We start from the raw sequence: 110,861 nt of genomic DNA on the forward strand, positions 1-110,861 counted from the left end.
ATAAGGTTTACTATCTATCATAGATCCTTTCTCACGAAACAGGAATAGACTCGGAGGATATTTATGTGGAATTTGTTGATTTGTTGCTATTCTTCGATTGTTTCAACTTTTATGATTGAGAATAATATAGGATATAAATTTTTTCAGAAAGTGCAATAAATCCATATCGAAATAATTTAAATGATAATAATTTCAGGTTAATTATTTTTAGTCGAAATATTCACGCTGGCATGAGGAAAAACATATAGTCGAACTGAATAGATAATATCTGAGAGAATGAAATAGATCTCCTTTTCTAATTCCATTAAAGAATCTATTTTAAGTGGTATATTCGTATCATAATATACAGATTTCTGAAAACTTCAGTGTTATAACTAATGAAAACATAAAATTAAAAATGCAAAAGCCCCCGGTTAAGGAGGCTTTTAGATGACCAACATGCTAGCAATGTGAAGAATTAGACGTTGAACAGGAAGTTCATCACGTCACCGTCTTTGACGATGTAGTCTTTACCTTCTGAGCGCATTTTACCGGCTTCTTTGGCGCCTTGTTCACCCTTGTAGGTGATGAAGTCGTCGAAGGCGATGGTTTGCGCGCGGATAAAGCCTTTCTCGAAGTCGGTGTGGATCTTGCCGGCCGCCTGCGGGGCGGTGGCGCCGACCGGGATGGTCCAGGCGCGTACTTCTTTCACGCCGGCGGTGAAGTAGGTCTGCAGGTTCAGCAGCTCATAACCGGCGCGGATCACGCGGTTCAGGCCCGGCTCTTCCAGGCCCAGCTCGGCCATGAACTCGTCGCGCTCTTCGTCTTCCAGCTCGGCGATATCGGATTCCACAGCGGCGCACACGGCAACTACCACGGAGCCTTCGGCATCGGCGATTTTACGCACGGTGTCCAGGTACGGGTTGTTCTCGAAGCCGTCTTCGTTAACGTTGGCGATGTACATGGTCGGCTTCAGGGTCAGGAAGCTCAGGTATTTGATCGCCGCTTTGTCTTCTGCAGTCAGATCCAGCGCGCGCAGCATGCCGGCGTTTTCCAGGTGCGGCAGGCATTTCTCCAGCGCCGCCAGCTCGGCCTTGGCGTCTTTGTCGCCGCCTTTGGCTTTCTTCTGCACGCGGTGGATGGCGCGCTCACAGGTGTCCAGGTCAGACAGCGCCAGCTCGGTGTTGATGACGTCGATGTCTTCGGCCGGATCGACCTTGTTGTTGACGTGAATGATGTTGTCGTTTTCGAAGCAGCGCACCACGTGGCCGATGGCTTCGGTTTCGCGGATGTTGGTCAGGAACTGGTTGCCCAGGCCTTCACCCTTGGACGCGCCTTTCACCAGGCCGGCGATGTCGACGAATTCCATGGTGGTTGGCAGAATGCGCTGCGGCTTGACGATCTCGGCCAGCTTATCCAGACGCGGATCGGGCATCGGCACCACACCGGTGTTCGGTTCAATGGTGCAGAACGGGAAGTTGGCTGCTTCAATGCCCGCTTTGGTCAACGCGTTGAACAGGGTGGATTTGCCTACGTTAGGCAGGCCGACGATACCGCATTTGAATCCCATGTTGTAATCACCTTAAATATCTTAACTATCAGTCTGTTAGATTTAACCAACTGCATAAAGGGCAAAATAATGCCGCTATTATACACGTAATGGGCGTTTATCTCGATCAGACTTGCTTGGCCGGGGCGAATGCAGCGCGGGCGACCGGTTTTTGATTGAGATTTGGATCACATTTAACCATACTGGCCGTTCCGATTAACCGACAGGAAACGCGCCGGATGTATTTCTTGCCTACGCCACCCTGAGCTGTGCCCGCCTGCAGTCTGCCGCGCCTTGCGGTACCCCATACCCGCTACGCGGGGAGATGATGTCATCTGTCATAAGTGAATAATGCATGTTTAACCTGAGTAACGTCAGGATCGCGGACGTTAAAAATGAAGTCCTGGCGGGCTTTGTGGTGGCGGTTTCGATGATCCCCGAGGCGGTCGGCTTTTCGCTGGTCGCCGGTCTTTCGCCGATCGTCGGTTTACATACCGCGTTTATTATCGGCCTGGTCACGGCGCTGTTCGGCGGCAAGCCGGGCATGGTTTCCGGCGCCGCAGGTTCCATTGTGGTGGTGCTGATGAGTCTGGCGGCGCAGTACGGCATGGGTTACGTGCTGTGGGCCACGCTGTTTGCCGGGGGGATTCAAATCCTGATCGGCGCCTTCCGGCTGGGCAAGTTCATTCGCCTGGTGCCGCTGCCGGCGATCCACGGCTTCGTCAATGGCCTGGCGATCGTCATCATGCTGGCGCAGCTGAAGATGATCGCCGGGCAGGGGCCGCTGATGTACGGCCTGGTGGCGCTGGCGATTGCGGTGGTGGTGCTGTTCCCGCGCCTGACCAAAGCCATTCCGTCTTCGCTGGCGGCGCTGCTGGTGGTTTCGGCGTTGGCGATCGGCCTCAATCTGCATACGTTGCGGGTGGGCGATCTGGCGGACATTTCCGGCGCGCTGCCGCACTTCAGTCTGCCGACGGCGCCGTTTACCCTGGAGATGGTGCGGGTGGTGCTGCCCTATGCGGTGGTGATCGCCCTGGTCGGTTTGATTGAATCGCTGCTGACCATGATGGTGCTGGATGAAATGGGCGGCAAGAAGGGCAACGGCAACCGCGAAAGCATCGCGCAGGGCGCCGGTAACGCGGTGTGCGGCCTGTTCGGCTGCTTCGCCGGCTGTGCGATGATCGGTCAGTCGATCATCAACTTCACCTCGGGGGGGCGCGGGCGCATTTCCGGCACGGTGGGCGCCATTCTGTTGATTCTGTTTGTGGTCAGCCTGTCGCGCTATATCGGCCTGTTGCCGGTGGCGGCGCTGGCGGGGGTGATGCTGGTGGTGTGTTACAACACCTTCGAGTGGAGCTCGCTGCGCCGTTTGCGCCGCATGCCGAAAGCCGATGCGCTGGTAATGATCATCGTCACGCTGATCACCATCTTTACCGATCTGGCGGTGGCGGTGATCAGCGGGGTGATTGTCTCGGCGCTTGTGTTCGCCTGGCAGCAGGCGCGCATCCGCGTGCGCCAGCGGCAGGTGGCGGGCGACGTGGCGGTGTATCAACTGGATGGCCCGCTGTTCTTCGGCTCCGCCGCCGCTTTCGCCGAGTTGTTCGATCCGCAGAGCGATCCGCAGAATGTGGTGCTGGATTTTGCCGGCACCCGGGTGATGGATTCCAGCGGCGTAGAGGCGATCGATAAGCTGACGGCGCGTTATCTGGCGGCGGGAAAAAGCATCCGCCTGCGCCACCTGAGCGGTGACTGCGTGCGCTTGCTCAAGCGCGCCGGGCCGTTCTGCAGCCATGAGCTGGACGATCCGCAGTATTACGTGGCGGAAGAGGGCTTCACTGCCGAAGATCGCCGGGTGGGAGAGGAAACCTTCAACCCGCGCGGCTAAAAGCAGGCAGCGGGCAGGGCGCCCGCTGCGGCAAGGTTCAGGCCTGCGCCTTGAAGCTGTGCAGGCGCTGAACGGTTTTTTCCAGCCCGTCCTTCATCAGCATCTCGGTGCAGCGCAGCGACTCGTCGATCGCTTCGTCAATCATCTTCTGCTCGCTGGCCGGCGGCTTGCCGAGCACGAAGCCCACCACCTTGTTCTTGTCACCCGGATGGCCGATGCCGATGCGTAGGCGATAGAAGTTCGGGTTGTTGCCGAACTTGTTCTGGATGTCCTTCAGGCCGTTGTGGCCGCCGTTGCCACCGCCGAGCTTGATTTTGGCCACGCCGGGCGGCAGATCCAGTTCGTCGTGCGCCACCAGGATCTCGTTCGGTTCGATGCGGTAGAAGTTGGCCATCGCCAGCACCGCTTTGCCGCTCAGGTTCATGAAGGTGGTCGGCACCAGCAGGCGCACGTCGTTGCCCGCCAGGTTCAAGCGGGCGGTGTAGCCGAAGAACTTGCTCTCTTCTTTCAACTGCTGATTGTGGCGCTGGGCCAGCAGATCGACGTACCAGGCGCCGGCGTTGTGGCGCGTCTGGGCGTATTCCGCGCCCGGGTTGGCCAGGCCGACTATCAATTTAATACTGCTCACTGGGAGATTCGCTATGATCAGGGTAATGGAAAGGGCCTTAGTCTACCTGTCGGGGCGGCGAATGACAAAATCCGATCTCCGCCATCGTCTTAGGTAAGAAAGACGAATGATTCATTAGCTGAATAATTCAATTTGTCCGCTAATTTTCAGCGCCGTGTTAAGAAGTGTCAATAATTCTTTACCATTTGTGATCGCCCCCGCAATCCCCTTGCCGCCACAAGGACTATACTTAACTTATCAAAGTGGGTTAACAAGTTGCAGCGTTATCCCGGTTGGCACATGGCAATCATGGAGGTGGCATATGAAACGTAGAAACGCGGACAGAATGGGCAACTTTTTTATGGGGCTGGGCCTGGTCGTGATGATCGGCGGCGTCGGATACTCCATTCTTGCTGAAGTATCGCAGTTCAATTTACCGCAATTTTTCGCCCACGGCGCCATCATGAGCATCTTCGTCGGCGCGCTGTTGTGGCTGGTGGGCGCGCGTATCGGCGGCCGCGAGCAGGTAGCGGATCGCTACTGGTGGGTAAAACACTTTGATAAACGGTGCCGCAACGATCAACATCGTTCGTCGCATTGATTAAAAAAGCAGAAGGGAAGCAAGAGCGGGGCAAGGGAACATCTGCCGTGCATTAAGGTTTGAGGTCATGTCGGACTACAAGTAGAAAACCCGTTGTTGCTCGCGCACCAACGGGTTTTTCTTTTTCTGCTGTCGGGCTCGCTATCTTTCCGGCACGGTGGGCGCCGCACCGGAAAGACGACGAATCAATGCTCGAACATCGCAGAGATCGACTCTTCGTTGCTGATGCGGCGGATGGCTTCAGCCAGCATGCCGGACAGGGTCAGAGTGCGAACGTTTTTCAGTGCCTTGATTTCCGGCGACAGCGGAATGGTGTCGCAGACGATCACTTCATCAATCACCGAGTTCTTGATGTTGTCCACGGCGTTGCCGGAGAAGATCGGGTGCGTCGCGTAGGCGAATACGCGCTTGGCACCGCGTTCTTTCAACGCTTCAGCCGCTTTACACAAGGTGCCGCCGGTGTCGATCATGTCGTCGACCAGCACGCAATCACGGCCTGCCACGTCACCGATGATGTGCATCACCTGAGAAACGTTCGCGCGCGGGCGACGTTTGTCGATGATGGCCATGTCGGTGTCGTTCAGCAGTTTGGCGATAGCGCGGGCACGCACCACGCCGCCGATATCCGGAGAAACCACGATCGGGTTTTCCAGATTTTGCTGCAGCATGTCTTCCAGCAGGATCGGGCTGCCGAACACGTTGTCTACCGGTACGTCGAAGAAGCCTTGAATCTGCTCAGCATGCAGATCCACCGTCAGAACGCGGTCAACCCCTACGCTGGAGAGGAAATCGGCGACAACCTTGGCGGTGATTGGCACACGCGCGGAACGCACGCGGCGATCCTGGCGGGCATAGCCGAAGTAAGGGATAACGGCGGTAATACGACCTGCGGAGGCGCGACGCAGGGCGTCGACCATCACAACCAGTTCCATCAGGTTGTCGTTGGTCGGGGCACAGGTGGACTGGATGATGAAAATATCACCGCCGCGTACATTTTCGTTGATTTGCACGCTCACTTCGCCGTCGCTAAAACGACCTACAGCGGCGTCACCAAGGCTGGTGTACAAACGGTTGGCAATACGTTGTGCTAGTTCCGGGGTGGCGTTACCAGCAAAAAGCTTCATATCAGGCACGAGAAGAACCTCAGGCTTGCGTCCAGAGAAGATATTGTCATGCGACATCGCCAAGGGGCAGTCGGCGACGCCGGCGCAATATACATACGGGTATGTAAAACTAAAATTGAGACCGCAGGCAGCGCAGGGATAACAGGGCCAGGTGTGCATGACCCTGCGCAGCGAAACGTTGAGCTACGACTCAAACCGCCCGGAACGGATGCGATGTAGTGGGGAGACGTTAACGCCGCGCGCTACAAAACCACACAACCACTCCGGGGCTTGATTTAACACCTGACGGGCGGCGATTTCTGTGTCGAATTCAGCAAACACACAAGCACCTGTGCCAGTCAGGCGTGACGGGGCGTATTCTAACAGCCATGAAAGAAGCTGTTCAACCTCGCGAAAACGTTTTCTTGCGATCGGTTCGCAATCATTTGCGTACGGCGCCTGCAACAGCTCACTTAAGGAGCGAACCGGGGTGTTTCTTTTCAATTCGGCGTCGCCGAAGATAACCGGCGTCGGGATGCCGACGCCGGGATGCGCCACCAGATACCATTTTTCCTGCGGCTCGGCCGGCTGCAGGCGCTCGCCGATGCCTTCGGCGAAGGCGGCGTGGCCGCGCACGAACACCGGCACGTCGGCGCCGAGGCTGAGCCCCAGCTCTGCCAGTTGGTCGTCGCCAAGACCGCAGCGCCACAATTCGTTCAGCGCCACCAGCACGGTGGCGGCGTTGGAGGAACCGCCGCCCAAACCGCCGCCCATCGGCAGGCGTTTGTCGATGCTGATGTCGGCGCCGCGCGGCGCGGTCTGCAGGCCGCGTTCATTGCAATAGCGTTGCAGCATGCGGGCGGCGCGCACGATCAGGTTCTGCTCGTCCGGCACGCCCTCGACCGGCGTCAGCAGGTGAATGCGTTCGTCCTGACGTGGGTCGATGGTCAGGGTGTCGCCGTAGTCCAAAAACTGGAACAGCGTTTGCAGTAGGTGATAGCCGTCTTCACGACGGCCGGTGATGTACAAAAACAGGTTGAGTTTCGCGGGGGAGGGCCACTGACGGATCATTTGAGCGTCCAGTTATCCATCTTCAGCTTGATGCGCTGGTCGCCCTGCTGTAGCTCCAGACGGTTCGGCAGCGTCGGCTGCACGTCGTTGCTGTAGCCCTGGTAATCCACCTTCCAGGTCTGGCCGCCTTGCTGATAGGTCAGCTTGTTCAGGCGATATTGATCGTCCAGCGCAAAATCGCTGGCTTCGCCCGGCAGGCCGAGCATCCACTGGCGCAGGTTGTTCAGCGGGATCGCCATGCCGGTCAGCTTGCGGATCATCTCTTCCGGGTTGTCGCTGACGTAGCGTTTGCCCTGGTTGTCGGTCAGCTGCACCGCGTTTTTCTGCACGTTGAGATCCATTTCCGTGCTGCCCAGTGGGTTGGTCAACAGCAGGCGGTAGCGTTCCGGCGAGAACTGCTGCCAGAAGAAACGGGCGTAGACTTTTTTCTGATCAGACAAGTAGGCGAAGGAGCCGCGGGTCTGATAGGTGCTGAGCTGCTGCACCGCCTGCTCATGGGCGCGCCACTGCGGTGAGGTCGGGCTGGTGGCCGGGCCGGTCGGCTTGGTGGTGGTACAGGCGGCCAGCACCAGGCTGGCCAGCGGGATCAGACGGAGCAAACTAACTTTGCGTATTGGCATAACTTTCTCTTGTCCTTTTGTCCTTGCGGGCATGCGCGACGAAACCCGGATTCAGCGCTCACGCTAACGGGGCGGCGGCGACGCGTCAATTTTTTGCTGCATCGCGTTGAATCTTGCCGCTTTTGCCGGCGCAATGCCAACCCGGCGCGCGTGTCGGGGTCGCCATTAAGATTAACACAATCGGCCGAAGGCGGGGGAGGCGCGCCCGATAAGCGGTGCCGGAGTTGCGCAAACGCCGCCGCTGCGTACGCCGAATAGCGTGCGCGTTATCGCAAACTGCGCTAAAATTTAAGCAATTAACCTGCCCTATGACTATTTATCCTGCTGTATTTATTGCTTATTCATTAATTGATGTCATCTATGACAGCGATTGAACGGAAGATGCGGTTGTTACTTTTATTGATCCCGCGCATCAAGTAGAATGCCGTTCAACGAGAACCCGTACCAAGATAAGTATTACTCGAAGCAATGACCCTGCTGGCGTTAGGTATAAATCACAAAACCGCTCCGGTTTCTCTGCGTGAAAGGGTGACCTTCTCGCCAGAGTCCATCGATGAGGCGCTAACCAGCTTGCTCCAACAACCGTTGGTGCAGGGCGGCGTCGTGTTGTCCACCTGCAACCGCACCGAACTGTATCTCAGCGTAGAGCAACAGGAACACATGCACGAGCAGCTGGTCGCCTGGCTGTGCGCGTATCACAACCTGCGCCCGGAAGAGGTGAAGAAAAGCCTGTACTGGCATCAGGGCAACGACGCGGTCAGCCATCTGATGCGGGTGGCCAGCGGGTTGGACTCACTGGTGCTGGGCGAACCGCAGATCCTCGGCCAGGTGAAAAAGGCCTTCGCCGAGTCGCAACGCGGTCAGTCGCTGTCCGGCGAGCTGGAGCGGCTGTTCCAGAAATCCTTCTCCGTCGCCAAGCGCGTGCGCACCGAAACCGAAATCGGCGCCAGCGCGGTCTCCGTGGCTTTCGCCGCCTGTACCCTGGCGCGGCAGATCTTCGAATCGCTGGCCGATCTCAACGTATTGCTGGTGGGCGCCGGTGAAACCATCGAGCTGGTGGCGCGCCACCTGCGCGAACACAAAGTGCGGCACATGATCATCGCCAACCGCACCCGCGAGCGCGCGCAGCTGCTGGCGGACGAGGTCGGCGCTGAGGTGATCACCCTGCCGGAGATCGACGAACGCCTGGCGGACGCCGACATCATCATCAGTTCCACCGCCAGCCCGCTGCCGATCATCGGCAAGGGGATGGTGGAGCGCGCGCTGAAGGCGCGCCGCAACCAGCCGATGCTGCTGGTGGATATCGCCGTACCGCGCGATATCGAGCCGGAGGTCGGCAAACTGGCCAACGCCTATCTGTACAGCGTGGACGATCTGCACGCCATCATTCAAAGCAACCTGGCGCAGCGCAAAGCGGCGGCGGTGCAGGCGGAGTCGATCGTGCAGCAGGAAAGCACCAACTTCATGGCCTGGCTGCGTTCGCAGGGCGCGGTGGAAACCATCCGCGACTACCGTTCGCAGGCCGACCAGATCCGCGCAGAAATGGAGGCCAAAGCGCTGGCCGCCATCGCGCAGGGCGCCAACGTGGAGCAGGTTATTCACGAGCTGGCCCATAAACTGACCAACCGTCTTATTCATGCCCCCACCAAATCCCTCCAGCAGGCCGCCGGCGACGGCGACGTGGAGCGGTTGCAGTTATTACGCGACAGCCTCGGGCTGGATCAGCATTAGTTTTCTCTATTAACAGGGTTTATTACCACGCATGAAGCCTTCTATTGTTGCCAAACTGGAAGCGTTACAAGAGCGCCATGAAGAAGTGCAGGCGCTGCTCGGCGATGCCGGCGTCATCGCCGACCAAGACCGGTTCCGCGCGCTGTCGCGAGAATACGCGCAGCTGACCGACGTCAGCCGCTGCTTCCTGGAATGGCGTCAGGTGCAGGAGGATCTGGAGACGGCGGAAACGATGCTGGACGATCCGGAGATGCGCGAGATGGCGCAGGAAGAGCTGAAACAGGCGCGGGCGAGCAGCGAAGAGCTGGAACAGCAGCTGCAGGTGTTGCTGCTGCCGAAAGATCCGGATGATGAGCGCAGCTGCTTCCTCGAAGTGCGCGCCGGCACCGGCGGCGATGAGGCGGCGATCTTCGCCGGCGATCTGTTCCGCATGTACAGCCGTTACGCCGAAGGCCGCCGCTGGCGCGTCGAGGTGATGAGCGCCAACGAAGGCGAGCACGGCGGCTTCAAAGAAGTGATCGCCAAAGTTTCCGGCGACGGCGTGTACGGCCAGCTGAAGTTTGAATCCGGCGGCCATCGCGTGCAGCGCGTGCCGGAAACCGAATCCCAGGGGCGCATCCACACCTCCGCCTGCACCGTGGCGGTGATGCCGGAAGTGCCGGAAGCCGAGCTGCCGGACATCAACCCGGGCGATCTGAAAATCGACACCTTCCGCTCTTCCGGCGCCGGCGGCCAGCACGTTAACACCACCGACTCGGCGATCCGCATTACCCACCTGCCGACCGGCATCGTGGTGGAGTGTCAGGACGAACGTTCACAGCACAAAAACAAAGCCAAGGCGATGTCGGTGCTGGGCGCGCGCATTCGCGCCGCCGAGATGGCCAAGCGCCAGCAGGCCGAGGCGTCCACTCGCCGCAACCTGCTGGGCAGCGGCGATCGTTCCGATCGCAACCGCACCTACAACTTCCCGCAGGGGCGGGTGACCGACCACCGCATCAACCTGACGCTTTACCGCCTGGACGAAGTGATGGAAGGCAAACTGGACATGCTGATCCAGCCGATTGTGCAGGAGTATCAGGCCGATCAGCTGGCTGCGCTGTCCGCCGAGCAAGAGTGATGGATTATCAACACTGGCTGAAAGCCGCCGCCGCGCGTTTGACCCACAGCGACAGCGCCCGGCGCGACGCGGAAATCCTGTTGGGTTTCGTGACCGGCAAGGCCAGAACCTTCCTGATGGCGTTCGGGGAAACCCTGCTGACGCCGCCACAGCAACAGCAGCTGGAGACGCTGCTGGCGCGCCGCGAACGCGGTGAGCCGGTGGCCTATCTGGTGGGCGAGCGCGAGTTTTGGTCGCTGCCGCTGTCGGTCTCGCCCGCGACGCTGATCCCGCGCCCGGATACCGAATGCCTGGTGGAACTGGCGCTGGCGCGCCTGCCGCCGCAACCCTGCCACTTCCTCGATCTCGGCACCGGCACCGGCGCCATCGCGCTGGCGCTGGCCAGCGAGCGCCCGGATTGTTCGGCAATCGGCGTCGATGTGCAGCCGGACGCGGTCGCGCTGGCGCAGCACAATGCGCACAAGCTGAAGATCGACAACGTCCGGTTTTTACAGGGCAGCTGGTTTGCGCCGGTGGCGGGGCAACGCTTTGCGCTGATCGCCAGCAATCCGCCCTATATCGACGCCGCCGATCCGCATTTGTCGCAGGGCGACGTGCGCTTCGAGCCCGGCAGCGCGCTGGTCGCCGCCGATCATGGGCTGGCGGATCTGGCCGACATCGTGCGCCAGGCGCCTCATTATTTGCAGCCGCAGGGCTGGCTGCTGTTGGAACATGGTTGGCAGCAGGGCGAGAGCGTGCGCGCGCTGCTGCAGGCCGCCGGATTTTCCGCTGTCGCCACCCACCGTGATTACGGCGACAACGACCGCGTGACGCTCGGCCAATGGCCGGGATAAGCGCCCCTCATAATAACGACGCCCGGGCCATCTAAGGGAGCATCATGACTGCATACACCGCGTTGAAACATTTCCATTTGCTGACGGTCGCCATCAGTATTACCTTGTTTGTGCTGCGTTTTTACTGGCAGTGGCGCCGCTCGCCGATCGTGGGCCGCCGCTGGGTCAAGATAGCGCCGCACCTGAACGATACGCTGCTGTTCGTCAGCGGCATCGCGCTGGTGGTGACGTTCGGGTTTTATCCGCTGCTGGGTATGGACTCATGGCTGACCGAGAAGCTGTTTGGCGTTATTATCTATATCCTGCTTGGCTACGTCGCATTGGGCAAGAAGACCAAAAGTCAGCGGCTGCGAACCGTGGCGTTCGTGCTGGCGTTGGGCTGTCTGTATCTGATAATTAAACTTGCCACGACGAAAATACCGTTTCTGATGGGATACCTATGAGTAGCATTGCTGATTTTGAATTTAACGCCTCGCCGCTGAGCGAAGGGGTGATCCTGGTGTCGCAGTCGGTGCGGCGCGATTTTCCCGCTGCCGACGTGGAGCGCAAGCTGCAACAGCTGGTGGATGAAGCGCGCGCGGCGGTGCCGGCCGACATCACACAGGAGCAGCAACTGGATGCGCTCATCGAACTGTTCTACAAAACCTGGGGATTCGGCGGCGCCAGCGGCGTCTATCGCCTGTCGGACGCCATCTGGCTGGATAAGGTGCTGGAGGGGCGGCAGGGCACGCCGGTTTCGCTCGGCACCATCTTCCTGCATATCGCCAACGCGCTGGATTTGCCGCTGCTGCCGGTGATTTTCCCCACTCAGCTGATCCTGCGCGCCGATTGGCTGGATGAAGAGCTGTGGCTGATCAACCCGCTGAACGGCGAAACCCTGAGCGAACACCAGCTGGAAGTGTGGATCAAGGGCAACCTGGGGCTGGGCGCCGAGCTGGAAGACGACGATCTCGACGAATCCGAGAACATCATGGTGGTGCGCAAGATGCTGGATACGCTGAAGGCCGCCCTGATGGAAGAAAAGCAGTTGGAAATGGCGCTGCGCACCAGCGAAACGGTGCTGTGCTTCGATCCGGAAGATCCGTACGAGATCCGCGATCGTGGGCTGATTTACGCCCAGCTGGAGTGCAACCATATCGCGATTTCCGATCTCAACTATTTTGTCGAGCAGTGTCCTGAAGACCCGGTCAGCGAAGTGATCAAAGTGCAGATCCATTCGATTGAGCCGAAACAGGTGACGCTGCATTAATTCAATGACTCCGTGCAGTTTGCAAGGCGACGGTTACAACCTTAACAAAGGCGAAAGCATGAAACAGAAAGTGGTTAGCATTGGCGACATCGACGTAGCAAACGACCTGCCGTTTGTGCTGTTTGGCGGTATGAACGTGCTGGAATCGCGCGATCTGGCGATGAGCATCTGCGAGCACTACGTCACCGTGACGCAAAAACTGGGCATTCCTTACGTTTTCAAAGCCTCTTTCGACAAAGCCAACCGTTCTTCCATCCACTCGTACCGCGGTCCGGGCCTGGAAGAAGGGATGAAGATCTTCGAAGAGCTGAAGAAAACCTTCGGCGTGAAAATCATCACCGACGTTCACGAAGCGGCGCAGGCGCAGCCGGTTTCCGAAGTGGTTGACGTGATCCAACTGCCGGCCTTCCTGGCGCGTCAGACCGATCTGGTGGAAGCGATGGCGAAAACCGGCGCGGTAATCAACGTCAAGAAGCCGCAGTTCGTCAGCCCGGGGCAGATGGGCAACATCGTCGACAAATTCAAAGAAGGCGGCAACGACCAGGTGATCCTGTGCGATCGCGGCAGCAACTTTGGTTATGATAACCTGGTGGTCGACATGCTGGGCATCAACGTGATGAAGAACGTGACCGGCGGCCATCCGGTAATCTTCGACGTGACCCACGCGCTGCAGACCCGCGATCCGTTCGGCGCCGCGTCCGGCGGCCGTCGCGCTCAGGTGGCCGAGCTGGCGCGCGCCGGCATGGCGGTTGGCCTGGCAGGGCTGTTCCTCGAAGCGCACCCGGATCCGAACAACGCCAAGTGCGACGGCCCGTCCGCGCTGCCGCTGGACAAGCTGGAGCCGTTCCTGGCGCAGATGAAAGCCATCGACGACCTGGTGAAGAGCTTCCCGGAGCTGGATACCAGCAACTAAGCGCTCATCGCCAAAAAAAAGCCCGACTCGTCGGGCTTTTTTACGTTTAGGCGCCGGTAGCCGCCAGCGCTTCCGGCAGCGTCGGGTAGAACTGCAAGCGGCCCTCGATCGGCTGCACCCGCGCACGCGCCAGGGTTTTCAGCGGCTGGAACGGCACGTCGGTGATCACCAGTTTCTTGTCCGCCGGCAACACGTCGATAAAGCGTCGCAGGGCGCTCAGACCGCCGGCGTCGAGCACCGGCACCGCATCCCATTGCAGCACGATCGTGCGATAACTTTCGCTGCGCGTCAGCAGTTCGGTAAAGATGCGCTCGGCGGCGGCGAAGAACAGCGGGCCATTCACTCGCAGCACCAGGCGGCCGTCATCGGCGCTCAGTTCGCTTAGCCGCGTCATGCGGGCGATGCGGCGCATAAACAGCAGCGACGCCAACACGATGCCCACGGTAATGGCGATCACCATGTCGAACAGCACCGTCAGCGACATGCACAGCAGCAGTACCAGAATGTCGTCCTTCGGCGCCCGGCGCAGCAGGTAAACCACCTTGTGGGCCTCGCTCATGTTCCAGGCGACCATCAACAGCAGCGCCGCCATCGCCGCCAGCGGCAGATAAGAGAGCCATGGCGCCAGAACCAGCAGCGCCAACAGCACCAGCAGCGCGTGGATGATGGCGGATACCGGTGAGGTGGCACCGGCGCGCACGTTGGCCGCTGAACGGGCAATTGCGGCGGTCGCGGTGATGCCGCCGAAGAACGGCGCGATGATGTTGCCCGCGCCCTGGCCGATCAATTCGCTGTTCGAGTTATGCTTCTTACCGGTCATGCCGTCGAGCACCACTGCGCACAGCAGCGACTCGATCGCGCCGAGCATTGCCATCGAAAATGCCGCCGGCAACAGGGCGGAAACGGTTTGCCAGCTCAGGGTGAACGGCTGCCCGCCGCCGCCCGGCAGATCCCAGGGCAGCAGCAGCTGCGGCAGGATCGGCGGGATGCCCTGGCCGCTGCTGCCATCGGCCAGCAGGTAGCTGAAGCGGGAACCGATGGTCGCCACCGGGTGGTCAAACAGCGTCAGCAGCCCCATCAGCGCGGTGCCCGCCAGCAGCGCCGGCAGGTGGCCGGGCACCCGCAGGCCGAGCTTGGGCCAGAAGATCAGGATCAAGAGCGTCACCGCGCCGATCAGGGTATCGCCGAGATCCAGCGTTGGCAGCGCCTGCAGCAGGGCGTACAGCTTGCCAACGTAATTTTCCGGCGTGTGCGCCAGCTGCAGGCCGAAAAAGTCCTTGATCTGCATGGTGGCGATGGTGATGGCAATGCCGGAGGTAAAGCCCAGCGTCACCGGCAGCGGAATGTACTCGATCAGCCGGCCAAAGCGCGCCAGCCCCATCAGCAGCAAAAATACCCCGGAGATCAGCGTGGCGACCAGCAAGCCGGCCAGGCCAAACTGCTGCGAGACCGGATAGAGGATCACCACGAAGGCGGCGGTGGGGCCGGAGACGCTGTAGCGCGAACCGCCGCTGACGGCGATGACGATGCCGGCGATGGCGGCGGTATACAGGCCGTACTGCGGCGGCACGCCGCTGGCGATCGCCAGCGCCATCGCCAGCGGAATGGCGATAATGCCGACCGTCACCCCGGCGATAGCGTCTTTCAGCAACCGCGCCAGACTATAAGGTTCCCGCCAGCAGGCGTCTATCAGCGCGCTGAAGGGGCGAATTTTGTTTATTTCATGCGTTTTCATCTACGGTGCGTACCAAATCTTCAAAAGTGAAAGGAATGGCGGGCCCGATGAGGTCCGTCTTGTCACGTGACAGATACCATACGCCTTTTGTTCAGCGGATTACCAGACCTGCGTCAATTTGGCACAGGAAATCAGAGTGTCGTCGTTTTATCCGGCGCTAAATGCCGTTAACAGGTAAGTCAGCCGCAGATTCTGCGGCTGAAAAAGAAAGGAATAATCAAGGTTTTGGCGGTTAGTGCAGAGCGGGTAGGGATAAGCCGAGAAAGTGGGCTAAAGTGCTTACCAACAGCTGGTGATCTTCCTTCTGCGGCGCGCCGGAAATGCTGATGCTGCCGACGCAGCCGAGGCAGGTCAGGGTGAGCGGGAAGGCGCCGCCGTGCACCGAATAGTCGCGTACGCTCAGCCCGTAACGTTCCTCCAGCGACGTTTGCCGCTGCTGCAGACGCAGGCCGATGGCGTAAGAACTTTTGTGAAAATGGTTTACCAGATTGCGCTTGCGCCGCACCCAGTCGGCGATGTCCGGCGTGGCGCCCGGCATGGCGTAATAAAACAGCGTCTGCCCGGCCAGTTGGATTTCGATGGCGATGCTCAGGCCGCGTCGCTCGGCGGCGGTTTTCAGCGCCGCGCCCAGCTCCCAGGCGGTGGTGGCGTCAAAATGGGTAAAGGCCAGCGTCGCTTCCTGTTCGCTGAGCGCCTGCAGTTCATCGTCGATATTCATGCGTTTCTCCCCCGATATACAAAGGACAGAGTAGCCTGAAGCGAGCATCGTGAGATAGACGGCTTGGCGATAAGATAGAACTGCTACTCTATTAATAGACTGTGTAAAATGGCCGCCGCCGAAGCGGAGACGACAGGGATGCGTTATTCAACGTCTTTACATTACCCCTGGCGATCCCGAGGAGCGCGCTGACTATTTATGACTTACATTGCGTCCATTTCCACCCTTTACAGCGACGCTTGCATCACCTATGCCACGCTGTCGGTAAGCTATTTCGTTCTCAGCAAGAATGCCCCGTTTTCCTACCGTTCCGCACTGTGGAAGCGCGTCGTGTTCGGCCTGCTGGCCGGGGTGGCGGTGCTGTATTTGAGTCAGGATCGGCTGGTGTTGACCGATAAGGTACATTACAGCTTTGCGATGATCCCGATGATACTGGTGACGTTCTTCGGCGGCGGCGTCAGTGGGCTGGTGAGCTTTCTGTTCGCTATGGCACTGACCGGCGGCTTCACCGTCGATAACCTGTTCATCGCCTCGATTGTCGCGCCGCTGCTGCTGTCGCGGGTGTGGCTGAAGAAATCCCATCGGGTGTTTTACCTGACGATCGGCGTCATCGCGCTGTATCGCATCGTTGTGGTGTGGCTGTTGGTGGACCTAAGGGGGCTGTGGCCGGATGTGTTGCTGTACCAGGCGGCTTCGGCGCTCTGTCTGGCGATTTGCTATCATGCGCTGAATTTCAAAGAGCGCCACATCTACGCCTATTTCGCGATGCGCGCGCGCGCCACGACCGACAGCGTGACCCACATCAACAACCGCGCCAGCGTCGATTATCACCTGATGCTGCAGCGCGCCGAACGTCGCCCGTGTGGGCTGATGATCCTCGATTTGGATAACTTCAAAAACATCAACGACACTTACGGTCACCCGGCCGGCGACGTGCTGCTGGCGAGCGTGGGGCGGCTGTTGCAAAACAGCGTGCGCAATGAGGACTTCGTCGGGCGCTACGGCGGCGAAGAGTTTATGGTGATCACCGCCAGCTACGATCCGCAGGTGATCGGCGGGGTGGCCGAGCGCATTCGCAGCGCGGTGGAAAGCTCGACGTTCTTGCTGAATGCGCACGACGAAGCGCACATCACAATGTCCATCGGCGTGTCGCTGTATCTGCCTGGCATGATGCTGGACAAGGCGATCGCCATGACCGACGAAGCGTTGTATGAGGCGAAGCGCAGCGGCAAAAACCGGGTGGTGACCAGCCGCGTGATGCAGCTGGCGCCGCTGGGCGCCGGATTCCCGCGCGAGTAAGCCGCCCCCGCCGCCACGGCGGGGGCGTTGGCTCAGGCCGCCAGCGTGTGTTCGCGGAAGGCGTTCAGCAGCTCTTCGGTGAACGTCAGGCGTTTCTGGCGATCGGCCAGATCGAGCGTGAACTTCAGCTTGCTCGGGCCATCCAGGCGGTAAACCTGCGGATTGCCCTGCAACAGGCCGATCAGATAACCCGGGTCGACGCGGTTATTGTCGCCGAACTCGATAAAGCCGCCGCGCTCGTTGCTCTCGATGCGTTTGATCCCCAGCTTCTGCGCATGTAGCCGCAGCGCTGCGCACTGCAACAGGTTACGCGCCGCGTCCGGCAGTTGACCGAAGCGGTCGATCAGTTCGACCTTCAGCTCATCCAATTCACCGTCGTTCTTCGCGCTGGCGATGCGCTTATACAGCGACAGGCGGGTATTGACGTCGGGAATGAAATCTTCCGGCAGCAGCGCCGGCATGCGCAGCTCCACCTCGGTCTGGCTGTTGGTGAGATCTTCCAGCGACGGTTCGCGGCCGTTTTTCAACGCGTCGACGGCGCTTTCCAGCAGCTCCATGTAGAGCGAGAAGCCGACGGTGGTCATCTGGCCGCTCTGGTCTTCGCCCAGCAGCTCACCGGCGCCGCGGATCTCCAGATCGTGGGTCGCCAGCGCAAAACCGGCGCCGAGGTCTTCCAGCGAGGCGATGGCCTCGAGCCGTTTATGGGCGTCGGTGCCCATGGCTTTCGGGTTTGGCGTCAGCAGATAGGCGTAAGCCTGGTGGTGCGAACGCCCGACGCGGCCGCGCAATTGATGCAGCTGCGCCAGGCCGAAGCGATCGGCCCGCTCGATGATGATGGTGTTGGCGCTGGGAATATCGATGCCGGTTTCGATGATGGTGGTGCACACCAGCACGTTGAAGCGCTGGTGGTGGAAATCGTTCATCACCCGTTCCAGATCGCGTTCGCGCATCTGGCCGTGGCCGATGGCGATGCGCGCTTCCGGCACCAGCTCAGCCAGACGCTGCGCCGCTTTCTCGATGTTTTCCACGTCGTTGTAAAGGTAGTAAACCTGGCCGCCACGCAGCACTTCGCGCAGGATCGCCTCGCGCACCACCAGGCTGTCGTATTCGCGCACGAAGGTCTTCACCGCCAGCCGGCGCGCCGGTGGGGTGGCGATGATCGACAGATCGCGCATGCCGCTCATCGCCATATTCAGCGTACGCGGGATTGGCGTGGCGGTCAGCGTCAGGATATCGACATCGGCGCGCATCGCTTTGATGCGCTCCTTGTGGCGCACGCCAAAGCGGTGTTCTTCATCGACGATCAGCAGCCCCAGGTCTTTCCAGCGCAGATCGCTCTGCAGCAGTTTGTGGGTGCCGATGATGATGTCCACTTTGCCTTCGGCCGCGTCGTCCAGCACCTGCTGCTGCTCTTTGGCGCTGCGGAAGCGCGACATCATCTCGATGCGGATCGGCCAGGTGGCGAAGCGATCGCGGAAGTTGTCGAAGTGCTGCTGCGCCAGCAGGGTGGTCGGCACCAGCACCGCCACCTGCTTGCCGTTTTCCACCGCCAGGAAGGCGGCGCGCATCGCCACTTCGGTTTTGCCGAAGCCGACGTCGCCGCATACCAGGCGATCCATCGCCAGCGGTTGGCACATGTCGCTCAGCACCGCATTGATCGCCTGCTCCTGGTCCGGCGTGGTTTCGAACGGGAAGCTCTGGCAGAACAGCTGGTACTGCTCGCGGTTGTGTTTGAAGGCGAAACCGGCCTTGGCGGCGCGCTGGGCGTAGATATCCAGCAGCTCGGCCGCCACGTCGCGCACCCGTTCGGCCGCTTTCTGCCGCGCGCGCGTCCAGGCGTCACCGCCCAGTTTGTGCAGCGGGGCGTTTTCGTCCGCGCCGCCGGCGTAGCGGCTGATCAGATGCAGCGAAGAAACCGGCACGTACAGCTTGTCCTCACCGGCGTAGGAGAGGATCAGGTATTCGGCCTTGATGCCGCCGGCTTCCAGCGTGGTCAGGCCGACATAGCGGCCAACGCCGTGCTCCAGGTGCACCACCGGCTGGCCGGGATGCAGTTCCGCCAGGTTGCGGATCAAGGTATCGGTGTTGATGGTGCGCCGGTTGTCCTGTCGGCGGCGGCTGACGCGCTCGCCGAGCAGATCGCTTTCGCAGATCAGCGCCCGCTGGCGCAGGCCGTCGAGGAAGCCGTGTTCGGCGGCGCCGACCATCATGTAACGGCCCGCGGTTTCTGCCTGATCGAGACGCTGAATCAGCGCCGGCGCCAGCTTGATGCGGCCGAGCAGATCCTGCAGCGTTTCACGCCGCCCCTCGCTCTCGACGGAGAAAATCACGCTGCCGTCGAAGCCTTCGATAAAGCGCCGCAGGTTATCCAGCGGGGATTTATGCTGCGCCTGCACCGCCAGATCGGGCAGGGCATGGTAGTCCAGATTGGTATTGCCGGCCTTGGCCGGCAGCTCATCGGTTTTCAGCGCGATGCGCGGCCAGGCCTTCAGCTCGCCGAACAGCGCGTCAACGCGCAGCCACAGCGTATCCGGCGCCAGCAGCGGGCGCATCGGATCGACGCGGCGGCTTTCGTAACGTTGGTTGACGTCCTGCCAGAAGCGCTCGGCGGCGCCCTCCAGATCGCCGGTGTTGACGATCAGCGTATTGGCCGGCAGGTAGCTGAACAGCGACGGCAGCGGTTGGCTGAAGAACAGCGGCTGCCAGTATTCGATACCGGCGGGCCAGGCGCTTTTGCTGACCTGCTGATAGATATGCTCGGCGTCGCGGCGCACCTCAAACTGCTCGCGCCACTGGCTGCGGAACAGCTCGATGGCGTTCTTGTCGGTGGGGAACTCGTGGGCCGGCAACAGATTGATGGCCTCGACTTCGCTCAGCGTGCGCTGGGTATCGACGTCGAAGATGCGCAGACTGTCGATTTCGTCATCGAAAAAGTCGATGCGGTAAGGCTCGTCGCTGCCCATCGGGTAAAGATCGAGCAGCGCGCCGCGGGTGGCGAATTCGCCGTGCTCCATCACCTGATCGACGCTGCGGTAGCCCGCCTGCTCCAACTGCGCGCGCAGCTTGTCGCGCGACAGACGCTGGCCTTTCTTCATCACCAGCGCGTGGCCGTGCAGGAACTCGTGCGGGCAGACGCGCTGCATCAGGGTGTTGACCGGCAGAATGATCACGCCGCGCGCCATGGTCGGCAGGTGATACAGGCTCGACAAACGATCCGAGATGATTTCCTGATGCGGCGAGAAGCTGTCGTACGGCAGGGTTTCCCAGTCGGACAGCGTGGTCACCATCTGGTCGGTGAACTGCTGGATCTCGTCGCGCAGCCGCAGGGCGTTTTGCATGTCCGGCGCGATCAGCATCACCGGGCCAGGATGGCGTTCGACGATCTCGGCGCACTCCACGGCACAGGCCGCGCCGGTCAGTTGCCCCAGTTGGCGCAGATCGCCCGCGCGATCGGGCAGAGAATAACGAGGGGATGAAGAACGGTTACGGCTATCGGAAGTGCTCATTCAGGTATCTTTAATCAATGTGTTGGATGGCGTCCCGGCACGGATAACCCAGCGCCTTTATGCTGTTTATAGTAGCCCAGCGGCCGGCAAACTGACACAGCAAAAAGCGCTGCCCATCAATTTTCTGCCGGTTATTTAACCGGTTAATGCCGTCTGTTTTTTGCGGCTGAGGATAAATAACGCGCGAAGCTGCCGCCGTCTCCCTCTTCGCCGCTACGCAATAAAAGGCCCTCGGGTGTTCCCTAAACGAGGGAGAGCCTTTATTATCCATGATCACTTTGCTTAAGCCACGGCTATCAAACGGATTTCATGTATCAACCTGTCGCGTTATTCATTGGCCTGCGCTATATGCGCGGGCGAGCCTCAGACCGCTTCGGGCGGTTTGTTTCCTGGCTTTCCACCATCGGCATTACGCTGGGGGTGATGGCGTTGGTCACCGTGCTGTCGGTGATGAACGGTTTCGAAAAGGATCTGGAGAACAACATTCTCGGCCTGATGCCGCAGGCGTTGGTCACCAGTCCGCAAGGATCGGTCAACCCGCAGCAGCTGCCGGCCTCCGAGGTGCAGAAGCTGCAGGGCGTCACGCGCGTTGCGCCGCTGACCACCGGTGACGTGGTGCTGCAAAGCGCTCGCAGCGTGGCGGTCGGGGTGATGCTCGGCGTGAATCCCGACGAGGCCGACCCGCTGACCCCGTATCTGGTCAACGTCAAGCAGCAACAGCTGCAGCCGGGTCAATACAACATCATCATCGGCGAACAGCTGGCGGGGCAACTTGGCGTCAAGCGCGGCGATTCACTGCGCGTGATGGTGCCGAGCGCCAGCCAGTTCACGCCGATGGGCCGCATTCCCAGCCAACGTTTGTTCACCCTCATCGGCACCTTCCACGCCAACAGCGAGGTGGACGGCTATCAGCTGCTGGTCAACCAACAGGATGCTTCGCGCCTGATGCGTTACCCGGCCGGCAACATCACCGGCTGGCGTCTGTTCCTGCAACAGCCGCTGACGGTCGATACCCTCAGCCAGCAGGCGCTGCCGGCGGGCACCGTCTGGAAAGACTGGCGCGATCGCAAGGGCGAGCTGTTCCAGGCGGTGCGCATGGAGAAGAACATGATGGGGCTGCTGCTCAGCCTGATCGTGGCGGTGGCGGCGTTTAACATCATTACCTCGCTCGGCCTGCTGGTGATGGAGAAGCAGGGCGAGGTCGCCATTCTGCAGACCCAGGGGCTGACCCGCCGCCAGATCATGTCGGTATTCATGGTGCAGGGCGCCAGCGCCGGCATCATCGGTTCGCTGCTCGGCACGCTGCTCGGCGTGCTGCTGGCCACCAATCTGAATAACCTGATGCCGATCCTCGGCGCATTGATCGACGGCGCTTCGCTGCCGGTGGCGGTCGATCCGCTGCAGGTGACGATCATCGCCGTGGTGGCGATGGCGGTTTCCCTGTTGTCCACGCTTTATCCTTCATGGCGCGCTGCCGCCGTACAACCCGCTGAGGCTTTACGTTATGAGTAACCATCTTTTGCTGCAGTGTGACAACCTGTGCAAGACCTATCAGGAAGGCAACCTGCACACCGACGTGCTGCGCAACGTCAGCTTTGCCATGCAGCAGGGCGAGATGATGGCGATCGTCGGCAGCTCGGGTTCCGGCAAGAGCACCCTGCTGCACCTGCTGGGCGGGCTGGACTCGCCGACCTCCGGCGAGGTGATTTTCAAGGGCGAATCGCTGAACGCCATGTCTTCGGCGGCCAAGGCTGAGCTGCGCAACCGCCAGCTGGGCTTCATCTATCAGTTCCACCACCTGTTGCCGGACTTCACCGCGCTGGAAAACGCCGCCATGCCGCTCTTGATCGGTGGCGCCAAACCGGCGCAGGCGCAGGAGAAAGCGCGGGAGATGCTGGCGGCGGTCGGGCTGGAAAAGCGCAGCAAACACCGTCCGTCCGAGCTTTCCGGCGGCGAGCGTCAGCGCGTGGCGATCGCGCGCGCGCTGGTCAATAACCCGGCGCTGGTGCTGGCGGACGAACCGACCGGCAACCTCGACAAGCGCACCGCGGACAGCATCTTCGATCTGCTCGGCGAGCTGAACGTGCGTCAGGGCACCGCTTTCCTGGTGGTAACGCACGATCTGCAGCTGGCCAAGCGCTTGAGCCGCCAGTTGGAAATGGCCGACGGTCACCTGCAGGCGCAGCTGACCCTGATGGGGGCCGAGTAATGGCGGGAGCCTCACTGTCCTTCCTGACGGCCCTGCGTTTCAGCCGCGGCCGTAAACGCGGCGGCATGGTGTCGCTGATCTCGGTCATCTCCACCATTGGCATCGCGCTGGGGGTGGCGGTGCTGATCGTCGGTCTGAGCGCGATGAACGGCTTTGAGCGCGAGCTGAAGAACCGCATTCTGGCGGTGGTGCCGCACGGCGAGCTCGAGCCGGTCAATCAGCCGTTCAGCGGCTGGCCGTCGATTCTGCAGCGGGTGGAAAAGGTGCCGGGCATTGTGGCCGCCGCGCCGTACATCAACTTTACCGGCCTGATGGAAAACGGCGCGCAGCTGCGCGCGGTGGAAGTCAAAGGCGTGGATCCGCAGCAGGAGAGCCGACTGAGCGCGCTGCCGCAGTATGTGCAGGGCGACGCCTGGGCCAACTTCAAGCCCGGCGAGCAGCAGGTGATCCTCGGCAAGGGCGTGGCCGACGCGCTGGGCGTCAAGCAGGGCGCCTATGTCACGGTGATGATCCCCAACAGCGACCCTGAGATGAAGCTGCTGCAGCCGAAGCGTATTCGCCTGCACGTGACCGGCATTTTGCAGCTCAGCGGCCAGCTCGATCACAGCCTGGCGCTGGTGCCGCTGGCCGATGCGCAGCAGTATCTCGACATGGGTGACAGCGTCACGGGTATCGCTCTCAAGATGAACGACGTGTTCGCCGCCAACAAGCTGGTGCGCGACGCCGGCGAAGTGACCAACGCTTACATCTATATCAAGAGCTGGATCGGCAAGTACGGCTACATGTACCGCGACATCCAGATGATCCGCGCCATCATGTACCTGGCGATGGTGCTGGTGATCGGCGTGGCCTGCTTCAACATCGTCTCCACGCTGGTGATGGCGGTGAAAGACAAAAGCGCCGACATCGCGGTGCTGCGCACCCTGGGCGCCAAAGACGGCTTTATCCGCGCCATTTTCATCTGGTATGGGCTGCTGGCCGGGCTGCTGGGCAGCCTGAGCGGCGTGGTGATCGGGGTGATCGCCTCGCTGCAGCTGACCAACATCATCCGGGGCATCGAGAAACTGGTCGGCCACTCCTTCCTGTCGGGCGATATCTACTTCATCGACTTCCTGCCTTCCGAGCTGCACTGGCTGGACGTGCTGATCGTGCTGGCGACCGCTATCGTGCTGAGTCTGTTGGCCAGTTGGTATCCGGCGAGGCGCGCCAGCCGCATCGATCCGGCGCGGGTGCTGAGCGGACAATAAAACCCACGGGGAGGCAGCGATGCCGCCCCGTTTTTTTAGCCTGGGGATGGGTTATGTACTACGGTTTCGATATGGGCGGCACCAAGATTGAGCTGGGGGTGTTCGACGACAGCCTGCAGCGCATTTGGCAAAAGCGGATGCCGACGCCGCGCGACGATTATCGGCAACTGCTGGCTACGCTGTGCGAGCTGACCCTTGAGGCGGATGCGTTTTGCGGCCGGCGCGGCAGCGTCGGCATCGGCATTCCGGGCCTGCCCAACGACGATGACGGCACGCTGTTTACCGCCAATGTGCCGGCGGCGATGGGGCGGCCGCTGCCGCGCGATCTGGCGGCGCTGATCGGGCGCGAGGTGCGGGTCGATAACGACGCCAACTGCTTTGCGCTGTCGGAGGCCTGGGACGACGAGTTCCGCCGCTACCCGACGGTGCTGGGCATCATCTTAGGCACCGGCGTAGGCGGCGGCCTGATCGTCGAGGGCAAGACGATGCCCGGGCGCAACTATATCGCCGGCGAGTTCGGCCATTTGCGCCTGCCGGTGGACGCGCTCGAGGTGCTGGGGCGTGATGTGCCTCGCGTCGCCTGCGGGTGCGGCCATCAGGGTTGCATTGAAAATTACATATCGGGCCGCGGTTTCGAATGGATGTACGCCCATTTTTATGGCCGGCGCTTGCCCGCCACCGAGATCATTGCGCATTATCAGGCGGGTGAGCCGCAGGCCGTGGCGCATGTCGATCGCTTTATGGACGTGCTGGCGATCTGCCTGGGTAACCTGCTGACGGTGCTGGATCCGCACCTGGTGGTGATCGGCGGCGGGCTGTCGAACTTCGACGCCATTTACCAGGCGTTGCCGCAGCGGCTACCGGCGCACCTGCTGCGGGTGGCTCGGCTGCCGCGCATCGAGAAGGCGCGCTATGGCGACGCCGGCGGCGTGCGCGGCGCAGCGTTTCTCAATTTGACTCGCCCAACGTAATGGGCGTTGCGGCCAGGCGTGAATGTATACAGCCAACAACGCCGCAACGTTCAGTAAGAAGGGTAAACAGGGAAAAGTAAGGAGAGAGTTAATGCACACTCGCCATCGGCTGTGTCAGTTTCGCAAGAGTAAGCATGTGCTGCATCAGCGCTTTCGTTCACGCATTTTTCACCGTGACACCATGGCGGCGGCCGAGCTGAAAAAGCCGTTTGTGGTGGTGTTGACCGGGGCCGGCATTTCGGCCGAGTCGGGCATTCGCACCTTCCGCGCCGCGGATGGGCTGTGGGAAGAGCACCGGGTGGAGGACGTCGCCACGCCGGAAGGTTTTCAGCGCGATCCGGCGCTGGTGCAGGCGTTTTACAATGAACGTCGCCGCCAGCTGCAGACCGAGGACATCGCCCCGAACGCCGCGCACCGCGCGCTGGCGGATCTGGAAGAGTGGCTGGGGGACAACTTCCTGCTGGTCACGCAAAACATCGATAACCTGCATGAGCGCGCCGGCAGCAAGCGGGTGCTGCACATGCACGGCGAATTGCTGAAGGTGCGCTGCACCCAGTCGGGCCAGGTGTTCGAGTGGCCCGGCGATCTCAGCGTCGATGAGCGTTGCCACTGCTGCCAGTTCCCGGCGCCGTTGCGGCCGCACGTGGTGTGGTTCGGCGAGATGCCGCTGGGCATGGACGACATCTACCAGGCGCTGAGCAAGGCCGATTTCTTCGTCGCCATCGGCACCTCCGGCCATGTCTATCCGGCGGCCGGGTTCGTGCATGAGGCGCGGCTGGGCGGCGCCTACGCGATGGAGCTGAACCTGGAGCCGAGTCAGGTGGAAAGCCAGTTCGACGAGAAACACTACGGCCTGGCCAGCGAAGTGGTGCCGCGTTTTGTGCACAAATTCCTGGTGGGCAAGGTGGCGCGGGCCGATAAGCCCTAAAGACATCAGGGCGCAATGCGCGCCCTGATGGGATGGCGGGCGTGTTAGCGCCCGGCTTTCAGCTTTTGGAAGTAGCTTTCGTACAGCGTGCTGGCGTCGCCGACGTCGTTTTGCCACTCGCCGTGCTCAATCACAGTTTTATCCGGGTAGAGAGACGGATCGTTGGCGATCTCCGGCGACAGCAGCTTCTTCGCCGCCAGGTTCGGCGTCGGGTAACCGATGGTTTCCGCCACCTGCACCGCGATTTCCGGCCGCAGCAGGAAGTCGATCAGCTTCAGCGCCCCCTCGACGTTGCGCGCGTTGGCCGGAATGGCCAGGCTGTCCATCCAGAAGATCCCGCCTTCCTTCGGCCAGACGATCTCCAGCGGCGTGCCGGCCTGGCGCGCCACGAAGGCCGAACCGTTCCACACCATGCCGACGTTGACTTCCCCTTCCATAAACGGGTTGCCCGGGTTGTCGGAGTTGAAGGCCAGCACGTTCGGCATCAATTTTTGCAGTTCGCGGTAGGCGGCTTCGATCTCTTTCGGATCGGTGGTGTTGCCCGAATAGCCCAGCTTGAGCAGCGCCATCTGGAACACTTCGCGCGCATCGTCGGTCAGCAGCAGACGGCCTTTGTACTGCGGCTGCCACAGATCGGCCCAGGAGGTGACGGTGGACGGATCCTGCGCGTCGCTGTTAACGCCGATGGCGGTGGCGCCCCAGATGTAAGGGATGGAGTAGTCGTTGTTGGGATCGAACGGCTTGTTCAGCAGGGTAGGATCGAGATCCTTGAAGTGGCTGAGCTTGCTCTTGTCGATTTTTTGCAGCATGCCTTCCTTGCTCATCTTGGCGATGAAGTAAGTGGAAGGCACCACCAGATCGTACGCGCCGTCCTTGTAGGTCTTCAGCTTGGCGTACATGCTTTCGTTGGATTCATAGGTGGAATAAATCACCTTGATGCCGGTTTCTTTGGTGAACTGCTCCAGCAGCCCCGGCGGGACGTATTCAGTCCAGTTATAGAAATACAGCGTTTTGCCGTCAGAGGCGTTTGCAGAGCAGAAACTCAGCGCCATCATCCCGGCTGCGAGCAGATGTGACCACTTTTTCATGCAGCGTATCCTTCAGCAGTAGTGAGCCGAACCCGTATGAGCCGCCGTTTTCGGCCGCGCCATACCCCAGAAAGGGGCCATTATAGGGGCGGGGGCGGGGTGGGTAAAGGCGGTTATCCCAGCGGCAAATCAGCGGGTTAACCGAGTCAGGGCCATCACCAAAGGCCGCTTTCATATCATTGTGGTCAATGAAAGAGACGGGCGCCGCAGCGCCCGGCGGGAAGGATTACTCGGCCTTGGGCGAGCGATCGCGCATCACCCACTGGCTGGCGATCACCAGCGTCAGCGACAGCAGCAGCAAAATGGTGGCCAGCGCGTTAACCTCCGGCGAGACGCCGACTTTCACCATCGAATAGATCTTCAGCGGCAAAATCTCGTAGCTCGGCCCGGTGACGAAGGAGGAGACGACCACGTCGTCCATCGACAGGGTGAAGCTCAGCAGCCAACCGGCCGCCACCGCCGGCATCGCCAGCGGCAGGATGATTTTGCGCAGGATGGTGAACTCGCTTGCGCCGAGATCGCGCGCGGCTTCCAGCATCTTCACGTCGAAGCCTTTCAGGCGCGCGTAGACGGTCACGACCACGAACGGCAGGCAGAAGGTGATGTGCGAGAACAGCAGCGACCAGAAGCCGAGCGAAATGCCCAGCAACATGAACAGCACCAGCAGCGAGATGGCCATCACGATGTCCGGCGACATCATCACCACAAACAGCATGCCGCCGACGAACGGTTTGCCGCGGAAGCGGTAGCGGTACAGCGCCACTGCGGTCAGCGAGCCGATCAGCGTGGCGAAGGTGGCGGAGAGCACCGCCATGGTCAGCGAGTGGCCCGCCGCCTGCAACAGGCTGTCGTTGTTGAGCAGCGTGCTGTACCACTTGGTGGTGAACCCTTGCCAGTTGATGCCGAAGCGCGAGGCGTTGAAGGAGTTGACGATCAGGATGACGATCGGGATATACAGATAGGCGTATACCAGCGTCATAAAGCCGCCGCGCAGCAGACGTCCGATCATGCCAGATCCTCCTTCTTGTTCAGCAGGCGGGCGGCCCGATAATAGACCAGCAGCAACAGCCCCATCACCAGCGTCAGGCAGATGCTGGTGGCCGCGCCGAACGGCCAGTCGCGGATATTGAGGAACTGGCTTTTAATCACGTTGCCGATCAGCAGGTTTTTGGCTCCGCCCATCAGATCGGCGACGAAGAACAGCCCCATCGCCGGCAGCACCACCAGCAGGCAGCCGGCGATAATGCCCGGCATGGTCAGCGGCACGATGATGCGGATAAAGGTTTGGAGCTTGCTGGCGCCGAGATCGCGCGCCGCCTCCAGGCAGGATTTATCGAGCTTTTCGATGCTGGAGTAGAGCGGCATCACCATAAACGGCAGCAGGATATATACCAGGCCGAGGATCACCGCTTCCGAGGTGTACATGATGCGCAGCGGCTTGTCGATAACGCCGATCCACAGCAGCGCGTCGTTGAGATAGCCGCGGGTGCTGAGAAACAGCTTCAGGCCGTAGATGCGGATCAGCGAGTTGGTCCAGAAGGGCACGATCAGCAGAAACAGCAGCAGCGGCCGCACCCTCTGCGGCAAGCGCGCCAGAATAAAGGCGAACGGATAGCCGATCACCAGGCAGCACAGGGTGGCGATCAGCGCCATGTTCAGCGAGTGCAGCAGCACCTGGGCATACAGCGGATCGAACAAGCGCCGGTAGTTATCCAGCGTGAACACCATCTGCACCAGGTTGGCGTCATCACGGGTCAGGAAGCTGGCGCCGATGATCATCAGGTTCGGCATGAACACGAACAGCAACAGCCAGGCGACGACGCCGACGATCACCACATTCTGGAAGACTTTACGCGATTTCTTCATCGGCCAGCACCACCTCCCAGCTTTCGACCCAGGTCACCGCCATCTTCTGATTGAGCGAGTGATCGACGTCCGGATCGTCTTCGTTGAAGAACTCGCTGACCATCACCGTTTTGCCGTTCTCCAGCTCGACCACCGATTCCAGCGTCATGCCTTTGTAGTTGCGCTCACGCACGTAACCGATCAGCCCGTCGTGCTGCGCGCTGTCGTTCACTTCTTCCACCCGCAGATCCTCCGGGCGCAGCAGCACCTTGAGCTTTTGGCCCGGTTCTACCGGCAGATCGGCATAGATGTCGCACTCGCGGCCTTCCACATTGGCGCGCACCCGCTGCGGATCGAGGCGTTGCAGGACCACCGCGTCGAAGATGTTGATCTCGCCGATGAAGCTGGCGACGAACAGGTTTTTCGGCTCTTCGTAGATCTCACGCGGCGTGCCGTCTTGCTCGATGCGGCCTTCGCGCATCACCACGATGCGATCCGACATGGTCAACGCTTCTTCCTGATCGTGGGTGACGAACACGAAGGTGATGCCCAGCTTGCGCTGCAGCGCTTTCAGTTCGTTCTGCATCTGCTTGCGCAGCTTGTAGTCCAGCGCCGACAGCGATTCGTCCAGCAGCAGCACTTTCGGCTTGTTGACCACCGCGCGGGCGATGGCCACACGCTGCTGTTGGCCACCGGAGAGCTGGCCCGGCCGCCGCTTGGCGAAGTCGTCCAACTGCACCATGCGCAGCGCCTCTTCGACGCGCGGCGTCAGTTCGGCCGCCGGCACCTTTTGCATGCGCAGGCCGAAAGCGACGTTGTCGAACACCGACATGTGCGGAAACAGGGCATAGCTCTGAAACACGGTGTTGACGTGGCGATGCTCGGCCGCAATGGCGGTGATGTCCTGGCCGTCGAGCGCGATGCGGCCCCGATCGGCGTCTTCCAGACCGGCAATCAGGCGCAGCACCGTGGTTTTGCCACAGCCGGAGGGGCCAAGAATGGTGAGGAATTCGCCGTGATTAATCGTCAGATCCAGATCGGCAATGATGGTTTTGCCATCGAACGCTTTGCTCAGGGCATGCAGTTCAACAAGGGGGGCTCGAGAGGATGTCTCAGTCATTTATCGTCTTACTCTATCCCGTGGGCTAATGCAGATAGAACCGCAACTGGAAAAGACTGCCGGAGCTTGCGGGCATGCCCGCGATTCAAAAGAAGCTCAAACCAGTTGCGCCAATGGAAATTTTTCGAGCGCGCATGATAGACGCTGAATGCCGGAATTGAAAGCCGATCCGGCCCAGATGCCGCGTTTTTCATCATGATAGCGACAAATGACCCTGTGATGACAGCGTTATTTCCCTCTGAAATCATCACAAAGATTAATGATATTGGCGAATTCTGGTTAAAAATGACCTGACGCAATATTTGATCCTGATCGGTTCAGCATAATGAAACGCGATATTCTGAGGGGCCGCCACCATGGATAAATTACTTGACCGCTTTTTCAACTACGTCTCTTTTGACACCCAGTCCAAAGCGAACGTAAAGCATGTGCCGAGCACCGACGGGCAGTTGAAGCTGGCGCGTGCGTTGCAGCAGGAAATGATCGCGCTCGGCTTCGAGCGGGTGTCGCTCAGTGAGCACGGCTGCGTGATGGGCACCTGGCCGGGTAACGTCGCCTGGCCGGTGCCGGCGGTCGGTTTTATCGCCCATCTGGATACTTCGCCGGATTTCAGCGGCAAACACGTCAATCCGCAGATCGTCGAGAACTATCGCGGCGGCGATATTGCGCTCGGCATTGGCGATGAAGTGCTGTCGCCGGTGATGTTCCCGATCCTGCACCAGATGTTGGGGCAGACCCTGATCACCACCGACGGCAAAACGCTGCTGGGCGCCGACGACAAGGCCGGCATCGCCGAGATCCTCACCGCCATGGCGCGCCTGCGCGCGTGCAAAATCCCGCACGGCGACATCCGCGTGGCCTTCACCCCGGATGAAGAGGTGGGCAAGGGGGCGCAGCTGTTCGACGTGGCGGCCTTCAATGCCGAATGGGCTTACACGGTGGACGGCGGCGGCGTCGGTGAGCTGGAGTGCGAAAACTTCAATGCCGCCTCGGTGACGATCAAAATCCTCGGCAACAGCGTGCACCCCGGCAGCGCCAAGGGCGTGATGGTCAACGCGCTGTCGCTGGCTACCCGCATTCATCAGGCGCTGCCGGCGGACGAAACGCCGGAGACCACCGAGGGTTACCAGGGCTTTTACCACCTCAGCAGCATCAAGGGCAGCGTGGAACGCGCCGAAATGCACTACATCCTGCGCGACTTCGAGCGCGAGGGATTCGAGGCGCGCAAACGCAAGATGGTGGAGATCGCCCGCGAGGTCGGCAAAGGCCTGCCGCGCGATTGTTATATTGAAGTCAGCATCGAAGACAGTTATTACAACATGCGCGAACAGGTGGCGGAGCATCCGCACGCGATCGCGCTGGCGCAGCAGGCAATGCGCGACTGCGACATTGAACCGGTGATGAAACCGATCCGCGGCGGCACCGACGGCGCGCAGCTGTCGTTCCGCGGCCTGCCGTGCCCGAACCTGTTCACCGGCGGCTACAACTACCACGGCAAGCACGAATTCGTGACGCTGGAAGGCATGGAGCAAGCGGTGGCGGTGATCATGCGCATCGCGGCGCTGACCGCCGAGCGGGCGCGGTAAAACAGGACGCTTGCGATTATCATAATCGCTTGCCGCAACAAGGCGTTGCTCATAGTGTGGAAGCCCATTCCCCACGCATAAGGACCGCATGATGAGCACCGAATTCCGCATCGCCGGCTCGCATTTGACGCAGTTCGTTCAGGCGATTTGGCGCCAGGCCGGCAGCACGGCGCGCGAAGCCGAGCTGGTGGCCGATCACCTGGTGCAGGCTAATCTGGCCGGGCACGATTCGCATGGCGTCGGCATGATCCCCAGTTACATGGCATCGTTGGCGCAAGGGCAATTGCAGCTTAATCAACATGCCGAGGTGGTGCGCGACGCCGGCGCGGTGCTGACGCTCGACGGCGCGCGCGGCTTCGGCCAGGTGGTGGCCAGCGAAGCGATGGCGCTAGGCATTGAGCGCGCCGGTAAACTGGGCCTGGCGGCGGTGGCGCTGCACAACGCGCACCATATCGGCCGCATCGGCCATTGGGCGGAACAGTGCGCCCGCGCCGGTTTTATCTCGATTCACTTCGTCAACGTGGTGGGCGATCCGATGGTGGCGCCGTTCGGCGGCAGCGATCGCCGCTTCGGCACCAACCCGTTCTGCGCCATTTTCCCGCGGCCGGGCCGCACGCCGCTGCTGTTGGATTTCGCCACCAGCGGCATCGCCTTCGGCAAGACTCGGGTGGCCTATAACAAAGGCTTGTCGGTGGCGCCGGGCTATCTGATCGACGAACACGGGCAACCCACCACCGAACCGAAGGTGATGCACGAAGCGCCGTTTGGGTCACTGTTGCCGTTCGGCTTGCACAAAGGCTATGCGCTGGCGGCGATGTGTGAGATCCTCGGCGGCGCGCTCTCCGGCGGCCGCACCACCCACGACGCCACGCTGAAAGCCGACAGCGACGCCATCTTCAACTGCATGACGACCCTGATCCTCGATCCTCAGGCCTTCGACGCCCCGCAAATGCAGGCCGAGGCCGAAGCGTTTATCGGCTGGGTGAAGGCATCGCCGCCGAGCGGCGAACAGCCGATCGCGGTGCCGGGAGAATGGGAAGAGGCCAACCGCGCGGCGCGGCTGGAGCAGGGCATACCGATAGACGCCAATACCTGGCGGCAGATTTGCACGGCGGCGGAGCAGGTGGGCATGGCGAATGAAGCGCTGGCCGGTTTTCGCGCGCAGGCGCGGCAGGCATAAAAAAAGCCACCCGATAGGGTGGCTTGTTCGCGTACTCGCAATCAGTCGTTAAAGTACCAATAGCCGCTGTTGACCAGCGCGGTCAGCAGCGCCAGGAATGACGGATCGTCTACCGCGTCGCCGAGCAGGGCGGCGTCGACGCTGAAGTGCTGGCACAGGGCGTCTGCGGCCTGCAGCTGGTCGGTGTCGATCAGTTCGCCGTTGACGAAGCAGCGATCGCCGACGCGCAGCACGCGCAACCCGCCCAGGCGCTGCAGCGCTTCACCCTGTTGCAGCAGTTCGTAGATTTCCCCGGCCTGATACGGCGGCTCCGGCGGCGCCAGATCCAGCTCGTGGCGCGATTGGGAGATAAACTCGCCGAACCAGTGCTGGAAGTGTTCCGGCTGTTGCACCAGATCCAGCATCATCTGCCGTAAGGCGTCCACTTCCTGCGGCAGGATCTCCGCCGGGTGTTCGCGCAGTTTAACGTCCGGATCGCCGTAGCGTTTGCTGCCCAGCTCGCGCGCCAGCACGTAATCGGCGAAGCCGCTCACCAGCTCGCGGCCGTTCGGCGCGCGGAAGCCCACCGAATAATTGAGCGCGTTTTCCAGCGCGTAGCCTTCATGCGGGAAGCCCGGCGGAATGTAGAGAATGTCGCCCGGCTCCATCTCTTCGTCGATGATGGCGTCGAACGGCTCTACCTGCAGCAGATCCGGATGCGGGCAGTGCTGTTTCAGCGGCGTTTTTTCCCCGACTCGCCAGCGGCGGCGGCCAGTGCCCTGAATGATGAACACGTCGTACTGATCGAGGTGCGGGCCGACGCCGCCGCCCGGCACCGAGAAGGAGATCATCAGGTCATCCATCCGCCAGTCCGGCAGTTGGCGGAACGGGCGCATCAGCGCTGCGGAAGGCTCATGCCAGTGGTCCACCGCCTGCACCAGCAGCGACCAGTTGTTTTCGCTCAGGTGATCGAAGCTCTCGAAGGGGCCGTGCGCGACCTGCCAACGGCCGTCCTGGTGGCTGACCAGGCGGCTGTCCACTTCGTTTTCCATCGCCAGCCCGGCCAGCTCATCCGGGGAGATCGGATCGATAAAGTTTTTGAAGCCGCGCTTCAGAATCACCGGACGTTTTTGCCAATAACGTTGCAAAAAATCGTTCCAGTCCAGGTCTAATTGATAATCCATGTTCTATTCCAGGATAGAGGAGTGAGCCTGAGTGCGATTATAACGGAAGTTTGGCCCCGTGGATCGGGGCCGCAGAGGCATAATTTACTCGTTGTGGTGGGTATCGTGCTGGCGGGCGAAGGTGACCTGCATGCGCGCGCCGCCGAGCGGGCTGTCGCTGATGACGATTTCGCCGTCGTATTGCTCGATGATCTCCGCCGCCACCGACAGGCCAAGGCCCTGACCGGGACGCAGGGTATCCACCCGCTGGCCGCGCTGGAAGATCAGCTGGCGCTTGCTTTCCGGGATGCCCGGGCCGTCGTCGTCGATGACGAGGATGAGGTTTTTCTCGGAGTGCAGCGAGGTGATTTCCACGAACTCGAGGCAGTATTTGCAGGCGTTTTCCAACACGTTGCCCATCACTTCCATAAAGTCGTTCTTCTCGCCCATAAAGGTCACTTCCGGCGAGATGTCCAGCGTGATCACCACCCCTTTGCGCTGATAAACCTTGTTCAGCGCCACCACCAGGCTGTCGAGCAGCGCCGGCACCGAGTGGATCTCGCGCGTCAGCACCGTCTGGCCGGAGTTGATGCTGGCCCGATGCAGGTAGTAACCGATCTGCTGAGAGATGCGCCCGATCTGATCCAGCATGATCGGCTCGGCTTCTTCGATGGTGGTCTGCTTGCCGCTGCGCAGCGAGCGCAGGGTGCTTTGCAGCACCGCCAGCGGCGTTTTCAGGCTGTGGGTCAGATCCGACAGGGTAGTGCGGTATTTGGTGTAGCGCTGGCGTTCGTTGCGCACCAGAATGTTCAAATTGCGCACCAGGCCGCGCAGTTCGCTGGGCGGGTTCTCATCCAACTGATCGCGTTCGCCGTTCTCCAGCTCGCCCACCTGATTGACCAGCGCCTTGATCGGCCGCAGGCTCCAGTAAGCCGCCAGCCACAGCAGCGGCACCACCAGCAGCAGGTTGGCCAGCAGCACGTAGCTGAACCACTCCCACACTACGTCGGAGCGCTGCAGCTCCTGCGGAATGCTGTCGACCACCACGATGGTCAACGCCGGCAGCCGCGCCGTGGCGGCATAGGTATTGACCGCCACCGAGTGCGTCAGCGCGTTCTGATCGGTATCGTCATAATTCTTCAGCTGATCCTGCGCTTTGGGGTTGTCCCCCAGCACTTCGCTACTGATGCGGGTATCGGTGTCAATTTCGTAGAAGCCGGACTCCTCCAGCCATTCCTTGTTGATCAGCTTCTCCAGCTCCGGCACCTTGCGCTGGCTCCACAGCAGGTTGCCTTTATCGTCGTAGATAAACACCAGCGTGGGAAAATTGAGATCGATATCGGGAGGAATGGCGATGGTGAGCTTGTTGTCTTTCCACTGCGCCAGGCTGAAGAACAGGTTGCTTTCGCCGCGCAGCAGGCGGAAGGCGGTCTTGTCGAAGCTGACGATGTAGCCGACGACCGCCACCAAACCGTAAGAGAGCGACAGCGCCAGGATCACCCCGGCGGTCGCCATCAGGAAGCGGGCGCGCAGCGAAAACGGTTTTTTATTCTTGTTGAACATCATGTTCACTTCGCGTCAAAACGATAGCCCTGGCCACGTACCGTGGTGATCACTTCATGCGGGTATTCCGCCTGCACCTTCTTGCGCAAGCGGCCCATCAGCACGTCGATGGTGTGGCTTTCGCGCAGTTCGGCGTCCGGGTAAAGCTGCAGCATCAACGAATCCTTGCTCACCACCTTGCCGGCGTTGCGGATCAGGGTCTCGATGATGGTGTATTCAAAGGCGGTCAACTTGATCTGTTGATCGTTGACGCTCAGTTCGCGGCGCGACAGATCGATCTGGAACGGCGGCAGCACGATCACCTGCGATGCCAGGCCGCTGTTGCGGCGCATCAGCGCCTGCATGCGGGCGATCACTTCTTCCAGGTGGAACGGCTTGGTGACATAGTCGTCGGCGCCGGCTTCCAGCACCGCCACTTTGTCCTGCCAGCTTTCGCGGGCGGTCAGCACCAGGATCGGCAGCTTGGTCTGGTGCGCGCGCCAACGGCGGATCAGGCTCAGGCCGTCTTCGCCCGGCAGGCCGAGATCGACGATGGCGATATCCGGCGCATGCTCCTGCAGGAAATAATCGGCTTCCTTGGCGTCTTCAGCCGCATCGACCTGATGGCCCATCTCGCGCATCTGAACGGAAAGGTGGTGGCGCAGCAAACCATTATCTTCAACAACCAGTACTCGCATAGCGAACTCCTGTGACTGTGCGGGTGAATGTCCTGTCACCCACGCGATAAAAGGGAACACGCTCTGCGGCGTGTCAGGGGATAACGCGGCCACCTGAACCATTTTGGCAAAAAATGCTGAGGTTATGGTAGGTATAACCCGCCCGGCCCGCAAGAGAGCCGAAGCAATGTATTAAAATAAGCGTTATCAATTTGTTCGCCGACATTATCGACAAGTTCTGATAAACGTCGGATAAACAGCGGCGGGGCAACGTTAAACGCAACTTAAACGCGTCGGGCATTGCCGCGAAAGGAAAGTGTGAACCGGAGCGCTTGATAAGCTTTAAAGGTACTAATAAGGTATTATTGAGGTATCGGCATATTTTCTCAGGAGCGATGGATGAAGCAATTAACCCAGGCAGAACGCATAGCGGGCGCATTTTACGGACAGATGCTGGGCGACGCGCTCGGCATGCCTTCCGAGCTGTGGCCGCGCGAGCGGGTTAAGCGCCACTTCGGCTGGATAGACGGCTTCCTCGATGGGCCGGCGGAGAACTCAGCCGCCTGTTACTTCAAGGCCGGGCAATATACCGACGATACCTCGATGGCGTTGGCGCTGGCCGATGCGCTGCTGGAAGCGGAAGGCGAGGTGGTGCCAGAACTGATCGCCCGCAACGTGATCCGCTGGGTGGACAGTTTTGACGCCTTCAACAAGAACATTCTCGGCCCCAGTTCCAAACTGGCGTTGAGCGAGCAGAAAGCGGGCACGCCGATCGCCGCGTTGGAAAACAACGGCATCACCAACGGCGCGGCGATGCGCATTTCGCCTTTGGGCTGCGTGCTGCCGTCTGCGCCGCTGGAGGGGTTCTGTCAGCAGGTGTGGCTGGCCTCCAGTCCGACGCACAAATCCGACATCGCCGTCGCCGGTGCCGTGGCGATCGCCTGGGCGGTTTCGCGTGCGGTGGAGGGGGCGGACTGGGCCTCGATTCGCCTGGCGTTGCCGGGCGTGGCGGAGTATGCCCAGCGCCGTCAGGTGACGACGTTCAGCCCTTCGCTGGCGGCGCGCATCGAGTTGGCGTTTCAGGTGGTGGATGAGGCGGCCGATCCCGAACAGGCATCCGAGCGGATATATCAACTGATTGGCGCCGGGGTGAGCACCATCGAGTCGGTGCCGGCGGCGTTGGCGATGGTGCAGCTGGCGCAAACCGATCCTACCCGTTGCGCCGTGCTGTGCGCCAACCTGGGGGGCGATACCGACACCATCGGCGCGATGGCCACCGCTGTCTGCGGCGCGCTGCACGGCGCCGAAGCGATGGATCCTGCGCTGCTGGCGCAGTTGCAGCGGGTGAATCCACTGGACGTCGAGGCGTATGCCCAGGCGTTCGTGCGTTTTCGCCGCCGTCGGCAGGGCGAGGCGTAACGGATCAGCTTTCGCTGGTAAATTCGTACATGTCGCTGCGGCAGAAGCTTTCGCTGTATTCGATAGGCTTCTTGCGGTGGTCGAACAGCGTCTGGCGCACGATCAGCAGCGGCATCGGTTCTGATAATTGCAGCGCCCGGCGGATGTCGTCATCGGCCATGGCCGCGCTGACCTGGCTGCGCAGCGATCCCATCTCCACGTTATTTCGGCGGAAGTAGTCATAGAGCGAGATGCCAATCTCGTCGACGTTGGCAATCGCCGCCACCACCACGTAGGACACCGCCACCGACATCGGCTGCCGATCGAGAAAGTGGATACGTTTGAGTTGATAGAGCGGCGTTCCGGTCGCCAGCTGGAGCTTTTCCGCCAGTTCGGCGCTGGCCGGCACCCGTTCGCGGCTGAGCCATTGCGTGTCCGGCCGGCGCCCTTGTTGCATCACCTCGCGCGAGAACCCTTTGACGTCCGCTAATGAATAGCGCAGCTTCGGCGCGGGCCGTTGCGCCTGGATGAAAGTGCCGTAACCGCGTGAACGGACGATGATGCCGTCTTGCTCGAGACAGGCCAGCGCTTTGCGCACCGTGATGCGCGAGATGCCGAGCCGTTCGGTAAACAGACGCTCGCTGGGCAGGAAATCCCCCGCGTTCAGCAATCCTTGCTCGATGGCCTGGCGCACCGAGGCGTTAAAGCGCAGATACAGCGGCATCGCGCCCGCGCTGGCCAGATCCTGCAGCAGTTTTTCCAGCAGACGCTGGTTGGTCTCCTTGCTCATAGCCGACGGAAATCCTGTAACCTCAATGCAATGGCTTATTTAAGGGGATTTCGCCGGGCAGCGCAACTGCCGCCGCCGAGGGGATGAAATAAGGTAGAGTAGTGTGCAATCGCCCCGAGTTTGGAGAAACAGACAGCCCATGAGTGACCACCCATCCTGCGCGGACGACGCGGCAATCCTGGCGGCCTTCACCCAGCAGCGTCAGCAGGGGTTGACCCGACGTTCGGCGCTGCATCAGGCCCTGTTGCGGCTCATCACCGCCGGGGAACTGCCGTGGCGGGCGAAGCTGCCGCCAAGCCGCGCATTGGCGCCCCGGCTGGGAGTGGCGCGCGATACGGTGGAGCAGACCTACGCGCGGCTGGAGGCGGAGGGATACATCAGCCGGGCGGTGGGGCGAGGCAGCTATGTTCGCTATCGCTGCGATACGTTGCTCGGCCGTGAACTGCTGGCGACGCAGGCGGGCCAGGAGGCGCGGCTGGCGGAACGCGAGCTAAGCGATCGCGGCCGGGCGTTGCTGGCGGTCAGCCATACGCCGCACACCAGCCGTCAGGCGTCGCTGACGCCCTCGCTGGCGGATCTGCGGGCGTTTCCCATCGATTCGTGGCTGCAGTGGGAAAAGCAGGCGCTGCGGCGGCACGGCGAGCGGCTGTTGGGGTATGCCGATCCGCAGGGCTTGCCGGAGCTGCGTGCGGAGATCGCGCACTATTTGCAGCGGGAGCGGGGCGTCAAGGCGACGGCGGAGCAGGTGATCGTGGTCACCAGCTCTCAGCAGGCGCTGGCGCTGTGCACGCAGGTGCTGTTCGATCCCGGCGATGCGGTATTCGTCGAAGAGCCGGGTTACCAGGGGGCGAAAAAACTGGTGCAGTCGGCGGGGCTGCAGGCGCGGCCGATCGGCATTGATGAGCAAGGGCTGGACGTCGGGCAACTGATGCAGGCTTCGGGGGGCGGGCGGGGCGTTTACATCACGCCGTCCCATCATTACCCGCTGGGATACTCGCTGAGCCTCGAGCGGCGCCTGGCGCTGTTGCAGTGGGCCCAGAGCCGGCGGGCCTGGATCATCGAAGACGATTACGACGCCGAGTTCAACTACGATCGACAAACCAAGGCGGCGCTGCAGGGGCTGGACAGCGGCGGGCGCACGCTGTACATCGGCACCTTCAGCAAGACGCTGTTTCCGGGGTTGCGCATCGGTTTTATGATCGCGCCGCCGCAGCTGGTGCGGCCATTGGTCGCCGCCAGGCAGTTTCAGGACGGCTACACGTCGGCACTGGCGCAGATGACGCTGTTCCACTGCCTGCACGAGGGCGGCTACGCCGAGCATCTGCGCAATATGCGTACGCTGTACAAGGCGAGGCTGGACGTCCTGTACGACGCGGTGCATCGCCATCTCGCGCCCTGGACGCGCCCGGCCTTGCCGCAGGGTGGCCTGCAGCTGGTTTGCCCGCTGGCGGATGCGGCGACGGAGCGGCGGCTGGTGACGGCGGCGGCCGAGCGGGGAATACGATTGTACGGCCTGGCGGATTTCTACACCGGCGCGCCGCAGCGCGGGGCGCTGGTGCTCGGTTTCTCGGCCTATGCGCCGGACGAGATCGTGCGCTTTATCGCCACGCTGGCGCAGGTGTTCAACGCGCTGCCGCGGGAAAACGGCGGTTAAAATTGGTCTGCTCGGCGTTTTGAATTGGTCCGTATTACACCGTCGCTGCGCGGTGTATCCTGCCGCTATTCGGTTATTTCCCTAATGGAAATAATATCTTAACCCCGTGAGGCGCTATGAACCCATCAAATCGTGAAGTGACTATCCGCAGAATCAATGGCGACGACAGAGCGCAATGGCTGGCGTTGTGGCAGGGCTATCTCGACTTCTACCGCGCCGACGTGGCGCCGCAGGTGACCGATCGCACCTTCGAACGGTTGGGGCAGGATGAACAGGTGTACGGGCTGGTGGCGGAGGATGCCGACGGCCGGCTGCTGGGGCTGATGAACCTGGTATTCCATCCGTCCACCTGGAGCGCGGTGGGCTATTGTTATATCGAAGATCTCTTTGTGTCGCCGCAGGCGCGCGGCCATAAAGTGTCGGAAAAACTGTTCGAACAGGCGTATCGGCTGGCGGAGGCGCGCGGCAGCGATCGGGTCTATTGGATGACTCAGGAGTACAACGCGCCGGCGCGTTCGCTGTACGACAAAATCGGCAGAAGAAGTTCGTTTATCGTTTATACCCGTTAACCGCAGGAGGCGCGTATGGCAATGAATCGTTATGGTCAGCCGATTGGCGAACCGATGCCGGATTGGCAGCCGGCTCGCCGCCCGGGCGGCGCAACGCTCGGCGGGCGTTTCTGTTCACTGGCGCCGCTCGAGCCGCAGCGGGATTACGCCGCGCTGTACGATGCTTTCCAGCTGGCGCCGGACGGCCGCGACTGGACCTATCTGTCTATCGAACGGCCCGATACGCCGGCGGCGATGCTGCAGCATCTGGAGACGCTGCAGGCCAACCCGACGCTGGTCAACCTGACGGTGTTCGACGCCGCCAGCGACGCGCCAGTGGGTACGGTGGCGCTGATGCGCATCGACGAGGCCAACGGCGTGCTGGAGATCGGCCACGTCAGCTGGTCGCCGTTGATGAAACAGCGCTCCAGCGCCACCGAGGCCATCGCGCTGCTGCTGCGCTATGCCTTCGACACGCTGGGTTACCGCCGCTGCGAGTGGAAGTGCGACAGCCATAACGCGCCATCGCGCCAGGCCGCGCTGCGCTTGGGCTTTCGCTACGAGGGCAACTTCCGCTTTGCGGTGATCGTCAAGGGGCGCAGCCGGGATACCGACTGGTTCGCCATCACCGCCGACCGGTGGCCGGCGGTGCGGCAGGCGCTGGCGCGCTGGCTGAGCGCGGACAACTTCGATGCGCAGGGGCGGCAGATAGCCCGGCTGCAGGTGTTGCGCGGCGAATAATAAGCAACAAGGCGGCCCGCGGGCCGCCTTTTTATGGTCAGGCTAAAGCGCTTACTTCAGCTCGTCGACCAGGGTGGTGGCGCGGCCGATATAGTTGGCCGGGGTCATCGCCTTCAGACGGGTTTTCTCTTCTTCCGGCAGCGCCAGGCCATCGATAAACGCCTGCATGCCGGCAGCATCCACGCGCTTGCCGCGGGTCAGCTCTTTCAGCTTCTCGTAAGGCTTCTCGATGCCGTAACGGCGCATCACGGTCTGGATCGGTTCGGCCAGCACTTCCCAGTTGTGATCCAGTTCGTCCAGCAGGTGCGCCTGGTTCACTTCCAGCTTGCTGATGCCCTTCAGGGTGGCCTGATAGGCGATCAGCGCATAGCCCAGGCCCACGCCCAGGTTACGCAGCACGGTGGAGTCGGTCAGGTCGCGCTGCCAGCGGGACACCGGCAGTTTGCCCGCCAGGTGGCCCAGCACGGCGTTGGCCAGGCCCAGGTTGCCTTCGGAGTTTTCGAAGTCGATCGGGTTGACCTTGTGCGGCATGGTGGAGGAGCCGATTTCCCCGGCGATGGTCTTCTGCTTGAAGTGGTTCAGGGCGATGTAGCCCCAGATGTCGCGGTCGAAGTCGATCAGAATGGTGTTGAAACGCGCTACGCAGTCGAACAGCTCGGCGATGTAGTCATGCGGTTCGATCTGGGTGGTGTACGGGTTCCAGGTGATGCCGAGCGAGGTCACGAACGCTTCGCTGAACTGATGCCAGTCCACTTCCGGGTAGGCGACGATGTGGGCGTTGTAGTTGCCGACCGCGCCGTTGATTTTACCCATGATCTCCACGCGCTCCAGCTGGCGGTACTGGCGCTCCATGCGGTAAGCCACGTTGGCGAACTCTTTGCCGACGGTCGACGGCGTAGCCGGCTGGCCGTGGGTGCGCGACAGCAGCGGGATATCGCGGTATTCCAGCGCCAGCCCTTTCAGCGCATCGATGATTTTACGCCAGTAAGGCAGCACCACGTCCTGACGAGCGCTTTGCAGCATCAGCGCGTGCGACAGGTTGTTGATGTCTTCGGAGGTGCAGGCGAAGTGAATGAACTCGGACACCGCGTGCAGCGCAGGCACCGCCGCCACTTTTTCCTTCAGGAAATACTCGACCGCTTTCACGTCGTGGTTGGTGGTGCGCTCGATGGTTTTGATGCGCTGAGCGTCTTCTTCGTTGAATTCAGCGACGATTTTGTCGAGGAAAGCGTTTGCGTCGGCGTCAAAAGCGGGAACTTCCTTGATTTCTGCGCAGGCGGCCAGTTTTTGCAGCCAACGTACTTCAACCTGTACGCGGAATTTCAGCAGACCGTATTCGCTGAAAATGGGGCGCAGTGCGCTGACTTTATCACCGTAGCGTCCATCAACGGGGGAAACGGCGGTCAGTGAGGATAATTCCATCGGTAGCAACTCCTGGGATCGATTAACAATGAGCAACGATATTTTGCGCCTGCTTGAACAGACGATTACGGGAAAACATTAACTGCAGGCGGCTGCCGCCGACCTGTTGCCACAGCACGGCGGCGCGAATGCCGGCCAGCAGCGTGGCGCGAACTTTGGCCTGCACCTGCGGGTTCTGCAAGATCGCCGGTGAGCCGGTCACCTGGATGCGCGGCCCGAGCGGGCTGACCACGTCGACATAAATGCCGGCCAGCGCGCTGATGATGGTGTCCGACTCAAGATCGAAGTGCGCCAGCTGGCGCTCGAGTTGGCCGAGGCGTTCGCCGAGCGTGTTCATCGCCTGTTTGTTGGCGTTGAGCTTGCGCTCCAGCACCATCAGGCTGATGGTGTAGCGGGTCAGTTCCGCGCCCGGCCCTTTGTTGTTGGCGTTAAGCACGCCCATCAGGGTTTCGAGGCCGACCATCAAATTGCGCTCCTCGCCGCCGAACACCGCCAGCGTAGAGGGTGGGTCCATCTGCAGCAGGCTTTTCAGCGAGGTGTGAAACGCTTCGCGGTCGCATTGCCCTTCATGGGCCAATTGCTGAACCAAACGCGCCGACTGGCTGATACCCGCCATGGCCAGCGTGATGTCATAATAATTCTTCGCCACGATGACTCCTGTAAACGCGGTGAACGGTACATGGCTTACTGTATAAGGTTGTGCGTATCGCCAGGGTAACGGCGGCGGCCGCGAACGGTAACGATCGGGCGTGGCTGTAACAACGATGACAACGAATGCCGCGGATCATGCCATAAAATTGAGGGTAAACCCAGCGTCTAATACGCCTGTGGCGAGGCGGATGCGCCGTGCGGCGCAGAACTGCGCAAATAGACGGCGAAAATCGCCGGTGGCGCGGCACGAACTTATTGTTGCGGCGGCAAATAAAGTGCGGCGGCTGCATCTATACTGCCAACGTGACCCCTCAAATAAAGACCTTTATATGCACGTAAAAAACAAGCAGCCGCTGCCGGCGGTGACGCTGGCGGCCATCGGCGTGGTGTACGGCGATATCGGCACCAGCCCGCTGTATACCCTGCGCGAATGCCTGACGGCGGAAGAAGGGATCACCCTGACGCCGACGTCGATCTACGGCTTTCTGTCATTGATTTTCTGGCTGTTGACGCTGGTGGTGTCGATCAAATACGTCTGCTTCGTGATGCGCGCCGACAACGACGGTGAAGGGGGAATTCTGACGCTGATGTCGCTGGCGATCCGCAAGCTGGATGCGCGCTGGGTGCCGGCGGCGGTGCTGGTCGGGCTGGTGGGCGGCAGCTTCTTTTATGGCGATGGGGTGATTACCCCGGCCATTTCGGTGCTCTCGGCTATCGAAGGCCTGCAGATTATTGCCCCCGAGCTGGACAGCTTTATCGTGCCGCTGTCGCTGCTGGTGTTGACCGCGCTGTTCGCGATCCAGAAACACGGCACCGGCAGCGTCGGCAAACTGTTCGCCCCGGCGATGGTCATCTGGTTCCTGACGCTGGCGCTGCTCGGCATCGGCGGCATTTTGCATCACCCCGGCGTGCTGCGGGCGCTGAACCCTTACTGGGCGGTGAATTTCTTCCTCGAGTACAAGGCAGTGTCGTTCTTCGCGCTGGGCATGGTGGTGCTGTCGGTCACCGGCGCCGAAGCGCTGTACGCCGACATGGGCCACTTCGGCAAAAAACCGATCCGCCTGGCGTGGTTTACGCTGGTGGCGCCGGCGCTGGTGCTGAACTACTTCGGCCAGGGGGCGCTGCTGTTGGCCAACCCGGCGGCAATCAATAACCCGTTCTTCCTGCTGGCGCCCACCTGGGCGCTGATCCCGCTGCTGGTGATCGCCACGTTGGCGACGGTGATCGCCTCGCAGGCGGTGATCTCCGGCGTCTTCTCCCTGACGCGCCAGGCGGTGCGGCTGGGCTACCTGCCGCCGATGCGCATCATCTATACCTCCGATCAGGAGTCCGGGCAGATCTACATTCCGGTGGTGAACTGGCTGTTGTTCGCGGCGGTGTTGATCGTGATTATCAGTTTTAAACACTCCAGCAACCTGGCCTCGGCTTACGGCATCGTGGTGACCGGCACCATGCTGCTGTCGTCGATTTTGCTGAGCATCGTGGCGGTGAAAAACTGGGGCTGGCCGCGCTATCTGGGTGGGCTGATGCTGCTTGCCATGCTGTGCATCGACGTGCCGCTGTTCGGCGCCAACCTGATCAAACTGGCGACCGGCGGCTGGCTGCCGGTGGCGCTGGGGTTGATCATTCTGCTGATCATGCTGACCTGGAAGACCGAGCGCTCGCGCCTGATCCGCCGGCTGCGCGACAACCAGGAAGGGCTGACCGCGCTGATCGAGTCGCTGGAGAAGGCGCCGCCGAAGCGGGTGCCGGGCACCGCGGTGTTTATGGAGCGCACGCCGCATGCGGTGCCGCTGGTGCTGCTGCATAACCTGAAGCACAACAAGGTGTTGCATGAGCGCGTGGTGCTGCTGACTATCGTGACTACCGACATGCCGTATGTGCACAACGTGCAGCGGGTGGCGATCGAACAGCTGTCGACGAGCTTTTGGCGGGTGGTGGCGAGCTACGGCTGGCGCGAAACGCCCAACGTGACGGATATCCTTTATCGCTGCGGCCTGGAGGGGATGAGTTTCACCATGAACGAGACCTCGTTCTTCATGTCGCGCGATACGCTGGTATTGGGCAAGCGCCCCTGGTATCTGCGCGTACGCGGCAAGGTGTTCCAGCTGTTGCAGCGCAACGCGCTGCGGGCGCCGGATCTGTTCGAAATCCCGCCAAACCGGGTGATCGAACTGGGGGCGCAGGTGGAATTCTGAATAAAAAAAACGCTGCGGTAAACGCAGCGTTTTTCTTGGGCGGCAGGCGAACTACGCCAGGCGCTGTTCGATGATGCCGCCGCCGAGGCAGATTTCGCCCTGGTAGAACACCGCCGACTGGCCGGGGGTGACGGCAGAGACCGGCTCGTCGAAACGCACTTCGATGCGTTCGTCGTCGAGCGGGGTCACGGTGCAAGGGATGTCCTGCTGGCGATAGCGGGTCTTCACCGTACAGCGGAACGGGCCGGTCAGCGGCAGGCGATCCACCCAGTGCAGCTGCTGCGCGATAAGGCCGACTGACATCAGGCGCGGGTGATCGTGCCCTTGCGCGACCACCAGCACGTTATTGGCCACGTCTTTATCCACCACGTACCACGGATCTTCGCTGCTGTCTTTCAGGCCGCCGATGCCTAACCCTTTGCGCTGGCCCAGGGTGTGATACATCAGGCCCTGGTGTTCACCGACGGTCTGGCCGTCGACGCTGACGATCGGGCCCGGCTGCGCCGGCAGGTAGCGGCCGAGGAAATCGCGGAATTTGCGCTCGCCGATAAAGCAGATGCCGGTGGAGTCTTTCTTCTTGGCGGTGACCAGCTCCAGTTGCTCGGCGATGCGGCGCACCTCCGGCTTCTCCAGTTCCCCAACCGGGAACAGGCTTTGCGCCACCTGCTCGTGGCTCAGGGTATAGAGGAAGTAGCTCTGATCTTTGTTGCCGTCGACGCCGCGCAGCAGGCGGCTTTTGCCGTCCACGTCCTGGCGGCGCACGTAATGGCCGGTGGCGATGAAATCGGCCCCCAGGTCTTCGGCGGCGAACTCCAGGAAGGCTTTGAATTTGATTTCTTTATTGCACAGGATGTCCGGGTTCGGCGTGCGGCCGGCCTTGTATTCTTCCAGGAACAGCTCAAACACGTTGTCCCAGTATTCCGCCGCAAAGTTCACCGTGTGCAGTTCGATGCCCAGCTTGTCGCAGACCGCTTGCGCGTCGGCCAGATCGGTCGCGGCGGAGCAGTACTCTTCGTCGTCGTCTTCTTCCCAGTTTTTCATGAACAGCCCAGCGACCTGATAGCCCTGTTGCTGTAACAGATAGGCGGTAACGGAAGAGTCGACGCCGCCGGACATACCGACGATTACTTTTTTCTGGCTGTTGTCTGACATGGGGATCTCACGAACTTGAACACGAACCGTGCTGATAAAAACAAGCGCAGGATTTTACCACGTTGCCCGCGCCGGCGCACTGTTCATCTTGTGCTGCCCGGCGCCCTCAATGCGGCCAGGCGAAGCTGCCGACCAGCGACAGCGGATAGCGCTCCGGCTGCTGGTAGCTGCGAATGCTCTCCGCCACCAGCGCGGAACGCAGGTTGGGCGCCTGCAAAATCTCGTCGGCGCTCAACCACAGGCAGCGATCGATGTCGTTGTCGTGCGGCTCGGTCGGCAGCGGCTGTTCCAGCTCGATGACGAAGCAAAAACGCAGGAACGGCGTGCGATCCGGCGCAATCCATTGGTGCAGACGTAAAAATGCCTGCGGGGTGGCGCGGATGCCGGTCTCTTCCCACAGCTCGCGCTCGGCGGCCTGCACCAGCGTCTCGTCGGCCTCCAGGTGGCCGGCCGGCTGGTTCCACAGCGCTTTGCCGTTGATGGTCTCTTCGACGACCAAAAATTTGCCGGCGGCGTGCACTACGCAGGCCACGGTGACGTGCGGTTTGAACATGCGGTCTCCTTACAGCGGTTTGTCGATGCGCCGATAGATATCGTCCAGCTCGGCGATGCGGGTGCGGTAGCTTTTGAGCAGACAGGCGGTGTCGCCACCGCACCGCTGGCGTTTTGCCAGCCAGGCCTGCTGGCTGTCCTGCATCGCGCCGCGCGCGCCCATGGCGAACAGGCCGCGCAGCAATTGGTATTGGGTGGCCATTTGCACATCCAAATCGTTCAGCGTGCGGTTGGCGCAGATGGCTTGCTCATCGCGGCTTGCCGCCTTGGCGCAGTCGAAGCTGGCGGCCTGGGCGGCGAACGGGGCCGCCAGAGCGGCGAGCAGCAGCGCGATCGGCGTGGATTTCATGGCGCCTCCATCAGTTATCGGTCTACAGAGAATCGATGCTTTTCCATTCACCAGGCTGCAGTGAGCCCAGCGAAAGATTACCCATACTGTAGCGAATCAGGCGCAGGGTAGGGAACCCGATATGCGCCGTCATGCGACGCACCTGGCGGTTTCGCCCTTCGAACAGGGTGATTTTCAGCCAACTGGTGGGGATGGATTTACGCTCGCGGATCGGCGGGTTGCGCGGCCACAGCCACTGCGGCTCGGCTACCAGCTCCACCCCGGCGGGCAGCGTGGGGCCGTCTTTCAGCGTAACGCCGCAGCGCAATGGCGCCAGATCGCTTTCCTGCGGCGCGCCCTCGACCTGCACATAATAGATTTTGCCGGTGCGCTTGCCCGGCTGGGTGAGCTGCGCCTGCAGCTGGCCGTCGTTGGTCAGCACCAGCAGCCCTTCGCTGTCGCGATCCAGGCGCCCGGCGGCGTAAACGTCGGGGAAGGGGATGTACTCTTTCAGCGTGGCGCGGCCGGCTTCGTCGGTGAACTGCGGCAACACGTCGAAGGGCTTGTTGAATAACACAATTCGACGTGGCCCCTTCGGCGCGGCGGGTTTGGCGGCATTCGGCTTGCTGAATCGTTTAACGTTGTGATTTCTAACAGAGAATTTTTTCATAACAGTTGAGATTACGGATGATAAGCGCATTATAACCGAATCCGTTTCGGATTGGCGCGGACCGAATATTCAAGTAGTATCTACACGCATCTTACAAAGCATTAACAAAATTGCGCTTGAAGGAGAGGTTGATGGAAAGCAAAGTAGTTGTTCCGGCAGAAGGTAAAAAAATCACGGTTGACGCCCAGGGTAAACTGGTTGTTCCTCATAACCCGATCATCCCGTTCATTGAAGGCGACGGCATCGGCGTTGACGTGACTCCTGCCATGATCCACGTGGTTGATGCGGCCGTTAAAAAGGCTTACCACGGCGAACGTAAAATCTCCTGGATGGAAATCTACACCGGCGAAAAATCTACCCACGTTTACGGTAAAGACGTGTGGCTGCCGGACGAAACTCTGGACCTGATCCGCGACTACCGCGTCGCCATCAAAGGCCCCCTGACCACCCCGGTCGGCGGCGGCATCCGTTCTCTGAACGTGGCCCTGCGCCAGCAGCTGGACCTGTACGTGTGCCTGCGCCCGGTGCGTTACTACCAGGGCACTCCAAGCCCGGTGAAACAGCCTGAGCTGACCGACATGGTGATCTTCCGCGAAAACGCCGAAGACATCTACGCCGGCATCGAGTGGAAAGCCGGCTCCGCCGAAGCGGACAAAGTGATCAAATTCCTGCGCGACGAAATGGGCGTGAAGAAAATCCGCTTCCCAGAGCAGTGCGGTATCGGCGTGAAGCCATGCTCCGAGGAAGGGACCAAGCGTCTGGTGCGTGCGGCGATCGAATACGCCATCACCAACGACCGTGACTCCGTGACCCTGGTTCACAAAGGCAACATCATGAAGTTCACCGAAGGTGCCTTCAAGGATTGGGGCTATGAGCTGGCGCGCGAAGAGTTCGGCGGCGAGCTGATCGACGGCGGCCCATGGCTGAAGATCAAGAACCCGAACACCGGCAAAGAGATCGTGGTTAAAGACGTGATCGCCGACGCCTTCCTGCAGCAAATCCTGCTGCGCCCGGCGGAATACGACGTGATCGCCTGTATGAACCTGAACGGCGACTACATCTCCGACGCCCTGGCGGCCCAGGTAGGCGGCATCGGCATCGCGCCGGGCGCCAACATCGGCTCTGACTGCGCGCTGTTCGAAGCGACTCACGGCACCGCGCCGAAGTACGCCGGCCAGGACAAAGTGAACCCAGGCTCCATCATCCTGTCCGCAGAGATGATGTTGCGCCACATGGGCTGGTTCGAAGCGGCTGACCTGATTGTTAAGGGCATGGAAGGCGCCATCGCCGCCAAGACCGTGACCTATGACTTCGAACGCCTGATGGAAGGCGCTAAACTGCTGAAATGTTCAGAGTTTGGCGACGCTATCGTTAAACACATGTAAGTGTGTTCAGCGCTTGAATGAGAGCGGGAGCCTAAGGGCTCCCGTTTTTTATTGTTCAAAGATGAGTGAGGTAGCGGACAGGCTCACTGAGCGGCGTTAGCCGATTCACGTACGACCAGCACCGGGCAATTGGCGTGGCGGACGACGGCGGTGGCATTGGAGCCGAGGAGGTAAGTGATCGCAGAAGGGCGGTTGGAACCCATCACGATAATCTCCGCGTTAAGCGCATCAGCAAGTTCCAGGATCTGATCTTTAGGATCGCCGACGGCAACGTGCGTGGTCACTCTATCTTCAGGCACGCTGAATTGTTTTGCCGCTTTTGCCAGCCCCTCGCTCGCTAGCGCAATGGTTTCATCTTTGGTTTCTATCGCCGCCGTGGCGGCAAAGCCGAAAGCGGCGTAGGTGGCGCGTGACGGGATCACCGCGAGGAAATGGACGTGGGAGTCTTCGAGCCTGGCGAGCGCGTTGACATGCGGGATGACCTGCTGTGTTAATTCCGGCTCGGTAATATCCACGGGAACCAAAATAGTTTTGTACATACTCCCTCCTTATCGTTTTAAAAAACTCCACTTATCGGATTATAGCCGTTCGACGCTGGGAAAGGGGAGATCCGTATGGCAAACCTGGCAACGTTGTCTGCTGAAATGTCAGGCGTTTATCGACGTTATCGTTAAACGCCAATGGGCGCGCTTACTGTTTGAATAGAAAGGGAGCCATCGGCTCCCTTTGTTTTAGCAGGCTCAGATTATCGGAACCTTAATGAGGGATTTCCGACACCTCTTTGACTTCCGTCTTGTTGATTTGCTGTTTGACGCCATTGGCGTCGGTATACCCGATCAACCCGGCAGAGGTTTCTTTCGGTTTGCCGTCACTGATGATCGTTCTGCCATCGTGGGTATGAATGGCGTAGCTGGTGCGTGTGCAGCCTGACAGTGCGGCGATAGCAATCAGGGCGATCGCGGGAAGAACAAGCGCTTTTTTCATTTGAAGCTCCTTTTAGTTATCCAACTCACTCATGTTTGCAATCTGGTCTCGATTGATCTGTTCCGTTTTGCCCGTTTCTGCATTTCGATAGGAGACTAACCCGGTATCTTTATCGACCTGAGGCTTGCCGTCGGTGACAATGGTCTTGCCATCCGTTGTTTTGATCGCCTGATTGGAAGCGCAGCCCGCCATGAACATCACCGTAGTCGCAGTAAGAAGCGCGGCAAAGAGTCGTTTGTTTTTCATACTTACCATCCTGGTTACTTAAATGAATTTAATAGCAGGAAAGTAAGTATAGGCAGAATCTCCAGATTGTTAGCGTTGAAACGCTTTTAATGCGATAAAAAATTAAGAATTTCTTAATTTATTGATGGGGTGATTGATCGTTCGGATAACAACGTTATCGATAGGTCAGGATACGCAGACGTACTGCCCGGTGAGGGCGCTATGGCTTCATGTCATCATCGGCTCACGATACTCCGCATGCCGATGCTTGATGCTAACAATGTCTCTGGTGGTTGGGCGTTAATTATGTATAAGTATGCGCCGGGGATCTTGTCGAATACCACGTTGATTTTGGCTGATAGTCATCCATAAGGACAGGGATATGAAAATCACGCATTCAGGCTTTAAAACCGGCGCCGCCACATTATTGGCGGCGATGCTCGCGCTGGCATTAACGGGGTGTGCCAAGAGCACCGCCCCCAGCCAAACCGATCCGGTGAATAAAGAGGTTGGCGATCTTTTCGCCAACCTTGGCAACCCAAAGGCGCCGGGAAAAGAGGAATTACATTACCTGTCTCAGGTGCAAGCGGAGATCCAACGCCATTTTAAAGACGCCGCCACTTACTCAGGCCAACGCTGTTCATTGCGTATCACGCTGGCGCCGGACGGCATGCCAGTCGGTGTTCGAACTGAAGGTGGCGATCCGGATCTTTGCCGTGCCGCCATGAAGGCGGTTGCCGATGCGCGTCTGCCTAAGCCGCCAACGCCAGAGATCCATAATGCGTTCCAAATAATCACATTGGAATTTCGCCCGCAGTGAAATAAAGGGCGGCAACTGCGATGCTAGATAATTAAATCAAAGTCACAGGCCGCACTTTCATGCAGCCTCTGGCTTTGCGGCTTTACCATGTTCCATATCGCGTTTTCCTGCGCTGAACCTGGATTTTTCGGCATTATTTCACGGCATGTGGCGCCACTCTCTACCGATACATCATCGCGCTCACGCGCTCGCTTCGGTCTTTAAAACCGTTGCTGCGCATCGTTACCACATAGTAGCGATAGTGGTGTTTCTGTGCGTATTCGCGCACCAGATCTTCGGCGAACAGGCCGCTGAAGGTGACGGTGGTGACGAACGTTAGCCCTTTCACTTCGTAGGTGCTGATCTCCTGCGGGGTGCCGATATACGGCGGCGGGAACACGGTTTTGTGGAACTGGCAGCCGGCCAGCAGCAGGGTAAACAGCAGAGCGGCGGAGATTTGCGGTATTCTCATCGGGAAATGCTTTCCTTCCTTGGCGTGTGTTTTGGTAACTCTATAATAGGATTACAAAATTCGACCGGAATGTAAAAACTATCCCGCCGCGGTTGCCGTTTCGTTGATGCGGTATCGCCGTTATCCATCAGCACGAGGATTAAAACATGTTTGTTCGCCAGGCCATCGACAGCGATGCCGCAGCCCTGATCGCCCTCGACAGCGTCGCCGAATACGAGCCGCAGCGCGCGGCGCAGATCCGCGCCTGGTGCGGGCAGGGCGTCTGTTATCTTGCCGAGGAGCAGGGCATGGCGATGGGATACGGTGTGCTGCACTATCACTTCTTCGGCTGCGGCTTTGTCGAGATGCTGATGGTCGGCGAGCGCTATCGCCGCCGGGGCGTCGGGCAGGCGCTGATTGCGGCGCTTAAGTTGCACTGCCGGCACCCGAAGCTGTTCACTTCCACCAATCGCTCCAACCTGCCGATGCAGCGGCTGCTGTTGAACGCCGGGTTTGTCGCCAGCGGCCAGATTGACAATCTCGATGACGGCGATCCGGAGCAGGTCTTTTTCATCCCGCTGCGCTAATACAGCCGGACATCCACCGCCTGCTGTTGCAGCCAGGTGCTGACGTAGCCATAAGCGGCATAGAAGGCCAGCAGCGCGAAGAGCAGCACGGAAAGCGAGGCCAAAAACTTGACGTCGCCGTGCTTCGACAGCTGATAAGCGCAATAGATAAAGGCTAACAGGCACAGCAGAGTGAAGGCGATAGCCAGCGTAGCGTAAAAAATAAGCATAACGAAACCCGTTCTTCCTTGTAAGCGCGGCAAGGATACCACAGACAAAAAAGGGGCCCAATTGGGCCCCTGTGTGATTCGCTGCGAGAGGGTTACTCCGCCGCGTCGGGATGATTTTTGCCTTCCTCGATGAATTCTTCGTCGATCTCTTCGATATTCTCCTCGCTGTCGCGGCCGGACAGGATGTTCCAGCAGGCGATGAACAGCGCGGCGATCAAGGGGCCGATGACGAAGCCGTTGATGCCGTAGATCTCCATGCCGCCCAGGGTGGAGATCAGGATCAGGTAGTCAGGCATTTTGGTGTCTTTGCCCACCAGCAGTGGGCGCAGGATGTTGTCCACCAGGCCGATCACCACCACGAAGAACACCACCAGGAAAATGGCTTTCCACAGCATGCCGGTGGCGAAGAAGTAGATCACCGCCGGTACCCAGATAATGGCAGAGCCCACGGCCGGGATGATCGACAGGAACGCCATCAGCGCGCCCCACAGCAAGCTGCCGTCGATGCCGGTAAAGTAAAACGCCAGCCCGCCGAGCGCGCCTTGCACCACGGCGACCACCACCGTGCCCTTGACGGTGGCGCGGGAGACGGCGGCGAACTTGACGAACAGGTGGTGCTTCACGTGCTGTGAGAGCGGCAGCGCTTCGAGCGCCAGGTTCACCAGGTACGGGCCGTCTTTCAGCAGGAAGAATAGCAGGTAGAGCATCACGCCGAAGCCGACGACGAAGTTGAAGGTGCCTTTGCCGATCAGGAACACGCTGCCCGCCAGGTATTGCCCGCCCTTGAGCGCCACCTCGGAAAGTTGTTTTTGGATCTCGGCGGCGCTGTTGAGGTTATGTTCCGCCAGGAAGCGCTGCGCCCAGCCGGGCAGATGACGCATGAAGTCCGCCAGCATGGTCGGCAATTGGCTGTTGTTGGTCTGCAGCTTGGTGTAAATCATGTTGAATTCCATCGCCAGCGATGAGGCGATGATCGCTAACGGCGTGAACACGATCAGGCAGATCAGCGCCACCGTCAGCAGCGACACCACGCCGTTGCGTTCGCCGACGTACTGTTTCAACTTCTTTTTCACCGGATGGAAAATCACCGCCAGAATAACCGCCCACAGCACCGAGGAGTAATAAGGCCCCAGCACGTCGAGAAAGGCGGCGGTAACGATGAACAGGATCAGAATAAAGAATCCCTTGGAAATGCCTTTAGACATCATAGTCGTCCCTCAAAAGATGAATTTTCAGCATAGATGAACTGAATGAAAACAACACTATCATTACCTTTGCTTATCCGGTAGGGGATTTTTAACGGCGTATTCCATAGGGTTACTAAGGGGAAAGGAGGGCGCCGCGCGAGGCTCAGGCAGCGACGCAAGGAAAGAAAGAACGCTAAATAGTTAACAAAATTTATTGATTGTGTTTCATTTTGTGTGTTGCGCTTGCCGCCTGCGCCAGGCTTTCCTAGTGTTGATGAGGGCGGCCGTTCGCCCGATACCACGCAGGAGTATGCAAATGACAGAACACAAACGACTTGCCGTTATCGAAAAGGCATTGCTGATCGCTTTCGCCGGTCTGCTGATTTATCTTGTTGCGACCGGCGCCTTGTCATTGTCGGGCCTGGATCATCACTGGCCTTATCCTTCACGATAAGCACGCGCCCGCACCAGGGAATATTCAGCACCGCTAATAATAAATAGAACCTCCTTTCTCATTATTGCGCCATTACGCCGCATTGCGCGGCTCGCGGCGAAAAATCAGCGCCAATCCCGCCCCTGACACCGCCGCCGCCAGCACCAGCCACGCCGGCGCCGCCCAACCGGCCGCGGCCACGATGGCGCTCAGCGCGACCGGGCCGATCACCTGGCCGAGGTAGTTCCCCTGCATCACCAACCCCAGACTCAGCGGCAGCAGCGTGGGCTCCGGCGTCGCTGCCGGCGTGGCGGCCAGAATGGTGGCGGGCAGTATGCCGGCGGTGGCGCAGAACAGGAAGCACAAGGGGATCAGCAGGCCGTTGGGCGTCACCGGCAGGAAAATGCCGATGCCGAAGATGCCGATGACCAGGCTGGTGGCCGCGAGCAGCGTTCTGGCGCGCAGGCCGCGCGACAGCAGTACGCCGGCGGCGAGATTGCCGATGATGTTCGCCGCCACCGCCGCCGCGCTGATGCCGCCGGCGGCCGCCAGCGTCAGACCGATGCGCTGCATCAGAAAGATCGGTAAAAAGGTCATCACCGAGAAAAACTGCAGGTTATAAGCGGTGAACATCAGCGCCAGCAACAGCGGCTGGCGCGCCCGCAGCATCGCGCCCAGCGCTTGCCGCAGCGGCAACGGCGGAGCGTGCGCGTCGGCGGCGCGGCGCGGCGTGGTCAGCGGCAGCAGCAGCGCGGCCAGCAGCGTCAGCGCCGCACCGGCCTGCCAGTTCTGTTGCCAGCCCGCCAGGTGAGGGCCGAAAAACAGCGAAATGGCGATGCCCGCCGGCATGAAGGTGCTCCAGATGCCGAACACCAGGCTGCGCTGCGCCGGGGCGACGATGCGGTTCAGCACCGCCGGCGAGGCGACCACCACGATCACGAAGCCGAGGCCTTCGACAAAGCGGCTGACGATCAATCCGCTGAAGTCGTGGAGCGTGGCGCCGGTAAAGCTGGCGGCGCTGATGATCAGCAATCCGAGCGCCAGCAGGCGCCGGTCGCCCCAGCGGCGCACCAGCAGCCCGGCGGCGATGCCGCCGAACACTCCGACGAAGGGAAAGGCCGAAATAACCCAGCTTAGCGCCTCGAGCGAACGGCCGAACTCGGTCTGTAGCGCCGGCAGCGCGATGGTGGCCTTGCCCACGTGCAGCGCCGCGGCGATGCCGGCGAACAGCACGTTGATGACGGCTAGCCAGGGCGTGGCGGCAGGGGAAACGCGGTCGATGGCGTCCGGTTTAATGGCGGTCATAACACTCTCCAGTGGCGGTAACGCCATCACTATGTGCTCTTGCAACGGCTGAGGTCGTTCAAATGCTGCGCTATCACGCGGGGAAATTATTCATTTCGAGCTTTATTGATTGCGCGCCTTCGTTGTTTGGTTTGCCAGCGTGCCGCCCGGCGTGGACGCTCGCCTCCCTTCAGCGGTTTACTGTTCCGACACGCAGCAGGCGTGTTGTATTCATTTTATAAGGAGCAGTGTATGTCAGAGATGATGAACGAGAGTGGGGCGCCGGCCATTGAATGGAGCTATGGCGGCCGGGGTGATGATATCAGCAGCAGTCTGAGCCTCGACACGGTCGAGGAGCAGCCGCAGGGTTTCTTGATGACGGTCGATCGGCCGGTGCAGATCTTTAAAGACGCGCTGTCGCCGATGATGGCCTTTGTCACGCTGCTGCGCCCGCTGTACGCCAAGACGGGCGAGGGCTTCCAGTACGTGCCGGTTTCCAATCCCTGGACCGACGTGCAGCGCCTGCCGGCCAGCGCAGGTTATCTGGGCGTGCAGGTCAACGCCGGGCTGTTCTTCCACGGCGCCAAGCCGACGCACTATAAAGATCGCGACGGCCAGATGAAGCCGATCGACGGCGGTACCCTTTTGCAGAACATCACCGTGCTGCATCAGGTGGCGCAGCCGCTCGGCCCGGGTGAAGGCGCCGTCTGAGTCGGCTGCGTTATCACGGGGGCCGGACGCGGCCCCTTATCGCGCCTTGAAACCGCGTGCAGGTTGGGTAAAACTGGCTGCCTATTCAAGGAGAAGAGCATGTACAGCGACAACGAGAAAAAGTTTTATATCATCCTCAACCGCAATCACGAACCGGCCACGCTGTTTAACGCCTCCTGCCATCTGACGGCAGGCATCACCGATCTTATCGAGCAGCGCGAGTTTCACCATTATCCGAGCAGCCTCGACGGCGTCAGCGCCAATATGAGCCACTATCCGATCGTGATCCTGCAGGCCAAGAACAGTAGCCAGCTCAGCAACCTGATTCTGAAGTGCAAGGAAGAGGGCGTGTTGGCCAACTTCTTCACCACCACTATGCTGTCGCACTCCGCCGAGCAGCAGATCGCCGACACCGCCAACACCCCTTACGAGCAGCTGGATTTCGTGGCGGTGGCGCTCTACGGCGACACCGAACAGCTTAAACCGCTCACCAAGAAGTTCTCCGTCTACCGCTGAAAACGCGGAATCTCAGACGCTGGCGCCGTCATAGGCGTGGATCTGTAACGCATCCAGCGCGACGTCAGGCACGCAGCGCAGGTTAACGGCGCACATCGCGGCGCCGTCCGGCGCGGTGCCGTAGGCAAAGGGCTGGGCTCCGCAGACTCGGCAGAACTGATGGCGGATCCGGTGCCGATTGAAGGTATAGGCGCTGAGTTGATCTTCACCGCTGCGCAGCGTGAAGGCCGCGAGGGGAAAGAACGACAGCAACAGCCCCTTGCGGCGGCAGATCGAGCAGTTGCAGCTGAGGGCTTCGGTCGGCAGTTCGGCGTCTACGGAGAAGGTGACGGCGCCGCAGTGGCAGCTTCCCTGGAATGACATGGCGGTGATCCTGTGGCAGGAGGGCGGGTTTGCCCAGTATAGTGCAATTTATCGCCATTCGGCCGCGCCGGGCGCGGTTTCCTTAATAAATGCGCGGTTTTCTGGTAGGTTAAGGTTTAACGTCATCAAAAGGAGATCGCGATGTTAGAGCATTACTATCCGGCAAACATGGGCGCCGAACCGGTCACGGACGAACAGCACAAGCGGCTGGTGGCGGTGCAGGCGGCGCTGGAGCTTATCAAGGCTACGCTGTCAGACACCAACGATGGCAACGGCGTGGATTTCCAGCTGAAGGCGGCGGAGAAGCACATCGGCCCGATGGCCGACGCTATTCAGGAAGCCCTGAAGTAACGGTTCGCCGTCACCTCAACCGCCCGTATCGGGCGGTTTTTTTTGCGCCGATTACTGCGATTTTTTTAGCGGCGTATTGCCTTTTTCCCGGCTGGTGCCGTGAGCGGCGCGATCCTACTCTAGCGATCCGAGTCCTCATCAGGTGCACGCCCATGTTTCCCTTCCGCGTATTCTCTTTGTTAGTGCCGCAACGTCGGTGCGCCGCCCGGCTGGCCGGCATCGCACTGTTCATCGGCGGCGTTGTGCAGGCGCACGCGACGCAACGCATCGACTTTTCGCCGGATCCCGCCGGCGCTTACCCAGAGGGCGTCGCCTGGAATGCGCGCGCCGGCGCGTTTTTGGTGTCTTCCCTGCGCGGCGGGCAACTTGGCCTGGTTTATCCCGATGGCCGCTATCGGCGTTTTTCCACCGGCAAGGGACTGATTACCACCTCCGGCATGCTGGTGGACACCGAGCGCAACCGGGTGCTGGTGTGCAATGAAGACGTAGGGGTGTCCCTCCACTCTTCGCCCGGCACGCGCAATCGCGTGGCGCAGGTGTTGGAATTTCGTCTCGATACCGGTGCGCTGCAGCAGGTGTACGATCTGTCTTCGTTAAGCCGTGGGCCGACGCTCGCCAACGATCTGGCGCTCGATGCGCAGGGCAATATCTACGTCACCGACAGCTTCCAGCCGCAGATTTACAAGATCGATCGGGCAACGGGCCAGGTGTCGATCCTGGTGCGCTCATCGCTTCTGCTGCCCGCCGAGACGCCTGCGGCTGCACAGGGCACGCAGCCTTATCTCAACGGTATCGTGTATCACCCGGATGGCTACCTGATCGCGGCGGACTACACCCGCGGGCTGCTGTGGAAGGTGACGTTGGAGAACGCGCCGGCGGTCAGTGAAATCAGGTTGCCGCGGCGATTGAAAGGGCCCGATGGGCTGCGGCTCAAAAACGCCAACGAATTGGTGATCGTACAGTCTTATCCGGGGAGAACAGGGGGCATGTCCGGTGACGTGTCGCTGCTCTCCTCGACGGACGGCTGGGCCAGCGCGCATATCGTCGCCGTTGCCGTGCCGCCGGGGCTGGATGGGCCGACCGGCGCCGCGCTGCGCGATGGCGAGGTGTGGGTGGTCAACTCGCGTTACCCCAAACTTTTTGCCGACGTCGCTCAGGCGGAAAGCGTCAAGCGCTTCAGCATCGTCAAGGTGGCGTTCGCACCGCCCGCAGCGGATGGCCGCTGAGCGACGGCGGTTGCCAACCGCGCCGGAATAGGATTAAATGCTGCACTGACTGTATAAATAAACAGGGGTGTTGCAATGAGCCTGGCGCTAAAGGGTGAGAAGATCGCGCGTAACCGCTTTACCGGCGAAAAAATTGAAAACGGCAGCTTTATGCTGTGTGATTTTTCGGGCGCCGATCTGACCGGCACCGAATTCATCGGCTGTCAATTTTACGATCGCGAGAGCCGACAGGGCGGTAACTTCAGCCGCGCAATCCTGAAAGACGCGAGTTTTAGAAGCTGCGATTTATCGATGGCCGATTTCCGCCACGTTGACGCATTGGGGTTGGAGATCCGCGAATGTCGCGCGCAGGGAGCAGATTTTCGCGGCGCCAGCTTTATGAATATGATCACCAGCCGCACCTGGTTTTGCAGCGCCTATATCACCAAGAGCAACCTGAGCTACGCCAATTTTGCCAAAGTGGTGTTGGAGAAATGCGAGCTGTGGGAAAACCGTTGGCACGGCGCGCAGGTGCTCGGCGCCAGCTTCAGCGGCTCCGATCTGTCCGGCGGCGAATTCTCCGGTTTTGACTGGCGCGCCGCCGATGTCACCCAGTGCGATCTGAGCAACGCGGAACTGGGCGAGTTGGATTTGCGCACCACCGATCTGCAGGGCGTTAAAATGGACAGTCACCAGGCCGCTCAACTGCTGGAGCGGCTGGGGATCGCAATCATCGGCTGAAGAGCTGCCTGATGCCCAGGCTGATGATCAGCACGCCGCAGGCGCGATCGATCCAGGCTTTACTGCGTCGGTAGGCGCTGGCGATCGGCGCGTGCGACAGCACCAGCGCCACCAGGCCATACCACAGGCTAGCGACTACCGCGACCTCCAGCAGCATGGCGGCGAAGGTGGGCATGGAGACATGGGCAGGCGCCGCCGACGAAAACACCGCGGCGTAAAAGGCGACGGATTTGGGGTTGGCGATGTTGGTGGCGACCCCTTGCAAGAATGCCGATCTGAAGCCGGAGTTCACCCCACCCGCCGCGCCGACAACCCCTGAGCCGGGAGCTGCATGGGCGATCAGCCGATAACCGAACCAAATCAAATAACCTGCGCCGGCCACTTTTACCGCCAGCGCCAGCCAAGGGAACAGGGTGAAAATCATGCCGACGCCGAGCAGGGCGCTGCTCGCCCAGAACAGGTTGACCAAGACAATACCTGCCACCAGAGCGAAAGCCTCGCTGCGGCGCGCGGAAACGGCTTTGTGTGCAACGGCGACAAAGTTGGGGCCGGGGATCACCACGCCGACAATATACACGGTGAAGACGGCGAGCACGGCTGGCATATCAATCATCGGTTAACGGCCTGTAAGAAGGGGGAACCTAGTTCTATAATGAATCGCCGGTATGATCCAGCAGTGCGAAAAAATTTTTTCATAGGCCGTTAGCGGCAGATGTAGGCGGTGCTTTGCGGTAATAAATTTATGAGGCAGATGAATATAATTTAAAATATATCTTGCTTAAATAATTTAGCTGTGTGTAAATAGCGTCATCGGTTTGTAGTACAGACCTTATGAAAGCAGTTTTAGTAAAGCAGTTCTCAGTATTAGCGATATCCCTCAGATACCTCTTCTTCCGCGAATTCTCTTCTCTAGTGCCCCATAAGTTTCCAATAAAAACAGACCTCTATCGCCCTATGGCGTCGCAAAAATATAAAGGAAATATCTCTATGTCCAATAAAATGACGGGTTTGGTAAAATGGTTTGATGCAGGTAAAGGCTTTGGCTTTATCACCCCGGCAGACGGCGGCAAAGACGTGTTCGTACACTTCTCCGCTATCCAGAGCAACGATTTCAAAACGCTGGACGAAGGCCAACAGGTTGAGTTCACTATCGAAAATGGCATGAAGGGGCCTTCTGCCGGCAACGTGGTCGCGTTATAATTTTCGGCCGAGGTGCAATTTCTTACGACAGCGATGATGGTTTAAGCCGGAGCAGTTAAGCAATGAAATCCTCAGCCTGAATAAACTCCGGGTTCGCCCGGAGTCTTTCTCGATACGTCATTAGCTCAGCAGGAAGAGCGGCAGCGAAATTATTCGTTGGCGGACTGGGGTTCGATTCCTCGATGACGTTCCAATAATTAATGATTATTGGCAACAGAAAAACAGATTGCCGCAGAATTAATAACGCCGCGTTTCCGTCTATTTTTCTGTTGTGAAAAAGTCGCGCTTAGGCTGCGTAATGTTGGAGTGTGGGATGGACGCTTACGCCATAACATGACAGCCGGGAAAGTCACCGGCACACGATTAATAGCCCCGGCCTTGGCCGGGGTTTTTTATGCCCGCGATCTTAACGCTGCGAGTCCAGCAGTTCGTTATTTTTCACCACGTCCTGCGCCTTGAGGTAGCTCTCGATCAGCAGCTGATAGGCCGGGAAGATTTTGGTGTAGACCTCGGCCCACTGCTGAGCGTCGGCGCGATTCCAGCTGCCCTGCAGCTCGGAGGCGACGCCGGCGGTGTCGATCGGCACCACGCCCGCCTGTACCACGCGCGCCAGGGTAATTTCCTGCGCCATTTTCGAGTAGGTGCCGGAGGCGTCGATTACCGCGAAGACCTTATAGCCTTCGGCCACCGCGCTGATGGACGGAAAGGCCATGCAGACGCTGGTGATGGTGCCGGCGATGATCAGGGTTTTGCGGCCGGTGGCTTTGACCGCCGCCACGAAGTCCGGGTTGTCCCAGGCGTTGATTTCCCCTTTACGGGCGACGTATTGCGCGTGCGGCGCATTCTGGTGAATTTCCGGGATCAGCGGGCCGTTGGGGCCCTGCGGCACCGAGGCGGTGGTGATCACCGGCAGTTTGCTGAGGGTGGCGATGCTGGCGAGGGCGGCGGCGCGAGCACGCAGTTCGGTCATCGGCATATCGGCGACGGTCTGAAACAGACCGCTCTGGTGGTCGATCAGGAGCATGACCGCGTCATTAGCATCAATAACAGGACGCTGGCCGTTGAAGTTGGCTGGAGTGCTCATGGTGTTTTCCTTTTCTCGTCGTGAGGTCAGTGGGTATCTTCTTTGATTGATAAGGCTGAAACTCAGCACTTGCCTACAGTGTAGGGAGAGGAGAGAAATCCGGTAGAGCCTAAAGCCGGGATGCATCGTTCCATAAATGGAACGACACTGCAGCAGGCGCGGGGGCCGGCGCTGGGCTAAACTTAAGGTGCATGAGAAACATGCGGCAAGGAACGCCATCCTGTTCATGGGTTTGACGCGGAGGGCCGCCGTCATGGCTTATCAGCATATCGTTGTCGCCACGGATCTCAGCGAAGACGCCGAGTTCCTGTTGGGCAAGGGCGCCAGGTTGGCCGCCGCGCTCCAGGCCAAACTTTCACTGATTTATATCGATATTCACCGCGCCGGTTATTATGTCGATCTGGGCGTGGGAGATTACAACTACACCGATCGCACGTTTTCGGAGCGGGTGAAGAATATGCTCAATGCGATCAAAGGGCAGTCTTCCTATCCGGTGGAAGAGGTGATCGTCAGCCGTGGCGCATTGACGGAAGAGCTGAATCGGGTGGCGAAGGAAAAAGGGTTCGATCTGGTGATCTTCGGCCATCACCACGATGTCTGGAGCCGGCTGGTTTCTTCGGCGCGTCAGGCGATCAATGAGTTGAACGTCGATCTGCTGGTGATCCCGATCGAGAAAAAATAGTCGCGGCCGCCGGCGAGCGGCTGCTTTTTTCATTCGCATCGCTTATCTCTGAGCGGCCATAACCGTCTATCCGCAATAATCCCGCTTGCTGACAATCCGCCAGGAAAATAGTGACTGTCCGCAATTTTATTATCTCCATCAATATGTTGGCCAAAATCCGATAAAGATTAACTCAGCGCATTGAAATGACTCACATACCTCCTTTTGGTTAATAAACCGCACGTTTTGACTGGCTCTCAGGGAGCCTGCGTCTTATCCTCGGGGCAATGAGATTTGTATGACTTATATAAATGCGTTTACATGGAGGAGGTCTCATGCGTTTTGACAATAAAGTCGTGGTTATCACCGGTGCGGGCAATGGCATGGGGGAAGCGGCGGCGCGGCGTTTCTCCGCCGAGGGCGCCATTGTGGTGCTGGCCGACTGGGCCAAGGAAGCGGTAGACAAGGTCGCCGCTTCGCTGCCGAAGGGCCGGGCGATGGCGGTACATATCGACGTGTCCGATCACGTCGCGGTTGAAAAAATGATGAACGAGGTGGCGGAAAAACTGGGCCGCATCGACGTCCTGCTGAACAACGCCGGCGTACACGTGGCGGGCAGCGTGCTGGAAACCAGCGTCGACGACTGGCGCCGCATCGCCGGGGTCGATATCGACGGCGTGGTGTTCTGCTCCAAATTCGCCTTGCCGCACCTGCTGAAGACCAAAGGTTGTATCGTCAATACCGCGTCGGTGTCCGGCCTGGGCGGCGACTGGGGCGCGGCCTATTACTGCGCGGCGAAAGGCGCGGTGGTTAACCTGACGCGCGCCATGGCGCTGGATCACGGCGGTGACGGCGTGCGCATCAACTCGGTCTGCCCGAGCCTGGTCAAAACCAACATGACCAACGGCTGGCCGCAGGAGATCCGCGACAAGTTCAATGAGCGCATCGCGCTGGGGCGTGCGGCGGAGCCGGAAGAAGTGGCGGCGGTGATGGCGTTTCTGGCCAGCGACGACGCCAGCTTTATCAATGGCGCCAACATTCCGGTCGATGGCGGGGCGACCGCCTCGGACGGCCAACCGAAGATCGTCTAAGCGTTAATGCGCAGGCCCGGCCATCATGACCGGGCCTGTTGTTTTAGACGCCGATGCGATCGCGCAGCGTGTAGTAGGCCGCGCCGATGGCGGTGAACGGGATCTGCAGATTGCGTCCGCCGAAGAACGGCAGGTGCGGCAGCTTGGCGAAGGCGTCGAAGCGTTCGGCGTCGCCGCGCATCAGCTCGGCGATCAGCTTGCCCGCCAGATGGGTACAGGTCACGCCGTGGCCGCTGTATCCCTGCATGTAGTACACGTTATTCTCCAGCCGGCCGAACTGCGGCATGCGCGACAGCGTCAGCAGGAAGTTGCCGGTCCAGCGATAGTCGATACGCACCCCTTTCAACTGCGGGAAGGTCTTCAGCAGCTTCGGCCGGATCAGGTTATCGATGTCGTCCGGATCGCGCGCGCCGTACACCACGCCGCCGCCGTACAGCAGACGATGATCGGCGGTGATGCGGTAGTAATCCAGCAGGTAGTTGCAGTCCTCCACGCAGTAATTCTGCGGGATCAGCGCCTGCGCTATCTCCGGCGCCAGCGGTTCGGTGGTCACCACCTGGGTACCGCACGGCATGCTGCGCTTGGCCAGCCGCGGCTCCAGCTTATCGCCCAGATAGGCGTTGCCGGCGACGATGACGAAGCGCGCCTTCACCTGGCCATTGGCGGTGCTGATGAGCGCCGGTTCGCCGTGGCGAATGTTCGTCACCGCCGATTGCTCGAAGATGCGCCCGCCCTGCAGGCGAATCGCCTCGGCCTCGCCCAGCGCCAGATTGAGCGGATGGATGTGGCCGCCGCTGTGATCGAGCAGCGCGCCGACGTAACGATCGCTGGCGATCTCCTGGCGCACCCGGTCCGCGTCGAGCAGCTCAAGCTGGGTATTGCCGTAGCGCTCCCAGTTGCGTTTTTGCTCGATCAGCGCATGGAACTGCTTGTTGTTCAGGGCGGCGAAGATGCCGCCGGGGCGGTAGTCGCAGTCGATGGCGTAGCGGCTGATGCGGCTGCGAATGATCTCCGCGCCTTCGAACATCATGCTGCCGAGCAGGCGGGCGCTTTCCGCGCCGTAACGCTCTTCAATCACATCGATGTCGCGGCTGTAAGAGTTGACCAACTGGCCGCCGTTGCGGCCGCTGGCGCCGAAACCGATGCGCGCCGCTTCCAACACCACCACGTCGTAACCGGCTTCCACCAGGAACAGCGCGGAGGAGAGGCCGGTATAGCCGCCGCCGATCACGCAGACGTCGCATTCGATCGATTCATTCAGTTGCGGATAGGGCTGATGTGCGTTGGCCGTGGCCGCATAATAGCTTTTTACGTGTTCAGTCATGATGTAAGCCCTTATTCCAGCGAGATCCAGGTGGTTTTCAATTCGGTGAATTTGTCCAGCGCATGCAGCGATTTGTCGCGGCCGTTGCCGCTTTGCTTGTAACCGCCGAACGGCACGGTCATATCGCCGTCGTTGTAGTTGTTGACGAACACCGTACCGGCCTTCAGTTGGCGCGCCATGCGGTGCGCGCGCGCCAGATCGCGGGTCCAGACCGCGGCACCGAGGCCGTAGTCGCTGTCGTTGGCCAGCTGCAGCGCCTGTTGCTCGTCGTCGAACGCCGTCACCGCCAGCACCGGGCCGAAGATTTCATCGCGCGCCACGCTCATGGCATTGTCCACCTGGGTGAGGATGGTCGGCCCCAGATAACCGGCGTGGTCGCCCTGCGGATGGTCGCGCCCGTCGAGGAACAGCGCGGCGCCCTGGCTCAGCCCCCGATCGATATAGCCGGCCACTTTCTCGCAGTGGCCGCTGTCGATCAGCGTGCCCATCACCGTGTCGGGATCGAGCGGATCGCCGGGCACGAAAGCCGCCGCGTGTTTGCGCAGCGCCTGCAGGAACGCTTGCTCTATGCTCGCTTCGACCAGCAGGCGAGTGCCGGCGATGCACACCTGCCCCTGATTGTAGAAGATGCCGGCGGCGGCGCTGCGGGCGGCCTGATCCAGATCCGGGCAGTCGGCGAAGACGATGTTGGCGCTTTTGCCGCCGGCCTCCAGCCAGACGCGCTTCATGTTCGATTCGCCGGCGTAAATCATCAGCTGTTTCGCCACCAGCGTAGAGCCGGTAAAGGTGAGGGCGTCGACGTCGCGGTGCAGCGCCAGCGCCTTGCCGGCGTCGTGGCCGTAGCCGGGCACCACGTTCAGCACGCCGTCCGGCAGCCCGGCCTGTTGCGCCAGTTTGCCGAGCAGGATGGCGCTCAGCGGCGACTTTTCGGAGGGTTTGAGCACCACGCTGTTGCCGGCGGCCAGCGCCGGGCCGAGCTTCCAGCAGGCCAGCAGCAACGGAAAGTTCCAGGGCACGATGGCGCCGACCACGCCGATCGGCTCGCGTTCGATCAGCGCCAGCGCCTCGCGACCGGTGGGGGCGATTTCGCCGTACACCTTATCGATCGCTTCGGCGTACCAGCGGATGCAGCGGATAGCGCCCGGCACGTCGTCGCGCAGGCTGTGACGAATCGGTTTGCCGGTGTCCAGCGTTTCCAGCAGCGCCAGCTCTTCGTGATGCTGTTCCATCAGCTCGGCGAAGCGCAGCAGCGTGGCTTTGCGCTGCGCCGGCGCGGCCTGGGCCCAGTCGCCGCGTTCAAAGGCGGCGCGCGCCGCGCTGACCGCCCGATCGATGTCGGCGGCTTCGCCGCGCGCGACCTGCGCCAGCTCACGGCGACCGGCGGGATCTTCGACGGCGAAACGTTTCCCCGCGGCGGCCGGCTGGTAGCGGCCGTCGATAAACAGCTGGTGCTCAATCTTCAGGGCCTGCGCCCGTTGTTGCCAATACTGCAAATGGTGAAAGTTCATGCCTGGCTCCGTTGATCAGAATGTCGTCGGCGTATGGGCGCTGATAATCCGGCAAATGCGCGCCGACGTGTTGCTGAAACTGTGGGGAATGCCGGTATTGATGGCGTAGCTCTGCCCGGCCTGCAGGTGATAGCTCTGGCCGTTGACCTGCAGCACCACTTCGCCTTCCAGCAGCGTGCCGATCTCTTCCCCTTGGTGTTTGATGCGCTCGCCGGTGGTGGTGCCCGGTTCGTAGGTCTCGATCATCATTGCCAGCGTGCGATTCGGATCGCCGTTATGGATCAGCTTCATCGATACGCCCTGGCTGCCGATCTCGATCAGGTCGTCGCTGTCTATCACGATCTGCGGCTCAGCCGGTTTTTCCGGTTCGGCGAAAAACGCCGACAGCGACAGACCGTATACCGTCAGCAGCTTTTGCAGCGTGCTGATGGCCGGGCTGACCTTGTCTTGCTCGATAGTACTGATGGCGCTGTGGGTTAACCCAGACAGTTCGGCGACCCGGCGCTGCGACAACCCTAATTGTTGACGGATCTGCGACAGACGTTTTCCCGGTGCCAAGCTGACGTCGCTCATGGGCGTTTTTCCTTTTGATAGTTCCGACAGGCGGTAATGAAACCATCAAACAACAGGCGCGATAGGGCATACTCGTCGCTGTTCCACTCCGGGTGCCACTGCACGCCGAGCGCGAAGGGCTGATCGCGCACGCTGATCGCCTCCACCAGCCCGTCGGCGGCGTGCGCCTCGATGCGAACGCTCGCGCCCAGGGTTTTGGCGCCCTGGCCGTGCAGCGAGTTCACCCAGAATCTGTTGCAATCCGGTATCAGTTGCGAAAGCAGCCCCCCTTCCTGAACGATGACTTCGTGGGCGGGGGCGTATTGCTGTTCCAGCGGCAGGTCGTGATCTTCACGATGCTCCAGCAGCTCGGGCAGTTCGTACAGGCGGCGATGCAGGGTGCCTTGGGTGGCGACCACCATCTCCTGCATGCCGCGGCAAATGGCGAAAAGGGGAATGCGCCTGTCGAATGCCTGGCGGATCAGCGCCAGGCTCAACGCGTCTCGGCCAGGATCGGCGTCAGGCTCATCGCCGTTTTCACCATAAAGGTGCGGCTGCACATTACTGGGGCTGCCCGGCAGCAAAATGCCGTCGAGGCGCGGCAGCAGTTCTGCCAGCATTTCCGGCTCCGCCAGCGCGTGCGGCAGGGCGATCGGCAAGCCGCCGGCGGTGATAACGGCATTCAGGTACTTTTCTTGCAAGGTCTGTGTGAGGTGCCCGTTTAACCTATACCTGCACATGACGACGCCAATGACTGGTCTGTTAAATATATTGTCCATGCTATCCCCTTGGTACGTTCGAAATTATGAACGATAAGCTTCTCCACCGCCGATTTCGTTCAATATTCTATAAATCTAGCAGTCGATTGGGCAATATTCAAACCAAAAGTAACACTTGCAAAACAAATTTGTTTCATCTACGTTTCATTTGTGGGCATTATATTGAACAAGACGGTCAATAAACATCGACGACAGCAAAACACAAACGGCGGGTGAACCATGCAGACCAACATCGTAGAAGTGGAAAACTTTGTTCAGCACAGTGAAGAGAGACGAAGTAGCGCGTTCCAGCGCGAAGTGAAGAAGTATCTGGAACGTTATCCGTTAACCCAACATGTCGACGTACTGTTGACCGATCTGAACGGCAGCTTCCGCGGCAAACGCATCCCGGTCGGCGGCCTGAACAAACTGGAGAAGGGCTGTTACTTCCCAGCGTCGGTATTTGCGATGGATATTCTCGGCAACGTGGTGGAAGAGGCCGGGCTGGGGCAGGAGTTGGGCGAGCCGGATCACGTGTGCGTGCCGGTGCCGGGCACGCTGACGCCGTCGGCGGCGGACCCGCAATATATCGCACAGGTGCTGCTCACCATGTTGGATGAAGATGGCACTCCCTTTGACGTTGAACCGCGCAATGTGCTGAACCGAGTGTGGCAGCGTTTGCGTCAGCGCGGGCTTTCCCCCGTGGTAGCGGTAGAGTTGGAGTTCTATCTCATCGATCGTCAACGCGATGCGGAGGGGTATCTGCAGCCGCCGTGCGCGCCGGGCACGCAAGAACGCAACACCCAAAGCCAGGTGTACTCCGTCGATAACCTGAACCATTTCGCCGACGTGCTGAGCGAGATCGACGAACTGGCGCGTTTGCAGGGCATTCCGGCGGACGGCGCGGTGGCGGAGGCGTCGCCGGGGCAGTTCGAGGTCAACCTGCACCATACCGACGACGTGCTGCAGGCCTGCGACCATGCGCTGGCGCTGAAGCGCTTGGTGCGCATGGTGGCCGAGAACCACAACATGCAGGCGACCTTTATGGCCAAGCCGTATGAAGAGCACGCCGGCAGCGGCATGCACGTGCACATCAGCATGCTGAATGCGCAAGGCGACAACGTGTTCGCCGATGACGACGGCGAAGATTCGGCGCTGCTGAAACAGGCGCTGGCGGGCATGATCGCCCTGATGCCGTCCTCGATGGCGCTGCTGGCGCCGAACGTCAACGCCTACCGCCGCTTCCAGCCCGGCATGTATGTGCCGACCCAGGCCTCCTGGGGGCATAACAACCGCACCGTGGCGCTGCGCATTCCCTGCGGCGATCGCGATAACCACCGGGTGGAGTATCGCGTGGCGGGCGCCGACGCCAACCCGTATCTGGTGATGGCGACCATTCTGGCCGGCATCGTCTACGGCCTGGAAACCGCATTGCCGCTGCCTGAGCCGGTGACCGGCAACGGGCTGGAGCAGGACGGGCTGCCGTTCCCGATCCGCCAGAGCGACGCCCTGTACGAGTTCGAACATCAGCCGGTGCTCAATGCATTGTTGGGCGAACGCTTCAGCCATGTCTACCTGGCCTGCAAAACCGATGAGCTGGTGCAGTTTGAGCGCCTGATCACCGAAACCGAGATCGAGTGGATGCTGAAAAACGCCTGATCCCGCTCACCCTGTGACTACCGCGCGCGTCCGGCGCATTTCATCGGCTCTCCTGTGGCCGGCGAGGCTGCGCGCTGCGGTACAGAATTTCTTCTATCACGGCGTACAGGACGCCGACGAGGAAATAACCATGACTCAGTCATCCCCCTGCGCAGACGTTTGCCTGTGCCGCAGTGCCGACGGGCCGGTCGCCGGCCGCCCGACAGCGATCCCAACCCGTTTTTACCGCCGCCTGAGCAGCAGTTTCCCTGCGGCCTCTCTGAATGACGTTGCACGGTTGACAGCAGAGGACCAAAAGGGGAAATGCCATGACGACTAAAGCCATCGACGGCGGCCAGGCGGGCAAACCGCAGCTGCGCAAATCCCTCAAGCTGTGGCAGGTGGTGATGATGGGCCTGGCCTATCTGACGCCGATGACGGTGTTTGACACCTTCGGCATCGTCTCCGGCCTCACCGACGGCCATGTGCCGACCTCCTACCTGCTGGCGCTGGCCGGCGTGCTGTTCACCGCCATCAGCTACGGCAAACTGGTGCGCCAGTTTCCCACCGCCGGATCCGCCTACACCTATGCGCAGAAGGCGATCAACCCGCACGTCGGTTTCCTGGTGGGATGGTCGTCGCTGCTGGACTATCTGTTCCTGCCGATGATCAACACGCTGCTGGCCAAGATCTACCTGACCGCGCTGTTCCCGGAGGTGCCGCCCTGGGTGTGGGTGGTGGGCTTCGTGATTCTGATCACCGCCATCAACCTGAAAAGCGTCAATCTGGTGGCCAACTTCAATACCCTGTTCGTACTGGCGCAGGTGGCGATCATTCTGGTATTTATCTACCTGGTGGTACGCGGCCTGCACAACGGCGAGGGGATGGGTACGGTGTGGAGCCTGCGGCCGTTCCTCAGCGAGAATGCGCACCTGCTGCCGATCATTACCGGCGCGACTATCCTGTGCTTCTCGTTCCTCGGCTTTGACGCAGTCACCACGCTGTGTGAAGAGACGCCCGACGCCGCCAAGGTGATCCCGCGCGCCATCTTCCTGACCGCGCTGTACGGCGGGGTGATCTTTATCAGCGTGTCGTTCTTCATTCAGCTGTTTTTCCCGTCCATTCAACGCTTTCACCAGCCCGATGCCGCGCTGCCGGAGATTGCGCTGTACGTCGGCGGCAAACTGTTCCAATCGATCTTCCTGTGCGTGACCTTTATCAACACGCTGGCCTCCGGCCTGGCGTCGCACGCCAGCGTGTCGCGCTTGCTGTACGTGATGGGGCGCGACAACGTGTTCCCGGAGAAATTCTTCGGCTATATCCATCCCAAATGGCGCACGCCGGCGCTGAACGTGCTGATGGTCGGGCTGGTGGCGTTGTCGGCGCTGTCGTTCGATCTGGTGACCGCCACGGCGCTGATCAACTTTGGCGCGCTGGTGGCCTTTACCTTCGTTAACCTGTCGGTGATCAGCCACTTCTTTATTCGCGAAGGGCGCAACAAAAGCTGGAAGGATCGTTTCAACTTCCTGTTCCTGCCGTTGGTGGGGGCGCTGACGGTGGGCGTGCTGTGGCTGAATCTGGAGAAGAGCTCGCTGACCATGGGATTGATCTGGGCGACGCTGGGCTTCGGCTACTTGGCCTGGCTGACCCGGCGTTTTCGCCAGCCGCCGCCGCAGCTGGAGCGGCAACCGCAGCAATAAATTCACAGGCGGGAGTTTCCCGCCTTTCTTTTTGGCGCGTGCGGCAGTAGAGTGAAAAACCTGATAAAAAATAACCTATTGGACCTGCCTTATGCCCGCTTTGCCCTCGCGTACCCGCGCCACGCTGTTCGGTTTGTTGGCCATCGTGCTGTGGAGCAGTGTCGTCGGCCTGATCAGAAGCGTCAGCGAAGGGCTGGGGCCTGTCGGCGGCGCGGCGATGATCTACAGCGTCAGCGCGGCGTTCTTGCTGGTGGCGCTCGGCGTGCCGAAATGGCGCAGCTTTCCGCGGCCTTACCTGATCGTCGGCAGCCTGCTGTTCGTCAGCTACGAGATCTGCCTGTCGCTGTCGCTCGGCTACGCCAATACCCGCCTGCAGGCGATAGAAGTGGGCATGATCAACTACCTGTGGCCCTGTTTCACCGTGCTGATGGCGCTGGCGCTCAACGGCCAAAAGGCGAAATGGTGGCTGCTGCCGGGGCTGTTGCTGTCGCTGTTCGGCATCGGCTGGATCATGAGCGGCGAGGGCGGCTGGTCACCGGCGCAGATGCTGGCCAACGTGCGCAGCAATCCGCTCAGCTATACGCTGGCGTTCAGCGGCGCGGTGATCTGGGCGCTGTATTGCAACCTGACCAAGAAGATCGCCCAGGGCAGCAACGGCGTGGTGCTGTTTATCGCGCTGACCGCGCTGGCGCTGTGGCTGAAGTACGCCTTCAGCGCGGAAAGCGGCATGCAGTTCAGCGTCGGCGTGACCGTGACGCTGCTGTGCGCCGGGGTGGCGATGGGGGCGGGATATGCCGCCTGGAACGTCGGCATTCTGCACGGCAACATGACGCTGCTGGCGACCGTCTCCTATTTTACCCCGGTGCTGTCGGCGGTGTTCGCCGCGCTGGTGCTGCACACCTCGCTGACCGTCAATTTCTGGCAGGGCGTGGCGATGGTTACCCTGGGTTCGCTGATCTGTTGGCGGGCAACTCGCGGAAATTAACGGAAATTATCCGCCATCGCCGCAATGTTGAACTAGAATTTAACTAGCCATGTTGCCTGAAGGAACGACGACAATGAGAAGTGACATTCAATTTATTCAGCAGCCTGAAATCGACGTGCATCATTATGAGCGCGGCGATACCGTGCGCCTGACCACGGCGAATTTGCGGCATGAATATCAGCTCGATGTTTATATTTTGCGCCGCGATGACAAGCTGATTTACGGTTCGGTCGTCGCGGCGGCGCCCAAAACCGATATTCCGGTCGCCAGCTGGGAGGTCAAAAACGGTGAAGAGGTGGCGTTCCGCCAGGAAAACATCGCCAAAGCGGTGCCGGCGGTAAGCTGATTTCACGTTCCGCACTTTCTCCTGATGCTGATGAAGGCCGACGCTTGCGCGTCGGCTTTTTCTTTTCCACCTCGTGATGACGCCCTGATGTCATTTGGCTTAAAAACTGCGCTAAAAAACGCGACACATGACAAAAATCACAGCGAATGTGAATTTGCATGAAACATAATTTGACAAATGTGAACGCAATCGATTACCTATTCGCGAAATGCGTAACTGGATCACAGATTCTTACAGTCAGTGGTTTCTATAATGCGCGCGTCATCCGAGTTTCTGTGTGAAGACAACGCCAGGTGTCGGCAGACTCATTGTCATCTTTTCTAAACGGGCAGGAAATGGCCCTTTAAGCATGTGGTAATAAAATGAAAAAAATAGCTCTCGCAGCAGGTGTACTGCTCGCAGCGTCTTACAGTGCATCATCAATGGCTGATAGCAAAGACAGTCAATATGTCTCCGACTGGTGGCACCAGAGCGTTAACGTGGTGGGCAGCTACCACACCCGTTTCGGGCCGCAACTGAATAACGACGTGTATCTCGAATACGAAGCCTTCGCCAAGAAAGACTGGTTCGATTTCTACGGCTACGTTGACGTGCCGAAGTTCTTCGGCGTGGGCAATACCCCGGACCGCGGCATCTGGGACAAAGGCTCCCCGCTGTTTATGGAGATTGAACCGCGCTTCTCCATCGACAAGCTGACCGGCACCGATCTGAGCTTCGGTCCGTTCAAAGAGTGGTACTTCGCCAACAACTACATCTATGACCTGGGCCATAACGCCGACGGCCGTCAGAACACCTGGTACATGGGCCTGGGTACCGATATCGACACCGGCCTGCCGATGAGCCTGTCGATGAACATCTATGCCAAATACCAGTGGGAAAACTACCAGGCCGCCAACGAGAACAGCTGGGACGGTTACCGCTTCAAGGTGAAATACTTTGTGCCGCTGACCCAGGTGTGGGGCGGCAATCTGAGCTACATCGGCTTCACCAACTTCGATTTCGGTTCCGATCTGGGCAAGGACAGCCATTGGGTTGACGGCACCGGCAAACAGGTGCGCACCAGCAACTCTATCGCCTCCAGCCATATTTTGGCGCTGAACTACGATCACTGGCACTATTCTTTCGTGGCGCGTTATTTCCATAACGGCGGTCAGTGGCAGGATGGCGCGGAGATCGGCACGCCGCAGGGCCCGATCAAGTCTACCGGTTGGGGTTACTACCTGGTGGTCGGCTATAACTTCTGATTTTCCGTGTTATCAGAAACAGAAAACCCCGCCAGGCGGGGTTTTTTTTCGTCATCACTGGGCTTGTTCTACCGGGAGATGCCTCACCGGCATAAACAGCCTGCCTTTGATCACGTGACATTCATTATTTATCCAACTAATGATTTGTTCACGGCTGACGCCTTCCGACTGCGCGTAACGATGAAGATCGCCGTTAAAGTGCCGAGTGATGTATTCCATGAGGGTCATTTGCACGTCTTTTGCTCCTGAACGCCCACCCGTTGCCAGCCTGGCCACCGCGGGAGGTTAAGGTTTCTCAGACAGCGAATGTAAATTATCGGCAACGAAATCTCAACATAAAGCACCAAATAGGGGCGACGCCGGTGGGAAAAAGAATCCCGCACGGAAAGGCGGGAAGTGTTCGATATTATCATTCTGGATGATAAGAATAAGATTTGAGGTGCGACGAAAAAGAGCACGCTAACTCTTTTTTGTTACCGTCCCACGCTAGCGGAAGGCTTATTTTTCTTCAAGAAAAATCGGGGGTAGATTTCGGAATTCTCGAGGCGTTTTGCGTTAAAACAAGAGAGTGGCGCGAATGCCGTAAAACCGCACTGTCATCTCGGAGTTTTCCTTATACTTTGCCCGGAAAAGGCCAACTATAGTAAACAGAGTCCCCCACGCAGGAATACACAACATGAACAAACGTCGTACGACTCTCACGGTGTTGGCACTGATTGCATCGCTGGGGTTGTCATCCGCCCCGGCCATGGCCGACAAAGGCGGCAATGGTAACGGCAACGGCAACGGGCATGGCAACAGCGGCAATCACGGCAATAACGGTAACCACGGCAATCACGGCAACAAAGATAAAGGCGACTATAGAGACTATAGAAACGACGACAATCTGGTTTCCGTCAGCCTCTCGCGCGACCGCGCCCGTTCGCTGGCGCACACCTACGGGCTGACCGGCTACCGCTCGTTGCCGCCGGGCATCGCCAAGAATCTGGCGCGCGGCAAACCGCTGCCGCCGGGCATCGCCAAAAAAATGGTGCCGTCTTCGATGCTGCGTGAACTGCCGCAGTATCCGGGTTATGAATGGCGCATTGCCGGCGACGATCTGGTGCTGGTCGCGCTCAGCACCGCGATTGTGGCTTCCGTCATCAACGGCGTGTTCGACTAACGCCGGTTGGGTCTCATCGGGCCTCGCTGCGGCGGGGCCTTTTTTATTTGCCGGCGCGGGGCTGACGTGGTGAACTTGGCGCCTGACTTTTTCACTGCATCATAAGGGAGGCGCCATGTTCAGGGCGTTATTGATAGCGTGTTGCCTGACCAGTTTTCCGGCGTTGGCGGACGGTGGCGCCGCTATCGGCGAGCTGGTGAACCAACGGCTGTCGTTGATGAAAGACGTGGCCGGTTACAAGGCGCAGCAGCATTTGCCGATCGAAGATCTGGCGCAGGAGGCGAAGGTGTTGGCCAACGCGCAGGCGGAAGCGGGGCGTTTGGGGCTGGAGCCGGCGTCGGTACGGCCTTTTATCACCGCGCAGATGGACGCCGCCAAGGCGATTCAGTACCGCTATCGCGCCGACTGGTTGGCGAGCCCGGAAAGCGATTGGCAGCCGCGCCCGCTGGCGCAGGTGCGGGTGCAGATCGGGCAATTGAGCAGCCGGATACTGCAGCGTTTGGCGGCGCGGCTGCGCGCCGGCCCGCTCGACGCGGCGGATCGGGCGGCGTTTATGGCGTCCGTGGAACAGGTGAATCTCAGCGCCGCCGACAAGCGGCGGCTGGCGGATGCGCTGCTGGCGGTCAAAACCGACAGCGCGCGCTGATCGTCAGTCGCGGCCGACGGTGCTGCGGCGGAAGGTCAGCATCCGGCTGCGGTTGGCGATGAGATCCACGTTGTAACCGCGGAAATAGAGGCAAAAGCGTTTCAACCACGGGCCGTCCTGGCACTCCACCAGCATGCGGCCCTGGCCCAGCGGGCTGAGCGTGCCGGTCTGCGCCGCCGGGCCGACGCCGATATGCACCCGATTGCCGCTAATTTCAAAGGCGGTGCGATAGTGCGGGTGGCACCACAGCCCCTGCACATGCTTCAGGCAGTCGCCGTTGGCCGTGACCGGCAGGAAACGGCGCGCCACGTGTCCAACCTCGCCCTCTACCGCTTCGCCGGTCCACTTCAGCCTGATGGGCATATGAGCGGATAGCGACACCGCGTACCCGTCCTCCCCTTGATACAGCGGTTCATCGCTGCCCAGATAGGCTAGATTGCCGTCTTTGACTTCCAGCCAGTGCGGCTCCGCCAGCGTGGCGTAGAGGCCGTCGGGGATCGCCGTGCTGCGCTGCGGCAGCGGTTCGCCCAGCAGCGCCGCCATCACCTGCAAAGCCATGCCGAAACTGTCGCAGTCTTCACGGTTGGCCACCAGCGCGACGCCGGCCTGACGGTCGGGCGCCAGCAGGAAATAGGTTTTGTAACCGGCATGGGAGCCGCCGTGGCCCAGCAGGCTGCGGCGGCCCAGCGGCGTGCGCGCCAGCCCCAGGCCATAGGCGCTGAGTTGGCCCTGATTGAGGCGGCGCGGCGCGCTGAGCTGCGCCAGCACGCCCTGGCCGGGGCCTTGGTCCGCCAACAGCGTTTGCAGCCAGCGGGTGAGGGCGTTGACGCTGCCGGTCAGGCTGCCGGATGCGGAAAGGTGCAGACCGGCGCTGGCGTGTTGCCAGCCCTGCGGCGCCCGCCAGTAACCCGGCACCAACCCCGGCACTACGTCGAACCAGCTTTCCGGCGCTCGCATCTGCACCTGCAGCGGCTGGGCGATATGCCGTTGCACCAACTGGTCGAAATCATACCCTTTGCTGCGCAGCGCGGCCTCCAGCAGCCGATAGCCGGTATTGCTGTAGGCGATCTCGCTGCCGGCCTCATAGTTCAACCTTTCCAGCCCCTCGACAAACTGCATCACCGGCTGCGCCTCGCTGACGGCATGCAGCGAGATGCCGAGCAGGCCGAGCGTCTCGCGCACGTCAGGCAGGCCGCCGGTCATGTCCAGCGCCTGGCCGACGGTGACGTCCGCCAACGCGGGCTGCAGGGTGGGCAGCAGTTCACCCAGGCGTTGCTCCAGCCGAACGGCGCGATCGGTGGCGTTCAGCGCCAGCGCGGCGAAGATATGCTTGGTCACTGAGGCGTAGCGCACCACGCTGTCGGCGGTGAAGGGGGTGTTCTGCGCCAGATCGGCCAGGCCGGCGCAGGCGGTGGCGCGGAGTTGTTCGGCGTCAAACAGGGTGATGGCGCCGCCGGGTTCGCCACGCTGTTGCCAGCCGGCCAGCAGTTGTTCGGCGACGGCGCCGGCAGCGCGCCAGTTTAACGGTGTTACAGACATAGGGCCTCCAGAGAGATATTCGAAACGGGCCAGTTGGCCACAGGCCGCCCGGTGCTGACGATGAACACGGGCTTTTGGGCTGATTGTGGCGCAGTGCGTTTTTCGTCGGCCGCTGTTTTGTGCGCTGTTTGGACCAGTTAGCGGGGAATCACGCGAAACTTTGATATAGCGCGCAGATTGCCGCTGGCGTTGCGGTTAAAGGCAGGAGAAAAACAGGCGCCCGGCGGCGCCTGTAAAGGGGGATCAGTTCAGCCTGGCGGCACCGTCCAACAGGCTTTCAACCATCTGCTTGAGCAGGCGCTGCAGCGAGGCGGCGCGCTGCGGTTCGAACGCGAAAGGATACTGTTCGGACATGTAGTTGACCTGCGCCAGCTCGAGCTGGATCGCATGCTGTTGCTGCTGCGGTTGACCGTAGGCGCGGGTGATGTAACCGCCCTTGAAGCGGCCGTTCAGCACGTGGGTATACTGCTGTTGCTGCTCGCAGCAGGCGACCAGCCGATCGCTCAGCGCCTGGGCGCAGCTTTCGCCGCCGTTGGTGCCGAGGTTGAGATCCGGCAGCTGGCCGTCGAACAGCCGCGGGATCACCGAGGCGATGGAGTGTGCGTCGAACAGCAGCGCATAGCCGTGCCGCGCTTTGAGGCGCGCCAGCTCGTTCTGCAGCTGCTGATGATAAGGCTGCCAAATCTGCTGCAGATAACCGGCGCGTTCTGCGTCCGTCGGCGCTTTGCCCGGCAGGAAGCTTGGGCGGCCGTCGAACAGCACGTCGGGATACAGGCCTGTGGTGGCGGTGGTGTACAGCGGCTTGTCGTCCGCCGGGCGGTTCAGATCGATGACGAAGCGCGAATAGTTGCCGACCAGCACGCTGGCACCCATCGCCCGTGCGAAGTCGTACAGCTGCGGAATGTGCCAGTCGGTATCGGGCAGCGGGCGGGCGTCGTCGGTCAACCCGGCCTCGACCGCCGGCGTCAGTTGCGTGCCGGCATGTGGGATGCTGATCAGCAGCGGCAGGCTGCCGGTCTGGAAGCTAAAAGGATCGCGAATGGTCATTGACGTACTTCTCCTCGGAAAATCACCGTACAGGGCAGCTGGCCGCCCAACCAATAAGCCAGTTCCGCCGGCCGCGACAGCGGCCAGTGAACGAAGTCCGCCACCTTGCCGGTTTCCAGCGTGCCGTGGCTGTGTTGCAGCCCCAACGCTTTGGCGGCGTGGGTCGTAACGCCCGCCAGCGCTTCTTCCGGCGTCAGGCGGAACAGCGTGCAGGCCATGTTGATCATCAGGCGCAGCGACAGCGCCGGCGAGGTGCCGGGGTTGGCATCGCTGGCGATCGCCATCGCCACATGGTGCTTGCGGAACAGCTCCACCGGCGGGCACTGGGTTTCGCGCAGCAGGTAGTAGGCGCCGGGCAGCAGCACCGCCACGGTGCCGGCGTCTCCCATGGCGCGGGCATCTTGTTCGGTGGCGTATTCGAGATGGTCGGCGGAGAGCGCGTGATGGCGCGCCGCCAGCGTGCTGCCGCCGAGGGCGGAGAGCTGTTCGGCGTGCAGTTTGACCGGCAAACCGGCGGCTTCGGCGGCGGCGAAGACTCGCTCCACCTGCGCCGGTGAGAACGCCAGATGTTCGCAGAAGGCGTCAACCGCATCCGCCAGGCCGGCGGCGGCGGCCTGCGGGATGATGGTATCGCAGACCAGATTGATGTAGTCGTCGGCGCGGTTGGCGTATTCCGGCGGCAGCGCATGGGCCGCCAGACAGGTGGTTTTCACCTCGACCGGCAGCAGCTCGCCCAGTTTGCGCGCCACGCGCAGCATTTTCAGCTCGCTTTCCAGGCTGAGGCCGTAACCGGATTTGATCTCCACGCAGGTGACGCCTTCCGCCAGCAGCGGACGCAGGCGGAACAGCGCCTGTTCCAGCAGCAGCGCTTCGTCGGCTTCGCGGGTGGCTTTCACGGTGAAGATGATGCCGCCGCCCTGCGCGGCGATGTCGGCGTAGCTTACGCCGTTCAGCCGCTGTTCGAATTCGCCGCTGCGGTTGCCGCCGAACACCAGGTGCGTGTGGCAATCAACAAAGCCGGGGGTGACGATGCCGCCGTCGAATTTCACCGTTTCGTCCGCGATCAGGCCGGGCGGCAGCGCCGCATGTTCGCCAATCCAGACGATCTTGCCGTCGCGCACGGCGATCGCGCCGTCGGTCAGGGTGTGATATTTGCCGTCGCGCATGGTGACGATATCGGCGCCGTGCCACAGGCTGTCACAGTGAATCTCAGACGTCATTGCTTTCCTCCGCCGGAGCCGCAGCTCCCACATGGTTGTATATACAATTAAAAACAACCTAACGCATTCACCGGGATGTCACAAGAGGCGGGAGAGATTTTGTTATCAGGATGTGATCGACCGCGGAGATGCGGGCGCAGGGCGCGCCCGACGGGGATCAGACTTCGCTGGTGAAGCGGCCGAACAGTTGATAGCGGCTGCCGGGGTACAGCAGCCGGGCCGAGGTCACCACGGTTTTGCCGGACCAGGTGCGGCGGTGGATCAGCAGGCCGGGTTCGTGGTCTTCCAGCTGCAGCAGCTCGCGTTCACGTCGGGTCGGGATCACCGCTTCGACGATGTGTTCGCCGGCGGTCAGCGGCGCGGCCTGCGTCAGATAGGTGTAAGGCGTGACGCGGTCGAAATCCTGCTTCAGGTAATCCGGCGCCACCAGCGGGTTGACGCAGCGGTCTTCCACCTGCACCGGCACGTCGTTTTCGTAATGCACGATCTGCGAGTAGAACAGCCGTTGGCCGGGGTGAATGCCGAGCGCCGTCGCCTCTTCCTCGCTGGCCGCTCGGGCCTTCAGCTCGAGGATCTTGCTGCTGTGGCGATGACCGCGCGCGGCGATCTCATCGGCGATGTTGTGCACTTCCAGCAGCGCGGTGTGCGCCTTGGCTTCGGCGACGAAGGTGCCGACGCCCTGCATGCGGATCAGAAAACCTTCGCTGGTCAGCTCGCGCAGCGCGCGGTTGATGGTCATGCGGCTGACGCCCAGTTCCGCCACCAGTTCACTTTCGGAGGGCACGCGCTGGTGCGGTTGCCAGTGCCCCGCACGGATTTGATTCACGATCGCCTGTTTGACCCGTTGGTAGATCGGGGCGGGGGCATCGCTCATTGCAGCCGCCAGTTGTAACACGGTCTGTTGTTCAGCCACGACGTTAACCTCGTCAAATAAAAAAATAATAACACCAGTTTACTGTTGATGTCGGCGTATGTATATGTATATACAACTAGTGGCCGTCGCGCCAGAAACTTGCCGGCGACCGCCAAAAATTCCTGAAGACGCGCCATCGCCGCGCCTTATTCGCCGTTACATTAACCGTGGAATACTGCCATGCCTGCTTATTTTGCCCCACGCGCTTTGCTCCCTGAGGGCTGGGCGCATAACGTCCGGCTGGACGTCGATGCGCAAGGTTATCTGACTCAAGTTACCGCCAACGCTGAACCGCAAGGCTGCACCCGGCTGCACGGCGATGCAGTGCCGGGCATGCCGAACCTGCACTCCCACGCCTTTCAGCGCGCGATGGCCGGGTTGGCGGAAGTGGCGGGCAACCCGCAGGACAGCTTCTGGACCTGGCGCGATCTGATGTATCGGCTGGTGCAGCGCCTGACGCCGGAGCAGGTGGAGGTGGTCGCCCGTCAACTGTATATCGAAATGCTCAAGGGCGGATATACCCAGGTGGCCGAATTCCACTACCTGCATCACGACGCCGACGGCAAGCCTTACGCCGATCGCGGTGAAATGACCGGCCGCCTCAGCGAGGCTGCGCATCAGGCCGGCATCGGCATGACGATGCTGCCGGTGCTGTACAGCTACGCCGGTTTCGGCGCGCAGCCGGCCCAGCCGGGGCAGAAACGGTTTATCCAGGACACCGAAAGCTATCTGCATCAGCAGCAGGTGATTGCTCGCCAACTGGCGGATCGTCCGTTGCAGAATCAGGGGCTGTGCTTCCACTCGCTGCGTGCGGTGGAGCTGGGGCAGATGCAGCAGATTTTGGCCGCGTCGGATCGCACTTTGCCAGTGCATATTCATATTGCCGAGCAGCAAAAAGAGGTGAACGACTGTCTGGCGTGGAGCGGGCAGCGCCCGGTGGCCTGGCTGTATGACCATCTGCCGGTGGATCAGCGCTGGTGCCTGGTGCACGCCACCCATCTGGATCGCGATGAGCTGGAAGCGCTGGCGCGCAGTCGCGCGGTGGCCGGCCTGTGCCCGACCACCGAAGCCAACCTCGGCGACGGCATTTTCCCCGGCGACGCCTATCTGCAGCAGCAGGGGCGTTGGGGCATCGGCTCCGACAGCCACGTTTCGCTCAACGTGGTGGAAGAGCTGCGCTGGTTTGAATATGGGCAGCGGCTGCGCGATCAGCGCCGCAATCGCCTGACGACACCGCAGCAATCGGCGGTGGGCGATGTGCTGTATCACCAGGCGCTGCAAGGCGGCGCGCAGGCGTGTGGCGCGCCGATCGGCCGCTTGCAGAGCGGCTATCGCGCCGACTGGCTGGTGCTGGACGGCGACGATCCGTATTTGGCGGCGGCGCCGGATGCCTCGATCCTCAACCGCTGGCTGTTCGCCGGCGGCAAAGAGCAAATTCGCGACGTGTTCGTCGGCGGCCGACAGGTGATCGAGCAGGGGCGGCACGCGCTGCAGCAGCAGAGCAGCGCCGAGTTCCTGCAGGTGCTGAAAACCTTTCAGCAGGAGGCGTGATGAGCCTGACCCGTTTTAATTTCGCTGGGTTGCCGGTCAGCCCGTGGCGCAACGGCGGCGGGGAAACCCGTGAAATCGTCAGTTGGCCGCCGGGCGAGCCGGATTTCGACTGGCGCGCCAGCATCGCCACCATCGCGCAGGACGGGCCGTTTTCCGCCTTTGCGGGCATTGACCGTTCGATCACGCTGCTGGAAGGCGACGGCGTGCGGCTGTTCAGCGCCGGGCATATCGACCATCAGTTGGCGCGTATCGGGGAGCCGTTCGCCTTTTCCGGCGACGTGGCGCTGGAAGCGACGCTGCTGGGCGGCGCCAGTCAGGATTTCAACATCATGACGCGCCGCGGCCGGCTAGCGGCGCAGGTGCAACGCAGCGCCGAGCCGCTAACCTTGCCGCCGGGGCGGGCGGGGGTGCTGTATGTGCTGAGCGGGCTCTGGTCGCTGCCGGGGGGCGGCGAACTGAGCGCGCGCGAGGGCGTCTGGTGGACGGCATCGGCGGCGGGGGGCGACGTGGCGCCGTTAAGGGCCGGCAGCGCTATCCTGTGGGCGGACATCACACCCCGTTAACGCAGAGTAGAGTCCTGCGCCCGGTTATGGGATTATTCACTTTTTCCCATTAATCATAAAGAAGGGCGCATGGCTTCGCTGAAAGACGTCGCAAAACTTGCCGGAGTCTCGTTGATGACGGTGTCCCGCGCCATCAATGATCCCGGCAAGCTGCGGCCGGAAACCTACCGCCGCGTCAAACAAGCTATCGATCGGTTGGACTATGTGCCGGATCTGTCGGCGCGGCGTATTCGCGGTGACGGAAATCGCGTGCAGACGCTCGGCGTGCTGGCGCTGGACACCGCCACGACGCCGTTCTCGGTGGAAATGATCCTGTCGATTGAGAAAACCGCGCGCGAGCGCGGCTGGAACAGCTTCGTCGTCAACCTGTTCGCCGACGACAACGCCGAACAGACCGTCGATCTGCTGCTGGCACATCGGCCGGATGGGGTGATCTTCACCACGATGGGACTGCGTGAGGTGACGCTGCCGGCCAAACTGCTGGACAAAAAGCTGGTGTTGGCCAACTGCGTCAGCCCGGCGCATTCGATCGCCAGCTACATTCCTGATGATGAGCAAGGGCAGTATGACGCGACGCGCACGCTGATCGCCAAAGGCTATCGCGCGCCTTTGTGCATTCATTTACCGGCGGATACGCTGGCGGCGGGGCTGCGCCGCCGCGGTCTGGAACGCGCCTGGCGCGAAGCGGGGCGCGATGTTGAACAGCTGCGGCAGTATCATCTCGATCTGAGCGCCGGCGATCAAAGCTATCGCGACTGCGTAGCGTTGCTGGAGCGGCATTTTTCCGCCGGCCGGCGCGATTGCGATGTCGTGGTGTGTGGGAACGATCGGATAGCGTTTCTGGCGTATCAGGTATTGCTGGCGCAAGGATGGCGGATACCGCAGCAGGTGGCGGTGCTGGGCTACGACAATATGGTCGGCACCGGCGAGCTGTTCCTGCCGGCATTGACGACGGTGCAGCTGCCGCATTATGAACTGGGTCGTCTTGCGGCGCTGCATGTGATTGAGCGGCGGGAACAGCGTGATACGGTGAAAGTGCCTTGCCCGCTGCTGGAACGTGGTTCGCTGTAAACGCACCGGGGGCGTCGCTACGCGCCCGGTGCTCATTCCCATTACCCCCAGATGCTTGCCAACTGCCATCCCGTGATGGGCTCGAACAGCGCCTGGCCGCCTTCGGCGAACAGGCTGAGGCGGCGATCGCCCGCCGTCGGATAGATGCGGCTGGTCAGGCAGGCCTGCCCCTGATTAACGAAGATCTCCAGTGAGGAGCGATCGATAAAGATCCGCAGCGACAGAATGTCACCCTCCGGCAGCGGCACACTGCGGCAGGTGCACAGCGCCGGGTGTTCATTAAAACGCTCCAGCACCAATCGGTGTGACTGATTGTCGACGAACAGCCGCGCCGCACTCCCAATGGCCAGACCGTACCGCTCGGCGTCGCTGTCGGCCGGTCTCAACGTCAGGATGAGCTCCTGCATATCGTTCGTCAGCGGCAGATGCTGATTGGTCAGCGTCTGCGCCGACAACGTCTGCGATCCTCGGCGCAACGCCGCCAGTTCACGAGCCGGATTCATGCGGACGCTGCCGTCGGCGGCCAGCGTCAGCTCGCGTGGCAGGGTGAGGGCGCCGGCCCAGCGGTGCGCTTTGCTGGGCATCGGTGATTCCCACATATCCATCCAGGCAAACAGCAGCCGACGGCCGTCGGCGGCGGTGAAGGTCTGCGGCGCATAGAAATCGTGGCCGGCATCCAGCTCGCAGAAGGGCTGCGTTACCGTAAAGTCGCCGTCCGGCCGCCAATGGCCGAGCAGATAGCCGCTCTGGAAGCGATTGCGGTAGCGGTAGCCCTGCGCCGCCAGCCCCTGCGGCGAAAACAGCAGCAGGTGTTGCTCCCCCAGCGGGAAGAAATCCGGGCATTCCCACATATAGCCCTGATGCGCCGTTTGCGCGCCGGCCAGCACCCGATCGAAGCGCCAGGCGCGCAGGTCGGCAGAGCGGTACAGGCGCACCTGGCCCAGGCCGTTTTCTTTGGCACCGACCACCAGCCACCATTCGCCGTTCTCGCGCCAGACTTTCGGATCGCGGAAATGCTGAATGCCGTCCGGCGCGGCCAGCACCGGCCCGTGCTTGACGAAGCGTATGCCGTCTTCGCTGGTGGCCAGACATTGCACTTCCCGCACCTGGCTGTCGTCACCGGGTTCGCCCAACCACACGTGGCCGGTGTAAAGCAGCGTCAGCACGCCGTTGTCATCCACGGCGCAGCCGGAAAAACAACCGTCTTGGTCATAGGGCGCATCGGGCGCCAGGGCGATGGGCTGGTGCTGCCAGCGTATCAGATCGCGGCTGGTCGCATGCCCCCAGTGCATGGGCCCCCAGTGCTCGCTATGGGGATGATGTTGGAAGAACGCATGATAGACGCCGTCAATACAGATCAGGCCGTTGGGATCGTTGATCCAGCCGGCGGCCGGTGCGAGATGGAACTGCGGATAATAATCGTCTCGGCGCTCTGCGCACAGGGCTTCGACCGCATGGTCGGCTTGAGCTAAAGCAGTGTTCATTGGACAGACTCACTTGATTTAATGGCGGATGGAAAGGGCGTTGCCGTGGCGGAGCGTTCGCCGCGCAGCAGGAAGCAGGAGACAAGCGTGGTGGCGGCGACCGCGCAGCCCATCAGCAGATAGGTATCGGCAAAGCCGATGCGGTCATAACCGTAGCCCGCCAGCGGCGACAGGAAGCTGGCCATCACCTGGGTGATGAACTGAAAGCCCACCAGGTACAGCGTGGAGGAGAGTCGGCTGTCGAAGCGGCTGGCGATGTATTTGAAGATAGCGATCAGCAGGATTGGCAACTCTACGGCGTGCAGCAGTTTCATGGCGGAGATCATCAGGGCGCCGCTGACCAACCCGGAACCGAACATGCGCAGCGCCATCACGCTGCCCGCCAGCAACAGCCCTTGCTTGGCGCCGATGCGGTTCACCAGCAGCGGCGCCAGGAACATGCCGCCGGCTTCGAGGAAGACCTGCAGCGAGTTGAGAAAACCGTACATCTCGTTGCCCTGTGCGCGAGAAGCGAACTGTGAAGCGAAGTAGACAGAAAATTGCTGATCGAAAACGTTGTATACGCTGATCCCCAGCACAAACACCACCAGCGCCCAGAAGCCCGGCATACGCAGCAGCGCCAGCGCATCCTGCAGCCGCAGGTTCTCCGGTTTGCCGAACGCCAGGCCGGCCATGGCGTTCGGCTTCAGCTCGCGCACCTGGCTGAGCAGCAACAGGAATACCACGGCGGCGGCGGAGGCCAGCCAGAAATTGATGTTCGGATTGATATTGAAGATAAAACCGGCCACAAAGGTGGCGCTGGCCCAGCCGAGCGAGCCCCACATGCGTGCGCGGCCGAACTCAAAACCGCTGATGCGGCTGACGCGCTCGGTATAAGACTCCAGTGCGCCTATGCCGGCGAAGAAGGTCGCGCCGATGAACACCCCGCCGACCAAAGCGCCGAGCGGCAGGCTGCTCGCCAGCAGCGGGGCATAAACGTAGATAAAGAACGGGCCGGTCAGCAGCAGCATTACGCCGAGAAACTGCAGCAGGTGTTTGCGCAGCCCAAGTTTGTCCTGAATAAAGCCGTACAACGGCTGTGCGCACAGCGCTACCAGCGAGATGGCGGAGAAGATCAGGCCGGTCTCGGCGCCTTTCAGCCCGATCTTTTGATTCAGCCATAGCGAGATCAGCGAAAAGCTGGAAGACCAGGTGAAGAAAAAGAAGAACAGCAGGCCGCTGAGCAGCACGTAATATTTTTTAGTTTCGCGGTTCATGGGTAGGGCCCCGGTGAGTGAAGTTAGCTCTATTGTTAACGTTAACTCGCGGATGGATGAAGCTGTCAGTTATCACTCATGCGATGTTAATCACAAAAGTTAACGTTAACATTTTTGCGTTGTGATCATTATCACGAGTTGGAATGGGGGCGATGCGCCCCCGGAGGATTAACGTTCGTTCAGCGAGCGCAGATGATCGTCGCGGCGCAGCGTCATCAGCGCAAACAGGCTGACCACCGACGTGGCGACCACATAGTAGGCGGGAATGTCGATATTGCCGGTCTGTTTGATGAGGCCGGTGATAATCAGCCCGGCCGAGCCGGAAAACACCGCATTGGACAGCGAGTAAGCCAGCCCCAGGCCGGTATAGCGCACCCGGGTCGGGAACATCTCCGCCAGCATCGCCGGGCCGGGACCGGCCAGCAGGCCGACCACGGCGCCGGCGATCATGACTGCCAGCCCTTTGATCCACAGTGAGCTCTGCGCATCCTGCAACAGGTGCAGCAGCGGGAAGGTGAACAGGATCACCGCCGCCACCGCCGTCAGCATCACCGTTTTTCGTCCCAGCCTGTCGCTGATGATGCCCGCCGGCAGGATGGTCAGGGCGAAACCGACGTTGGCCAGCACCGTCGCCACTAGCGCTTGCTGGAAGGTGGCGTGCAGCGAGGTTTGCAAATAGGAAGGCATCACCACCAGGAAGGTATAGCCGGCGGCCGACCAGCCCATCATGCGGCCGATGCCGACCAGAATGGTTTTCACCACGCCGCCCAGCTTCACTTCCGGTGGGGTGATAGCGTGTTCCGCATGTTGCTGCGCCTGAGTAAACGTCGGCGTTTCCTCAAGCTTGAGCCGCAGCCACAGCGCCACGGCGCCCATCGGCAGCGCCAGCAGGAAGGGAATGCGCCAGCCCCAGTCATGCAACTGCTGCACGCTCAGCAGCGCGGCCAGCAGCGCCACCAGCCCGGCGCCGGCCAACAGGCCGAGCGCGACGGTCAGCGATTGCCAGGCGCCGAACAGCCCGCGCTTGCCCTTTGGGGCGAACTCGGTCATCAGCGACACGGCGCCGCCGAATTCGCCGCCGGCGAACAGCCCCTGGAACATACGCAGCAGCGTCAGCAGCAGCGGGGCGGCGACGCCGATCGAGGCATAGGTCGGCATGACGCCGATCAACGCCGTCGCCAGCGTCATCAGCAGCAGGACCGCAATCAGCGTCGGACGACGGCCGATGCGATCGCCGATGCGGCCGAAGATCACCGCGCCGATCGGCCGGCAGAAAAACGCCAGCGCGAAGGCGGCGTAGGTGAGGATCAGGCTGGTGATTTCATTTTCACCCTGCAGCGTGAAAAAATTGGCGGCGATAACGGTGGCCAGGAACCCGTACACCCCGAACTCGTACCATTCGATAAAGTTGCCGACCGAGCCGGCCAGCAACGCCTGACGCGACCGGCGCGCGTCGAGAGTCTGTTGATTCATCCCCGTTCCCATACTTTTGATTTATTGTTCGTCAGTTCTAAATTTATACGACAAAACAATCAATTGATTTCAGCGGGAACTGTGAGGCGCTCAGCGCATGCCGTCGATACGCCACCATTCGGGGCAAACATCGGCGAACGCATGTGAGGTCGGGCGCAGCTCCGGCAGATTGGCCCGATCGAAGCTGCCGGTGGCCAGCGCCACCGTCGGCTCGTCGTCGATCGCCCCCAGCGTGCTGCCGCAGCGCGGGCAAAAGGCGCGGCTGGAATAGGGTGAAGAACGGTAGAGTGTGGGCATGCCGCCCGGGCCGTTCCACTCGATGGCCTGACGCGGAAATTCGACCCAGCAGAGCGTCGGCGCGCCGGAGTGACGGCGGCAAAAATCGCAGGAACAGCTGTGCGGATTGCCAGGCAGGCCGCGTGCCTGAAAGCGAATATATCCGCACAGGCAGCCGCCGCTATAGCAGGGATTTTCCATGATATCTCCGTCATGAGCGCAGGGGAAAACGATGAAAATCACTATAGCGATATCGCGAAAAATTAACAGGTCCCCGCTGATGCATTACCAGAGCAGCGGCGCCGGCTCGCGGCCGTTTTCGGCGTAGTACAGCGACGGCAGGAACTGCGCCAGATAGCTGAACTCGTTGTAGCAGTGGCGCATCAGGTTAAACCCGATGTCGTCCGACAGTTCGTCGTGGGCGTTGGCGCAGGCTTTACCCAGCAGGAAACGGCTGCGCAGCACGCACCCGTAGGGCGTATCGCGCGCCAGATGCAGCATCTCGCCGTCGCAGGGATCGCCGTTGTCATCCAACGCCACCTGGTCGCCGAAGCCGATGCGCGCGCACACGGCGGCGGAGAGCGCCTGCGCGTCACGCGCCTGGCGCAGCGGTTGCGGCGCGAAGAAGTCCTCGGCGGCGTGGAATTTGAGGCGCGCCGCGACCGGTGGCAGCTCCGCCAGCCATTCGACCGCTTCGATGCTGGCGCCGACGTAGCTTTCCCCTTTTTTCCAATGGCGGTCCCAGCCGCGATGTTCAACGTGATCGTGCGGGTGCCACCAGTTGATGTGCTGCGTGTTCTCAAAGAAGGTGAACCACCAGTCCAGCATGCGCCCCTTGCAGCCGTGCAGATCGGTACGGACCGCGACGGTCAGCAAACCGTCGGCGCTGCGACTCAGCCCCATCTCCAGCCGCAGCGGTTCAGGTTTGAGCAACTCGTTGATATCGTTAACGCCCCACGGCGCCAGCAGGGAAGGATGTGTCATAATGGGTTCCTGTTTTATTTTGGAAACGAATCGTGTTTCCAAAATAAAGTTATGCCGCTATGCTGAGTCTGTCAATGCTTGTGAGGAATAAATATGGCGAACCCGAATGAAGAACCGCTGCGTGCTCGCGGCCGGCCGGCCACGCCGGAAACGGCGCTGCGCGCCGCGCTGGCGCAGGCGACGCTGGCGCTGTTGCTCGACGGCGGCTATGCCGCAGCAACGGTGGATGCGGTGGCGAAACGCGCCGGGGTGGCTAAAAAAACCCTGTATCGCTTTGCGGCCAATCGCGACGAACTGGTGGCGCAGGCGGTGAGCGGCTGGACCGATGCGTTTCAGCCGGCCTTCGCCCAGGATGCCGGGCGGTGGGAGGCGGTGGCGCCGCTGTTGGAAAAAGGGCTGAAGGCGGTGGCGCAGCAGGTATTGAGCGCCGAAGCGGTGGGGATGTTTCGGCTGCTGCAAAGCGAGTTTCCGGGGCGCGAGGCGCTGCTGGACAGCTATCAGCGCAACGGCATTCTGCGCGGACGGGCGACGGTGGCGGACTGGCTGCGGCGCCAGCAGCAGTGCGGGTGGCTGCGTGAGCGCGACTGGGCGCAAACCAGCGATCTGCTGTTGGCGATGGCCATCGCCGAACCGCTGCGGCAGATGACGCTGGGGCTGTTGCCGCCCGGCAGCGCGATCGACGAGCGCATCGCGGCGGCGGTGGCGCTGGTGATGCCGGGTTTGCTGGCGGAAGGATGAAAACAAGAAAGGGCCGAAAGTTCGGCCCTTAAACAGCAGGATGCTAAACGTCTGCGTTACAGCTTCGGCCCGGCGTTCACCAGCTTTTCGCCCGCCTGGGTGACGGTATATTTGGCGAAGTTATCGATAAAGCGCTGCGCCAGATCCTGCGCTTTCTCCTGCCACAGCGATTCGTCGGCGTAGGTTTTGCGCGGATCGAGGATCGACGGATCGACACCCGGCAGCGCGGTCGGCACTGCCAGCCCGAAGATCGGCAGCGTGAAGGTGTCGGCCTGCTCAATGTCGCCATTCAAGATGGCGTCGATGATGCCGCGCGTATCTTTGATCGAGATACGCTTGCCGCTGCCGTTCCAGCCGGTGTTGACCAGGTAAGCCTGGGCGCCGGCGGCCTCCATGCGTTTCACCAGCACTTCAGCGTATTGCGTCGGGTGCAGCGTCAGGAACGCGGCACCGAAGCAGGCGGAGAAGGTCGGCGTCGGGGCGGTGATGCCGCGCTCGGTGCCGGCCAGCTTGGCGGTGAAGCCGGACAGGAAGTGGTATTGGGTCTGCTCCGGCGTCAGGCGCGACACCGGCGGCAGCACGCCGAAGGCGTCGGCGGTCAGGAAGATGATCTTGCGCGCGTGGCCGGCTTTGGACACCGGTTTGACGATGTTCTCGATGTGATAAATCGGGTAAGAGACGCGGGTGTTCTCGGTTTTGCTGGCGTCGTCGAAGTCGATGCTGCCGTCGGCCCGCACGGTGACGTTTTCGAGCAGCGCATCGCGGCGGATCGCCTGATAGATTTCCGGCTCCGCCTGCGGCGACAGCTTGATGGTTTTGGCGTAGCAGCCGCCTTCGAAGTTGAACACGCCGTCGTCGTCCCAGCCGTGCTCGTCATCGCCGATCAGCTGGCGTTTCGGATCGGTGGAGAGGGTGGTTTTGCCGGTGCCGGACAGGCCGAAGAACACCGCCACGTCGCCTTGCTTGCCGACGTTGGCCGAGCAGTGCATCGAGGCGATGCCCTTCAGCGGCAGCAGATAGTTCATGATCGAGAACAGGCCTTTCTTCATCTCGCCGCCGTACCAGGTGCCGCCGATCAGCTGCATGCGCTCGGTCAGGTTGAAAGCGACGAAGTTTTCCGAGTGCAGCCCTTGCTGTTGCCAGTCCGGGTTGGTGCATTTGGCGCCGTTCAACACCACGAAGTCCGGCTCAAAGTCCGCCAGCTCGGCGTCGCTTGGGCGGATAAACATGTTTTTCACGAAGTGCGCCTGCCAGGCCACCTCGGTGATGAAGCGCACCTTCAGGCGCGTATCGGCGTTGGCGCCGCAGAAGGCATCCACCACGAACAGACGCTTGCCGGAGAGCTGGTTGCCCACCAGCGTCTTCAGATGCTGCCAGACTTCCGGCGACAGCGGCTGGTTGTCGTTCTTGCCGGTACCGTTGTCGGACCACCAGACGGTGTCGCGCGTGGTGTCGTCGCGCACGATGTATTTGTCTTTCGGCGAACGGCCAGTAAATTCGCCGGTCGCGACGTTGACCGCCCCCAGTTGGGTGAGGGTGCCGCGTTCCAGCGGCGGCAGGTCGGCGCGGGTCTCTTCGGCGAACAGCAATTCATAGCTGGGGTTATAGACGATGTCGGCGGCCTGATGGATGCCGTAGCGAGCGAGGGTTTGTGGGGTAACAGCGCGTGAAGACATATTCTACTTCCTTATGAGTCATATTATGCCTTTTTCCCGTGCGGTGCCGCGCGCAGGATTAAGGTTCGGATCAAGCTGACCGGATTCAGCTAATGGCGTTTCCGGTTCTTTATTAATAAAGCAGGGGGCTTTTTCGCCCTCCTATAGCATAGCAGCGAATTTAAGCCTGATTACTTTAATTACAAAATGCTGACGATAATTAATTAAAACCAACCTTGGCGGAGGGTCACAATATTGAATTCCCTCAGCGTAATTTAGTTTTGCATTTTTATTTTTTATCATATTGTCAGTGCTGTCTACTGTTTTATTTCTTATTAGAAAAAGCGAAATCCGCAATAGGGTTTTTGTAATTAGTTGTTTTCACTTGGCTATGGCGGGATTATTGCGCCAGGTGAATCTAACCGTACTGTACGCTTGTCAGCAGGGTGAATAATGAAACAGATAAATGCAGAAATAGCCTGTGATAAAAATACGGCATCGTCCGAATCATCAGGATTAATTAATCAACTTCGTCAAATAGATATCGGTGCGGTGCCGATCGCGTTGTTTATCACGATTTGCGCCATCGTGGCGATTTCCGCCTACGCCAACTTCCTGCCGAAGAATATGATCGGCGGCCTGGCGGTGATAATGACGCTGGGCTTTGCGTTGGCGCAGTTGGGTAAAAGCATTCCCGTGCTGCGCGATATCGGCGGGCCGGCCATTCTGTGTTTGATGGTGCCGTCGGTGCTGGTCTACTTCAACGTGTTCCAGCCCAACGTCATGGGCACCGTCCATCTGCTGATGAAAGACGCCAACCTGCTTTATTTCGTCATCGCCAGTCTGGTGGTCGGCAGCATTCTCGGCATGAACCGGGTGATCCTGATCCAGGGGATGATTCGCATGTTCGTGCCGCTGGTGGTGGGCACGGTCACGGCGGTGATCACCGGGCTGCTGGTGGGGAAACTGTTCGGCTTCACCTTCTATCACACCTTCTTCTTTATCATCGTGCCGATCATCGGCGGCGGCATCGGCGAGGGCATTTTACCGCTGTCGCTGGCCTATTCGGCGATCCTGGGATCGACACCGGACGTCTACGTCGCGCAGCTGGCGCCGGCGGCGGTGCTGGGTAATATCTTCGCCATCGTGACCGCCGGGGTGCTGGCGCGCATCGGCATGCAGCGCAAGGCGCTGAGCGGCGACGGCATGCTGATCCGTTCGGCGCAGGAGAACGCGATGTTCGCCATCAAGGAACAAAGCGGCAACGTCGATTTCCAACTGATGGGCGGCGGGCTGCTGGTGATCTGCGCCTTCTTTATCGTCGGCGGCCTGTTCGAGCATATCGTGCATATCCCTGGCCCGGTGCTGATGATCCTGTTCGCGGTGCTGTGCAAATACTGCCGGGTGATCCCGGCCTCGATGGAGACCGGCGCGCACAGTTTCTATAAGTTCGTCTCCACCGCGTTGGTGTGGCCGCTGATGATCGGTCTGGGCATGCTGTACGTGCCGCTGGAAAGCGTGGTTGCGGTGTTCTCGGTCGGCTATGTGGTGGTCTGCGGCTCGGTGGTGCTGTCGATGGGGTTGGTCAGTTTCCTGATTGCGCCTTACCTGAAGATGTTCCCGGTGGAAGCGGCGATCGTCACCTGCTGTCACAGCGGCCTGGGCGGCACCGGCGACGTGGCGATCCTGTCGGCGTCCAACCGCATGGGGCTGATGCCGTTCGCCCAAATCGCTACGCGCATCGGCGGCGCTTCCACGGTCATTGGCGCGACGCTGTTGCTCGGTTGGTTAGTCTGAGTCCAGAGTGTGTTATGGATAGCCGGGGTTGGATTGCCCCGGTTTTTTTATACTTTTTTCGACATCGTGATAATGCTGATTATTACCTTGAAAATCATTCGCATGGCGGAAAATCCCTGTCACACTTTTGATAAGAAAAATCTGTTCTCGGTAAAATGTGTCTATTCTCTTCTCTTAAGGGATTATCGTTCTCATTCAGAGTGCCGATGGAAGGCGCCAGCGCATTACCGATATCCCCGTATTGATTCAACACCGGGCCGCTGCCGTTCAGGCAATCCGCCAGTTGGGGCATCACCCCGATTGAATTGACGAATATGGAGATAAGGTTATGTCATCAAGCAATGCTTCCGTTAAGGCCGAAGGCGTATTAGCCCTGCTGGGCGCTTATAAACCCGATGAAGACGACACCATTACCGTGCTTCATCCGTCGAAAACGTTCGAGAATGCCGGCCTGGAACTGGTGCGCGGCGATCGCAGTTGGCACGACAAGGGCGTGACCGAAAAGCCGGTCTCCCTGACCTACAGCTTCTGGGAAAAGGCGCCGGGCAATATGTCGAGCATGAGCATCAGCGGCTTCAGCAGCTTTAACGCGGAACAGCGCGAGCAGGCCAAACTGTCGCTGCAGTCATGGTCCGACGTGGCCAACATTACCTTCACCGAGACCAGCAACACCGCCGCCGCCAACATCAAATTCGGTCTGTTCGATTACAGCTCGCGCGGCTCCTATGCCTTTGCGTATAACCCGGATTCATCGCCTTCGGTCGCCGGTCAAACCTGGTATAACGCCAAGAACCACACCTTCGTCAACAACCAGATCCATGAAAACGAGTACGGCCGCCAGACCTTCACCCATGAGATCGGTCATGCGCTGGGGTTGCAGCACCCGGGCGACTATAACGCCGCGCCGGGCGTCAGCATCACCTACGCTAAAGACGCGACCTACTTCGAAGACAGCCGCGCCCACAGCCTGATGAGCTATTTCAGCGAAAGCAACACCGGGCAGGACTTTAAAGGCGCGTACTCTTCCGGGCCGTTGCTCAATGACATCACGGCGATCCAGCATTTCTACGGCGCCAACATGAACACCCGCACCGGCGACACGGTTTACGGTTTCAATTCCAACACCGATCGCGACTTCCTCACCGCCACCGGCGCGCAGGACAAGATAATCTTCACCGCCTGGGATGCCGGCGGCAACGACACCTTCGACTTCTCCGGCTTTGGCCAAAATCAGCGCATCAACCTGAATGAAAAGGCGTTCTCGGACGTCGGCGGCCTGAAAGGCAACGTGTCGATCGCGGCGGGCGTAACGATTGAAAACGCCATCGGCGGGTCGGGTAACGATGTGCTGGTCGGGAACGCCGCCGATAACGTGCTCAAGGGCGGCGCGGGCGATGATGTGTTGTACGGCGGCAAAGGGGCGGATCAGCTGTGGGGCGGCGCCGGCAAGGACACCTTCGTCTACTTCGCGGCGGATGAGTCGACGGCGGCGGCGCCGGATTGGATCCGCGACTTCGTGCGCGGCGAGGACAAGATCGATCTGACGCTGTTCAACACCGGCAGCGCCGACGGCATCCGCTTCGTCGATCAGTTCAGCGGCAAGGCGGGCGAGGCGAAGCTGAGCTACGATGCGCAAAATCACGTCAGCGATGTGGCGATCAACCTGGGCGGCGCCTTTGACGGCAACGATTTCCTGGTGAAAGTGGTGGGGCAGCCGCTGGATGCCGGCGATTTCGTGTTGGCGTAATTCAGGCAACAAAAATAGGGCGTTTTGGGCAAAAACCCGACAATTCCTATTAATTACGTCATATTAGCGTGACATAGTAGCGCGCAGAAGGCCGGGCTTGCATACCTCGGGCTTCTGTCGGATCGCCAACCTTTTCGGTTGGCGATTCATTTTCCGCCTTTCAGCATGTTGATGGCGGCGCCGAGCAGGATACGCCGTTCGATGTCGTTGCTCTCGGCCAGCTGCCGCGCCAGATGTTTCTCCAGCGTTTCCACCGACAGCGCCTCGCCGCGATGGCGCAGCTGCATCACGCTGTCGCCGATCAGGCGCGCGACTTCATCCCATACGGGTTTAATCTCCTGTTCCGAGAACGTCATGGCCTACACCTCGGTGGGTTGATTTTCGCCCAATGTAGCAGTTGAACTGCGGCTTCGCTACCGACGGCCAAAAACAGGAAGCATAAAAAACAAGCCATCAGTATTTCTTCTGGTTTTTGCGCTCAATACTGGCAATGTCGAAAAGCAGGAGAACACATCATGAACTGGGTCGAAACCTTCGCGGAGTACTACCGCCTCAGCCGCACGGGTGAAACGCAACATTGGCTGTGCCGTCGCTGGTTGCCACAGGGGGAAGCGCGTCTGGCCTATTTGCGCGAGTTACTGGAGCCGACCGCGGCGCCGCGGCGGTGAGCAGGGCGCCGGCGGTTGGCCGACGTCGTTTTATGGGATTAACCGAACGCTATCGCCGCCCAACGCAACAGCAGCAACGCCAGGCAGATCAGCAGCAGCACCACCACCATTTTACTGAGCTTGTTGCCCATGCGTTTTGTCGCCACGTCGCCCTCTCTTAACTGAAATACCATCCGCCGGCGATGGCGATGAGCAACAGCGTCGCCAACGCGACGCTGTTGAGTAAATCGCTGAAGGTATCGTCAGCATCGAAATCGTCTTGCAGCATGTTGCCGCCTGGCGTTGCCATTGAGTGAATAATGTTCACAGTATGCGCCCCGTAGCGCTGAAGGCACAGCGAAGAACGGTAAAAACTCGTAAAGACGGCGCTGGCATAACGCGCAGTCGCGCTTGTGACGGATGCAGACGGCCGCCAATACGTTGTACTATCCTGTCTGCATTGAGGCATTTTTCCAAAAGGTATAATCATGGCGACGGCAATTCCACAGAAATACGAGCACCTTGAGCGCTGGGCGTTCGGCGATACCGAACAGCAGGCCGATGAAGTGGTGCAATTGATTTTGAACGGCACCAAAACGGCGACCTGCTCCAACCTGGACGGCGAGGGCATCCCACAGGCCGGCGATCGGTTCCTGGTGGTGGACGGCAAGGGAGAGCCGGTCTGCGCGGTTGAGCTGACCGCGGTGGAAATGAAAACGTACGATCAGGTCGATGAAGTGCACGCCTTTGCCGAAGGCGAGGGCGATCGTTCGCTGGCGCATTGGCGCAAAGAGCTACAACGCTTCTTCGAAGAGTACGATCTGTTCTCGCCGGACATGACGCTGGTGCTGATGAATTTCAAAGTCGTCGACAAGTTCTAAACTGATGCGCGCCGTTCCCTACGAGTGCCAGTGGGCGAGCCCGGAGATGGCCGCCGATCTGATCGCCGGCCGCGCGACGCTGGCGCAAGACGAGAATTGGGCGCGCAGCGGCGCCCGCGATCGGGCGGAGTACGTCGAGTGGGCCAACCACGTGTGCGGCATGGCCTGCCTGAAAATGGTGCTGAGCCACCGCGACGGCGCAGCGCCGCCGCTGCTGGAACTGGCGCGCCGCAGCCTGCCTTATGGCGCCTATGTGCGTGAGAACGAGCGGATAAAAGGACTGATTTACGCGCCGTTCGTCGAGTATGTGCGCGAGCAGTTCGCGCTGCAGGCGGAGGTGAAGGTGGGGCTGGCGGCCGCCGATGTGCCGGCGCTGCTTCATGAATGCCGCTACTTTATCGCCTCGGTGCATCCCGCCATTCGCCGGCCCGAGAGCATACCGCCGCAGCGGGGCGGGCATCTGGTGTTGATCACCGCCGCCGATGCGCAAAGCGTGACCTTCCATAATCCTTCGGGCGACAGCCCGGCGACGCGCGAGCGAGTACAGCTGTCACTCAACCGCTTCGCCCACTTCTTTGCCGGCCGCGGCATCGCCATCGCATAAAAAAACGCGCTGTTTCTGATGAAAGCAGCGCGTCGTCAACCTACTGGATATATTTTCATGCCACCCGCATCACCCAGGCGTCCGTCTGTCGATCGTAGTGTTGCTTGTACAGCAGCGACTGCTTGCCGTTGAGGATGGCCGGAATGCTGGTGTGTTCATCCCAGCCGTCGAGCTGCATGCACAGATCCGGATCGGACTTGCAGGGGATGCTCAGGGTGCCTGCACGGTCGGCGGTGGCGTGAAGATGCGCGTCATCGACCTCGAAGCTGCCAATTTTTACGACGGTTTTGCTCATGGGAACTCCTTGCTCAATGATGTGGTAGGAGGTTAGACCAGTAAGGTCATCGGTATGAGCATAGCCAAATGAGCAAAAAATGCCACATAAAAAATACACTCTGGCAACATTCGGCCGGGCGGCTAGCGGCTGCGCTAGTAAGTCACGACATAGCTGACGTTATCCTGATAGGTGCCGACCGGCACTTCGGTCTGCGCCGGATTGACGGCGGCGGTAAAGGGGATGCTTTGCGCCAGGCCAGTGCCGGTGCCGCTTTGCGCGTTGGTGCTGCTCCACACGGTGCTGGTATTGGGCAAATAGATCTGATACTGCAGGAAGTTGCTGGTGCCGCTGATCATTCGCCGCCAGCCGGTGATCGGATTGTTGCCGTTGGTGAAATAGGAGCTGTAAGACTGGGATTTGGTGCAGGTCAGCGTGATGCTTTGGTTGATCGGATTGAATTGCCCCACTAAGGCCATGCTGCCGAAGTTGACGTTGTTGGCGGTGTTGATCAGGCAACTCTTGGTGATGACCGCGGTGACGGTCACGGTGCTGGGTTGATTGGTGCCGTCCCACCAGATGCAAAGCCCTATCAGGCCCAGGCCGCAGATATGGTAGTTCCAAACCAGGTTGATGGTATCGGTATAGGTGCCGGCGCTGACGTTCGCGCCGACGACGGTTTTGATATACACCGGAAAGTTGACGTTGGAAGAGATCAGGATCAGCGACAGCAGATTCAGCGAGCTGTAATCGATGGTCTGGCCGACGCTATACGGATACTGGTAGTTCGAATCCGGGTAGATCAAATAAGAAATTTTATCGCCTGAGCCGTTGCCATTCAGCAGAGCCATGTTGTTGGTGGTGGAAGCGATCTTGACCGTGACGGTGTTTTGCGTCAGCAAATTGAGCCCGAGCCCGGTGCAGTTCAGCCCCGCAGTGCCTTGGGCGCTTATCTGGCCGTTGTAGACGGCGAAGGAGTTGCTGCTGGGCAGGGTAACCGTGCCGTTGGTGGTGGCGCAGTCCGCCAGCGCGCGTTGTCCACACATCAACAGCAGCGCCGCCAAAAAGATTTTCACTTGCCGAGACATCATTCTTCTTCTCCGTGTGTTACTGGCAGACGAGAGGGCCGACGCGTTGCAGCCCCTGCGGGTTGGCCAGGCTGAAACTGACCTGGCACGGCGGGCCGCCGTCGGCCGGGATTACGCTTAATCGGTTGTATTGCTGCACCGGATCGATATAGGTCATGCCATCCCACCCGACGTAGCTTTGTTGATTGCCGCCGAGCACCGCCACCTGGCTGCCGTTGGCCAGCGGTTTGCCTTGCGCATCGACCAGCTCCACGTCGGCGGCGGACAGGCGCTGGACGGGGAATTCGACCAGGTAGCCGCTGTGATCGCGGATGGCGACGGTTTTTTCGACCGCCGGCAGGTTAACGTCCGCCGGTAAATTGAGCGGGTCGATTTGGAACTTGGCGTGGTAATACGAGGTGACGGTGGGCACCAGCAGATAACCTTTGTCGTTGGTGACGCCGATGCGCTGGTTCTCGTAGCTGACCGGAATGCCGGCGTAGCCGTCGGTCGATACCAGCGCGAAGGCATCGTTGATGGTGTTGGTGGCATAAACGCCGCCGTTCATCGCCACCAGAGAACCGCTGACTTCGCCCCAGCGGGTGTAGTCGTTACGGTTGCCATACAGCCCGGCGCGGGTTTCCAACAGCGAGGTGCGCCAGGTCACATCCGCCTGACGATAATCGCTGTTGCTGCCCTGGCCGCCGGCATAGGCCAGATTCCAACCGAAACCGCCGTCGGTCGGCGCGGCGCGGCTGTAAGCCACGCGTTCGCTCCAGCGGTTGCCGGCGTCGCGGGCGGTGCTGACGTTGGCGGTGCCCCAGGTATCGAACGGAATGCTGATCTGCAGCTGAGAGCTGTAACCGTCACCGCCAATCTCGCGGTTTGCCGAGGCGTACAGGCTGATGTTGCGCCACAGCGTCAGGCTGTACGACAGGTTGACCAGGCGAGTGCGCTGGCCGATGGCGTCGCGCACGTCGAAATAACCGGCGCCCAGGCTGCCGAAGCGGCTCAGGCCGATGCTGCCGGTCAGCTGATCGGTGCGGCGGCTCAGCCGATAGCTGCTCTTATAGGTGGAAAGATCGCCAAAGTCCGCGCTGCGCAGCACCCGTTGAGCGTTGAGGCTGAAATACTGATTGCTGTAGGTGTAGCTCAGGCTGGTTTGATCGCCGTGGCGGCCGGCGTACTGATAGACCGGACCGGCATCCGGTTGCTGCACCGGTTGGCCGGTGACCGGATCGTAATACCGCGGCGTGACCGGAGGGGCGTTGAAAGCGTCGCGGCCCGCCTGGCTGTAGCTGTAGGAGGCGTTGAGCACCCCTAACTGCCCGATGCGCATGCCGGCGCCGGCGCCGGTGACCGCCAACTCCGCCGCACCTTCCGCCCGCCCTTCGATCGTGAGCCAGTCCGTGACGCCGTAACGCCCGCTGCCGCTGGCCACCCACTGGCCGTAGTCCGCGGATCGGTAACCGTAGTTTTGGCGCAGCGCGCCTGCCGACAGGCTGAAATCGCTCAACCCGGCCTGCAGCAGCGAACTGGCGACATAGAACGGCACCGTCGTGCTGATCTGGCGGCCGAGCGCATCGGTCGTCACCACCGTCGCCTGACCGGCGCCGTTGATGTAGGGCACGGTATTCAGGGTGAACGGGCCGGGATTCACGTTGGCGGAGGTGTTTTTATAGCTGTTGATGTACAGATCGACGCTGCTCGGCACGGCGGCCTGGCCGGAGAACTGCGGCAGCGGGTAGGTAATGAGATCCGGCCGCGTGGCGAAATTACGCGCTACCTGCAGACCGCCGACGCGCACCGAACTGGTCCAGGGCAGCGAGCCGGTCGTGAGATCGCCGGCGGTGTAGCTGAGCATGGTGTCGTCGTCGCTGTAGCGCCAACTGCTGTCGTAGCGGATATAGCGATTGTTCTGCTGCGCGGCGGTCTCGCCGTTGAAGCTGCTGCGGAAAATGCCGGTGTTGGCGATAACGCCGAAGCCGTCGAACAGGCGCTGTTCGCTCCAGGCGGAAAAATAGCCCGGATTGCCGCGCCCGCCGCTTTGGCTGACGTAGGCGTCGTAATTCAGCAAGAAGCCCAGGCTGCTTTGCGCCGGCAGCCGCTGCTCCGGGTTGGCGTCACCGAGGGTTTGCCTGGGGAGCCAATCGTTGGGCACCGAGATCAGCAACTGCTGCGTTTCGCCGCTGTAGGTGACGTCGACCTTATCCAGTTGATCGACGGCGATCTCTTTCACCTGTTTGTCCGTCACCGGCAGGCCGGCATCGATCAGCTGCTGAGGCGTTAAATAGTAATGGCCGCCGCGGTAGGCGACCGGCACGACTTTGCCGGTCGGGCGGCCGTTCACCACCGGCTCCAGATACAGCGTGGTATCCGGCATGCTGACGGCGCGGGGCGGCGGTGGCAAATCGTCGGCGGCGGCAGGCGGCGGGCACAGTTCTAGCGCCATACAGAGTACGGCCAGGGCCAGCGGCTTGAGCTGCATGCCGCGTGAGGGCGATGGCGACATCCGCATCACCTGCGCCTCGGGCTCAGTAAGACGGGAGGGTTACGGGCTGTTTATTGTCGTTGACCATCGCCTGCAGCTTGCCGGCGGCAAAACTGCCCGACGGCGGCAGGGCGAAACGCATTTGCGAACCCGGCAGCACATAGCCCAGCAGCCCGTTGTTGAGCGGCTTGCCCTGAATGCTGACCTGCGACAGGCGAGCATGCACGATGCCGTCATTGCGCACGTCGAGCCAGCGCTGGCTGTTTTGTTGCAGCAGCCGGTAGCTGAGCTTCGGCTGGTTGGCGGTGGCGTAGTCGCGCGGGTGTTCGAAGTCTTGCTTGGTCCAGACGCCTTTGCCGCTGACGAACAGCGGCACCGAATAACGCATCTGGAATTTCAGCCCCATCTGCGCGCCTTTGTCGGGCGCTGCGCCATCTTTATCTTTGATCGGCACTTCATCGACCAGGATGCGGTAAGCCCGCTCTTGTCCGGCGGCGGCCGGCGTCTGCTTGATCAGGCGAATCAGTTGGCGTTTGCCGGGGAGAATGGTGGCGACCGGCGGGCTGGCGAGCACCTCGCTCTGGTTGCGGTAATCGTCCTTACCGCCGGTTTGTTGCCAGCCCAGCACGCGAATTTGCATGTAAACCGGCTTGCTGTCGCGGTTTTCCAGCCACAGGGCCGTCGCCTGCTGGTTGTCTTCAATAACCGGATCGATGGGCCAAATCAGAATGGAGGCGGCGGCGAAGGCCTGCGGCTGGCCGGCTAACAACAATCCTGCCAGCAGAGGCAGGCGAAGCAGAGTAGTACGCATAATGTGATCCTTTTAAAAGCTCAATAACTCACCGTCACTAAGACCGTATCGTTGTAGGTGCCGCTGGTGGGCAAGGTGCTGCTCGCCATTAAACTGGCGTAGATTTTTATTTCCTGCGTACTGCCGGTGGAGGAGACGGTTTGGGCGGCGCCGCCGTTGCCGCCGTCTCCCCACAAAACGGCGTAGTTGGCATCCTGGTAGAGCTGGTAAATCAGCGTTTCCGAGGTGACCGAGTTCAACAGCTTGCGTCCGCCGGCGATGGAGCCGGTCACGTTATTGCCGACGTTCAATCCCAGGGTGACGCTGAGCCCGGGGTTGCAGCGGATAAGGATTGAGCCGGCGCCGGCGCTCGAGACAATTTTTATCGGGCTGCTTAAAGACGCCACCTGGCCGAAGCTCATGCTGCCGAACGAGGTAACGTTGGTGACGCCGCTGCCGAGCACGCAGCCTTTGATGATCGAAGCATTGACCGTGAAGCCCTGGCTGACGGTATCGGCATGTGCCGCCGGAGCGCCAAACAGCGCCGTCAGCAGCAGGGTGCGCAGCGTTCCGTTAATCACCAATTTATCGTCACCTGTACCGTGTCCGTATAAGTGCCCGTCGCCGGCGTCGCCTGCACCGGAATCATGCCGTACACCGGCAGCCAGACGCTTTGACCGGTGGCGGTCTGCGTCACGCCGGTGACGTTATCCCAGACGGTGGCGTAGCTGGCGCTGGTATACAGGTTGTAGTTCACGCGGGCGCCCGCCGCGCTTTGCAGATAGCGCGAAGCGGTATTGCCGCTCTGTCCGCCGCTGAGCAGCACCGTGTAACTGGTGCCGTTGTTGCAGTTGATCTGCAGTGCACCGGCGTTCGCCTGGCCGGTCACTTTTATTGCCGTATTGAGGAAGTAAACCGTGCCGAAGTTAAAGGTGCCGAACGTGGTGTTGCCGCCGCTGGTGGTGCCTGCGACACAGGATTTGACCAAGGTGGCGCTGACGCCGACCGTCGCAGTGCTGACGTCGGCGCGGCAAGCGCCTGCCAACGACAGCAGCATGCAGGTGACGGCCAGGCGCGTCATGCTTACCAGGTGACGGTCATGGTGACGGTATCGCTGTACGCGCCTGCCGCCGGGGTGGTGCCCGCGGCGGGCACCAGACCATAGACGATCAACGGGACCGCCGAGCCGGTGCCGGTGCCGGTCAGCACACCGGTGGTGCTGTTCCACGGCACGGCGTGGGCGCTGTCCTGGTAGAGGTTATAGCTGATGTAAGCGGGCACGCTGCTGGCCATGCGCCGCTGGCTGCCGGAGGCGTTGAGGCCGTTGTCCAGCGCCACGGTGTAGTTGGTGCCGGTGGTGCAGTTCAGCCCCAAGGTGCCGGTGCCGCCGCTGCCGGTGGCGCTGGCGGTGATGACGTTAGCCAGCGACGAGTAGGTGCCGAAGCTGATGGAGCCGAAGTTGTTGGTGGTGCCGGAGCTGTTGCCGCCGGTAACGACGCAGCCGGCGCCGATGGTTAAAGTGACGCCCAGCGTGCCCTGAATGGTGCCCGCCGCAAAGGCGGCGCCAGAGGTGCACAGCAGAACCGCTGCCGAGGTTAATGCCGCCAGAGTCTTTTTCATCATGGTTCCTTGCCGTAGTAGAGAAGCCTGCCAAAAAGCCCGAAAAATGAGTCAAATGCATTAATCTATTTACAGATTAATTAATAGAATAAGAACGGGGGAATGTCTTGCCGAAAGATTAAAAACTTTATTTATTTTTAAGCGAGATCGCAGGTTGAGTGCAGCGTAAACACATCAGGGGGAATCGTGTTTGAGATAATGAGATGGCGGATGGGAATATTATTATATTAATGAATGACGGAGCGCCGTGGTGGCGCCCCGTGTCGGCAGGCATCACCAGGTCACGGTCATGGTGACGGTATCGTTGTACACGCCGGCGGCCGGGGTGGTGCCCGCGGCGGGCACCAGACCGTAGACGATCAGCGGGACCGCCGAGCCGGTGCCGGTGCCGGTCAGCACGCCGGTGGTGCTGTTCCACGGCACGGCGTGGGCGCTGTCCTGGTAGAGGTTATAGCTGATGTAGGCGGGCACGCCGCTGGCCATGCGCCGCTGGCTGCCGGAGGCGTTGAGGCCGTTGTCCAGCGCCACGGTGTAGTTGGTGCCGGTGGTGCAGTTCAGCCCCAAGGTGCCGGTGCCGCCGCTGCCGGTGGCGCTGGCGGTGATGACGTTAGCCAGCGACGAGTAGGTGCCGAAACTGATGGAACCAAAGTCGTTGGTGGTGCCGGAACTGTTGCCGCCGGTGACCACGCACCCGGCGCCGATGGTCATTGTCACGCCCACCGTGCCCTGAATGGTGCCCGCTGCGTTGGCTGCGCCACTGATGCACAGCAGAGGTGTTAACGAGAGCAAAACCAGCAGAGTTTTTTTCATCATGATTCCTTGCCATGTCAGAGAAAGTCCGCAAAAACGCCACCCAGAGCTGAGTTGCACGCATTTATTTACTTACATTTAAATTAATAGGATAAGAACGTGAAATTGTCTTTATCAAAGGTCAAAACTTTTTAATTGGCACAGGGCAAGCGTGCGCGGGTGAAATAACGTGATGGTGAAATGATTAGAATAATAACGAATGGTGATGGGAATATTGTTATCTTTATTTATCGCCGGGGAAAGCGGCTCCCCGGCGCCAGGGCGATTACAGGTGAAAATCCAGCGCGCCGTCGCGCACCAGCTCGCGCGGCAGGTTGTTCTTGATGCGGCTGCCGATGCGTTTGGCGATGCCCAGCGGTTGCCCCTGATAGGTGACGATGCACTCGTCGCCCGCCGGCGGCTGCTCAGGGTAGAGATCGCGGCCGTGATACCACTCCTGGGCCAGCGCGGCGTCCAGCTCGAAATGCTGTTTGCCGTCGGCGCCCGCGAGAGCGATCGCCGCTTCGTGCTGCCAACGGAAACCTTTCGGGAAGCGCTCCGCCAGCTTGAGGCCGATACGCGAGAAGCGCACTTTGCCGAACAGCGGCTCCAGCTCGGCCGGGAAGAGCCAGATTTCCTTGTCGCGCTCCCACAGCCGGCTGTCATCGCCCCAGGTTAAGCCGGATGCCGCGGCGGCTTGGGCGACCAGCGCCGCCTCTTTGCCGGACAGCGGGCTGAACGGGAATTTACCGACTTTATAGGTCGGCTTCGCCAACGGCGCCACGGCGTGTTTTTTACGCAGGCGGGCGACGAAAAAACCTTCGCTGTCGTAAATCTGCGGGAAGACGTGCAGGAAGCCCTCGGCGGTCAACGCCTTGTCGGCGCCGGGGAACAGCTCACCCAGCGGCTCGACGCTGACCGCGTCGCCATAGGTGTCCAGCAGCCAGCGCACCACCTGCTGATTTTCCTGCGCATTGAGGGTGCAGGTGGAATAAACCATCACGCCGCCCGGCGCCAGCGCATGAAACGCGCTGTCGATCAGCTCGCGCTGGGTGGCGGCGATCTCGGCGACGCTTTCCGGCGACCAGTTGCTCATGGCGTCCGGATCTTTGCGCACCACGCCTTCGCCGGAGCAGGGGGCGTCGAGCAGAATGGCGTCAAAACTCTCCGGCAGCGCGGCGCCGAACACCCGGCCATCGAAGTGGGTCAGCGCCGTATTCTTCACGCCGCACCGGCTGATATTGGCGTGCAGCACTTTCACCCGGCTGGCGGAGTATTCGTTGGCGACGATGCCGCCCTGATTATCCATCAACGCGGCTATCTGGGTGGTTTTGGAGCCCGGCGCGGCCGCCACGTCCAACACCCGATGGGGCGCTGCGCCGCCGGCGAACAACGCGCTGACCGGCAGCATCGAGCTGGCCTCCTGAATGTAGAACAGGCCGCTCAAATGTTCGGCGGCGCTGCCCAATCGCAGCTCTTCATCGTCGCGCTCGATCCAGAAACCTTCCGCGCACCAGGGAATGGGTTCCAATCGCCAGTCGTAGTCCCGCACCAGCGCCAGGAAGTCGGTGACGCTGATTTTCAGCGTGTTGACGCGCAGGCTGCGGCGCAGCGGGCGCTGGCAAGCGGCGATAAAATCGTCCATCGCCAGCTCGGCGGGCATGATGGCGCGGGTGGCGTCGAGGAAAGCGGGGGGCAGAAAAACGGCGGTGGATTTGGCCACGGGGCGAACTCTCAGGGTGCAATAAAGACAAGGGCGAGAGTTTATCACAAAGCGGAAAAAAACAGGGCCCGGCATTGCCGGGCCCTGAGGGAAACGCGAAAGTTAATCGCGCGGAATGGCGGTGCCCCAGGTTTTCCAGTCCTTCGGCTCTTCCGGATTCAGCAGGAAGTGCTTGTTCGGTGTCGCTTTCGGCGCCAGCGGAATGGTTGGCGGCGTGGCGAAGGCGATGCCGCCGCGGATGAATTGCTGGAAGGTGCCACTCTTGATTACGCCGCCGGTCAGGCCGAACTGCAGGTTGTAACCCGACGCCAGCCAGAACACGCTGTTGTTGCGCACCAGATGCTGGTACTTCTTGCTGATGCGCAGCGCGACGTGCACCCGATCGGACATGGCGCCGAGGTAGAAGCCGGTGATGGTGCCGACCTCCACGCCGCGGAACAGCACCGGCGTGCCGATCTGCAGCGAGCCGGTTTCGGCCGCGTCGAGCACGACGCTCAGGCCGTCCAGATAGCGCGAGTCGGTGATGCTGGCCTGCTGCAGTTCGAAGGTGCGCAGCTCGCGCCCGCGGCCCGGCTCCACGTTGATATAAGGCTGGAGCAGGGTATCGAGGTTGCTGACGCCGGCGGCGGAGATCTCCGGCGACACGATCGAGAAGCGGCTGCCGAGGCGCGCGAAGGTCTGCACGTATTCCGGATACAGCACCGCTTTGGCCAACACTTCGTTGCGCTCCGGCGCCAGCTGCAGCGACTCCACCTGGCCGACGTCGATGCCGAGGTAACGCAGCGGCATGCCCGCCGACAGCTTGCTGGCGTCATAGGTTTTCAGCGTGATTTGGCTGCCCACCGCGCGGGCGGCGGTTTCGCTGGCGTACAGTACGCGGTTGGCGCCTTTGTTCAGCGTCACGCCCTGCAGGTTGTCGAAGCTGATGGCGCCTTTCAGCGCGCGGTTGAGCGGTGAAGCCTGCACCGTCAGGCCGCTGCCGTTGAGCTGCACCTTGGCGCCGCCTTCGGCCCAGAAGATGCTTTCACGGGTCAGCAACTTACGGTATTCCGGGCTGATGTAGACGTCCACCTCAAACTCGTTGGCCTTCGGCCGAACGTTAACGATCTCGCCCACCTGGAATTTACGATACAGCACCACTGAGCCGGCCTGCACGTCCGGCAGGCTGGTGGCGCTGAGGGTCAGGGTGGTGGAAGGGGCGTTGCCGACGATGCCTTCCTCGGCTTTTTCGCTGTTGGCGTACAGCGGGTACTGGCCGCCAGGCTCCCCTTTGCTGCCGGGGATAATGCGCACGCCGCCGTCTACCCACTCCTGCGCGCTGGCGCCGAGCACTTCCATGCCGTCTATCCCCAGCTTGACGTCGAGGCGGCTGTTGACCACGAATTTGCTGTCTTTGTGCAGCAGGCCGCGATATTGCGCATCAACGGCGGCGGTGAACACCACGCCGCCGGCGGTCAAGGTGCGGCTCAGGATTTGGCCGACTTTCACGCCGTGCACCACCAGCGGTTGCCCGACGTCGATGCCGTAGCTTTGCGGCGCCGTCAGCGTGACGGTCAACACGCCCGGCTGTTGCAACAGCGTTTCGCTGCTGTCCAGCACGTTGAAGCGCTGCTGCGGTTCGCCTTCACCCGGCACCAGTTCCAGCGTGGTGCCGGTCAGCAGTTGGCTGAGCTTGGCGTCGTTGAGGCTGATGCGCGGGCTGCGCATCACGATGCGGGTGCCGCTGCGCATCAGATCGACCACCGAAGGATCGATGGTCAGTTCACCGATGACTTTGCTGTCCTGTTGCAACGTCAGCTTGGTCAGGGTGCCGACCTGCAGCCCCTGGTACATCAGCGGCGTGCGGTTTGCACTCAAACTGTTGCCGCTCGGCAGATCCAGCAGAATATTGACGCCGCGCTGGCTGTGGGCCAGGTCCGGGTAAAGGGTATAGTTCTGATCGCCCTTGGCCTGCTGGCCATCGGCCGGCGAGTCGAAGGCGATGGCGCCGTTGACCAGCGCCGCCAGGCTCTCCATCTGCACCGTGGCGCCGGACAGGCTGAAATCGCCCTTGAAGCCGGAGACATTCCAGAAGCGGCTGTTGCTCTTCACCAGGTTGGCGAAGCGGCGGTCGATCAGCACGTCGATGGTTACGCCCTTGTTGCCTTCGCTGATGGTGTAGTCATACACCTTGCCGACCGGGATTTTACGGTAATAGACCAGCGAGCCGCTGTTGAGCGAACCCAGATCGTCGGCATGCAGGTGAATCATCAGCTCGCCGGTGTTCAGGCGGTACTTCGGCTGGGTATCGAGCGCGGTGAAGTGGGTTTGCTCCTTGCCGCTGCCGGGCATCATGCCGATATAGTTGCCGCCGACCAGCGCATCGAGCCCGGAAACCCCGGCCAGCGAGGCTTTGGGCGTCACCAGCCAGAACTGGGTGCCTTCGCGCAGCGAGTCTTCCAGATCGCTTTTGATGCTGGCTTCCACCACGATGCTGCGCAGATCTTTGCTCAGGCTGATTTTTTGCACCGTGCCGACCTCAACGCCCTGGTAGCGCACCGGCGTGCGGCCGGCGACGATGCCCGCCGCCGATTGGAAATCGATGGTGACGGTGGTGCCGCGCTCCTGGAAATTGTTATAGACCAGCCACCCGGCGATCAGCAGGGCGATGAACGGCAGTAACCAGAACGGTGAAATGCGGCGTTTGTTCTTGACCCGCGCTTCAGTCGGTGTAGTCGGCGTTTCCTGTTGCATGTGCATCCCAAATCAATCGGCTATCCAGCCACTCAACGGCAAGAATAGTCAAAATGACCGCCGAGCCAAAGTAAAACGCGGCCGGTCCCATAGTAAAAGATAACAGTTGATCGCGATTTACCAGCGACATCATCAAGGCGATAACGAACAGATCGAGCATCGACCAACGGCCGATCCAGGTGACCAGGCGCAGCAGACGAATGCGCGTCTTCAGGCTGTGCGAGGTTTTGAAGTGGATGCTCAGTAACAGCACGATCAGCACGATCACCTTGGTGAAGGGCACCAGCACGCTGGCGATGAACACGATGGCGGCGATCGGCACGTTGCCGGAGGTGGCCAATGAGACCACGCCGGAGAAAATGGTGTCTTCCAGCCGCGTGCCGTTGGCGTAAATGATGGAAATCGGCAGCAGGTTGGCCGGTATCAGCAGGATCATCGCCGCGATCAGCGCCGCCCAGGTTTTCTGCAGGCTGTAGGGCTGGCGATGGCACATCGGCACATGGCAACGCGGGCAGCGGCCGCGCGCGTCGGGATAGCCGGTATAGTGGCAGGACAGACAAATGTGCAGCGCCGTCGGCGGGCCTTCCGGCTGTTCCTGCGGATAGTAGCGCTCCCACAGCTGCTCCAGGTTGGCGTGGATCAGCGTCAGGATGCTCAGCACCGTGAGCGACAGGTAAGCGATCAGCGCGCTGCCGGGCTGGATGTCGGCGTAATCCTGCACTTTGATCGCCGCCACCGCCATGCCGATCAGATAAATGTCCAGCATCACCCACTCTTTGAGCCGCTCCAGCATCAGCAGCACCGGGCGCAGGTTCATGCCGAGCGCATGGCCGAAACGCAGGTACAGCAGCGACAGCACCAGCGTCAGCGGGGCGCCGATGGTGCAAAACGCCACCATGCTGGCGGTGAGCGGATCGCCCTGGCGGCTCATCTGCCAGATGCCCTCCAGCAAACTGGCGTCGATGCGCGTGCCGAGCAGACGAATGCTGATCAGCGGTTCGGTGAAGGCGAACGGCATCAGCAGCAGCATGGCGATCGCCATGGCGGTCAGGCGCGTCATCGACCAGTCGCGGCCGCTCACCACCTTGGCGTTACAGCGCGGACAATAAGCGGCCTGATTGCCGCTGAGCGGCGGCAGCACAAACAGCAGGTCGCACTCGCAGCAGCGTTGGTGGCGCGCTTTGGAAAGGGGGGCGGTGATCGCGTGTATTTTCATTTTTGACAAGTAGCTGCCCTTGAGCCCGCCGGAACTGTCAGCGTAGCTGAAAAATAAACCGGCCGCGTCACCGGCGATCGGGCGCCGGACGGTAAAACGAGGTAAACCGGGATTCTGAGCGGCAAACATACCCCGAGCGACGGGGTTTTGTGAAGCAACAGATGATTAACCTTGTGGCTATACGCATTTAATGCTTATTTTATAGGGCCTAAGCTTTGGGCTTCTGGCCATCTTCACTGTTTCAATGGTTAACACATGACAAAAGAACAATTCTACGCGGAATTAAAACGTGACCTGAGCGCGTTGCTCGGCGGGGAAACCAACTTTATCGCGGCGCTGTCCAACGCCAGCGCGTTGCTCAACGAGCGTCTGGATGACGTGAACTGGGTCGGTTTCTATCTGATGGATGGCGACCAACTGGTGCTGGGGCCGTTCCAGGGCAAGATCGCCTGCGTGCGCATTCCGGTGGGCAAGGGCGTGTGCGGCACGGCGGTGGCGGAAAATCGCGTGCAGCGCGTCGGCGACGTGCATGCGTTTCCGGGCCATATCGCCTGCGATGCGGCCAGCAACGCGGAAATCGTGCTGCCGCTGGCGGTTGGCGGCCGAGCGATCGGCGTTTTGGATATCGATAGCACGGTTTATCAACGCTTCGACGAACAGGACGAAGTGGGCCTGAAAGCAGTGGTGGCGGGGCTTTGTGAGCAACTGGAACAGTGTGACAGTGCGAAATATGTGACTGTGGCGGCAAGTTGATCGACGGTTAACGTGGCAATTACCGATGGCGTCATTATAATGACGCCTGTTCATGCCTGTGGCTTGTTGGCAATACCGTTGTAATCAGGAAATTTCATGGAAAATCAACCTAAGTTGAACTCTAGTAAAGAAGTCATTGCTTTTCTTGCCGAGCGTTTTCCGCTCTGCTTTAGCGCCGAAGGCGAAGCTCGTCCGCTGAAAATCGGTATTTTTCAGGATTTGGTAGAGCGCGTGCAGGGGGAAGAGAATCTCAGCAAAACGCAATTGCGTTCTGCCCTGCGCCTATACACCTCAAGCTGGCGTTACCTGTACGGCGTCAAGGTTGGCGCGCAGCGCGTCGATCTGGACGGCAATCCGTGCGGTGAACTGGAGCAGCAGCATGTCGATCATGCTCGCCAGCAGCTTGAAGAAGCCAAAGCGCGCGTTCAGGCACAGCGTGCCGAACAAAACGCCAAAAAACGTGAAGCCGCCGGC

The 110,861-nt window shown here is 60.7% G+C and carries 114 protein-coding genes and 1 pseudogene (2 of these 115 cut by a window edge); 52 read left to right on the forward strand and 63 right to left on the reverse strand.

Features of this window, described 5'->3' with window-relative positions; translation table 11 throughout:
* On the reverse strand, positions 1–21 hold the beginning of the coding sequence (locus HWW83_RS19685; RefSeq protein ID WP_176589497.1) for a DUF262 domain-containing protein. The gene continues 1,665 nt to the left of window position 1, outside the view; 21 of the gene's 1,686 nt are visible here — the first part of the coding sequence; its start codon is at positions 19–21; the stop codon falls past the left edge of the window.
* A 436-nt stretch (positions 22–457) separates the two neighbouring features.
* Positions 458–1,549: a redox-regulated ATPase YchF gene (gene ychF, locus HWW83_RS19690; RefSeq protein WP_004941048.1), complete on the reverse strand. Its 1,092-nt coding sequence runs from the start codon at positions 1,547–1,549 to the stop codon at positions 458–460.
* 334 nt (positions 1,550–1,883) lie between these two features.
* On the opposite strand from ychF, the gene HWW83_RS19695 reads away from it, so the two are divergent.
* Positions 1,884–3,413, forward strand: coding sequence for a SulP family inorganic anion transporter (locus tag HWW83_RS19695; protein ID WP_176589498.1), 1,530 nt, complete (start codon positions 1,884–1,886; stop codon positions 3,411–3,413).
* A gap of 37 nt (positions 3,414–3,450) precedes the next feature.
* On the opposite strand, the gene pth is transcribed toward HWW83_RS19695, so the two are convergent.
* Complete coding sequence (gene pth, locus HWW83_RS19700) at positions 3,451–4,041, reverse strand: aminoacyl-tRNA hydrolase (RefSeq protein WP_004941053.1); 591 nt, start codon at positions 4,039–4,041, stop codon at positions 3,451–3,453.
* Positions 4,042–4,342: 301 nt separating this feature from the next.
* On the opposite strand from pth, the gene ychH reads away from it, so the two are divergent.
* Positions 4,343–4,621: a stress-induced protein YchH gene (gene ychH, locus HWW83_RS19705; protein WP_033642754.1), complete on the forward strand. Its 279-nt coding sequence runs from the start codon at positions 4,343–4,345 to the stop codon at positions 4,619–4,621.
* Positions 4,622–4,806: 185 nt separating this feature from the next.
* Here the strand turns inward: ychH and prs are convergent, their stop codons facing one another.
* From prs to lolB, 3 genes are all read right to left on the reverse strand, one after another.
* A complete protein-coding gene (gene prs, locus HWW83_RS19710; protein WP_004941061.1) occupies positions 4,807–5,754 on the reverse strand; it encodes a ribose-phosphate diphosphokinase in 948 nt (315 codons plus the stop codon).
* Positions 5,755–5,928: 174 nt separating this feature from the next.
* Complete coding sequence (gene ispE, locus HWW83_RS19715) at positions 5,929–6,795, reverse strand: 4-(cytidine 5'-diphospho)-2-C-methyl-D-erythritol kinase (protein WP_176589499.1); 867 nt, start codon at positions 6,793–6,795, stop codon at positions 5,929–5,931.
* On the reverse strand, positions 6,792–7,415 hold the full coding sequence (gene lolB / locus HWW83_RS19720) for a lipoprotein insertase outer membrane protein LolB (protein WP_176589500.1): 624 nt from the start codon (positions 7,413–7,415) through the stop codon (positions 6,792–6,794). Before lolB ends, ispE begins: the two co-directional genes overlap by 4 nt.
* 468 nt (positions 7,416–7,883) lie before the next feature.
* On the opposite strand from lolB, the gene hemA reads away from it, so the two are divergent.
* The 6 genes from hemA to kdsA are packed head-to-tail and all read left to right on the forward strand — an operon-like array spanning position 7,884 to position 13,258.
* On the forward strand, positions 7,884–9,146 hold the full coding sequence (gene hemA, locus HWW83_RS19725) for a glutamyl-tRNA reductase (RefSeq protein WP_019454778.1): 1,263 nt from the start codon (positions 7,884–7,886) through the stop codon (positions 9,144–9,146).
* A 31-nt stretch (positions 9,147–9,177) separates the two neighbouring features.
* Complete coding sequence (gene prfA, locus HWW83_RS19730; protein ID WP_042784257.1) at positions 9,178–10,263, forward strand: peptide chain release factor 1; 1,086 nt, start codon at positions 9,178–9,180, stop codon at positions 10,261–10,263.
* Positions 10,263–11,096: a peptide chain release factor N(5)-glutamine methyltransferase gene (gene prmC / locus HWW83_RS19735; RefSeq protein WP_122004131.1), complete on the forward strand. Its 834-nt coding sequence runs from the start codon at positions 10,263–10,265 to the stop codon at positions 11,094–11,096. Before prfA ends, prmC begins: the two co-directional genes overlap by 1 nt.
* A gap of 44 nt (positions 11,097–11,140) precedes the next feature.
* The gene (locus tag HWW83_RS19740) at positions 11,141–11,539 is read left to right on the forward strand and encodes a SirB2 family protein (RefSeq protein WP_033642758.1); all 399 of its coding nucleotides are present in this window, start codon (positions 11,141–11,143) and stop codon (positions 11,537–11,539) included.
* Positions 11,536–12,345, forward strand: coding sequence for an invasion regulator SirB1 (gene sirB1, locus HWW83_RS19745; protein ID WP_033646388.1), 810 nt, complete (start codon positions 11,536–11,538; stop codon positions 12,343–12,345). The genes HWW83_RS19740 and sirB1 overlap by 4 nt, the downstream gene beginning before the upstream one ends.
* A 58-nt stretch (positions 12,346–12,403) precedes the next feature.
* Positions 12,404–13,258 (forward strand): 3-deoxy-8-phosphooctulonate synthase, encoded by an 855-nt coding sequence (gene kdsA, locus HWW83_RS19750; protein WP_004941087.1) that lies wholly within the window; start codon positions 12,404–12,406, stop codon positions 13,256–13,258.
* A gap of 46 nt (positions 13,259–13,304) precedes the next feature.
* Here the strand turns inward: kdsA and dauA are convergent, their stop codons facing one another.
* Together dauA and HWW83_RS19760 are read right to left on the reverse strand one after the other, a co-directional pair.
* The gene (gene dauA / locus HWW83_RS19755; protein WP_043141525.1) at positions 13,305–14,993 is read right to left on the reverse strand and encodes a C4-dicarboxylic acid transporter DauA; all 1,689 of its coding nucleotides are present in this window, start codon (positions 14,991–14,993) and stop codon (positions 13,305–13,307) included.
* Positions 14,994–15,225: 232 nt separating this feature from the next.
* Entirely contained in the window at positions 15,226–15,711 is a 486-nt protein-coding gene (locus tag HWW83_RS19760; RefSeq protein WP_069100068.1) for a heme-degrading domain-containing protein, read from the reverse strand.
* A gap of 198 nt (positions 15,712–15,909) precedes the next feature.
* On the opposite strand from HWW83_RS19760, the gene HWW83_RS19765 reads away from it, so the two are divergent.
* Positions 15,910–17,010, forward strand: a complete 1,101-nt coding sequence (locus HWW83_RS19765) for a GGDEF domain-containing protein (RefSeq protein WP_069100067.1) — start codon at positions 15,910–15,912, stop codon at positions 17,008–17,010.
* 32 nt (positions 17,011–17,042) lie between these two features.
* Here HWW83_RS19765 and mfd read toward each other — a convergent pair whose 3' ends face one another.
* Together mfd and HWW83_RS19775 are read right to left on the reverse strand one after the other, a co-directional pair.
* Positions 17,043–20,516, reverse strand: coding sequence for a transcription-repair coupling factor (gene mfd / locus HWW83_RS19770; protein WP_176589501.1), 3,474 nt, complete (start codon positions 20,514–20,516; stop codon positions 17,043–17,045).
* A 10-nt stretch (positions 20,517–20,526) separates the two neighbouring features.
* Positions 20,527–20,787 carry a hypothetical protein gene (locus HWW83_RS19775; protein WP_046686897.1) on the reverse strand — a complete coding sequence of 87 codons (261 nt, stop codon included), beginning with the start codon at positions 20,785–20,787 and terminating at the stop codon, positions 20,527–20,529.
* Between the two features lie 38 nt (positions 20,788–20,825).
* Here HWW83_RS19775 and lolC point away from each other — a divergent pair, with 38 nt between their 5' ends.
* From lolC to cobB, 5 genes are all read left to right on the forward strand, one after another.
* Complete coding sequence (gene lolC, locus HWW83_RS19780) at positions 20,826–22,028, forward strand: lipoprotein-releasing ABC transporter permease subunit LolC (protein ID WP_004941116.1); 1,203 nt, start codon at positions 20,826–20,828, stop codon at positions 22,026–22,028.
* A complete protein-coding gene (lolD, locus tag HWW83_RS19785; protein WP_004941120.1) occupies positions 22,021–22,725 on the forward strand; it encodes a lipoprotein-releasing ABC transporter ATP-binding protein LolD in 705 nt (234 codons plus the stop codon). Before lolC ends, lolD begins: the two co-directional genes overlap by 8 nt.
* Complete coding sequence (gene lolE, locus HWW83_RS19790; protein ID WP_033642765.1) at positions 22,725–23,972, forward strand: lipoprotein-releasing ABC transporter permease subunit LolE; 1,248 nt, start codon at positions 22,725–22,727, stop codon at positions 23,970–23,972. Before lolD ends, lolE begins: the two co-directional genes overlap by 1 nt.
* Before the next feature lie 53 nt (positions 23,973–24,025).
* Entirely contained in the window at positions 24,026–24,943 is a 918-nt protein-coding gene (gene nagK / locus HWW83_RS19795) for an N-acetylglucosamine kinase (protein ID WP_149542861.1), read from the forward strand.
* Positions 24,944–25,034: 91 nt separating this feature from the next.
* Positions 25,035–25,871, forward strand: a complete 837-nt coding sequence (gene cobB, locus HWW83_RS19800) for a Sir2 family NAD+-dependent deacetylase (protein ID WP_046899329.1) — start codon at positions 25,035–25,037, stop codon at positions 25,869–25,871.
* A gap of 44 nt (positions 25,872–25,915) precedes the next feature.
* Here cobB and potD read toward each other — a convergent pair whose 3' ends face one another.
* The 5 genes from potD to HWW83_RS19825 all read right to left on the reverse strand — a co-directional run bounded on the left by potD (position 25,916) and on the right by HWW83_RS19825 (position 30,223).
* Positions 25,916–26,959: a spermidine/putrescine ABC transporter substrate-binding protein PotD gene (potD, locus tag HWW83_RS19805; RefSeq protein WP_033642768.1), complete on the reverse strand. Its 1,044-nt coding sequence runs from the start codon at positions 26,957–26,959 to the stop codon at positions 25,916–25,918.
* Between the two features lie 226 nt (positions 26,960–27,185).
* Positions 27,186–27,968 (reverse strand): spermidine/putrescine ABC transporter permease PotC, encoded by a 783-nt coding sequence (gene potC, locus HWW83_RS19810; RefSeq protein WP_033642769.1) that lies wholly within the window; start codon positions 27,966–27,968, stop codon positions 27,186–27,188.
* Positions 27,965–28,825: a spermidine/putrescine ABC transporter permease PotB gene (gene potB / locus HWW83_RS19815; protein WP_046686900.1), complete on the reverse strand. Its 861-nt coding sequence runs from the start codon at positions 28,823–28,825 to the stop codon at positions 27,965–27,967. Before potB ends, potC begins: the two co-directional genes overlap by 4 nt.
* Entirely contained in the window at positions 28,809–29,924 is a 1,116-nt protein-coding gene (gene potA, locus HWW83_RS19820) for a spermidine/putrescine ABC transporter ATP-binding protein PotA (RefSeq protein WP_033652054.1), read from the reverse strand. The genes potB and potA overlap by 17 nt, the downstream gene beginning before the upstream one ends.
* Before the next feature lie 8 nt (positions 29,925–29,932).
* On the reverse strand, positions 29,933–30,223 hold the full coding sequence (locus tag HWW83_RS19825) for a hypothetical protein (protein WP_127897190.1): 291 nt from the start codon (positions 30,221–30,223) through the stop codon (positions 29,933–29,935).
* Positions 30,224–30,280: 57 nt separating this feature from the next.
* On the opposite strand from HWW83_RS19825, the gene pepT reads away from it, so the two are divergent.
* Positions 30,281–31,510 (forward strand): peptidase T, encoded by a 1,230-nt coding sequence (gene pepT / locus HWW83_RS19830; RefSeq protein ID WP_176589502.1) that lies wholly within the window; start codon positions 30,281–30,283, stop codon positions 31,508–31,510.
* A 91-nt stretch (positions 31,511–31,601) separates the two neighbouring features.
* Positions 31,602–32,690 (forward strand): malate/lactate/ureidoglycolate dehydrogenase, encoded by a 1,089-nt coding sequence (locus HWW83_RS19835; RefSeq protein WP_176589523.1) that lies wholly within the window; start codon positions 31,602–31,604, stop codon positions 32,688–32,690.
* A gap of 41 nt (positions 32,691–32,731) precedes the next feature.
* Here the strand turns inward: HWW83_RS19835 and HWW83_RS19840 are convergent, their stop codons facing one another.
* The 3 genes from HWW83_RS19840 to phoP all read right to left on the reverse strand — a co-directional run bounded on the left by HWW83_RS19840 (position 32,732) and on the right by phoP (position 36,072).
* Positions 32,732–33,853 (reverse strand): ribosomal protein uL16 3-hydroxylase, encoded by a 1,122-nt coding sequence (locus HWW83_RS19840; protein WP_004941161.1) that lies wholly within the window; start codon positions 33,851–33,853, stop codon positions 32,732–32,734.
* Between the two features lie 84 nt (positions 33,854–33,937).
* Positions 33,938–35,395, reverse strand: a complete 1,458-nt coding sequence (phoQ, locus tag HWW83_RS19845) for a two-component system sensor histidine kinase PhoQ (protein WP_033652118.1) — start codon at positions 35,393–35,395, stop codon at positions 33,938–33,940.
* A 5-nt stretch (positions 35,396–35,400) separates the two neighbouring features.
* Entirely contained in the window at positions 35,401–36,072 is a 672-nt protein-coding gene (gene phoP / locus HWW83_RS19850; protein WP_004941169.1) for a two-component system response regulator PhoP, read from the reverse strand.
* Between the two features lie 378 nt (positions 36,073–36,450).
* Here phoP and HWW83_RS19855 point away from each other — a divergent pair, with 378 nt between their 5' ends.
* Positions 36,451–37,470 carry an ADP-ribosylglycohydrolase family protein gene (locus HWW83_RS19855; RefSeq protein ID WP_046686902.1) on the forward strand — a complete coding sequence of 340 codons (1,020 nt, stop codon included), beginning with the start codon at positions 36,451–36,453 and terminating at the stop codon, positions 37,468–37,470.
* 4 nt (positions 37,471–37,474) lie between these two features.
* Here HWW83_RS19855 and HWW83_RS19860 read toward each other — a convergent pair whose 3' ends face one another.
* Entirely contained in the window at positions 37,475–38,239 is a 765-nt protein-coding gene (locus tag HWW83_RS19860; protein WP_176589503.1) for a GntR family transcriptional regulator, read from the reverse strand.
* A gap of 139 nt (positions 38,240–38,378) precedes the next feature.
* On the opposite strand from HWW83_RS19860, the gene pdxR reads away from it, so the two are divergent.
* The 3 genes from pdxR (at position 38,379) to HWW83_RS19875 (ending at position 41,182) form a co-directional block, all read left to right on the forward strand.
* Positions 38,379–39,893, forward strand: a complete 1,515-nt coding sequence (gene pdxR / locus HWW83_RS19865) for a MocR-like pyridoxine biosynthesis transcription factor PdxR (RefSeq protein WP_046686904.1) — start codon at positions 38,379–38,381, stop codon at positions 39,891–39,893.
* A 116-nt stretch (positions 39,894–40,009) separates the two neighbouring features.
* The gene (locus HWW83_RS19870) at positions 40,010–40,462 is read left to right on the forward strand and encodes a GNAT family N-acetyltransferase (protein WP_033642777.1); all 453 of its coding nucleotides are present in this window, start codon (positions 40,010–40,012) and stop codon (positions 40,460–40,462) included.
* A gap of 15 nt (positions 40,463–40,477) precedes the next feature.
* Positions 40,478–41,182, forward strand: coding sequence for a GNAT family N-acetyltransferase (locus HWW83_RS19875; protein WP_170852792.1), 705 nt, complete (start codon positions 40,478–40,480; stop codon positions 41,180–41,182).
* A gap of 51 nt (positions 41,183–41,233) precedes the next feature.
* Here the strand turns inward: HWW83_RS19875 and purB are convergent, their stop codons facing one another.
* Together purB and hflD are read right to left on the reverse strand one after the other, a co-directional pair.
* The gene (purB, locus tag HWW83_RS19880; RefSeq protein WP_033652066.1) at positions 41,234–42,604 is read right to left on the reverse strand and encodes an adenylosuccinate lyase; all 1,371 of its coding nucleotides are present in this window, start codon (positions 42,602–42,604) and stop codon (positions 41,234–41,236) included.
* Between the two features lie 22 nt (positions 42,605–42,626).
* Positions 42,627–43,253: a high frequency lysogenization protein HflD gene (gene hflD, locus HWW83_RS19885; protein WP_033642780.1), complete on the reverse strand. Its 627-nt coding sequence runs from the start codon at positions 43,251–43,253 to the stop codon at positions 42,627–42,629.
* 331 nt (positions 43,254–43,584) lie between these two features.
* Between hflD and kup the strand changes: the two genes are divergently transcribed.
* Entirely contained in the window at positions 43,585–45,453 is a 1,869-nt protein-coding gene (kup, locus tag HWW83_RS19890; protein ID WP_033642781.1) for a low affinity potassium transporter Kup, read from the forward strand.
* A gap of 51 nt (positions 45,454–45,504) precedes the next feature.
* Here kup and mnmA read toward each other — a convergent pair whose 3' ends face one another.
* The 4 genes from mnmA to rluE form a co-directional block, all read right to left on the reverse strand.
* On the reverse strand, positions 45,505–46,605 hold the full coding sequence (gene mnmA / locus HWW83_RS19895) for a tRNA 2-thiouridine(34) synthase MnmA (protein WP_016928066.1): 1,101 nt from the start codon (positions 46,603–46,605) through the stop codon (positions 45,505–45,507).
* A gap of 106 nt (positions 46,606–46,711) precedes the next feature.
* The gene (locus HWW83_RS19900) at positions 46,712–47,158 is read right to left on the reverse strand and encodes an NUDIX hydrolase (RefSeq protein ID WP_176589504.1); all 447 of its coding nucleotides are present in this window, start codon (positions 47,156–47,158) and stop codon (positions 46,712–46,714) included.
* Between the two features lie 9 nt (positions 47,159–47,167).
* The gene (locus HWW83_RS19905; RefSeq protein ID WP_033652068.1) at positions 47,168–47,506 is read right to left on the reverse strand and encodes a lysozyme inhibitor LprI family protein; all 339 of its coding nucleotides are present in this window, start codon (positions 47,504–47,506) and stop codon (positions 47,168–47,170) included.
* Positions 47,507–47,528: 22 nt separating this feature from the next.
* A complete protein-coding gene (gene rluE / locus HWW83_RS19910) occupies positions 47,529–48,155 on the reverse strand; it encodes a 23S rRNA pseudouridine(2457) synthase RluE (protein ID WP_046686908.1) in 627 nt (208 codons plus the stop codon).
* A gap of 131 nt (positions 48,156–48,286) precedes the next feature.
* Between rluE and icd the strand changes: the two genes are divergently transcribed.
* Positions 48,287–49,540 (forward strand): NADP-dependent isocitrate dehydrogenase, encoded by a 1,254-nt coding sequence (gene icd, locus HWW83_RS19915; protein ID WP_015377612.1) that lies wholly within the window; start codon positions 48,287–48,289, stop codon positions 49,538–49,540.
* 83 nt (positions 49,541–49,623) lie between these two features.
* On the opposite strand, the gene uspF is transcribed toward icd, so the two are convergent.
* The 3 genes from uspF to HWW83_RS19930 all read right to left on the reverse strand — a co-directional run bounded on the left by uspF (position 49,624) and on the right by HWW83_RS19930 (position 50,770).
* A complete protein-coding gene (uspF, locus tag HWW83_RS19920) occupies positions 49,624–50,079 on the reverse strand; it encodes a universal stress protein UspF (protein WP_123061628.1) in 456 nt (151 codons plus the stop codon).
* Between the two features lie 217 nt (positions 50,080–50,296).
* The gene (locus HWW83_RS19925; RefSeq protein ID WP_089194648.1) at positions 50,297–50,524 is read right to left on the reverse strand and encodes a YgdI/YgdR family lipoprotein; all 228 of its coding nucleotides are present in this window, start codon (positions 50,522–50,524) and stop codon (positions 50,297–50,299) included.
* A gap of 12 nt (positions 50,525–50,536) precedes the next feature.
* A complete protein-coding gene (locus HWW83_RS19930) occupies positions 50,537–50,770 on the reverse strand; it encodes a YgdI/YgdR family lipoprotein (protein ID WP_089196955.1) in 234 nt (77 codons plus the stop codon).
* Positions 50,771–51,131: 361 nt separating this feature from the next.
* On the opposite strand from HWW83_RS19930, the gene tolA reads away from it, so the two are divergent.
* Entirely contained in the window at positions 51,132–51,569 is a 438-nt protein-coding gene (gene tolA / locus HWW83_RS19935) for a cell envelope integrity protein TolA (protein ID WP_089196956.1), read from the forward strand.
* A 160-nt stretch (positions 51,570–51,729) separates the two neighbouring features.
* Here the strand turns inward: tolA and HWW83_RS19940 are convergent, their stop codons facing one another.
* Entirely contained in the window at positions 51,730–52,020 is a 291-nt protein-coding gene (locus HWW83_RS19940; protein ID WP_060451502.1) for a hypothetical protein, read from the reverse strand.
* A 146-nt stretch (positions 52,021–52,166) separates the two neighbouring features.
* Here HWW83_RS19940 and HWW83_RS19945 point away from each other — a divergent pair, with 146 nt between their 5' ends.
* Positions 52,167–52,586 (forward strand): GNAT family N-acetyltransferase, encoded by a 420-nt coding sequence (locus tag HWW83_RS19945; RefSeq protein WP_060660815.1) that lies wholly within the window; start codon positions 52,167–52,169, stop codon positions 52,584–52,586.
* Here the strand turns inward: HWW83_RS19945 and HWW83_RS19950 are convergent.
* Both HWW83_RS19950 and HWW83_RS19955 read right to left on the reverse strand, forming a co-directional pair.
* The gene (locus HWW83_RS19950) at positions 52,583–52,795 is read right to left on the reverse strand and encodes a hypothetical protein (RefSeq protein ID WP_025302536.1); all 213 of its coding nucleotides are present in this window, start codon (positions 52,793–52,795) and stop codon (positions 52,583–52,585) included. The two genes, HWW83_RS19945 and HWW83_RS19950, sit on opposite strands and share 4 nt — an antisense overlap.
* Before the next feature lie 92 nt (positions 52,796–52,887).
* Positions 52,888–54,003 carry an AI-2E family transporter gene (locus tag HWW83_RS19955; RefSeq protein ID WP_046686916.1) on the reverse strand — a complete coding sequence of 372 codons (1,116 nt, stop codon included), beginning with the start codon at positions 54,001–54,003 and terminating at the stop codon, positions 52,888–52,890.
* A 295-nt stretch (positions 54,004–54,298) separates the two neighbouring features.
* Between HWW83_RS19955 and HWW83_RS19960 the strand changes: the two genes are divergently transcribed.
* A complete protein-coding gene (locus HWW83_RS19960) occupies positions 54,299–54,436 on the forward strand; it encodes a hypothetical protein (protein WP_016928056.1) in 138 nt (45 codons plus the stop codon).
* Positions 54,437–54,508: 72 nt separating this feature from the next.
* Here HWW83_RS19960 and HWW83_RS19965 read toward each other — a convergent pair whose 3' ends face one another.
* Positions 54,509–55,720: an MFS transporter gene (locus tag HWW83_RS19965; RefSeq protein WP_060660814.1), complete on the reverse strand. Its 1,212-nt coding sequence runs from the start codon at positions 55,718–55,720 to the stop codon at positions 54,509–54,511.
* Between the two features lie 231 nt (positions 55,721–55,951).
* Here HWW83_RS19965 and HWW83_RS19970 point away from each other — a divergent pair, with 231 nt between their 5' ends.
* Both HWW83_RS19970 and HWW83_RS19975 read left to right on the forward strand, forming a co-directional pair.
* Positions 55,952–56,410, forward strand: a complete 459-nt coding sequence (locus HWW83_RS19970; RefSeq protein WP_060660813.1) for a hypothetical protein — start codon at positions 55,952–55,954, stop codon at positions 56,408–56,410.
* Positions 56,411–56,509: 99 nt separating this feature from the next.
* Positions 56,510–56,926: a DUF2000 domain-containing protein gene (locus tag HWW83_RS19975; protein ID WP_033642793.1), complete on the forward strand. Its 417-nt coding sequence runs from the start codon at positions 56,510–56,512 to the stop codon at positions 56,924–56,926.
* Positions 56,927–56,938: 12 nt separating this feature from the next.
* On the opposite strand, the gene HWW83_RS19980 is transcribed toward HWW83_RS19975, so the two are convergent.
* Complete coding sequence (locus tag HWW83_RS19980) at positions 56,939–57,289, reverse strand: GFA family protein (RefSeq protein WP_129993145.1); 351 nt, start codon at positions 57,287–57,289, stop codon at positions 56,939–56,941.
* Positions 57,290–57,430: 141 nt separating this feature from the next.
* Here HWW83_RS19980 and HWW83_RS19985 point away from each other — a divergent pair, with 141 nt between their 5' ends.
* The 3 genes from HWW83_RS19985 to HWW83_RS19995 all read left to right on the forward strand — a co-directional run bounded on the left by HWW83_RS19985 (position 57,431) and on the right by HWW83_RS19995 (position 59,586).
* On the forward strand, positions 57,431–57,640 hold the full coding sequence (locus HWW83_RS19985) for a hypothetical protein (protein ID WP_004941260.1): 210 nt from the start codon (positions 57,431–57,433) through the stop codon (positions 57,638–57,640).
* A 152-nt stretch (positions 57,641–57,792) separates the two neighbouring features.
* Positions 57,793–58,866: an SMP-30/gluconolactonase/LRE family protein gene (locus HWW83_RS19990; RefSeq protein ID WP_176589505.1), complete on the forward strand. Its 1,074-nt coding sequence runs from the start codon at positions 57,793–57,795 to the stop codon at positions 58,864–58,866.
* Between the two features lie 75 nt (positions 58,867–58,941).
* Positions 58,942–59,586 (forward strand): Qnr family pentapeptide repeat protein, encoded by a 645-nt coding sequence (locus tag HWW83_RS19995; RefSeq protein WP_033642796.1) that lies wholly within the window; start codon positions 58,942–58,944, stop codon positions 59,584–59,586.
* On the opposite strand, the gene HWW83_RS20000 is transcribed toward HWW83_RS19995, so the two are convergent.
* Positions 59,576–60,199: a LysE family translocator gene (locus HWW83_RS20000; RefSeq protein WP_033642797.1), complete on the reverse strand. Its 624-nt coding sequence runs from the start codon at positions 60,197–60,199 to the stop codon at positions 59,576–59,578. The genes HWW83_RS19995 and HWW83_RS20000 overlap by 11 nt on opposite strands.
* 374 nt (positions 60,200–60,573) lie before the next feature.
* On the opposite strand from HWW83_RS20000, the gene cspE reads away from it, so the two are divergent.
* Positions 60,574–60,786 (forward strand): transcription antiterminator/RNA stability regulator CspE, encoded by a 213-nt coding sequence (cspE, locus tag HWW83_RS20005; protein WP_004941268.1) that lies wholly within the window; start codon positions 60,574–60,576, stop codon positions 60,784–60,786.
* Between the two features lie 114 nt (positions 60,787–60,900).
* A pseudogene (locus tag HWW83_RS20010) lies at positions 60,901–60,979 on the forward strand.
* 213 nt (positions 60,980–61,192) lie between these two features.
* Here the strand turns inward: HWW83_RS20010 and HWW83_RS20015 are convergent.
* The gene (locus HWW83_RS20015) at positions 61,193–61,870 is read right to left on the reverse strand and encodes an isochorismatase family protein (RefSeq protein ID WP_016928046.1); all 678 of its coding nucleotides are present in this window, start codon (positions 61,868–61,870) and stop codon (positions 61,193–61,195) included.
* A gap of 253 nt (positions 61,871–62,123) precedes the next feature.
* On the opposite strand from HWW83_RS20015, the gene HWW83_RS20020 reads away from it, so the two are divergent.
* Entirely contained in the window at positions 62,124–62,552 is a 429-nt protein-coding gene (locus HWW83_RS20020) for a universal stress protein (protein ID WP_033642798.1), read from the forward strand.
* A gap of 314 nt (positions 62,553–62,866) precedes the next feature.
* A complete protein-coding gene (budC, locus tag HWW83_RS20025) occupies positions 62,867–63,622 on the forward strand; it encodes a meso-2,3-butanediol dehydrogenase (RefSeq protein ID WP_025302549.1) in 756 nt (251 codons plus the stop codon).
* A 43-nt stretch (positions 63,623–63,665) separates the two neighbouring features.
* On the opposite strand, the gene HWW83_RS20030 is transcribed toward budC, so the two are convergent.
* Genes HWW83_RS20030 through puuD form a run of 4 tightly spaced genes read right to left on the reverse strand, consistent with a single transcriptional unit; the run spans position 63,666 to position 67,785 of the window.
* On the reverse strand, positions 63,666–64,946 hold the full coding sequence (locus HWW83_RS20030) for an NAD(P)/FAD-dependent oxidoreductase (protein ID WP_016928043.1): 1,281 nt from the start codon (positions 64,944–64,946) through the stop codon (positions 63,666–63,668).
* Between the two features lie 11 nt (positions 64,947–64,957).
* On the reverse strand, positions 64,958–66,454 hold the full coding sequence (puuC, locus tag HWW83_RS20035; protein ID WP_033642800.1) for an aldehyde dehydrogenase PuuC: 1,497 nt from the start codon (positions 66,452–66,454) through the stop codon (positions 64,958–64,960).
* A 15-nt stretch (positions 66,455–66,469) separates the two neighbouring features.
* Positions 66,470–67,027 carry an HTH-type transcriptional regulator PuuR gene (puuR, locus tag HWW83_RS20040; RefSeq protein ID WP_033642801.1) on the reverse strand — a complete coding sequence of 186 codons (558 nt, stop codon included), beginning with the start codon at positions 67,025–67,027 and terminating at the stop codon, positions 66,470–66,472.
* On the reverse strand, positions 67,024–67,785 hold the full coding sequence (puuD, locus tag HWW83_RS20045) for a gamma-glutamyl-gamma-aminobutyrate hydrolase (protein WP_025302552.1): 762 nt from the start codon (positions 67,783–67,785) through the stop codon (positions 67,024–67,026). The genes puuR and puuD overlap by 4 nt, the downstream gene beginning before the upstream one ends.
* Positions 67,786–68,004: 219 nt before the next feature.
* On the opposite strand from puuD, the gene HWW83_RS20050 reads away from it, so the two are divergent.
* The 5 genes from HWW83_RS20050 (at position 68,005) to HWW83_RS20070 (ending at position 73,677) form a co-directional block, all read left to right on the forward strand.
* Entirely contained in the window at positions 68,005–69,423 is a 1,419-nt protein-coding gene (locus tag HWW83_RS20050) for a glutamine synthetase family protein (RefSeq protein ID WP_015377637.1), read from the forward strand.
* Positions 69,424–69,731: 308 nt separating this feature from the next.
* Entirely contained in the window at positions 69,732–71,102 is a 1,371-nt protein-coding gene (locus HWW83_RS20055) for an APC family permease (protein ID WP_033642803.1), read from the forward strand.
* A 91-nt stretch (positions 71,103–71,193) separates the two neighbouring features.
* Positions 71,194–72,087, forward strand: coding sequence for an aromatic amino acid DMT transporter YddG (gene yddG / locus HWW83_RS20060; protein WP_042784303.1), 894 nt, complete (start codon positions 71,194–71,196; stop codon positions 72,085–72,087).
* 73 nt (positions 72,088–72,160) lie between these two features.
* A complete protein-coding gene (locus HWW83_RS20065) occupies positions 72,161–72,433 on the forward strand; it encodes a hypothetical protein (protein WP_033642807.1) in 273 nt (90 codons plus the stop codon).
* Between the two features lie 362 nt (positions 72,434–72,795).
* On the forward strand, positions 72,796–73,677 hold the full coding sequence (locus tag HWW83_RS20070) for a nucleoside-specific channel-forming protein Tsx (RefSeq protein WP_046686925.1): 882 nt from the start codon (positions 72,796–72,798) through the stop codon (positions 73,675–73,677).
* A gap of 54 nt (positions 73,678–73,731) precedes the next feature.
* Here the strand turns inward: HWW83_RS20070 and HWW83_RS20075 are convergent, their stop codons facing one another.
* Positions 73,732–73,911, reverse strand: a complete 180-nt coding sequence (locus HWW83_RS20075) for a hypothetical protein (RefSeq protein ID WP_033642811.1) — start codon at positions 73,909–73,911, stop codon at positions 73,732–73,734.
* Positions 73,912–74,353: 442 nt separating this feature from the next.
* Between HWW83_RS20075 and HWW83_RS20080 the strand changes: the two genes are divergently transcribed.
* Together HWW83_RS20080 and HWW83_RS20085 are read left to right on the forward strand one after the other, a co-directional pair.
* On the forward strand, positions 74,354–74,839 hold the full coding sequence (locus HWW83_RS20080) for an anti-virulence regulator CigR family protein (protein ID WP_033652092.1): 486 nt from the start codon (positions 74,354–74,356) through the stop codon (positions 74,837–74,839).
* 115 nt (positions 74,840–74,954) lie between these two features.
* Positions 74,955–75,485: a chorismate mutase gene (locus HWW83_RS20085; RefSeq protein WP_047576102.1), complete on the forward strand. Its 531-nt coding sequence runs from the start codon at positions 74,955–74,957 to the stop codon at positions 75,483–75,485.
* Between the two features lie 3 nt (positions 75,486–75,488).
* Here HWW83_RS20085 and HWW83_RS20090 read toward each other — a convergent pair whose 3' ends face one another.
* The 4 genes from HWW83_RS20090 to hutC all read right to left on the reverse strand — a co-directional run bounded on the left by HWW83_RS20090 (position 75,489) and on the right by hutC (position 80,204).
* Positions 75,489–77,024: a serine hydrolase domain-containing protein gene (locus HWW83_RS20090; RefSeq protein ID WP_176589506.1), complete on the reverse strand. Its 1,536-nt coding sequence runs from the start codon at positions 77,022–77,024 to the stop codon at positions 75,489–75,491.
* A gap of 243 nt (positions 77,025–77,267) precedes the next feature.
* Positions 77,268–78,071 carry an N-formylglutamate deformylase gene (hutG, locus tag HWW83_RS20095; RefSeq protein WP_176589507.1) on the reverse strand — a complete coding sequence of 268 codons (804 nt, stop codon included), beginning with the start codon at positions 78,069–78,071 and terminating at the stop codon, positions 77,268–77,270.
* Positions 78,068–79,291 carry an imidazolonepropionase gene (gene hutI / locus HWW83_RS20100; RefSeq protein WP_176589508.1) on the reverse strand — a complete coding sequence of 408 codons (1,224 nt, stop codon included), beginning with the start codon at positions 79,289–79,291 and terminating at the stop codon, positions 78,068–78,070. Before hutI ends, hutG begins: the two co-directional genes overlap by 4 nt.
* Before the next feature lie 157 nt (positions 79,292–79,448).
* Positions 79,449–80,204 (reverse strand): histidine utilization transcriptional repressor HutC, encoded by a 756-nt coding sequence (gene hutC / locus HWW83_RS20105; RefSeq protein WP_033638258.1) that lies wholly within the window; start codon positions 80,202–80,204, stop codon positions 79,449–79,451.
* A 180-nt stretch (positions 80,205–80,384) separates the two neighbouring features.
* Here hutC and HWW83_RS20110 point away from each other — a divergent pair, with 180 nt between their 5' ends.
* The 3 genes from HWW83_RS20110 to HWW83_RS20120 all read left to right on the forward strand — a co-directional run bounded on the left by HWW83_RS20110 (position 80,385) and on the right by HWW83_RS20120 (position 83,389).
* Entirely contained in the window at positions 80,385–81,755 is a 1,371-nt protein-coding gene (locus tag HWW83_RS20110; protein WP_060660806.1) for a formimidoylglutamate deiminase, read from the forward strand.
* Entirely contained in the window at positions 81,755–82,318 is a 564-nt protein-coding gene (locus tag HWW83_RS20115; protein WP_033652099.1) for a HutD/Ves family protein, read from the forward strand. The genes HWW83_RS20110 and HWW83_RS20115 overlap by 1 nt, the downstream gene beginning before the upstream one ends.
* A gap of 69 nt (positions 82,319–82,387) precedes the next feature.
* Positions 82,388–83,389 carry a LacI family DNA-binding transcriptional regulator gene (locus HWW83_RS20120; protein WP_033652100.1) on the forward strand — a complete coding sequence of 334 codons (1,002 nt, stop codon included), beginning with the start codon at positions 82,388–82,390 and terminating at the stop codon, positions 83,387–83,389.
* A 41-nt stretch (positions 83,390–83,430) separates the two neighbouring features.
* On the opposite strand, the gene HWW83_RS20125 is transcribed toward HWW83_RS20120, so the two are convergent.
* The 5 genes from HWW83_RS20125 to HWW83_RS20145 all read right to left on the reverse strand — a co-directional run bounded on the left by HWW83_RS20125 (position 83,431) and on the right by HWW83_RS20145 (position 88,862).
* On the reverse strand, positions 83,431–84,873 hold the full coding sequence (locus HWW83_RS20125; protein ID WP_176589509.1) for a glycoside hydrolase family 32 protein: 1,443 nt from the start codon (positions 84,871–84,873) through the stop codon (positions 83,431–83,433).
* Entirely contained in the window at positions 84,870–86,129 is a 1,260-nt protein-coding gene (locus HWW83_RS20130; protein ID WP_046898547.1) for an MFS transporter, read from the reverse strand. The genes HWW83_RS20125 and HWW83_RS20130 overlap by 4 nt, the downstream gene beginning before the upstream one ends.
* A gap of 168 nt (positions 86,130–86,297) precedes the next feature.
* Positions 86,298–87,602 carry an MFS transporter gene (locus tag HWW83_RS20135; protein ID WP_033652105.1) on the reverse strand — a complete coding sequence of 435 codons (1,305 nt, stop codon included), beginning with the start codon at positions 87,600–87,602 and terminating at the stop codon, positions 86,298–86,300.
* Between the two features lie 90 nt (positions 87,603–87,692).
* Positions 87,693–88,079 carry a GFA family protein gene (locus HWW83_RS20140; RefSeq protein ID WP_046686932.1) on the reverse strand — a complete coding sequence of 129 codons (387 nt, stop codon included), beginning with the start codon at positions 88,077–88,079 and terminating at the stop codon, positions 87,693–87,695.
* An 84-nt stretch (positions 88,080–88,163) separates the two neighbouring features.
* The gene (locus HWW83_RS20145) at positions 88,164–88,862 is read right to left on the reverse strand and encodes a DAPG hydrolase family protein (RefSeq protein WP_025302572.1); all 699 of its coding nucleotides are present in this window, start codon (positions 88,860–88,862) and stop codon (positions 88,164–88,166) included.
* A 93-nt stretch (positions 88,863–88,955) separates the two neighbouring features.
* On the opposite strand from HWW83_RS20145, the gene HWW83_RS20150 reads away from it, so the two are divergent.
* Positions 88,956–89,600: a TetR/AcrR family transcriptional regulator gene (locus HWW83_RS20150; RefSeq protein ID WP_033642830.1), complete on the forward strand. Its 645-nt coding sequence runs from the start codon at positions 88,956–88,958 to the stop codon at positions 89,598–89,600.
* Between the two features lie 56 nt (positions 89,601–89,656).
* Here HWW83_RS20150 and pckA read toward each other — a convergent pair whose 3' ends face one another.
* Positions 89,657–91,276 (reverse strand): phosphoenolpyruvate carboxykinase (ATP), encoded by a 1,620-nt coding sequence (gene pckA, locus HWW83_RS20155; protein WP_176589510.1) that lies wholly within the window; start codon positions 91,274–91,276, stop codon positions 89,657–89,659.
* Positions 91,277–91,708: 432 nt separating this feature from the next.
* On the opposite strand from pckA, the gene HWW83_RS20160 reads away from it, so the two are divergent.
* Together HWW83_RS20160 and HWW83_RS20165 are read left to right on the forward strand one after the other, a co-directional pair.
* A complete protein-coding gene (locus tag HWW83_RS20160; protein WP_033642832.1) occupies positions 91,709–93,052 on the forward strand; it encodes a 2-hydroxycarboxylate transporter family protein in 1,344 nt (447 codons plus the stop codon).
* 328 nt (positions 93,053–93,380) lie between these two features.
* Complete coding sequence (locus HWW83_RS20165; RefSeq protein ID WP_033652108.1) at positions 93,381–94,799, forward strand: serralysin family metalloprotease; 1,419 nt, start codon at positions 93,381–93,383, stop codon at positions 94,797–94,799.
* A gap of 146 nt (positions 94,800–94,945) precedes the next feature.
* Here the strand turns inward: HWW83_RS20165 and HWW83_RS20170 are convergent, their stop codons facing one another.
* Entirely contained in the window at positions 94,946–95,155 is a 210-nt protein-coding gene (locus HWW83_RS20170) for a hypothetical protein (RefSeq protein ID WP_033642834.1), read from the reverse strand.
* Between the two features lie 159 nt (positions 95,156–95,314).
* Here HWW83_RS20170 and HWW83_RS20175 point away from each other — a divergent pair, with 159 nt between their 5' ends.
* A complete protein-coding gene (locus tag HWW83_RS20175; RefSeq protein ID WP_162997461.1) occupies positions 95,315–95,467 on the forward strand; it encodes a hypothetical protein in 153 nt (50 codons plus the stop codon).
* 38 nt (positions 95,468–95,505) lie between these two features.
* Here HWW83_RS20175 and yniD read toward each other — a convergent pair whose 3' ends face one another.
* Positions 95,506–95,598: a small membrane protein YniD gene (gene yniD, locus HWW83_RS25735; RefSeq protein ID WP_016928013.1), complete on the reverse strand. Its 93-nt coding sequence runs from the start codon at positions 95,596–95,598 to the stop codon at positions 95,506–95,508.
* Positions 95,599–95,934: 336 nt separating this feature from the next.
* On the opposite strand from yniD, the gene HWW83_RS20180 reads away from it, so the two are divergent.
* Positions 95,935–96,327 (forward strand): ASCH domain-containing protein, encoded by a 393-nt coding sequence (locus HWW83_RS20180; protein WP_089194660.1) that lies wholly within the window; start codon positions 95,935–95,937, stop codon positions 96,325–96,327.
* Between the two features lie 4 nt (positions 96,328–96,331).
* Positions 96,332–96,931, forward strand: a complete 600-nt coding sequence (locus tag HWW83_RS20185; RefSeq protein WP_060660802.1) for a C39 family peptidase — start codon at positions 96,332–96,334, stop codon at positions 96,929–96,931.
* A 55-nt stretch (positions 96,932–96,986) separates the two neighbouring features.
* On the opposite strand, the gene HWW83_RS20190 is transcribed toward HWW83_RS20185, so the two are convergent.
* From HWW83_RS20190 to yebS, 11 genes are all read right to left on the reverse strand, one after another.
* Positions 96,987–97,226 carry a YebV family protein gene (locus HWW83_RS20190; RefSeq protein ID WP_033652110.1) on the reverse strand — a complete coding sequence of 80 codons (240 nt, stop codon included), beginning with the start codon at positions 97,224–97,226 and terminating at the stop codon, positions 96,987–96,989.
* A gap of 134 nt (positions 97,227–97,360) precedes the next feature.
* On the reverse strand, positions 97,361–98,296 hold the full coding sequence (locus HWW83_RS20195; RefSeq protein ID WP_169539546.1) for a Csu type fimbrial protein: 936 nt from the start codon (positions 98,294–98,296) through the stop codon (positions 97,361–97,363).
* Between the two features lie 16 nt (positions 98,297–98,312).
* Complete coding sequence (locus HWW83_RS20200; protein WP_405052726.1) at positions 98,313–100,784, reverse strand: fimbria/pilus outer membrane usher protein; 2,472 nt, start codon at positions 100,782–100,784, stop codon at positions 98,313–98,315.
* Positions 100,785–100,806: 22 nt separating this feature from the next.
* A complete protein-coding gene (locus tag HWW83_RS20205) occupies positions 100,807–101,574 on the reverse strand; it encodes a fimbrial biogenesis chaperone (protein ID WP_046686936.1) in 768 nt (255 codons plus the stop codon).
* A 20-nt stretch (positions 101,575–101,594) separates the two neighbouring features.
* The gene (locus tag HWW83_RS20210) at positions 101,595–102,137 is read right to left on the reverse strand and encodes a Csu type fimbrial protein (protein WP_033642838.1); all 543 of its coding nucleotides are present in this window, start codon (positions 102,135–102,137) and stop codon (positions 101,595–101,597) included.
* Entirely contained in the window at positions 102,131–102,634 is a 504-nt protein-coding gene (locus tag HWW83_RS20215) for a Csu type fimbrial protein (protein WP_033642839.1), read from the reverse strand. The genes HWW83_RS20210 and HWW83_RS20215 overlap by 7 nt, the downstream gene beginning before the upstream one ends.
* Before the next feature lie 2 nt (positions 102,635–102,636).
* Positions 102,637–103,173 (reverse strand): Csu type fimbrial protein, encoded by a 537-nt coding sequence (locus HWW83_RS20220; protein WP_033642840.1) that lies wholly within the window; start codon positions 103,171–103,173, stop codon positions 102,637–102,639.
* Between the two features lie 273 nt (positions 103,174–103,446).
* Positions 103,447–103,983: a Csu type fimbrial protein gene (locus tag HWW83_RS20225; RefSeq protein ID WP_033652487.1), complete on the reverse strand. Its 537-nt coding sequence runs from the start codon at positions 103,981–103,983 to the stop codon at positions 103,447–103,449.
* A 265-nt stretch (positions 103,984–104,248) separates the two neighbouring features.
* A complete protein-coding gene (gene rsmF / locus HWW83_RS20230) occupies positions 104,249–105,685 on the reverse strand; it encodes a 16S rRNA (cytosine(1407)-C(5))-methyltransferase RsmF (protein ID WP_176589512.1) in 1,437 nt (478 codons plus the stop codon).
* 102 nt (positions 105,686–105,787) lie between these two features.
* Positions 105,788–108,418 (reverse strand): PqiB family protein, encoded by a 2,631-nt coding sequence (locus HWW83_RS20235; RefSeq protein WP_089195483.1) that lies wholly within the window; start codon positions 108,416–108,418, stop codon positions 105,788–105,790.
* Positions 108,387–109,634: a membrane integrity lipid transport subunit YebS gene (gene yebS, locus HWW83_RS20240; protein ID WP_047026336.1), complete on the reverse strand. Its 1,248-nt coding sequence runs from the start codon at positions 109,632–109,634 to the stop codon at positions 108,387–108,389. The genes HWW83_RS20235 and yebS overlap by 32 nt, the downstream gene beginning before the upstream one ends.
* A 255-nt stretch (positions 109,635–109,889) precedes the next feature.
* Here yebS and HWW83_RS20245 point away from each other — a divergent pair, with 255 nt between their 5' ends.
* Both HWW83_RS20245 and proQ read left to right on the forward strand, forming a co-directional pair.
* Entirely contained in the window at positions 109,890–110,387 is a 498-nt protein-coding gene (locus HWW83_RS20245) for a free L-methionine (R)-S-oxide reductase MsrC (protein ID WP_033642843.1), read from the forward strand.
* Positions 110,388–110,483: 96 nt separating this feature from the next.
* Positions 110,484–110,861: the 5' portion of an RNA chaperone ProQ gene (gene proQ, locus HWW83_RS20250; protein WP_004931497.1), read on the forward strand. It continues 333 nt past the right edge of the window; 378 of the gene's 711 nt are visible here — the first part of the coding sequence; its start codon is at positions 110,484–110,486; its stop codon lies off the right edge, out of view.

The sequence above is a fragment of the Serratia ureilytica genome (assembly GCF_013375155.1).
GTDB classification, from domain to species: Bacteria; Pseudomonadota; Gammaproteobacteria; order Enterobacterales; family Enterobacteriaceae; genus Serratia; species Serratia ureilytica.

Bases quoted from the DNA above. Each gene is read 5' to 3' on its own strand.
- ychF (WP_004941048.1), bottom strand. From the start codon at position 1,549: ATGGGATTCAAATGCGGTATCGTCGGCCTGCCTAACGTAGGCAAATCC.
- HWW83_RS19695 (WP_176589498.1), top strand. From the start codon at position 1,884: ATGTTTAACCTGAGTAACGTCAGGATCGCGGACGTTAAAAATGAAGTC.
- ychH (WP_033642754.1), top strand. From the start codon at position 4,343: ATGAAACGTAGAAACGCGGACAGAATGGGCAACTTTTTTATGGGGCTG.
- ispE (WP_176589499.1), bottom strand. From the start codon at position 6,795: ATGATCCGTCAGTGGCCCTCCCCCGCGAAACTCAACCTGTTTTTGTAC.
- lolB (WP_176589500.1), bottom strand. From the start codon at position 7,415: ATGCCAATACGCAAAGTTAGTTTGCTCCGTCTGATCCCGCTGGCCAGC.
- hemA (WP_019454778.1), top strand. From the start codon at position 7,884: ATGACCCTGCTGGCGTTAGGTATAAATCACAAAACCGCTCCGGTTTCT.
- prfA (WP_042784257.1), top strand. From the start codon at position 9,178: ATGAAGCCTTCTATTGTTGCCAAACTGGAAGCGTTACAAGAGCGCCAT.
- prmC (WP_122004131.1), top strand. From the start codon at position 10,263: ATGGATTATCAACACTGGCTGAAAGCCGCCGCCGCGCGTTTGACCCAC.
- HWW83_RS19740 (WP_033642758.1), top strand. From the start codon at position 11,141: ATGACTGCATACACCGCGTTGAAACATTTCCATTTGCTGACGGTCGCC.
- sirB1 (WP_033646388.1), top strand. From the start codon at position 11,536: ATGAGTAGCATTGCTGATTTTGAATTTAACGCCTCGCCGCTGAGCGAA.
- kdsA (WP_004941087.1), top strand. From the start codon at position 12,404: ATGAAACAGAAAGTGGTTAGCATTGGCGACATCGACGTAGCAAACGAC.
- dauA (WP_043141525.1), bottom strand. From the start codon at position 14,993: ATGAAAACGCATGAAATAAACAAAATTCGCCCCTTCAGCGCGCTGATA.
- HWW83_RS19760 (WP_069100068.1), bottom strand. From the start codon at position 15,711: ATGAATATCGACGATGAACTGCAGGCGCTCAGCGAACAGGAAGCGACG.
- HWW83_RS19765 (WP_069100067.1), top strand. From the start codon at position 15,910: ATGACTTACATTGCGTCCATTTCCACCCTTTACAGCGACGCTTGCATC.
- mfd (WP_176589501.1), bottom strand. From the start codon at position 20,516: ATGAGCACTTCCGATAGCCGTAACCGTTCTTCATCCCCTCGTTATTCT.
- HWW83_RS19775 (WP_046686897.1), bottom strand. From the start codon at position 20,787: ATGGATAATAAAGGCTCTCCCTCGTTTAGGGAACACCCGAGGGCCTTT.
- lolC (WP_004941116.1), top strand. From the start codon at position 20,826: ATGTATCAACCTGTCGCGTTATTCATTGGCCTGCGCTATATGCGCGGG.
- lolD (WP_004941120.1), top strand. From the start codon at position 22,021: ATGAGTAACCATCTTTTGCTGCAGTGTGACAACCTGTGCAAGACCTAT.
- lolE (WP_033642765.1), top strand. From the start codon at position 22,725: ATGGCGGGAGCCTCACTGTCCTTCCTGACGGCCCTGCGTTTCAGCCGC.
- nagK (WP_149542861.1), top strand. From the start codon at position 24,026: ATGTACTACGGTTTCGATATGGGCGGCACCAAGATTGAGCTGGGGGTG.
- cobB (WP_046899329.1), top strand. From the start codon at position 25,035: ATGCACACTCGCCATCGGCTGTGTCAGTTTCGCAAGAGTAAGCATGTG.
- potD (WP_033642768.1), bottom strand. From the start codon at position 26,959: ATGAAAAAGTGGTCACATCTGCTCGCAGCCGGGATGATGGCGCTGAGT.
- potC (WP_033642769.1), bottom strand. From the start codon at position 27,968: ATGATCGGACGTCTGCTGCGCGGCGGCTTTATGACGCTGGTATACGCC.
- potB (WP_046686900.1), bottom strand. From the start codon at position 28,825: ATGAAGAAATCGCGTAAAGTCTTCCAGAATGTGGTGATCGTCGGCGTC.
- potA (WP_033652054.1), bottom strand. From the start codon at position 29,924: ATGACTGAGACATCCTCTCGAGCCCCCCTTGTTGAACTGCATGCCCTG.
- pepT (WP_176589502.1), top strand. From the start codon at position 30,281: ATGGATAAATTACTTGACCGCTTTTTCAACTACGTCTCTTTTGACACC.
- HWW83_RS19835 (WP_176589523.1), top strand. From the start codon at position 31,602: ATGAGCACCGAATTCCGCATCGCCGGCTCGCATTTGACGCAGTTCGTT.
- HWW83_RS19840 (WP_004941161.1), bottom strand. From the start codon at position 33,853: ATGGATTATCAATTAGACCTGGACTGGAACGATTTTTTGCAACGTTAT.
- phoQ (WP_033652118.1), bottom strand. From the start codon at position 35,395: ATGTTCAACAAGAATAAAAAACCGTTTTCGCTGCGCGCCCGCTTCCTG.
- phoP (WP_004941169.1), bottom strand. From the start codon at position 36,072: ATGCGAGTACTGGTTGTTGAAGATAATGGTTTGCTGCGCCACCACCTT.
- HWW83_RS19855 (WP_046686902.1), top strand. From the start codon at position 36,451: ATGAAGCAATTAACCCAGGCAGAACGCATAGCGGGCGCATTTTACGGA.
- HWW83_RS19860 (WP_176589503.1), bottom strand. From the start codon at position 38,239: ATGAGCAAGGAGACCAACCAGCGTCTGCTGGAAAAACTGCTGCAGGAT.
- pdxR (WP_046686904.1), top strand. From the start codon at position 38,379: ATGAGTGACCACCCATCCTGCGCGGACGACGCGGCAATCCTGGCGGCC.
- HWW83_RS19870 (WP_033642777.1), top strand. From the start codon at position 40,010: ATGAACCCATCAAATCGTGAAGTGACTATCCGCAGAATCAATGGCGAC.
- HWW83_RS19875 (WP_170852792.1), top strand. From the start codon at position 40,478: ATGGCAATGAATCGTTATGGTCAGCCGATTGGCGAACCGATGCCGGAT.
- purB (WP_033652066.1), bottom strand. From the start codon at position 42,604: ATGGAATTATCCTCACTGACCGCCGTTTCCCCCGTTGATGGACGCTAC.
- kup (WP_033642781.1), top strand. From the start codon at position 43,585: ATGCACGTAAAAAACAAGCAGCCGCTGCCGGCGGTGACGCTGGCGGCC.
- mnmA (WP_016928066.1), bottom strand. From the start codon at position 46,605: ATGTCAGACAACAGCCAGAAAAAAGTAATCGTCGGTATGTCCGGCGGC.
- HWW83_RS19900 (WP_176589504.1), bottom strand. From the start codon at position 47,158: ATGTTCAAACCGCACGTCACCGTGGCCTGCGTAGTGCACGCCGCCGGC.
- HWW83_RS19905 (WP_033652068.1), bottom strand. From the start codon at position 47,506: ATGAAATCCACGCCGATCGCGCTGCTGCTCGCCGCTCTGGCGGCCCCG.
- rluE (WP_046686908.1), bottom strand. From the start codon at position 48,155: ATGAAAAAATTCTCTGTTAGAAATCACAACGTTAAACGATTCAGCAAG.
- icd (WP_015377612.1), top strand. From the start codon at position 48,287: ATGGAAAGCAAAGTAGTTGTTCCGGCAGAAGGTAAAAAAATCACGGTT.
- uspF (WP_123061628.1), bottom strand. From the start codon at position 50,079: ATGTACAAAACTATTTTGGTTCCCGTGGATATTACCGAGCCGGAATTA.
- HWW83_RS19925 (WP_089194648.1), bottom strand. From the start codon at position 50,524: ATGAAAAAAGCGCTTGTTCTTCCCGCGATCGCCCTGATTGCTATCGCC.
- HWW83_RS19930 (WP_089196955.1), bottom strand. From the start codon at position 50,770: ATGAAAAACAAACGACTCTTTGCCGCGCTTCTTACTGCGACTACGGTG.
- tolA (WP_089196956.1), top strand. From the start codon at position 51,132: ATGAAAATCACGCATTCAGGCTTTAAAACCGGCGCCGCCACATTATTG.
- HWW83_RS19940 (WP_060451502.1), bottom strand. From the start codon at position 52,020: ATGAGAATACCGCAAATCTCCGCCGCTCTGCTGTTTACCCTGCTGCTG.
- HWW83_RS19945 (WP_060660815.1), top strand. From the start codon at position 52,167: ATGTTTGTTCGCCAGGCCATCGACAGCGATGCCGCAGCCCTGATCGCC.
- HWW83_RS19950 (WP_025302536.1), bottom strand. From the start codon at position 52,795: ATGCTTATTTTTTACGCTACGCTGGCTATCGCCTTCACTCTGCTGTGC.
- HWW83_RS19955 (WP_046686916.1), bottom strand. From the start codon at position 54,003: ATGATGTCTAAAGGCATTTCCAAGGGATTCTTTATTCTGATCCTGTTC.
- HWW83_RS19960 (WP_016928056.1), top strand. From the start codon at position 54,299: ATGACAGAACACAAACGACTTGCCGTTATCGAAAAGGCATTGCTGATC.
- HWW83_RS19965 (WP_060660814.1), bottom strand. From the start codon at position 55,720: ATGACCGCCATTAAACCGGACGCCATCGACCGCGTTTCCCCTGCCGCC.
- HWW83_RS19970 (WP_060660813.1), top strand. From the start codon at position 55,952: ATGTCAGAGATGATGAACGAGAGTGGGGCGCCGGCCATTGAATGGAGC.
- HWW83_RS19975 (WP_033642793.1), top strand. From the start codon at position 56,510: ATGTACAGCGACAACGAGAAAAAGTTTTATATCATCCTCAACCGCAAT.
- HWW83_RS19980 (WP_129993145.1), bottom strand. From the start codon at position 57,289: ATGTCATTCCAGGGAAGCTGCCACTGCGGCGCCGTCACCTTCTCCGTA.
- HWW83_RS19985 (WP_004941260.1), top strand. From the start codon at position 57,431: ATGTTAGAGCATTACTATCCGGCAAACATGGGCGCCGAACCGGTCACG.
- HWW83_RS19990 (WP_176589505.1), top strand. From the start codon at position 57,793: ATGTTTCCCTTCCGCGTATTCTCTTTGTTAGTGCCGCAACGTCGGTGC.
- HWW83_RS19995 (WP_033642796.1), top strand. From the start codon at position 58,942: ATGAGCCTGGCGCTAAAGGGTGAGAAGATCGCGCGTAACCGCTTTACC.
- HWW83_RS20000 (WP_033642797.1), bottom strand. From the start codon at position 60,199: ATGATTGATATGCCAGCCGTGCTCGCCGTCTTCACCGTGTATATTGTC.
- cspE (WP_004941268.1), top strand. From the start codon at position 60,574: ATGTCCAATAAAATGACGGGTTTGGTAAAATGGTTTGATGCAGGTAAA.
- HWW83_RS20015 (WP_016928046.1), bottom strand. From the start codon at position 61,870: ATGAGCACTCCAGCCAACTTCAACGGCCAGCGTCCTGTTATTGATGCT.
- HWW83_RS20020 (WP_033642798.1), top strand. From the start codon at position 62,124: ATGGCTTATCAGCATATCGTTGTCGCCACGGATCTCAGCGAAGACGCC.
- budC (WP_025302549.1), top strand. From the start codon at position 62,867: ATGCGTTTTGACAATAAAGTCGTGGTTATCACCGGTGCGGGCAATGGC.
- HWW83_RS20030 (WP_016928043.1), bottom strand. From the start codon at position 64,946: ATGACTGAACACGTAAAAAGCTATTATGCGGCCACGGCCAACGCACAT.
- puuC (WP_033642800.1), bottom strand. From the start codon at position 66,454: ATGAACTTTCACCATTTGCAGTATTGGCAACAACGGGCGCAGGCCCTG.
- puuR (WP_033642801.1), bottom strand. From the start codon at position 67,027: ATGAGCGACGTCAGCTTGGCACCGGGAAAACGTCTGTCGCAGATCCGT.
- puuD (WP_025302552.1), bottom strand. From the start codon at position 67,785: ATGGACAATATATTTAACAGACCAGTCATTGGCGTCGTCATGTGCAGG.
- HWW83_RS20050 (WP_015377637.1), top strand. From the start codon at position 68,005: ATGCAGACCAACATCGTAGAAGTGGAAAACTTTGTTCAGCACAGTGAA.
- HWW83_RS20055 (WP_033642803.1), top strand. From the start codon at position 69,732: ATGACGACTAAAGCCATCGACGGCGGCCAGGCGGGCAAACCGCAGCTG.
- yddG (WP_042784303.1), top strand. From the start codon at position 71,194: ATGCCCGCTTTGCCCTCGCGTACCCGCGCCACGCTGTTCGGTTTGTTG.
- HWW83_RS20065 (WP_033642807.1), top strand. From the start codon at position 72,161: ATGAGAAGTGACATTCAATTTATTCAGCAGCCTGAAATCGACGTGCAT.
- HWW83_RS20070 (WP_046686925.1), top strand. From the start codon at position 72,796: ATGAAAAAAATAGCTCTCGCAGCAGGTGTACTGCTCGCAGCGTCTTAC.
- HWW83_RS20080 (WP_033652092.1), top strand. From the start codon at position 74,354: ATGAACAAACGTCGTACGACTCTCACGGTGTTGGCACTGATTGCATCG.
- HWW83_RS20085 (WP_047576102.1), top strand. From the start codon at position 74,955: ATGTTCAGGGCGTTATTGATAGCGTGTTGCCTGACCAGTTTTCCGGCG.
- HWW83_RS20090 (WP_176589506.1), bottom strand. From the start codon at position 77,024: ATGTCTGTAACACCGTTAAACTGGCGCGCTGCCGGCGCCGTCGCCGAA.
- hutG (WP_176589507.1), bottom strand. From the start codon at position 78,071: ATGACCATTCGCGATCCTTTTAGCTTCCAGACCGGCAGCCTGCCGCTG.
- hutI (WP_176589508.1), bottom strand. From the start codon at position 79,291: ATGACGTCTGAGATTCACTGTGACAGCCTGTGGCACGGCGCCGATATC.
- HWW83_RS20110 (WP_060660806.1), top strand. From the start codon at position 80,385: ATGCCTGCTTATTTTGCCCCACGCGCTTTGCTCCCTGAGGGCTGGGCG.
- HWW83_RS20115 (WP_033652099.1), top strand. From the start codon at position 81,755: ATGAGCCTGACCCGTTTTAATTTCGCTGGGTTGCCGGTCAGCCCGTGG.
- HWW83_RS20120 (WP_033652100.1), top strand. From the start codon at position 82,388: ATGGCTTCGCTGAAAGACGTCGCAAAACTTGCCGGAGTCTCGTTGATG.
- HWW83_RS20125 (WP_176589509.1), bottom strand. From the start codon at position 84,873: ATGAACACTGCTTTAGCTCAAGCCGACCATGCGGTCGAAGCCCTGTGC.
- HWW83_RS20130 (WP_046898547.1), bottom strand. From the start codon at position 86,129: ATGAACCGCGAAACTAAAAAATATTACGTGCTGCTCAGCGGCCTGCTG.
- HWW83_RS20135 (WP_033652105.1), bottom strand. From the start codon at position 87,602: ATGAATCAACAGACTCTCGACGCGCGCCGGTCGCGTCAGGCGTTGCTG.
- HWW83_RS20140 (WP_046686932.1), bottom strand. From the start codon at position 88,079: ATGGAAAATCCCTGCTATAGCGGCGGCTGCCTGTGCGGATATATTCGC.
- HWW83_RS20145 (WP_025302572.1), bottom strand. From the start codon at position 88,862: ATGACACATCCTTCCCTGCTGGCGCCGTGGGGCGTTAACGATATCAAC.
- HWW83_RS20150 (WP_033642830.1), top strand. From the start codon at position 88,956: ATGGCGAACCCGAATGAAGAACCGCTGCGTGCTCGCGGCCGGCCGGCC.
- pckA (WP_176589510.1), bottom strand. From the start codon at position 91,276: ATGTCTTCACGCGCTGTTACCCCACAAACCCTCGCTCGCTACGGCATC.
- HWW83_RS20160 (WP_033642832.1), top strand. From the start codon at position 91,709: ATGAAACAGATAAATGCAGAAATAGCCTGTGATAAAAATACGGCATCG.
- HWW83_RS20165 (WP_033652108.1), top strand. From the start codon at position 93,381: ATGTCATCAAGCAATGCTTCCGTTAAGGCCGAAGGCGTATTAGCCCTG.
- HWW83_RS20170 (WP_033642834.1), bottom strand. From the start codon at position 95,155: ATGACGTTCTCGGAACAGGAGATTAAACCCGTATGGGATGAAGTCGCG.
- HWW83_RS20175 (WP_162997461.1), top strand. From the start codon at position 95,315: ATGAACTGGGTCGAAACCTTCGCGGAGTACTACCGCCTCAGCCGCACG.
- yniD (WP_016928013.1), bottom strand. From the start codon at position 95,598: ATGGGCAACAAGCTCAGTAAAATGGTGGTGGTGCTGCTGCTGATCTGC.
- HWW83_RS20180 (WP_089194660.1), top strand. From the start codon at position 95,935: ATGGCGACGGCAATTCCACAGAAATACGAGCACCTTGAGCGCTGGGCG.
- HWW83_RS20185 (WP_060660802.1), top strand. From the start codon at position 96,332: ATGCGCGCCGTTCCCTACGAGTGCCAGTGGGCGAGCCCGGAGATGGCC.
- HWW83_RS20190 (WP_033652110.1), bottom strand. From the start codon at position 97,226: ATGAGCAAAACCGTCGTAAAAATTGGCAGCTTCGAGGTCGATGACGCG.
- HWW83_RS20195 (WP_169539546.1), bottom strand. From the start codon at position 98,296: ATGATGTCTCGGCAAGTGAAAATCTTTTTGGCGGCGCTGCTGTTGATG.
- HWW83_RS20200 (WP_405052726.1), bottom strand. From the start codon at position 100,784: ATGTCGCCATCGCCCTCACGCGGCATGCAGCTCAAGCCGCTGGCCCTG.
- HWW83_RS20205 (WP_046686936.1), bottom strand. From the start codon at position 101,574: ATGCGTACTACTCTGCTTCGCCTGCCTCTGCTGGCAGGATTGTTGTTA.
- HWW83_RS20215 (WP_033642839.1), bottom strand. From the start codon at position 102,634: ATGACGCGCCTGGCCGTCACCTGCATGCTGCTGTCGTTGGCAGGCGCT.
- HWW83_RS20220 (WP_033642840.1), bottom strand. From the start codon at position 103,173: ATGAAAAAGACTCTGGCGGCATTAACCTCGGCAGCGGTTCTGCTGTGC.
- HWW83_RS20225 (WP_033652487.1), bottom strand. From the start codon at position 103,983: ATGAAAAAAACTCTGCTGGTTTTGCTCTCGTTAACACCTCTGCTGTGC.
- HWW83_RS20235 (WP_089195483.1), bottom strand. From the start codon at position 108,418: ATGCAACAGGAAACGCCGACTACACCGACTGAAGCGCGGGTCAAGAAC.
- yebS (WP_047026336.1), bottom strand. From the start codon at position 109,634: ATGAAAATACACGCGATCACCGCCCCCCTTTCCAAAGCGCGCCACCAA.
- HWW83_RS20245 (WP_033642843.1), top strand. From the start codon at position 109,890: ATGACAAAAGAACAATTCTACGCGGAATTAAAACGTGACCTGAGCGCG.